This window comes from Methylocystis sp. Sn-Cys, assembly GCF_016745395.1.
In the GTDB taxonomy this organism is placed as follows: domain Bacteria; phylum Pseudomonadota; class Alphaproteobacteria; order Rhizobiales; family Beijerinckiaceae; genus Methylocystis; species Methylocystis iwaonis.
The window spans coordinates 257293-370629 of the sequence record NZ_JAERVJ010000003.1 but is presented as its reverse complement, the minus strand read 5'-3'; the positions used below and the strand labels follow the sequence as shown (position 1 = coordinate 370629).

104 protein-coding genes, 2 tRNA genes and 1 pseudogene (1 of these 107 only partly in view) are annotated in these 113337 nt (G+C 63.7%); 43 read left to right on the top strand and 64 right to left on the bottom strand.

Annotated features, from left to right (window positions below; translation table 11 throughout):
• A protein-coding gene (locus JJT62_RS08865; protein ID WP_202072347.1) for a DUF2336 domain-containing protein crosses the window boundary here: on the top strand, positions 1–989 show its 3' portion. It extends 268 nt beyond the left edge of the window; only the last 989 of its 1257 coding nucleotides appear in the window; its start codon lies beyond the left edge, outside the window; it ends in the stop codon at positions 987–989.
• Positions 990–1218: 229 nt separating this feature from the next.
• Here JJT62_RS08865 and JJT62_RS08860 read toward each other — a convergent pair whose 3' ends face one another.
• Positions 1219–1971, bottom strand: a complete 753-nt coding sequence (locus JJT62_RS08860) for a pyridoxine 5'-phosphate synthase (RefSeq protein WP_202072346.1) — start codon at positions 1969–1971, stop codon at positions 1219–1221.
• Positions 1972–2190: 219 nt separating this feature from the next.
• Here JJT62_RS08860 and JJT62_RS08855 point away from each other — a divergent pair, with 219 nt between their 5' ends.
• Complete coding sequence (locus JJT62_RS08855; RefSeq protein WP_202072345.1) at positions 2191–3807, top strand: carboxylesterase/lipase family protein; 1617 nt, start codon at positions 2191–2193, stop codon at positions 3805–3807.
• Positions 3808–3920: 113 nt separating this feature from the next.
• Here the strand turns inward: JJT62_RS08855 and JJT62_RS08850 are convergent, their stop codons facing one another.
• A complete protein-coding gene (locus JJT62_RS08850; RefSeq protein WP_202072344.1) occupies positions 3921–4175 on the bottom strand; it encodes a hypothetical protein in 255 nt (84 codons plus the stop codon).
• 132 nt (positions 4176–4307) lie between these two features.
• Between JJT62_RS08850 and JJT62_RS08845 the strand changes: the two genes are divergently transcribed.
• From JJT62_RS08845 to JJT62_RS08830, 4 genes are all read left to right on the top strand, one after another.
• Positions 4308–4631, top strand: a complete 324-nt coding sequence (locus JJT62_RS08845; protein WP_202072343.1) for a hypothetical protein — start codon at positions 4308–4310, stop codon at positions 4629–4631.
• Between the two features lie 91 nt (positions 4632–4722).
• On the top strand, positions 4723–5610 hold the full coding sequence (locus tag JJT62_RS08840) for a GyrI-like domain-containing protein (RefSeq protein ID WP_246744786.1): 888 nt from the start codon (positions 4723–4725) through the stop codon (positions 5608–5610).
• Positions 5611–5890: 280 nt separating this feature from the next.
• Positions 5891–6739, top strand: coding sequence for an MOSC domain-containing protein (locus JJT62_RS08835; protein ID WP_202072342.1), 849 nt, complete (start codon positions 5891–5893; stop codon positions 6737–6739).
• A gap of 270 nt (positions 6740–7009) precedes the next feature.
• On the top strand, positions 7010–8404 hold the full coding sequence (locus JJT62_RS08830) for a cytochrome-c peroxidase (RefSeq protein ID WP_246744785.1): 1395 nt from the start codon (positions 7010–7012) through the stop codon (positions 8402–8404).
• Positions 8405–8597: 193 nt separating this feature from the next.
• Here the strand turns inward: JJT62_RS08830 and JJT62_RS08825 are convergent, their stop codons facing one another.
• Positions 8598–10814, bottom strand: a complete 2217-nt coding sequence (locus tag JJT62_RS08825; protein ID WP_202072341.1) for a bifunctional (p)ppGpp synthetase/guanosine-3',5'-bis(diphosphate) 3'-pyrophosphohydrolase — start codon at positions 10812–10814, stop codon at positions 8598–8600.
• A 366-nt stretch (positions 10815–11180) separates the two neighbouring features.
• Positions 11181–11567 (bottom strand): DNA-directed RNA polymerase subunit omega, encoded by a 387-nt coding sequence (rpoZ, locus tag JJT62_RS08820; protein WP_165053578.1) that lies wholly within the window; start codon positions 11565–11567, stop codon positions 11181–11183.
• A gap of 443 nt (positions 11568–12010) precedes the next feature.
• On the opposite strand from rpoZ, the gene JJT62_RS08815 reads away from it, so the two are divergent.
• On the top strand, positions 12011–12622 hold the full coding sequence (locus tag JJT62_RS08815) for an NYN domain-containing protein (RefSeq protein WP_202072340.1): 612 nt from the start codon (positions 12011–12013) through the stop codon (positions 12620–12622).
• Positions 12623–12776: 154 nt separating this feature from the next.
• Here the strand turns inward: JJT62_RS08815 and smpB are convergent, their stop codons facing one another.
• Both smpB and dapA read right to left on the bottom strand, forming a co-directional pair.
• The gene (gene smpB / locus JJT62_RS08810) at positions 12777–13253 is read right to left on the bottom strand and encodes an SsrA-binding protein SmpB (protein ID WP_202072339.1); all 477 of its coding nucleotides are present in this window, start codon (positions 13251–13253) and stop codon (positions 12777–12779) included.
• A 9-nt stretch (positions 13254–13262) separates the two neighbouring features.
• The gene (gene dapA, locus JJT62_RS08805; RefSeq protein ID WP_202072338.1) at positions 13263–14156 is read right to left on the bottom strand and encodes a 4-hydroxy-tetrahydrodipicolinate synthase; all 894 of its coding nucleotides are present in this window, start codon (positions 14154–14156) and stop codon (positions 13263–13265) included.
• Between the two features lie 206 nt (positions 14157–14362).
• Between dapA and JJT62_RS19415 the strand changes: the two genes are divergently transcribed.
• Positions 14363–16627 carry a lytic transglycosylase domain-containing protein gene (locus JJT62_RS19415; protein ID WP_202072337.1) on the top strand — a complete coding sequence of 755 codons (2265 nt, stop codon included), beginning with the start codon at positions 14363–14365 and terminating at the stop codon, positions 16625–16627.
• 64 nt (positions 16628–16691) lie between these two features.
• Here JJT62_RS19415 and JJT62_RS08795 read toward each other — a convergent pair whose 3' ends face one another.
• Together JJT62_RS08795 and JJT62_RS08790 are read right to left on the bottom strand one after the other, a co-directional pair.
• Entirely contained in the window at positions 16692–17120 is a 429-nt protein-coding gene (locus JJT62_RS08795; protein WP_202072336.1) for a VOC family protein, read from the bottom strand.
• 70 nt (positions 17121–17190) lie between these two features.
• A complete protein-coding gene (locus tag JJT62_RS08790) occupies positions 17191–17787 on the bottom strand; it encodes a hypothetical protein (RefSeq protein WP_202072335.1) in 597 nt (198 codons plus the stop codon).
• An 87-nt stretch (positions 17788–17874) separates the two neighbouring features.
• On the opposite strand from JJT62_RS08790, the gene JJT62_RS08785 reads away from it, so the two are divergent.
• On the top strand, positions 17875–18447 hold the full coding sequence (locus JJT62_RS08785; RefSeq protein ID WP_202072334.1) for a TetR/AcrR family transcriptional regulator: 573 nt from the start codon (positions 17875–17877) through the stop codon (positions 18445–18447).
• 94 nt (positions 18448–18541) lie between these two features.
• Here JJT62_RS08785 and JJT62_RS08780 read toward each other — a convergent pair whose 3' ends face one another.
• From JJT62_RS08780 to JJT62_RS08725, 12 genes are all read right to left on the bottom strand, one after another.
• Complete coding sequence (locus tag JJT62_RS08780) at positions 18542–19237, bottom strand: hypothetical protein (protein ID WP_202072333.1); 696 nt, start codon at positions 19235–19237, stop codon at positions 18542–18544.
• 527 nt (positions 19238–19764) lie between these two features.
• Positions 19765–20928, bottom strand: coding sequence for a serine hydrolase (locus JJT62_RS08775; RefSeq protein WP_202072332.1), 1164 nt, complete (start codon positions 20926–20928; stop codon positions 19765–19767).
• A gap of 231 nt (positions 20929–21159) precedes the next feature.
• A complete protein-coding gene (locus tag JJT62_RS08770; RefSeq protein ID WP_370568506.1) occupies positions 21160–22263 on the bottom strand; it encodes an MFS transporter in 1104 nt (367 codons plus the stop codon).
• A complete protein-coding gene (gene ccoS, locus JJT62_RS08765) occupies positions 22260–22415 on the bottom strand; it encodes a cbb3-type cytochrome oxidase assembly protein CcoS (protein WP_202072331.1) in 156 nt (51 codons plus the stop codon). Before ccoS ends, JJT62_RS08770 begins: the two co-directional genes overlap by 4 nt.
• Positions 22412–24703, bottom strand: a complete 2292-nt coding sequence (locus JJT62_RS08760) for a heavy metal translocating P-type ATPase (protein WP_202072330.1) — start codon at positions 24701–24703, stop codon at positions 22412–22414. Before JJT62_RS08760 ends, ccoS begins: the two co-directional genes overlap by 4 nt.
• 197 nt (positions 24704–24900) lie before the next feature.
• A complete protein-coding gene (locus tag JJT62_RS08755) occupies positions 24901–25431 on the bottom strand; it encodes a FixH family protein (RefSeq protein WP_202072329.1) in 531 nt (176 codons plus the stop codon).
• A gap of 10 nt (positions 25432–25441) precedes the next feature.
• Positions 25442–26893 (bottom strand): cytochrome c oxidase accessory protein CcoG, encoded by a 1452-nt coding sequence (ccoG, locus tag JJT62_RS08750; RefSeq protein WP_202072328.1) that lies wholly within the window; start codon positions 26891–26893, stop codon positions 25442–25444.
• Positions 26894–27047: 154 nt separating this feature from the next.
• The gene (gene ccoP, locus JJT62_RS08745) at positions 27048–27962 is read right to left on the bottom strand and encodes a cytochrome-c oxidase, cbb3-type subunit III (protein WP_202072327.1); all 915 of its coding nucleotides are present in this window, start codon (positions 27960–27962) and stop codon (positions 27048–27050) included.
• The gene (locus JJT62_RS08740) at positions 27946–28134 is read right to left on the bottom strand and encodes a cbb3-type cytochrome c oxidase subunit 3 (protein WP_202072326.1); all 189 of its coding nucleotides are present in this window, start codon (positions 28132–28134) and stop codon (positions 27946–27948) included. The genes ccoP and JJT62_RS08740 overlap by 17 nt, the downstream gene beginning before the upstream one ends.
• A gap of 4 nt (positions 28135–28138) precedes the next feature.
• On the bottom strand, positions 28139–28894 hold the full coding sequence (ccoO, locus tag JJT62_RS08735; protein WP_202072325.1) for a cytochrome-c oxidase, cbb3-type subunit II: 756 nt from the start codon (positions 28892–28894) through the stop codon (positions 28139–28141).
• Between the two features lie 11 nt (positions 28895–28905).
• Positions 28906–30561 (bottom strand): cytochrome-c oxidase, cbb3-type subunit I, encoded by a 1656-nt coding sequence (gene ccoN, locus JJT62_RS08730; RefSeq protein ID WP_202072324.1) that lies wholly within the window; start codon positions 30559–30561, stop codon positions 28906–28908.
• 332 nt (positions 30562–30893) lie between these two features.
• On the bottom strand, positions 30894–31295 hold the full coding sequence (locus tag JJT62_RS08725) for an SH3 domain-containing protein (RefSeq protein WP_202072323.1): 402 nt from the start codon (positions 31293–31295) through the stop codon (positions 30894–30896).
• Between the two features lie 257 nt (positions 31296–31552).
• On the opposite strand from JJT62_RS08725, the gene JJT62_RS08720 reads away from it, so the two are divergent.
• From JJT62_RS08720 to clpB, 4 genes are all read left to right on the top strand, one after another.
• A complete protein-coding gene (locus JJT62_RS08720) occupies positions 31553–36796 on the top strand; it encodes a hypothetical protein (protein ID WP_202072322.1) in 5244 nt (1747 codons plus the stop codon).
• 136 nt (positions 36797–36932) lie between these two features.
• On the top strand, positions 36933–42755 hold the full coding sequence (locus JJT62_RS08715) for an MG2 domain-containing protein (RefSeq protein ID WP_202072321.1): 5823 nt from the start codon (positions 36933–36935) through the stop codon (positions 42753–42755).
• Positions 42752–44974 carry a transglycosylase domain-containing protein gene (locus tag JJT62_RS08710; RefSeq protein WP_202072320.1) on the top strand — a complete coding sequence of 741 codons (2223 nt, stop codon included), beginning with the start codon at positions 42752–42754 and terminating at the stop codon, positions 44972–44974. Before JJT62_RS08715 ends, JJT62_RS08710 begins: the two co-directional genes overlap by 4 nt.
• A gap of 439 nt (positions 44975–45413) precedes the next feature.
• The gene (gene clpB, locus JJT62_RS08705) at positions 45414–48041 is read left to right on the top strand and encodes an ATP-dependent chaperone ClpB (RefSeq protein ID WP_202072319.1); all 2628 of its coding nucleotides are present in this window, start codon (positions 45414–45416) and stop codon (positions 48039–48041) included.
• 178 nt (positions 48042–48219) lie between these two features.
• Here the strand turns inward: clpB and JJT62_RS08700 are convergent, their stop codons facing one another.
• Together JJT62_RS08700 and JJT62_RS08695 are read right to left on the bottom strand one after the other, a co-directional pair.
• Entirely contained in the window at positions 48220–48672 is a 453-nt protein-coding gene (locus tag JJT62_RS08700; RefSeq protein WP_202072318.1) for a carboxymuconolactone decarboxylase family protein, read from the bottom strand.
• 8 nt (positions 48673–48680) lie between these two features.
• The gene (locus JJT62_RS08695; RefSeq protein ID WP_202072317.1) at positions 48681–49073 is read right to left on the bottom strand and encodes a cupin domain-containing protein; all 393 of its coding nucleotides are present in this window, start codon (positions 49071–49073) and stop codon (positions 48681–48683) included.
• Positions 49074–49179: 106 nt separating this feature from the next.
• Between JJT62_RS08695 and JJT62_RS08690 the strand changes: the two genes are divergently transcribed.
• Positions 49180–50601, top strand: coding sequence for a PLP-dependent aminotransferase family protein (locus JJT62_RS08690; RefSeq protein WP_246744784.1), 1422 nt, complete (start codon positions 49180–49182; stop codon positions 50599–50601).
• Between the two features lie 161 nt (positions 50602–50762).
• On the opposite strand, the gene coaA is transcribed toward JJT62_RS08690, so the two are convergent.
• The 8 genes from coaA to hisB all read right to left on the bottom strand — a co-directional run bounded on the left by coaA (position 50763) and on the right by hisB (position 56446).
• Positions 50763–51722, bottom strand: a complete 960-nt coding sequence (coaA, locus tag JJT62_RS08685; RefSeq protein WP_202072316.1) for a type I pantothenate kinase — start codon at positions 51720–51722, stop codon at positions 50763–50765.
• On the bottom strand, positions 51719–52042 hold the full coding sequence (locus JJT62_RS08680) for a phosphoribosyl-ATP diphosphatase (RefSeq protein WP_202072315.1): 324 nt from the start codon (positions 52040–52042) through the stop codon (positions 51719–51721). The genes coaA and JJT62_RS08680 overlap by 4 nt, the downstream gene beginning before the upstream one ends.
• Before the next feature lie 190 nt (positions 52043–52232).
• Positions 52233–53012, bottom strand: a complete 780-nt coding sequence (gene hisF, locus JJT62_RS08675) for an imidazole glycerol phosphate synthase subunit HisF (protein ID WP_202072314.1) — start codon at positions 53010–53012, stop codon at positions 52233–52235.
• Positions 53012–54016, bottom strand: a complete 1005-nt coding sequence (locus JJT62_RS08670) for a restriction endonuclease (protein ID WP_246744783.1) — start codon at positions 54014–54016, stop codon at positions 53012–53014. Before JJT62_RS08670 ends, hisF begins: the two co-directional genes overlap by 1 nt.
• Positions 54009–54755 carry a 1-(5-phosphoribosyl)-5-[(5-phosphoribosylamino)methylideneamino]imidazole-4-carboxamide isomerase gene (gene hisA, locus JJT62_RS08665; protein ID WP_202072313.1) on the bottom strand — a complete coding sequence of 249 codons (747 nt, stop codon included), beginning with the start codon at positions 54753–54755 and terminating at the stop codon, positions 54009–54011. The genes JJT62_RS08670 and hisA overlap by 8 nt, the downstream gene beginning before the upstream one ends.
• Positions 54752–55402: an imidazole glycerol phosphate synthase subunit HisH gene (gene hisH / locus JJT62_RS08660; protein ID WP_202072312.1), complete on the bottom strand. Its 651-nt coding sequence runs from the start codon at positions 55400–55402 to the stop codon at positions 54752–54754. The genes hisA and hisH overlap by 4 nt, the downstream gene beginning before the upstream one ends.
• Positions 55399–55806, bottom strand: a complete 408-nt coding sequence (locus tag JJT62_RS08655) for a DUF2628 domain-containing protein (protein ID WP_202072311.1) — start codon at positions 55804–55806, stop codon at positions 55399–55401. Before JJT62_RS08655 ends, hisH begins: the two co-directional genes overlap by 4 nt.
• Positions 55807–55849: 43 nt before the next feature.
• Positions 55850–56446: an imidazoleglycerol-phosphate dehydratase HisB gene (gene hisB / locus JJT62_RS08650; RefSeq protein WP_202072310.1), complete on the bottom strand. Its 597-nt coding sequence runs from the start codon at positions 56444–56446 to the stop codon at positions 55850–55852.
• Positions 56447–56859: 413 nt separating this feature from the next.
• Here hisB and JJT62_RS08645 point away from each other — a divergent pair, with 413 nt between their 5' ends.
• The 4 genes from JJT62_RS08645 (at position 56860) to trpS (ending at position 61071) form a co-directional block, all read left to right on the top strand.
• Positions 56860–57750, top strand: coding sequence for a hypothetical protein (locus tag JJT62_RS08645; RefSeq protein ID WP_202072309.1), 891 nt, complete (start codon positions 56860–56862; stop codon positions 57748–57750).
• Positions 57751–57973: 223 nt separating this feature from the next.
• On the top strand, positions 57974–58537 hold the full coding sequence (gene hslV, locus JJT62_RS08640; RefSeq protein ID WP_202072308.1) for an ATP-dependent protease subunit HslV: 564 nt from the start codon (positions 57974–57976) through the stop codon (positions 58535–58537).
• Positions 58537–59838, top strand: a complete 1302-nt coding sequence (hslU, locus tag JJT62_RS08635) for an ATP-dependent protease ATPase subunit HslU (RefSeq protein WP_202072307.1) — start codon at positions 58537–58539, stop codon at positions 59836–59838. The genes hslV and hslU overlap by 1 nt, the downstream gene beginning before the upstream one ends.
• A gap of 198 nt (positions 59839–60036) precedes the next feature.
• A complete protein-coding gene (gene trpS, locus JJT62_RS08630) occupies positions 60037–61071 on the top strand; it encodes a tryptophan--tRNA ligase (RefSeq protein ID WP_202072306.1) in 1035 nt (344 codons plus the stop codon).
• Between the two features lie 6 nt (positions 61072–61077).
• On the opposite strand, the gene JJT62_RS08625 is transcribed toward trpS, so the two are convergent.
• The 5 genes from JJT62_RS08625 to JJT62_RS08605 are packed head-to-tail and all read right to left on the bottom strand — an operon-like array spanning position 61078 to position 65732.
• Positions 61078–61413, bottom strand: coding sequence for a DUF86 domain-containing protein (locus JJT62_RS08625; RefSeq protein ID WP_202072305.1), 336 nt, complete (start codon positions 61411–61413; stop codon positions 61078–61080).
• The gene (locus tag JJT62_RS08620; RefSeq protein ID WP_202072304.1) at positions 61410–61700 is read right to left on the bottom strand and encodes a nucleotidyltransferase family protein; all 291 of its coding nucleotides are present in this window, start codon (positions 61698–61700) and stop codon (positions 61410–61412) included. Before JJT62_RS08620 ends, JJT62_RS08625 begins: the two co-directional genes overlap by 4 nt.
• A gap of 31 nt (positions 61701–61731) precedes the next feature.
• Complete coding sequence (gene glcF / locus JJT62_RS08615) at positions 61732–63018, bottom strand: glycolate oxidase subunit GlcF (RefSeq protein ID WP_202072303.1); 1287 nt, start codon at positions 63016–63018, stop codon at positions 61732–61734.
• Position 63019: 1 nt separating this feature from the next.
• A complete protein-coding gene (glcE, locus tag JJT62_RS08610) occupies positions 63020–64237 on the bottom strand; it encodes a glycolate oxidase subunit GlcE (RefSeq protein ID WP_202072302.1) in 1218 nt (405 codons plus the stop codon).
• A gap of 1 nt (position 64238) precedes the next feature.
• Positions 64239–65732 (bottom strand): FAD-linked oxidase C-terminal domain-containing protein, encoded by a 1494-nt coding sequence (locus JJT62_RS08605; RefSeq protein ID WP_202072301.1) that lies wholly within the window; start codon positions 65730–65732, stop codon positions 64239–64241.
• A 199-nt stretch (positions 65733–65931) separates the two neighbouring features.
• Between JJT62_RS08605 and JJT62_RS08600 the strand changes: the two genes are divergently transcribed.
• Complete coding sequence (locus tag JJT62_RS08600) at positions 65932–66342, top strand: heme-binding protein (protein WP_202072300.1); 411 nt, start codon at positions 65932–65934, stop codon at positions 66340–66342.
• Between the two features lie 69 nt (positions 66343–66411).
• Here JJT62_RS08600 and JJT62_RS08595 read toward each other — a convergent pair whose 3' ends face one another.
• Positions 66412–66717: a DUF3572 domain-containing protein gene (locus JJT62_RS08595; RefSeq protein WP_202072299.1), complete on the bottom strand. Its 306-nt coding sequence runs from the start codon at positions 66715–66717 to the stop codon at positions 66412–66414.
• 83 nt (positions 66718–66800) lie between these two features.
• Between JJT62_RS08595 and JJT62_RS08590 the strand changes: the two genes are divergently transcribed.
• The 8 genes from JJT62_RS08590 to JJT62_RS08555 all read left to right on the top strand — a co-directional run bounded on the left by JJT62_RS08590 (position 66801) and on the right by JJT62_RS08555 (position 76164).
• Positions 66801–67175: a response regulator gene (locus tag JJT62_RS08590; RefSeq protein WP_202072298.1), complete on the top strand. Its 375-nt coding sequence runs from the start codon at positions 66801–66803 to the stop codon at positions 67173–67175.
• A 14-nt stretch (positions 67176–67189) separates the two neighbouring features.
• Positions 67190–68551, top strand: a complete 1362-nt coding sequence (locus JJT62_RS08585) for a PleD family two-component system response regulator (protein ID WP_202072297.1) — start codon at positions 67190–67192, stop codon at positions 68549–68551.
• Between the two features lie 123 nt (positions 68552–68674).
• Positions 68675–68750, top strand: a tRNA-Ala gene (locus tag JJT62_RS08580).
• A gap of 633 nt (positions 68751–69383) precedes the next feature.
• Entirely contained in the window at positions 69384–69953 is a 570-nt protein-coding gene (locus tag JJT62_RS08575) for a hypothetical protein (RefSeq protein WP_202072296.1), read from the top strand.
• A 207-nt stretch (positions 69954–70160) separates the two neighbouring features.
• Positions 70161–71018, top strand: coding sequence for a xanthine dehydrogenase (locus JJT62_RS08570; protein ID WP_202072295.1), 858 nt, complete (start codon positions 70161–70163; stop codon positions 71016–71018).
• A 278-nt stretch (positions 71019–71296) separates the two neighbouring features.
• Positions 71297–72634, top strand: coding sequence for an ABC transporter substrate-binding protein (locus JJT62_RS08565; RefSeq protein WP_202072294.1), 1338 nt, complete (start codon positions 71297–71299; stop codon positions 72632–72634).
• Complete coding sequence (locus tag JJT62_RS08560) at positions 72631–73932, top strand: di-heme oxidoredictase family protein (protein ID WP_202072293.1); 1302 nt, start codon at positions 72631–72633, stop codon at positions 73930–73932. The genes JJT62_RS08565 and JJT62_RS08560 overlap by 4 nt, the downstream gene beginning before the upstream one ends.
• An 18-nt stretch (positions 73933–73950) precedes the next feature.
• Positions 73951–76164 (top strand): TonB-dependent receptor, encoded by a 2214-nt coding sequence (locus JJT62_RS08555; protein ID WP_202072292.1) that lies wholly within the window; start codon positions 73951–73953, stop codon positions 76162–76164.
• A gap of 147 nt (positions 76165–76311) precedes the next feature.
• Here the strand turns inward: JJT62_RS08555 and hypE are convergent, their stop codons facing one another.
• The 17 genes from hypE to JJT62_RS08470 form a co-directional block, all read right to left on the bottom strand.
• A complete protein-coding gene (hypE, locus tag JJT62_RS08550) occupies positions 76312–77394 on the bottom strand; it encodes a hydrogenase expression/formation protein HypE (RefSeq protein WP_202072291.1) in 1083 nt (360 codons plus the stop codon).
• The gene (gene hypD, locus JJT62_RS08545; protein WP_202072290.1) at positions 77352–78476 is read right to left on the bottom strand and encodes a hydrogenase formation protein HypD; all 1125 of its coding nucleotides are present in this window, start codon (positions 78474–78476) and stop codon (positions 77352–77354) included. Before hypD ends, hypE begins: the two co-directional genes overlap by 43 nt.
• Positions 78473–78697, bottom strand: a complete 225-nt coding sequence (locus JJT62_RS08540; protein WP_202072289.1) for a HypC/HybG/HupF family hydrogenase formation chaperone — start codon at positions 78695–78697, stop codon at positions 78473–78475. Before JJT62_RS08540 ends, hypD begins: the two co-directional genes overlap by 4 nt.
• Complete coding sequence (gene hypF / locus JJT62_RS08535) at positions 78688–80979, bottom strand: carbamoyltransferase HypF (RefSeq protein WP_202072288.1); 2292 nt, start codon at positions 80977–80979, stop codon at positions 78688–78690. Before hypF ends, JJT62_RS08540 begins: the two co-directional genes overlap by 10 nt.
• Positions 80980–80984: 5 nt before the next feature.
• Entirely contained in the window at positions 80985–81911 is a 927-nt protein-coding gene (gene hypB / locus JJT62_RS08530) for a hydrogenase nickel incorporation protein HypB (RefSeq protein ID WP_202072287.1), read from the bottom strand.
• A complete protein-coding gene (hypA, locus tag JJT62_RS08525; RefSeq protein ID WP_202072286.1) occupies positions 81911–82252 on the bottom strand; it encodes a hydrogenase maturation nickel metallochaperone HypA in 342 nt (113 codons plus the stop codon). Before hypA ends, hypB begins: the two co-directional genes overlap by 1 nt.
• Positions 82245–83372, bottom strand: a complete 1128-nt coding sequence (locus JJT62_RS08520) for a nickel-dependent hydrogenase large subunit (RefSeq protein ID WP_202072285.1) — start codon at positions 83370–83372, stop codon at positions 82245–82247. Before JJT62_RS08520 ends, hypA begins: the two co-directional genes overlap by 8 nt.
• On the bottom strand, positions 83369–83851 hold the full coding sequence (hybE, locus tag JJT62_RS08515; protein WP_202072284.1) for a [NiFe]-hydrogenase assembly chaperone HybE: 483 nt from the start codon (positions 83849–83851) through the stop codon (positions 83369–83371). Before hybE ends, JJT62_RS08520 begins: the two co-directional genes overlap by 4 nt.
• A gap of 22 nt (positions 83852–83873) precedes the next feature.
• On the bottom strand, positions 83874–84077 hold the full coding sequence (locus JJT62_RS08510) for a rubredoxin (protein ID WP_202072283.1): 204 nt from the start codon (positions 84075–84077) through the stop codon (positions 83874–83876).
• Entirely contained in the window at positions 84074–84925 is an 852-nt protein-coding gene (locus tag JJT62_RS08505) for a hydrogenase expression/formation protein (RefSeq protein ID WP_202072282.1), read from the bottom strand. Before JJT62_RS08505 ends, JJT62_RS08510 begins: the two co-directional genes overlap by 4 nt.
• Positions 84922–85359, bottom strand: coding sequence for a hydrogenase accessory protein (locus JJT62_RS08500; protein ID WP_202072281.1), 438 nt, complete (start codon positions 85357–85359; stop codon positions 84922–84924). Before JJT62_RS08500 ends, JJT62_RS08505 begins: the two co-directional genes overlap by 4 nt.
• 9 nt (positions 85360–85368) lie before the next feature.
• On the bottom strand, positions 85369–85668 hold the full coding sequence (hypC, locus tag JJT62_RS08495) for a HypC/HybG/HupF family hydrogenase formation chaperone (RefSeq protein ID WP_202072280.1): 300 nt from the start codon (positions 85666–85668) through the stop codon (positions 85369–85371).
• A gap of 8 nt (positions 85669–85676) precedes the next feature.
• A complete protein-coding gene (locus tag JJT62_RS08490) occupies positions 85677–85907 on the bottom strand; it encodes a hypothetical protein (RefSeq protein ID WP_202072279.1) in 231 nt (76 codons plus the stop codon).
• 33 nt (positions 85908–85940) lie between these two features.
• Positions 85941–86504, bottom strand: a complete 564-nt coding sequence (locus tag JJT62_RS08485; RefSeq protein WP_202072278.1) for a HyaD/HybD family hydrogenase maturation endopeptidase — start codon at positions 86502–86504, stop codon at positions 85941–85943.
• Entirely contained in the window at positions 86504–87232 is a 729-nt protein-coding gene (cybH, locus tag JJT62_RS08480) for a Ni/Fe-hydrogenase, b-type cytochrome subunit (protein ID WP_202072277.1), read from the bottom strand. The genes JJT62_RS08485 and cybH overlap by 1 nt, the downstream gene beginning before the upstream one ends.
• Before the next feature lie 11 nt (positions 87233–87243).
• Complete coding sequence (locus tag JJT62_RS08475) at positions 87244–89034, bottom strand: nickel-dependent hydrogenase large subunit (protein WP_202072276.1); 1791 nt, start codon at positions 89032–89034, stop codon at positions 87244–87246.
• A gap of 195 nt (positions 89035–89229) precedes the next feature.
• Positions 89230–90312 (bottom strand): hydrogenase small subunit, encoded by a 1083-nt coding sequence (locus tag JJT62_RS08470; protein WP_202072275.1) that lies wholly within the window; start codon positions 90310–90312, stop codon positions 89230–89232.
• A gap of 497 nt (positions 90313–90809) precedes the next feature.
• On the opposite strand from JJT62_RS08470, the pseudogene JJT62_RS08465 reads away from it, so the two are divergent.
• The 3 genes and pseudogenes from JJT62_RS08465 (at position 90810) to JJT62_RS08455 (ending at position 93297) form a co-directional block, all read left to right on the top strand.
• Positions 90810–91591, top strand: a pseudogene (locus JJT62_RS08465) (SDR family oxidoreductase).
• 75 nt (positions 91592–91666) lie between these two features.
• Positions 91667–92197 carry a flavin reductase family protein gene (locus JJT62_RS08460; protein ID WP_202072274.1) on the top strand — a complete coding sequence of 177 codons (531 nt, stop codon included), beginning with the start codon at positions 91667–91669 and terminating at the stop codon, positions 92195–92197.
• A gap of 41 nt (positions 92198–92238) precedes the next feature.
• The gene (locus tag JJT62_RS08455) at positions 92239–93297 is read left to right on the top strand and encodes an alkene reductase (RefSeq protein WP_202072273.1); all 1059 of its coding nucleotides are present in this window, start codon (positions 92239–92241) and stop codon (positions 93295–93297) included.
• Between the two features lie 277 nt (positions 93298–93574).
• Here JJT62_RS08455 and JJT62_RS08450 read toward each other — a convergent pair whose 3' ends face one another.
• The gene (locus tag JJT62_RS08450; protein ID WP_202072272.1) at positions 93575–94354 is read right to left on the bottom strand and encodes an SDR family NAD(P)-dependent oxidoreductase; all 780 of its coding nucleotides are present in this window, start codon (positions 94352–94354) and stop codon (positions 93575–93577) included.
• A gap of 432 nt (positions 94355–94786) precedes the next feature.
• Between JJT62_RS08450 and JJT62_RS08445 the strand changes: the two genes are divergently transcribed.
• Positions 94787–95446, top strand: coding sequence for a hypothetical protein (locus tag JJT62_RS08445; RefSeq protein ID WP_202072271.1), 660 nt, complete (start codon positions 94787–94789; stop codon positions 95444–95446).
• A gap of 197 nt (positions 95447–95643) precedes the next feature.
• Here JJT62_RS08445 and JJT62_RS08440 read toward each other — a convergent pair.
• Positions 95644–95720 (bottom strand) — tRNA-Arg (locus JJT62_RS08440).
• 160 nt (positions 95721–95880) lie between these two features.
• Here JJT62_RS08440 and JJT62_RS08435 point away from each other — a divergent pair.
• From JJT62_RS08435 to JJT62_RS08425, 3 genes are all read left to right on the top strand, one after another.
• Positions 95881–96648 carry an alpha/beta fold hydrolase gene (locus JJT62_RS08435; protein WP_202072270.1) on the top strand — a complete coding sequence of 256 codons (768 nt, stop codon included), beginning with the start codon at positions 95881–95883 and terminating at the stop codon, positions 96646–96648.
• Between the two features lie 227 nt (positions 96649–96875).
• Positions 96876–97724: a serine O-acetyltransferase gene (gene cysE / locus JJT62_RS08430; protein ID WP_202072269.1), complete on the top strand. Its 849-nt coding sequence runs from the start codon at positions 96876–96878 to the stop codon at positions 97722–97724.
• 1 nt (position 97725) lies between these two features.
• Complete coding sequence (locus JJT62_RS08425) at positions 97726–98319, top strand: hypothetical protein (RefSeq protein WP_370568505.1); 594 nt, start codon at positions 97726–97728, stop codon at positions 98317–98319.
• A 173-nt stretch (positions 98320–98492) separates the two neighbouring features.
• Here JJT62_RS08425 and JJT62_RS08420 read toward each other — a convergent pair whose 3' ends face one another.
• Positions 98493–99176 (bottom strand): L,D-transpeptidase, encoded by a 684-nt coding sequence (locus tag JJT62_RS08420; protein WP_246744782.1) that lies wholly within the window; start codon positions 99174–99176, stop codon positions 98493–98495.
• Between the two features lie 235 nt (positions 99177–99411).
• Between JJT62_RS08420 and JJT62_RS08415 the strand changes: the two genes are divergently transcribed.
• Both JJT62_RS08415 and JJT62_RS08410 read left to right on the top strand, forming a co-directional pair.
• Entirely contained in the window at positions 99412–101214 is a 1803-nt protein-coding gene (locus JJT62_RS08415; RefSeq protein WP_246744781.1) for a family 1 glycosylhydrolase, read from the top strand.
• On the top strand, positions 101207–101731 hold the full coding sequence (locus JJT62_RS08410) for a hypothetical protein (protein WP_202072267.1): 525 nt from the start codon (positions 101207–101209) through the stop codon (positions 101729–101731). Before JJT62_RS08415 ends, JJT62_RS08410 begins: the two co-directional genes overlap by 8 nt.
• A gap of 128 nt (positions 101732–101859) precedes the next feature.
• Here the strand turns inward: JJT62_RS08410 and JJT62_RS08405 are convergent, their stop codons facing one another.
• Both JJT62_RS08405 and JJT62_RS08400 read right to left on the bottom strand, forming a co-directional pair.
• Positions 101860–102702 (bottom strand): DUF6456 domain-containing protein, encoded by an 843-nt coding sequence (locus JJT62_RS08405; protein ID WP_202072266.1) that lies wholly within the window; start codon positions 102700–102702, stop codon positions 101860–101862.
• Entirely contained in the window at positions 102699–103067 is a 369-nt protein-coding gene (locus JJT62_RS08400; RefSeq protein WP_202072265.1) for a helix-turn-helix domain-containing protein, read from the bottom strand. Before JJT62_RS08400 ends, JJT62_RS08405 begins: the two co-directional genes overlap by 4 nt.
• 118 nt (positions 103068–103185) lie before the next feature.
• Between JJT62_RS08400 and JJT62_RS08395 the strand changes: the two genes are divergently transcribed.
• Both JJT62_RS08395 and JJT62_RS08390 read left to right on the top strand, forming a co-directional pair.
• Positions 103186–103557 (top strand): DUF6477 family protein, encoded by a 372-nt coding sequence (locus JJT62_RS08395; RefSeq protein ID WP_246744780.1) that lies wholly within the window; start codon positions 103186–103188, stop codon positions 103555–103557.
• A 76-nt stretch (positions 103558–103633) separates the two neighbouring features.
• Positions 103634–104923, top strand: a complete 1290-nt coding sequence (locus tag JJT62_RS08390) for a hypothetical protein (RefSeq protein WP_202072264.1) — start codon at positions 103634–103636, stop codon at positions 104921–104923.
• Positions 104924–105265: 342 nt separating this feature from the next.
• Here the strand turns inward: JJT62_RS08390 and JJT62_RS19370 are convergent, their stop codons facing one another.
• Positions 105266–105391, bottom strand: a complete 126-nt coding sequence (locus tag JJT62_RS19370) for a hypothetical protein (protein WP_255537217.1) — start codon at positions 105389–105391, stop codon at positions 105266–105268.
• Positions 105392–105771: 380 nt separating this feature from the next.
• Here JJT62_RS19370 and JJT62_RS08385 point away from each other — a divergent pair, with 380 nt between their 5' ends.
• Complete coding sequence (locus tag JJT62_RS08385; protein ID WP_202072263.1) at positions 105772–106575, top strand: hypothetical protein; 804 nt, start codon at positions 105772–105774, stop codon at positions 106573–106575.
• A gap of 7 nt (positions 106576–106582) precedes the next feature.
• Here JJT62_RS08385 and yidD read toward each other — a convergent pair whose 3' ends face one another.
• Genes yidD through JJT62_RS08370 form a run of 3 tightly spaced genes read right to left on the bottom strand, consistent with a single transcriptional unit; the run spans position 106583 to position 108358 of the window.
• On the bottom strand, positions 106583–106894 hold the full coding sequence (gene yidD, locus JJT62_RS08380; RefSeq protein ID WP_202072262.1) for a membrane protein insertion efficiency factor YidD: 312 nt from the start codon (positions 106892–106894) through the stop codon (positions 106583–106585).
• Positions 106895–106902: 8 nt separating this feature from the next.
• Positions 106903–107751, bottom strand: coding sequence for a serine O-acetyltransferase (cysE, locus tag JJT62_RS08375; protein WP_202072261.1), 849 nt, complete (start codon positions 107749–107751; stop codon positions 106903–106905).
• 10 nt (positions 107752–107761) lie between these two features.
• A complete protein-coding gene (locus tag JJT62_RS08370; RefSeq protein ID WP_202072260.1) occupies positions 107762–108358 on the bottom strand; it encodes a LemA family protein in 597 nt (198 codons plus the stop codon).
• Between the two features lie 157 nt (positions 108359–108515).
• On the opposite strand from JJT62_RS08370, the gene JJT62_RS08365 reads away from it, so the two are divergent.
• Both JJT62_RS08365 and JJT62_RS08360 read left to right on the top strand, forming a co-directional pair.
• Positions 108516–109679, top strand: coding sequence for a DNA cytosine methyltransferase (locus tag JJT62_RS08365; protein ID WP_202072259.1), 1164 nt, complete (start codon positions 108516–108518; stop codon positions 109677–109679).
• A 12-nt stretch (positions 109680–109691) separates the two neighbouring features.
• Positions 109692–110105, top strand: coding sequence for a very short patch repair endonuclease (locus JJT62_RS08360; RefSeq protein WP_202072258.1), 414 nt, complete (start codon positions 109692–109694; stop codon positions 110103–110105).
• Here JJT62_RS08360 and JJT62_RS08355 read toward each other — a convergent pair.
• On the bottom strand, positions 110078–110926 hold the full coding sequence (locus tag JJT62_RS08355) for a hypothetical protein (protein ID WP_202072257.1): 849 nt from the start codon (positions 110924–110926) through the stop codon (positions 110078–110080). The two genes, JJT62_RS08360 and JJT62_RS08355, sit on opposite strands and share 28 nt — an antisense overlap.
• Positions 110927–111069: 143 nt before the next feature.
• Here JJT62_RS08355 and JJT62_RS08350 point away from each other — a divergent pair, with 143 nt between their 5' ends.
• A complete protein-coding gene (locus JJT62_RS08350; protein WP_202072256.1) occupies positions 111070–111492 on the top strand; it encodes a SufE family protein in 423 nt (140 codons plus the stop codon).
• Between the two features lie 6 nt (positions 111493–111498).
• Here the strand turns inward: JJT62_RS08350 and JJT62_RS08345 are convergent, their stop codons facing one another.
• The gene (locus JJT62_RS08345; protein ID WP_202072255.1) at positions 111499–111732 is read right to left on the bottom strand and encodes a DUF1674 domain-containing protein; all 234 of its coding nucleotides are present in this window, start codon (positions 111730–111732) and stop codon (positions 111499–111501) included.
• Between the two features lie 76 nt (positions 111733–111808).
• On the opposite strand from JJT62_RS08345, the gene JJT62_RS08340 reads away from it, so the two are divergent.
• The gene (locus tag JJT62_RS08340) at positions 111809–113218 is read left to right on the top strand and encodes an RsmB/NOP family class I SAM-dependent RNA methyltransferase (protein WP_246744779.1); all 1410 of its coding nucleotides are present in this window, start codon (positions 111809–111811) and stop codon (positions 113216–113218) included.
• The last annotated feature ends 119 nt before the right edge of the window (positions 113219–113337 follow it).

The following is a 113337-nucleotide window of genomic DNA, read 5'->3' as shown; positions in this document are numbered from 1 at the left end:
TTTTGTCGCGCTCGCCGCTCCTTACCGAGGCCGAGCTCATCGACTGCGCCGCCATCGGCGACGCTTTCGCCCAGAGCGCCATCGCCTTGCGCGCCCGCGTGCCGGCCGGCGTCTGCGCCGCGCTGGCGGAAGTCGGCGCGCGCGAGGCGGCGATTTCGCTCGCCGTCAACCCCGGCGCCGATCTCCCGGAATTCTCCATGCGCCGCATGATCGAGCGCTTCGGCGACGACGCCGAAATGCGCGAAGCTTTGCTCGCCCGCCCCTGGCTGCCGGCGACGGTCAGGAACGATCTCGTCAAGGCCGCCGCCTCGGCGCTTTCCGCCTTCGTTGTCGAGTGCGGCTGGCTCACCAATGAGCGCGCCGAGCGCCTCTCTCGGGAGGAGCGCGACAAGGCGAACGTCATCATCGTCACGGAAACCGCCGAGCGCGACGGCCGCCAGGGCGTCCGTGATCTCGTCTCGCATCTGCGCGCCTCACAGCAGCTAACCGCGAGCCTCGTGCTGCGCGCGCTGCTCAGCGGCAATCGAGACCTCTTCGAGGCGGCGCTGGTCGAGCTTTCGGGCTTGCGTGAGGAAAAAGTCGCCGGGCTGCTGCGCGACTTCCGCGGCGCCGGCTTCGCCGCGCTCTACAGCCGCGCCGGACTGCCGGAGAAATTCCTGCCCGCCTTCCGCGCGGCGCTCGAAGCCCAGAGAGAATACGCCGACATCCATGGCGGCGAGACACGCCTCTCGCTCATGATGATCGAACGCGTGCTGACCGCCTGCGACGAAATCAACGGCGGCGAGCTCGATCGGCTGATGGCGCTGCTGCGCCGCTTCGAGATGGAAGCCGCGCTCGAAGACGCCCGGATGGAAGCCGCGCGCATCGCCGCCGAGGCGCAAGCGCCCGAGGTTGCGGCGCCCGCCGCCTTCTCCGGCGTGCCGGCCCGTTCGGCGCCGCTGATTGATCTCGTGGCGTTCGAAGCGGAGCTGATGCAGATCGCGGCGTGATCAATGCGCGCCTGAAGGCGCGCGGTCCGGGGCCGCGCGCTTGGACCGCGCGCCTTCAGGCGCGCTAATTTGTTGGCCAACTCCCGAGGCGGCCTCGTCCTTCGAGACGCGAGCGTCGCTCGCTCCTCAGGATGAGGCCTAAGTGTTTGGCATAGATGTAGAAGCCCCTCATGCTGAGGAGCCTGCGCAGCAGGCGTCTCGAAGCACGAGGGGCGTCAACGCCACTCTGTCAGCGAGCGGCGCGCCCCTCGTCCATCGCCTCGCGCATCTGGCGGATCGCCTCGGCCAAGCCGACGAAAACCGCCTCGCCGATCAGGAAATGGCCGATATTGAGCTCGACCACCTGCGGCAGCGCCGAGACCTGCCGCGCGGTCTCGTAATCGAGGCCGTGGCCGGCGTGCACTTCGAGTCCGCGCTCGCCCGCATAGGCCGCGGCGGCCGTCACCCGCGCAAATTCGCGCTCGGCCAACGCCGCATCGCCGACCTCGACCGCATGGCACCAGGCGCCCGTATGCAGCTCCACGACCGGCGCCTTGATCGAGACGGAAGCGTCGATCGCCTCGATCGACGGCTCGACGAAGAGCGACACGCGAATGCCGCCGCGCGCGAGCTGATCGACATAGGGAACGAGGTAATCATGCCCGCCGACGACGTCGAGCCCGCCCTCGGTCGTGCGCTCGGTCCGCTTCTCCGGCACGAGGCAGACGGCGTGCGGGGCGGTGGCGAGGGCGATGTCGAGCATCTGCCCTGTCGCCGCCATTTCGAAATTGAGGGGCTTCGAGATCGCCGCCTTCAGCCGCGCCATGTCGGCGTCGAGAATATGGCGGCGATCCTCGCGCAGATGTGCGGTGATCCCATCGGCGCCGGCTTCGATCGCGAGCAAGGCCGCGCGCACGGGGTCGGGCCTGGGGCCGCCGCGGGCGTTGCGGATGGTGGCGACATGGTCGACGTTGATTCCGAGACGGAGAGGTTTGGCGCTCATGCGCTTTCATAGCGCAGGGATGGCGCGCTTGTCATTGGGGCGTGGGTGGAGGCGACGCGTCGGAACAACCGCCCTCCAACTCTATAACCATGGGGCGCGCCGCTCGCCTGACCGCCGCTTTACGGCGGCCAAATAGCGACAACGGCAGCTTTACCGAATCTGCATCCTTTCCGCCTTGAATGCCGCGCCAAGTCTCCAGACAACCAGCGGCAGGTCAGCATGAATTTTACCTTCGGTCGGCCTGCGAGCCTTATCGCTTTTTCACTCCTGGCCGCCGCGCCGGCTCCGCGCGCTCTCGCGGCGCAACAAGACCCTGCGATCGTCAAAACCGATAAAGGAAGCGTGCGCGGCGTCGTGCATGACGGGCTGCGCGAGTTCAAGGGAATCCCCTACGCCGCGCCACCCACGGGCGAGCATCGCTGGGCGATGCCGCAGCCTGCGCGCGCCTGGAGCGGGCTTCTGGACGCGACCAAATATAAAAGCGCCTGCCCGCAGGCCGCGCGCTATGGCATTCCCGAAGCCAGCGAGGACGAAGACTGCCTCTACGCCAATGTGACCGCGCCCTGGCCTGGAAAGGCCGACAAACGCAAACGCCCGGTCATCGTGTGGATTCACGGCGGCGCCTTCGTCGGCGGATCGAGCGCGCTTTATCCGCTCGATCATCTGGCGCGGTCCGGCGACGCCGTCGTCGTGTCCTTCAATTACCGGCTCGGCGTCTTCGGCTTCATCGCCCATCCCGCCTTCGAACCGGATCACAACGGCGGATATGGGTTGGAGGATCAGCGCGCCGCGCTCCGTTGGGTGAAGCGCAATATCGCGGCCTTCGGCGGCGATCCGAACAATATCACCGTCGCCGGCGAGTCCGCCGGCGGGGCGGGCGTCTGCATGCACCTTCTCGCGCCCGAAGAGACGAAGGGCCTCTACAACAAGGCGATCGTTCAAAGCGCGGGCTGCGTCACGCCGCTCCCGACCGTCGCGGAGGGCAAGGAGATCGGCAAGAAGATGTCCGATCTCGTCGACTGCAAGGACGAGTCGACCGCCCTTGCCTGCCTGCGCAAGAAGCCCGTGAAGGATTTGCTCGACGCCGGCGTGACGATCGCCGGCGGCAATATCGTGACCTTCCTGCCAGTCACCGGCACGAAGACTGTGCCCCTGCCAGGCGCCGAAGCGATCCCTCAAGGGAAATTCGTGCATGTTCCGGTCATCATGGGCGGCACGCGCGACGAGCTTCGACTCTATGTCGCTTACGCCATTCAGGCGGGCCTCTCCGTGACGAAAGACAATTACGTCGCTGAGCTCGCGCAGACCTATGGCAAGAACGCAGACGCGATCGCCGCCAAATATCCGCTCGCCGACTACTCCTCGGCCCCTGCCGCTCTCGGCACGGTGTGGTCGGATTTCCGTCCGGATGTCGGCATCAACAATTGCATTTATCTCCAGACCGCGAAGCTTTTGAGAAAGTCTGTCCCCGTCTACGAGTTCGTTTTCGCCGATCGCAACGCGCCGGCCGTCACGACCAATCCGGGCTTCGAGATGGGCGCCGTGCATTCGTCGGAGCTGCCCTATCTCTTCCCGCATTTCGACAACACGCGCCAAATTGCGGGGCCGGATCTCCAAGGCGGGTCGAAGCTGGTAGCCGAGCAGATGACGGCCTACTGGACGAGCTTCGCAAAGACCGGCCGTCCGGTCGCGGGCAACGGGCCGACCTGGCCGCTCTTCACGGCGGATAGCGACGTGATGCGCTTCGCGCCCGGCGAGACAGCACTTTTCGACGCGTCGAGCGCGCATAAATGCGGCTTCTGGAAATCACTCTATCCCTCAATCCTCACGCAGTAGGTCCGAGTGGGCTGAGGGCGATTGCGAATTACTGGAGTAGTTTCCTGTCTTTGGATTGAGGAGGCTTCGGCTTGCAAGCAAAGACCCTGCTCATTGCCGCTCTCTTTTCGCTTTTAGAGGTGGGCGGGGTGCAGGCGCATTCTCCTTACTTCACCATCGCGGAAAAAATCACGCTCCCGAATGGTCGGCCCGGGGAAATACGCCTGTTGCACGGCGACGGAATATTTTTGGCCGATCCCATCGTAGCGATCGCGATCGATGAAAATAGACAAATGCTCGGCCATAGCCGCGCTTCGCCAAGCCTGGCGCTTCGATGCGCGAATGGACAATGCACCGTCTATGACCTCGAAGCCGGGGAAGTTCTTCAACTCGACTCTTCGACTTTTCGCGCTGGTCCGACCGCGCCCGCGATCGACAATGGCGATCGAGAGTTGAATTGGGCGCTTTTCGAAGGCGACGAATGGGGGTGGCGCGCCAGGGAAGCAAGTTTTTTGGAATTGGTGACAGGGAACATAGCGCTTGCCTCGCGCATTGGCTTCGACGTCGGCTGGACGACCGTCGCCGGGCTCGTCGCCGGCCCTGCTCTGCGCCGGGCTTTTCGCGCAGGAGCCCCTGATCGCCCCGTCTCTCTGTTGGCGCGTCTCCTCATGGGCCTTATCGCCATCGTCGCGGCGGCGGCGAGCCTCTATCTGACCATCGCGTTGAGCGGCGCAACTCTGGAGCTTTGGATCGCAGCATTTGTCGCCGGCGCATTTGCGAGTCAGATCATTCCCATGATCCTTGGAATCTCGACTGGGCGGCGGAAGCGGCCAGACAAACTCTGACAATAAAGGGCGCAGGGCATGATCGGCTCGCGCCCCCTGCTACGCAAAAAGCAATCTCGGTCAGGAAGCAAAAGCCCGGTTCCATTACTGTATGCGTATGGAACAAGAAGCGACCCGCCAGGAACGAGATTATGCGCAACGCATCAATCGCGTGCTCGATTACATCGACAAGCATCTCGATGAAAAGCTTTCGGTCGACCGCCTGAGCGCGGTCGCCAATTTTTCGAAATTCCACTTTCACCGGCAGTTCTCCGAATATTGCGGGATAAGCCTCTCCCGCTACGTTCAGCTCATGCGGCTCAAGCGCGCCTCCTACCGGCTCGCCTTCAATCCGCGCGCGCAGATTATCGACATTGCGCTCGACGCCGGGTTCGAAAATCCGGAGTCCTTCTCCCGCGCCTTCAAGAACAGTCTGGGCCAAACCCCAAGCGCCTTCCGCAAAAAGCCCGATTGGGCCTCGTGGAGCGAACGCTATCGCATTCCCCTCCCCCCTCGTGAAAGGGCCAATGAAATGGACGTCAAAATCGTTGAAGTCGAACCTGTCTTGGTCGCGGCGCTGGAACATCGCGGCCCCCACACTTTGCTCAACGCCTCGGTGCAGCGTTTCATCGAATGGCGGAAGGCCTTCGGCCTCTCTCCGATCAATGAGTGCGAAACTTACGGCGTTCCGTACAATGACCCGAACGTCACGCCGCCAGACGAATTCCGTTTCGACATCTGCGCTTCGCTGACGGAACCCGCGCCCGCCAATCCGCAAGGGATCGTAACGAAGACAATCCCGGGCGGGCGCTGCGCCCTGACCATCCACGCCGGCTCGCGGGAGCGGATCAGCGACAGCGTCTATGCGCTCTATCGAGAGTGGCTACCGAAAAGCGGCGAGGAGCTTCGCGATTTTCCGGTCTATTTCCACTATCTCAATCTCGACCACGATACGCCGGAGCAGAGCCATCTGACCGAAATTTATTTGCCTCTCAAGTAATCGCGTTTCCGCATGAACAGCGCGCTTGGGGCCCTTGTCATTCCCGGCGGGCTGAAAGCCCGACCGGGAATCCAGAGCCACAAGAGCGTTGTTTGTGTTCTGGATTCCCGATCGCTCGCTGCGCGAGCGTCGGGAATGACATGGTCGCATTAGACCGCTCTCTAAGAGCGCCCCCAAACTCCCTGCTGGACCAACCGAAATTACCCTGTGTGGCGCTAGGAGTTCGAGCGAAGTCGCTTCAATTGACGCCCACGGCCTCAACTTAAGATGGGCGACAGCCATGACTCTTTCCCCCTCATTATCCGTTTCCACCGTCTGGAGATATCCGGTCAAATCCATGATGGGCGAGGAGCTGACCGCTTCCGTCGTCACGCCCGCGGGCCTGCTCGGCGATCGCGCCTTCGCGCTCGTCGACGTCGAGACGGGCAAGGTGGTCAGCGCCAAAAATCCCAAGAAATGGCCGGACTTCTTCTTCTACCGGGCCGCCTATGCGTCGCCGCTCGATGCGCAGTCCATTCCGCCGGTCTGGATCAGCCTGCCGTCCGGACAAATGGTCCGCACCGACGCTCCCGACGTCGAGGACGTGCTCTCGGCGGCCTTGTCGCGCCGCGTGCGTCTCAGCGCCTCGGCGCATCAGAAACCGACGCTGGAGCAATATTGGCCCGAGAATGAGGGCGAAGCCAACGAAGTGAGCGAGGAAGCCGTCGCCGCAGACGCGCCGGCGGGCACCTTTTTCGATTACGCCACCGTGCATCTCCTGACGACCGGAACCATCAATCGCTTGCGCGAGCTTTATCCCGAAGGCCGTTTCGAAGCGCGGCGGTTCCGCCCCAATATCGTTATCGACACCGGCGCGGCGGCTGAATTTGTCGAAAATGACTGGGTCGGTAAAACCATCCGCATCGGCGAGGTTCGCCTGCAGATCACCGACCCCTGCCCCCGCTGCGTCATGCCGACGCTCGCCCAGGGCGATCTGCCGAAGGACCTAGGCATCCTTCACAAGGGGGTCTTGCAGAACAAGGTCTATGTCCCCTTCGCCGGCAAAGCGCTTCCCTCGGTGGGCGTCTACGCCCGAGTGATTTCTGGCGGCGCGTTGAAGCGCGGCGATGCTGTCGAGATAGAAGCCTAAAAGCTTTTTGCTCACGCCGGAGCCGCTCGAATTGAGAAATATCAAGTCGAGCGGCACCGGCGTCTCAGAAAAACGCGCATCAAAAGCGCAGCAGTTCTTTGTCGGCGAATAAAAACGACGTCTGCCAGCCATTACTCCGCCTCATAAAGTTGCAAAATCTCGCAAGGTTGCTCATTTCAGAGCCTCTTTTTGACCTTTTTCAATTTTCGTCATCATCAGAGGCTTTGTGAGCAGCCTTCTCGAAGCAACGCCGACTGGCGGAGGCGTATCATGAAGAAATATAGCAATTTTTACTTACTGCGCGTGCTGTGGCGCGCTGTCGATCCCCGGAAGATGTTTCTCGCCGCAACGGCGGCGGGCCTGATCGCGTCATCTTCGCAACCCGCGGCGGCTTTGGAGCGTTTGCTGACGCCGGGCGAATTCGAGTCGATCCGGCACGCGCTGCAGAACAATCTTCAGCATTTGCCCTTCAACCCGGACAAAGAAACGCGAAACTGGCCGGAGCGCCTTCTCGGCGAGAAGCTATATTCGGACAACAATCTTTCCCTCCAAAGAAACCAGTCCTGCGCGACGTGTCATCAGATCACGCCGGCAATCAATCCGGAGACCGGGCAACCCTACCAGGCGCCTGGATTTGTCGACGCCGATAATGTCGAGAAAGGCACCCCCGTATCGGACGGCTCGGTTGCAGGAGCCTTCGGCGCCCTCAATGCGCCCAGCGCCGGTTACGCCTCCTTCACCCCGCCGTTTCATTGGGACCAGACGCAAAAGGCTTATGTCGGCGGCCAGTTCTGGAACGGTCGCGCCTCCACGCTCGCCGAACAAGCCGGCGGGCCGCCGCTCAATCCGGCGGAAATGGCGATGCCCAGCAAAGCCGCGGTCATCGAGCGGCTGAAGGAGAACGCCGCCTATCGCGCGCTCTTCTGGGCCGCCTATCGGCTGAATATCGCCGGCCTGCTATCCGCTGCGGAAACGGACGTCGCCTATAACGCCATGGGGAAGGCGATCGCCGCTTTCGAGCGGACGCGCGCCTTCGCTCCGTTCACGTCCAAATATGATTACTTCTTGGCCGGCAGAATCGAATTGACGCCGCAAGAACGGCTCGGCCTCGATCTCTTCAACAATAAAGCGCAATGCGCGAGCTGCCATGTCAGCGCGCCCAAGAAGAGCCGCGACGGGTCGTGGACGCCGGCGCTGTTCACCGACTACGGCTACGACAACATCGGCGCGCCGCGAAATCTCGACATCCCCGGCAATCCCGAACCCAATAAGGGATTGGGCGGCCGGCCCGACATCGCGGCCCGCGATCCGCAGGGGCTGGAGATCGGCAAGCACAAGACAATGTCCCTGCGCAACATCGCCATCACGGCGCCCTATGGGCATAATGGCGTCTTCAAGTCACTCGAGCAGATCACGCATTTCTACAATACGCGCGACACGCTCGGGCGCGTGGCGGACAACCGCGACCCGGGCTTCGGGATCAAAGGCTGGCCGCTTCCCGAGGTTCCTCGAAACGTCAACGCCGATACGATGGGAAACCTAGGCCTCACCGCTCGAGAGGAAGCCGCGATCGTCGCTTTTTTGAAGACGCTGACCGACGGCTATCCAATCTGGGGACGCGATCCGCGGGTATCGTCCAATGACCCGGGGCCGTATGAACGCTGATCGCTGCGCATGATGAAAGCGTCCGCGCTAAGCGGGCGCTCTTCTCTTGTCGAATAGGAACTCGATCAAAGCAAATAAGATCGTCATTGCGAGCGAAGCGAAGCAATCCAGGGCCGTAACGTGGCTCTGGATTGCTTCGTCGCTATGCTCCTCGCAATGACGGCGGATTGGCCCGCCAGCCGCAATGCGCGCGTCATCCGATCACGCGCTCGACTTTGCTCACCAGCGGGGATCCCCGCAGCCGGGTGAGCACCTCCGTCAGATGCTTCAGATCCGCGACCTCGAGATCGAAGGTCATCTCTCGGAAATCCGGCGAATGCGCCCGGAAAGTGATGTTGTCGATATTGGCGTGGGTCTCGCCGATGAGGCTCGCGAGCGCGCCGAGCGTGCCGGGCTCGTTGATCGCGGTGGCGATGACGCGCGCCGGGAACAGCGCGCGGGTTTCGGGGTCGACGTCCCAGCGCACGTCGAGCCAGCGCTCGGGCTGATCGTCGAAGGCCATGAGCGAGGGCGATTGGATCGGGTAGATCGTGATGCCCTCGCCCGGCGAGAAAATGCCGACGATGCGGTCGCCCGGCACGGCGCCGCCCTCCGGCGCAAAACGCACCGGCGAATCCCCGCGCAGCCCGCGAATGGGGATGGCCCCGGCGGCGCCGTCCCCCACGGCGCCCGGCGCCTTGAAGACGACATTTGCGTTGGCCTTCACGCCGAACCAGCCGGGCTCGCCCGGCGCGATCGGCGCCATCGGCGCCTTACGCTCCTCGGTGAAATCCGGGTAAACCGCCTTCACGACATCGCCCGAATAGATTTCGCCGCGTCCGACCGCCGCCAGAACGTCTTCGACCGAAGGCCGGGCCAGACGCGTCAGCGCGGCCCTCAGCTTGTCCTCCGAATAGGGACGCGTGGCGCGCTCGAAGGCGCGCTCCACGATCTGACGCCCAAGCCCGGCATATTGCTGACGCACCGCCTCGCGCGTGGCGCGACGGATGGCGGCGCGGGCCTTGCCGGTCGCGACCGCCGCCTCCCAGGCCGCGGGCGGCACATGGCCCTCGGCGCGGATGATCTCCACCTCGTCGCCATTTTGAAGATGCGACAGCACGGGCGCGACCCGGCCGTTGATCTTGGCGCCGACCGCCGAGTCCCCGAGCTTCGTATGCACGGCGTAAGCGAAATCGATCGGCGTCGCGCCGCGCGGCAAGGCGATGAGCCCGCCCTTGGGCGTGAAGCAGAAGACCTGATCCTGAAACAGCTCGAGCCGCGTATGCTCGAGAAATTCTTCGGGATGGCTGTCGCCATGGGCGAGCAGCTCGAGCGTCTCCTGCAGCCAGCGGAAGGCGCGGCTCTCCTTGGCGAGCTCCTCGCGCCCCTCGTCGCCGGTGGCGTCTTTGTAGAGCGCGTGCGCGGCGATGCCGAAGCGCGCGATCTCGTGCATTTGGGCGGTGCGGATCTGCAGCTCGACGCGCTGATGGCCGGGGCCGATCACCGTGGTGTGGAGTGAGCGATAATCATTCTGCTTGGGGGTCGAGATGTAATCCTTGAAGCGGCCCGGCACGCTCGGCCATTTGGTGTGGATGACGCCCAGCGCGCGATAGCAGTCCTCGACAGAACCCACGATGATCCGGAAGCCGAAAATATCCGAAAGCTGCTCGAAGGAGATAGATTTGCGCTCCATCTTGCGCCAGACGGAATAGGCCGTCTTCTGCCGGCCGGTGACCGCCGCCTCGATGCCGCGCTGCGAAAACTCGCCCGTCAGCTCTTCTTCGATCCGCTTGATGATGCGCCCGTTTTTCGTGCGCAGATCATGCAGGCGTTGTTCGATCGTGCGATGCGCCTCCGGCATGAGATGCCGGAAACCCAGCCCCTCCAATTCCTCGCGCAGGCGCTGCATGCCCATGCGGCCAGCGAGCGGCGCGTAAATATCGAGGGTCTCCTGCGAGATCCGCGCGCGCTTTTCCGGCGGCACATAATGCAGCGTGCGCATATTGTGGAGACGGTCGGCGAGCTTCACCAGCAGCACGCGCACGTCGTCGGCGACGGCGAGCAGGAGCTTGCGGAAATTCTCGCCCTGCCGCGCCTGCTTGGAGACGAGGTCGAGCTTCTCGATCTTTGTGAGGCCGTCGACGAGCTTGCCGATCTGCTCGCCGAAGAGACGATCGATTTCCTCGCGCGTCGTCTCCGTATCTTCGATCGTGTCGTGCAAAACCGCGGCGACGATGGTCGCATCGTCGAGCTTGAGATCGGTAAGGATCGCGGCGACTTCGAGCGGATGGGAAAAATAAGGGTCGCCGGAGGCGCGCGTCTGCTGGCCATGCGCCTTCATGGCGTAGACATATGCGCGGTTCAGCAAATCCTCGTCGACGTTCGGATTATATTTCCGAACGCGCTCGACGAGCTCGTATTGACGCATCATGGGCGGAAGCCACGGCAGTGCAACGCGGGCGCCGCATGGCGCGCTCTGCGCGCGGCTTCGCCCGACAAGCGGCGCGAGGCCGCAGGGATTCAGGAAGAAGTGTAACCCAGCTTCGCCGCCGCCTCTAGTGCGGCGCAAAAAGAGGGTCGGCAATCGGGCGAGCGCCGGGCATGAGCCCATCCCTCCCCTTTACGGGGAGGGTGACCCCGCGTCAGCGGGGTCGGGTGGGGTTCGCGCCCCACCGCCATCGTTGGGCGCGAACCCCACCCGGCGGCCCTTGGCCGCCGACCTCCCCGTAAAGGGGAGGTATTTTGGGGTTCACGACGCCAATTGCTATTGACCCGATTGTCTTGAAGAAGACGCGGCTTACTCGCCGTCCTCTTCGACTTCGGCCGGCGGAACGAGTCCTTCGAGGCCGCGCAGCAAGTCTTCCTCGGTCATGCGGTCGAACTGCGCCTCGCCCTCGATATCGCCGCCGACCGCGGGGGTGAGCGCCGGAGCGGCCTCGGCCTCCGGTTCGTCGACCTCGACATGGCGCTGCAGCGAATGGATGAAATCTTCCGACAGATCTTCCGGCGACAGATGGGTCTCGGCGATCTCGCGAAGGGCGACGACAGGATTTTTATCGCGGTCGCGATCGACCAGGATCGGCTGGCCGGAGGAGATCAGCCGCGCACGATGCGCCGCGAGCAGAACCAGATCGAAGCGGTTTTCAATCTTGTCGATGCAGTCTTCGACTGTGACGCGCGCCATTTTTCTCTGGCTCCTACTTGAAGAGGGGGAAGAGCGCTGCTACAACAGCTATGCAGATTAATCAATCACATTTGCGCCGCTTCCGGATCGCCCGCCTTCGTTTGAAATCGAACTCGACTGTAGCGAGACTGGAAGTTTTTCGCCTTTTGGGCAATCATTTATGGTAAAAGTGTATCTATCCTCTTGACCTCACGCCCGAGAGCGGCAATTTATCGAACATGACGCTTTGGCGTCTCGACTTCGACAAATAATCGCTATGGCGGTCGCGCCGGCGACGTGAGTCGACGGTAAGCCGCTTTCAAACCTAAAAGATTTGAAATCGGCCCGAGAGCCGAGCCAGTTGCGCTGAAATTGGACGCCCAACACTCACCACGATCTCGAAAGTCGCGTGGCGGGCGACAGAGATCAGGCAATGTTACACACAGCTTGAACGCGAGAAAAAAATGGCAGATATCGAACGAATTGCGCTATTCATTGACGGCGCGAATCTCTATGCGACCGCCAAATCGCTGGGATTCGATATTGACTATAAACGTCTACTACGCGAATTCCAGGGCAAGGGTCGCCTGATCCGCGCCTTTTACTATACGGCGTTGATCGAAGATCAAGAATATTCTTCGATCCGCCCGCTGATCGACTGGCTCGACTATAATGGCTATGCCGTCGTGACCAAGCCGACGAAGGAATTCGTCGACTCTCTCGGCCGCCGCAAGGTCAAGGGCAATATGGACATCGAGCTCGCGGTCGACGCGATGGAGATGGCCGAGCACATCGACCACATGGTGCTCTTCTCCGGCGACGGCGACTTCCGCTCCCTGGTCGAGGCCGTGCAGCGCAAGGGGGTGCGCGTCTCGGTGATCTCGACGATCACAACCCAGCCGCCGATGATCGCCGACGAGCTGCGCCGCCAGGCGGACGAGTTCATCGACCTCATCCATCTCGTCGGCAAGATCGGCCGCGATCCCGGCGAGCGCGCCGAGCGCATGCAGCGCTATCAGGAACGCCGCCCCATGCCTGCGACGGCTCCGGTCGGACACGAGGAAGACGAGGAGTAATCCTGTTTTCGCGTGAGCGGCTCACTCGAACCGCGTCATTCCGGGCGGGCAAGCGGCGGCCCGACCGGGAAAGTGCCAACCAAAGGATTCTTATCAAAAAAGCCCGGTCTTAGGCCGGGCTTTTTGCATTCCTATTGGGAGAGAAGAGAGGGGCTCACCCCTTCTCGCGCATGAGCCGACCCTTTTCGCGGCTCCAATCGCGCTTCTTCTCGACTTCACGCTTGTCGTGGATCTTCTTGCCGCGCGCCAGCGCGATCAGCAACTTCGCCCGGCCCTTGTCGTTGAAATAGAGCTTGAGCGGCACGATCGTCATGCCCTCGCGTTCAATGGCCTGCGACAGCTTGGCGAGTTCGCGCGTCTTCAGCAGCAGCTTGCGCGGCCGCTTGGGCTCGTGATTGAAGCGGTTGCCGGAGAGATATTCCGGAATATTGGCGTTCACCAGCCAGGCCTCGCCATGCCGGTCGACATGGGCGTAGCTCTCGGCGATCGTCGACTTGCCGCTGCGCAGCGACTTCACCTCCGTGCCGGTCAGCGCAAGCCCGGCCTCGAAGGTCTCGCCGACTTCATAATTGAAGCGGGCTCTGCGGTTGTCGGCGACGACCTTGTGATTTGGCTCTTGCTTAGCGGCCACGGATTACCTTCAAGCCGGGAGCACGCCGGCGTGGATCATCGCGGCGCGGATGCGGTCCTTCGTCGGCTGCGTCGAGGGAACGAGCGGGAGACGGACTTCCTCGCGCGCCTTGCCGAGCAGCGATAGACCATATTTGGCGCCCGTCACGCCCGCTTCCAGGAAGGTCGCGACATGAAGCGGCACAAGTTTATCCTGAATTTCCAGCGCCTTGGCGTAATCGCCGGCCAGGCAGGCGTTCTGCAGATCGGCGCAGAGCCGCGGCGCGATATTGGAGACGACGGAAATGCAGCCATGCGCGCCCGCCGCCATGCAGGACAGCGCGGTGAGATCATCGCCGGAGAGCTGGATGAACTCCGGCCCCATCGCGTCGCGCTGCAGGGAAATGCGTCCGATATTGCCGGTCGCGTCCTTCACGCCCACGATGTTCTTGAGGTCTGACAGCCGCTTCATCGTCTCGACGCTCATATCCACCACCGAGCGCGGCGGGATATTATAGATGATGATCGGGATCGAGACGGCGTCGTTGATCGCCTTGAAATGCTGATAAAGCCCTTCCTGATTGGGCTTATTGTAATAGGGCGTGACGATCAGCAAGCCGTCGGCGCCGGCGCGTTCGGCATGGCCGGCGATGGCGATCGCCTCGCGCGTATTGTTGGAGCCGGCGCCGGCGATGACCGGCACGCGCCCGCGCGCGGCGCGGATCGTCTCGGTGATGACGCGGCCATGCTCTTCGTGGGACAGCGTCGGGCTTTCACCGGTCGTGCCGACCGGCACGAGCCCATGAGTCCCTTGCTCGATCTGCCACTCGACGAGAGCCCGGAGCGCCTCGAAATCGACCTCTCCATTGGCGAATGGCGTGACGAGAGCGGTGTTCGACCCGTGAAAAATAGGCTTTGTTCTCATAGAATCAGGAACTTCCCTGCGCCTCACAGCCGCCGTATTCGCGTCCGTATCATGGAAGCGCCCTTCATAGCCGCTGGGCGCTTGGGAGAAAAGCCCCACCTGCGCCCTACATGTCTCGGGCGAGGCCGGAGCGCGGCGGCGGGAAGTATGGTTGACGCTTCGTAAATGATTAGAGAGCAGCTTCTGCGCAACGGGGACCCACGCTGATGACGTTGCCTCCACGCGTCTCGATCCGCCTCCACATTCTCGCGACGGCGACCGCCATCGCCGTCATCACGCCTGCTTTCACGGGTCTTGACGCCCTGCGCGACAAGGAGGCGGCGCCAAGGACGGCGCGCTGGGTTCCCTATATCCCCTTCAGCCTCGGCGCCTGGCGCACGCGCGTCGGCAATCTCGAAGAAACGCTGCGCGGATTTGTCACGGGCGCGCCCCCGCATACGGAGGCGGCGCATCCCGCACAGCCGGCGCTCTTTGGCTCCGACGACCCCACATCGACGCCCCTCGCCGATTACGCGCCGCCGGAGGGCTGGCTGCGCGAAACGACGGCCGCGCTCGACCCGGCGACGATCCTCGGCGGCGATTGGGAAGCCTTCTCCCATGCGCTCGCCGCCTTCAAGAACGCCGACTTCGCGGCGGGCGACGCCGCCGCCGCCAATCTCACGAGCGGGCTCGCCCATACGGCGGTTCATTGGACGGCGCTCAAGCTCCACCCGCGCGAGGCCGGCTTCAAGCGGATCAACGCCTTTCTCGAAACGCATCCAGATTGGCCGGCGGCCGACTGGCTACGCCGCCGCGCCGAGGAAGCCCTCGTCGCCGAGCACCAGCCCGACAAGGTCGCGAAATCCTGGTTCGAGGACAAGCCGCCGCTCACGCCTTACGGCAAATATGCGCTGGCCAAGGCGCTCGGCCGCGACGGCGATTTCGACACGGCCGCCTTCTACGCCCGCGACGCTTGGCGGGAAGACGATCTCGGCGGCTTCGAAAACCAGTTCCTCAAAGAGCTCGGCGAGCTTCTCACCCCCGCCGACCATAAATATCGCGCCGACCGGCTGCTCTACGCCGGCAAGAACGCCCAAGCCCTGCGCGCCGCGGAGCTGGCCGGCAAGGATGTGACCCTGCTGGCCCGCGCCCGCATCGCGGCGAATGTCGGCGCCGCCGGCGACAAGGTTTTCGCCTCCGTGCCGCCGGCGCTGCAGAACGATCCCGGCCTGTTGTTCTCGCGCGCGCGCATGCTCAACAACGCCAAGAAATTCGCCGACGCGGGCGCGCTGTTGAAGAAGGCGCCCACCGATCCCGGCAAGGTGATCGACGGCGACGCCTGGTGGGCCGAGCGGCGTCAGACTTCGCGCAAGCTGCTCGACCTCGGCGATGCGGACAGCGCTTATATCGTCGCCGCCCAGCACAACGCCCGTTCGACCAGCAACAAGGTGGAGGCCGAGTTTCAGGCCGGCTGGATTGCCCTGCGCTTCCTGGACGATCCCTCCCGCGCCGCCCGCCATTTCGCGGCGCTCGAGCAGATCGCCGAAACGCCGCTGCAGAAGTCACGCGCGCTTTATTGGCGCGGCCGCGCGGCGGAAGCCTATCGCACGCCGGACGACGACGCGAGCGCGCGCGACTTCTACCGCCGGGCCGCCGCCCATTCGACGACCTTCTACGGCCAGCTCGCCTGCGCCAAGCTCGGCGCGGAAGATCGCCCGCTGCGCCCCGCCCCCACGGCGGCAAAGGACACTGATCGTCACGAGGCCGTGAGAGTTGTGGAGCTGCTGCTTGCCACCGGCGACAAGGACGTCGCCGCGCCACTCGCGCTCGACGCCGCCAAAAACATGCGCGACATCGCGCAGGTCGCGGCGCTCGGCGAGGTCGTCTCGAAACAGCGCGACGCGAAAATGTCCCTCGTCTTCGGCAAGAGCGCCTCCTACCGCGGCGTGCCGCTCGACGACGTGGCCTTCCCCTCCTATGGCATCCCGAATTTCGACGCGCTGCCGAATTCGGCGCCGCGCTCGGTGGTCTACGCCATTGCGCGTCAGGAAAGCGCCTTCGATCCGAAAGCGGTTTCCTCCGCCGGCGCAATGGGTCTGATGCAGATGATCGCCTCGACCGCGCGCCACACCGCCTATACGCATGGCGTCGCCTTCGATCTCCCGCGCATGCTGAGCGAGCCCGCCTTCAACGCCAAATTGGGCGCGGCGCATTTGGGCATTCTGCTCGGCGAATATAGGGGCGCTTATCTCCTGACCTTCGCCGCCTATAACGCCGGCGGCGGCCGCGTAAAGCAATGGATCGACGCCTATGGCGATCCGCGCAAGCCCGGCGTCGATCCGATCGACTGGGTCGAGCGCATCCCCATCTCCGAGACGCGCAATTACGTGCAACGCGTAATGGAGAATTTCGTGGTCTATCGCGCCAAATTCGGCGACCGGGACACACGCGCCCCGCAGGTGGAGCTCGCGCATGCGGGGGTTCGGCTGTGAGCCTTTGTGGCGTCCGCGCGTAAGCCCACGCCGAGACAGAGCCGGCACGCGCGCCAAGAGCCAATCATGCCGCTTCGATGAGCTCGATCCGGTAGCCGTCTGGATCTTCTATAAACGCGACGTTCTCGCGCGCGCCGGTTTCGTCGACGGCAAATGTCATCGGCCCTGGCAAGCGCAGAATTTTCACCCCCATTCCTGTGAGCCGTTCACAGGCTGCGCAAAGGTCGGCGACTTCGAGGGCGACGTGACCATAACCTGTTCCGTGGCGATAGCTGGTCTGATCCCAATTGCACGTAAGCTCGATCATCGCGGATCTGCTATGGTATCCCATGAACGCCAGCGTAAACCGCCCTTCGCTGAAGGTCTCTCGGCGGAATTCGCGCATGCCGAGCGCGTCGCGATAAAACCTCACCGAGCGATCGAGATCAGCGACGCGCAGCATCGTGTAGAGAATGCGGTTAGGAGTAGGGCCCAGATTAGCTTCGCTGCTCATGGATCAACCTCAAATCGACAGAGAGCGGTCGTCGAGCGGCGGAATGCCGCCCGACATTCACGAGACCGCTCTACTTGCAGATTTCACCCGTGTAGCGAACGAGGCCAACCATGTTGTCCGCATCGCGCAAATCGACGAGCCCGTAGCTGTTGAATTGCCCCTTGTAGCCTTTCAGCGTTCCACGGGTCACATTCTCCTGAATATGGTACGTTATCTCGATCATAAAGCGGCCCGGCTTGCCCGGCACGGCAGTAAGAACGGCTAGATCCTTGGTTTGAAAAGCGCCGCCGTCGTCGCGGCCGAAATAATGCTCCATATCCATTTCGAGGCCTGTCGGCGTTTCTCTTTGGGCGTTGATCTTTCCCGCAGCCGTATTCACACTGCCCGTCAAGGCCGCCGATATGATCGTCTGGTTGTTTTTTCCTTCTGAAAAGAAGTTCGGTATCGCTACGCCGCCGATCGGCGTGCAGCTTTGGCTTGTCGCCTTCGCTCCAGACGAGCTCGCGAGCGCAATCAGGGCCGCGACACTGCATATTACTTTTTTGAGCATGAGATTGTTTCTCCTGAATCGGTCCGGGCCGAGCCGTCTCCCTGTTGATGACCGGGCCATCCGCCGTCCCCGTTTCGCAATCGTCGGATAAGCCGTTGCAACTTCGTCGCGCGGCAAATATAACGATCGATATATTATGCGATAGATAACGATCGCTATCTTGTCAACCAGGAAAATAGCGATCGTTATGAACGAGGTGATCAGATGTCTATGAAGAAGGAGCAAACGCGCGAGCGTATGCTCGACGCGGCAAGCAGAAATTTCCGCATTCACGGCTTTGCGGGCGTCGGAGTCGACGCCATCGCCAAAACCGCGGGCGTCACGTCGGGGGCCTTTTACGCCCACCTCGGTTCGAAGGATCGCGCATTTCGCGCTGCGCTGGAACTCGGGCTCGACGAAGTGATAAGAGCCATCCCGCAGTATCAGAGCGAGCACGGCGCCGACTGGGTGCAGGCTTTCGCCGATTACTATCTTGCGAAGCCCCACCGCGACAATCTTGCCTGCGGCTGCGCGATGACGACCCTTTCACCCGAGGTCGCGCGATCGGGCCCGGAAGTGAAAGCCATTTTCGAAGGAAAAATGAAAAAAATTGTGGGCCTCATCGCCGACGGCTTGACGGGCGAAGATGCGGAGCAGCGCTTGTGTCGAGCATGGGCGATGCTCGGCGTTTTGATCGGCGGCCTGACCCTGGCGCGCTCAATGAAAAGCAGTCGGCAGGCGGAGCAAGTCGCTTTGTCCATCCGCCAGGCCGCAGTGAACGCGGCCGCCCCGCTCTGAATGGACCGAGCACACTATGGAACGCCTCTTGAACGCGCATGTCGGCATAGAGCTTGCCAGCGGTGAATGCACTATGAAAGCCTGTCGGATGAGTTCACTTGGATATTTGCCGAAGTCGTTCTTCGACGGTCACTATCGTTCCATGGAGGGAGTCGAGCCCGCGCTCTATCAGAGTGCGAAATTGAACGGCTTTGTCGATCGGCACTATGGAAAGGCCAATCCCAAAACCGATCGCTCCGGCAATAGAAGCAGTGATCACGAAAGCAAACAAACCGCGCAACATACTATGCGCGTCTCCAACTCGCACGTTCTCCGCCTCCTCCACGGTGCGGTTTTTCAAACGAGCCCTCTGTAGCCTGACTTGTTCGTCGAGCGTCACAGTTGCAGCCGCCTCTGGCTCGAGCCCTCGCTCGCCGGCGCGGCGGACGGCTTCTGCCTGTTGGCGCACGATCCTCGCTTCGCCAAGCTCAGTCGAGTCGTTGAGAAACGCCTCCCTGTTGCCGTGCTTTTCCTCCAGCAATTGGGGGCGAGCGGCCTGAGGCGGCTCGGGCTGTTCTTTCTGACGCCGCTCTTCTTCTCTTTTTTCCAGAGCTGCGAGCCTTTGCTCTATAGAAGCGAATCTTTTTTGTAGACCGGCGACGGTCCACTCGCCGCAAAGTATTTCATTGCCGCGCTGCTTTTCCTCGCTCGACCGGACGTGAGCCGCCTCGTCCCGCTCCTTGCTGCGGCGCTCTTCCTCTCTTTGTTCGAAAGCGTCGAGAGTCCAGTCGCTGAGGAAAGCTTTTTTCATGCGTCACTCCCGTTCGTCAGTTTCTTATGACTTGCCAGATTGAACTTCCGGCTTTTTTGCCCCGCAAGATGCAAAGCGCTGGCGTTGCGGTTGGAGCTCCTATCAACTCTACGTCTCTGTCAGACGCGGAACAACTTCCGCCGCCGTCGGACACGGAGAGCGCTTCTCAACTTTCATTACTCAGATCGAAAGCTGCTACCTGGAGAAAGGAAGAAGCAAACCAGGCGAATTTGTGAAGAATCCGCTTCCGCGCCGAACAATCTCGTTACACAAGTTCTCGGACGCACATCTTGGTTGCAGTCGCGATCAAGCTCTTCATAGGAGGGGCCATTTTTGGCGCCACGCGGTCCAGTGCGGGAGGCTGCTCTTGACCCGGAAGCCGCCATTGGCAGTGTCTCAGTTTAAAGTTCAGCATTGGGGAAGGGGATCTTGGTCCAATCAAATGGACGTCCTGCCGGACGGTATCGTATGGGCCCCCAGGAGACATCCCAGGGGCCTCAATGTCCGCGCAACTTGCCTGCCCCATCCTATGGGCACTGGGGAGTCGTTGGCGGGCGCGGGAATCTCGAGGGATTGGCCACGCTTTCGCGGAGCGCGCCCAGCAAACGACGTCCTGCTTGATCGAGAGCGGTCCCTGGGTGCGCGGCTTTGTTCCCACCACTCGTATTGCCAAACAAGAAAACGCCGATTTTGGCGCCTTGATCAAAGGCCATGTAGGTTTCATAGCCGCTGAGGCCGCCGTTCTTGTCGAGGTAGTCATTCGACAATTGCCACCCAAGGCCCATGGAAAGTCCCTCGGATCCGGCGTAGGCTTGCTGGGTCTCGGTCATTGCTGCGCCGAGGGGATTGGGCGGCGGGCTGATGGAAGCCTCCAAGAACGTCAGCATGTCCTCAAGCGTCGATGACAGCGCGCCCGCGCCGAGGCCCGCAGACGTCAGCGCCCAATTGGGCGGATCGACGCGATTATACGCTGGCCCGCCGGCAGCGTCGGTATAGATATGGCCCTGCGCCACCCGCCCAGATACATTGCTGTAGTCGACTTGTGTACTTGCCATCCCGAGCGGCGCGGAGATGTTGTCGACCACCACTGCCGGCCAGTTCTGATATGTGGCGTCCCAGTCCGAGCTCGCGCCGCCGCCATAGGCATGTGACAGCAAAACGCCCAGAAGAGCAAAGCCTTGATTGCTGTAGACCCAATATTTGCCCGGCGTATAAGACGGCTCGAAGTTACTCAGAAATCGCCCCATCAATGTGAATGAATAGTCGCCGAACGGGTGAGCGCCGCACGTCCCGTCCGGATATCCGGCGCTGTGCGTGGCCAGGTGCCAAAGGAGAATTTCGCCATACGGTTGGTTGATGCTGACATTCGATGGCAGAAGGCTCGCGACAGATGTTGAGGGTGTGACGGGATTATTCGCCGATGAAGCCGCGAGCGCCAGCAAGGTCGCTGTAAAGACCTTGCTGTTCGAGCCAATGAAAAACACGATATCCTTGATGTGGACGCTCTCCCTTATTTGGGCGCTTCCGCTTGCCAGATCAACTTGACCGTAGTGGTAGTAGTATCGAACGCCGCCATAGGTCACGCCGACGAGGATCCCTACGGATTTATTCGGTTCTGGATCTTTTAATGATCCGATCAGTGGAGAGATATTGTTCTTAACGAGCTCACCAATTTGGTTTGGGTTCAACATTGCCGTCCTCCTGAAAGCATAAGAAATTCCTGTAAAAACTCAACGAGTCTTCCCTCCCTCTCATCGAGTCTCCGGCGAGACTACATCGCCCGAGGCGAGGGGTGGGCCGTTCCATAATCACCGTCAACACGGCTGCGCTACGCACGCGCGTGTCCCTACGCTATGTCCAAAGCGGTCGTGCGCAAACCCGCGACCGGAGTCTGCTTGTGGCGCTTTACTGTACTTTGACCATTAAAACACCAAAGCCCCTGCGGCCGCCGCGCCAAGCAGGCATACATCATGTAATGCGAGCGCAAGCCGCGACGGGCGCGCGCCTTCATGCAGGAGACGCAGCGCCGCAACATTCACCGCGCCCCATCCCATCCCGATCGCAAGCAACCCCACAGTCACACGCGTGACCGATGCGGCCGAAAGCACTGCGGCGGCGCCCGCGAGCATGGCGGCAAGACCGATTCCGACAATCGGCAGTGGCGGGAAAAGCGCCGGCCAGCGCGCGGCGAGCGCGGCTGGTCCATACATCGAGAAGAGATGCCAGCCCATGGCGCCGCCGATGAAGGCCGGCGCGGCCGAACAGACGGCGAGCGTCAGCGGCCCGTGCAACATGCCCGCCGACATCACGAACCAGGCGAGAGCGCCTGCAACCGTCGCGATCACGAAACCACGCGAGAGGCGCCCTTCGACTGCGCCGGGCTTGCCGACACGCGCATGCGGCATGCGCACCGAGAGAGCGAGCGCCGCAATATGCAGGCCCGCAGCAATCAGCAGCACGGCGCCGGGGCTCTCCGCGAGCGAAACGAAGAGGGGCGCAAGCAACGCCGCGCCGCCGCCGCCGGCCAGCACGATCAGCCCGTCGCGCGGCGCGCCTTGCGCGGCGATGTGGCGGTAGAAAAGCGCGAAGCCCTGCGCGAGTCCGAGCCAGAAGGCGCCGAGGCACAGGCCGAAGAAATTGCCTTTGGCGATTGCGAAAGCACAAAGCGCCCCGCCTGCGGCGCCGAGGCTCGCGCCAAGTCCAAAGGCCGCGCGGCGCCCGAAAGAGTCGACGAGCATCGCCGCCGGAAAGCTCGCCGCCGCCGCGCCGATGAGGAGGAGCGCAAAGGGCCAGCCGACACGCTCGGCGCTCGGCGCGATGAGCCGGCTTTGCTCGGGGAGAACGGTGAGAACCAACGCCTGCGCCAGCACCGCGAGCCCGAAGCCGATCGCGAGCGTCAGCCGATGATCGGTGATGTCGGCGCGCGGCAGCGAGGCCGGACAGGCGCAGACGATCTGCCCGACACGCATGGCGGTTTCCCTATCTTCGTCCCTGCCCAGGACGAGATCATCGAGATTGACGCTCACTTCCCACCCTCGACATCATCATCCATCAGCACGCGATGCGCGGCGCCATCGAGATCGTCGAACTGGCCGCGCTTGAGCGACCACATGAAGGCGATAAGCGCCAACAGGCCGAGCATCAGAGCGAGAGGAATTAGGAAGAGAAGCACGGTCATTCCGCCGCCTCCAATCTTGTCGCTTGTTCCCGTGTTTCGGGCGAGGCGGCGCCCTGCTCTCTCTCCCGCGAAGCGGGGGAGAGGTGGAGAGGGGGCGCCTCGGGAGACGGCGATCTTCCGCCATTTGCCCCTGCCCGCAAGGCGTTCAGCGTCACCAGAATGGACGATCCCGACATCGCCGCCGCCGCAATCAAAGGCGTGAGAAGCCCCGCCATCGCAAGCGGCACAGCCAGAACATTGTAGATCACCGAGAGCGCGAGATTCTCGCGCATCAAGGCGCGCGCCTTTCTCGCAACCTCCAGCGCGGTGAGGACAGGCGCGAGGCGTTCGCCGAGAAACACGGCGTCGGCCGCGGCCTGGGTGATCTGCGTGGCGTCGATCGGCGAGATGGACACATAGGCCGAGGCGAGCGCGGGCGCGTCGTTCAATCCGTCGCCAACCATCAAAACCTTGCGGCCCTCGGCGCGCAAGGCGTCGAGACGCGCGACCTTCCCGGCGGGCTTCAACGCGCCGGACCATGTCGAAACGCCGAGCGCGAGGGCGATCTTTTCGACGGCTTCGACACGGTCGCCGGAGAGGATCTCGATTGCGAAGCCGCGCCTTTTCAGCGCCGCGATCGTCTCGACCGCATCGCTGCGCAAGACCTGCCGGATTTGGAAAAGCGCATGCGCGTCTCCATGCCGGAAGGCGACGAGCGAGACATCTCCGTCGAGCGCATCGAGACGCGCCGCTTCTTCGTCCAGTCCGCAAAAATGCGGCGATCCGAGCCGTGCCTCGACGCCCGCGACCATGGCGCAGACGCCCTGCCCATGATCCTCCCGCGCCTCGAGCGCCGATGCGCGCGGACGCTCTTGCGCGACGGCGCGCGCGAGTGGATGACTGCTCGCCCGTGCGAGACGCGCCGCCAGCTCCATCGCCCCCGCGTCGATCTCGCCGCCATTGACGACGCGCGGCTCGGGCGTGGTCAGCGTGCCGGTCTTGTCGAAGACAATCGTATCGGCTTCCGCAAGGCGCTCGATGGCGTCGGCGCTGTTGAGCAGCACGCCGGCGCGAAACAGCGCGCCGCTTGCCACGACCTGCACCGCTGGCACAGCGAGCGCCAGAGCGCAGGGGCAGGTGATGATGAGCACGCAGATCGCCGTAATGAGCGCATCATGCAGGCTTGCGCCATGCCACATCCAAAAGAGCGCCGTGGACAGCGCCGCGAGATGAACCATGGGCGCATAAAGCCGCGACACTCGGTCGGCGAGGCGCCGATAGCGCGAGCGCGCATTGGTCGCCTTTTCCAAGAGCCGCTCGATATCGTCGAGCAATGTCTCGCCATTGCCGGCTTCAACGCGGATGGTGAGCGCACCGTCGTAATTCATGCTGCCGGCGTAGACTTGGTCGCCCGATAGAACCGCGCGCTGCTTCGTCTCGCCGGTGATCAGGCTTTCGTCGAGTTGCGACGCGCCTGTTTCGATCACGCCATCGACGGGAAGGCGTTCCCCCGGCTTCACGCACACGATATCGCCGGGCGCGATCTTCGCGAGCGGAACGAGCGTCTCGGCGCCGTCGCTCGACAGGCGGCAGGCGAGCGGCGCGCGCAACGCCGCAAGATTCGCTGCGACCGCGCGCGTCTTGCGCCGCATGGCGTGATCGAGGAAGCGGCCGAGCAGCAGGAAGGACAGCAGCATGGTCGCGCTATCGAAATAGGCGTGATCGGCATGCGTCAGCGTCTCATAGACCGACATGCCGAGCGCCAGCAGCACGCCGAGCGAGATCGGCACATCCATATTGAGTCGCCCCGCGCGTAACGCGCCGAAAGCGCTTTTGAAGAAAGGCTGGCCGGCGAAAGCCGCCGCCGGCAGCGCGATGAGCGCCGAAACGCCATGGAAAAGATCGCGCGTCGCTGGATCGATGTCGCCGCCGACCCAGACGCCGACGGAGAGCAGCATGATGTTCATCGCCGCAAAGCCGGCGATGGCGAGGCAGCGCAATAGAAAGCGCGACGTTTCGATCTCCTCGCGCTCGCTGTCGGCGAGTTCGAAAGGATGCAGCGTGTAGCCCATGCGGCGCAGGCGCTCGAAGGCGGCGGCGAGATCGAAGGCGTCGCCGCGCCATTCCAAAGCCAGACGACGGTTTCCGTAATTCACGCGGGCATGGGCGAGGCCGGGCAGATCGCTCAAGCCGTGCTCGATCTCGCCGATGCAGGCGGCGCAAGTCATGCCGTCGACCGCCGCCTCGAAGCGGCGCGCGCCATTTTCGCTGCGGGTGACGAGAGAGTCGAGATCGAAAGCGGCGGTCATGCGAGCCTCTTTGAATCAACCAGACTAGGGGTGAGCCCCTCTACCTCCCCTTTACGGGGAGGTCGGCGGTCGTAGGCCGCCGGGTGGGGTTCCCGCCGCTACGAGTTGGGTTGGGGCGGGCCCCACTCGTCGCGCTACGCGCGCCACCCTCCCCGTAAAGGGGAGGGATGGGCTCACGCCCACCTTCGCCAATACCCTTACTCCACGTCGATCCTGTTCTTCGAGCGGAACACTTCATCGCCGCCCCGCGACGCCGTCAAGACGAGATCGCGTTGCCCCGCGGGGATTACGGCCTTGCCCGCATAGCGCCCCGGCGCGGTCTGCTCGAGCTTCACGCGCACATCCTTCGAGAGATCCGCGGGCGCCGCGAACAGCGCTGTCATCTGCGCGCCGGACACGTCGGCCCCGTCGCCATCGCGCGCGACGACGCGGATTTCCGTCTCGCCGGTCGCCAGGCGCGACAGCCGCGCGTCGACCTTCCAGTCGCGCATCGCCTGCTCTCTCGCATGCGCAATGTCGCGATTATAGGCGAGGCCGCGCTCATAAGGACGCGCCACCACTTCGCCCGAAAAGGTCTTCAGCGCCTTGTAGATCATCACGCCATTGACGGCGCCGACGAAGAGGAAGAAGCCGACCATCATCGCCAGCACCTTCCGCCCGCTGAGCGGCCTGCCGCCGGCTTCATAGTCGGATTTCATATTGCGCGGATTGCTCATGACCATGCTCATGTCTTGATCCTCACGGCCAGATGAAAACGTCCGTCACCTGCGTCGCCTCGCCGCTTACGGCGTCGGTCGTGGTGAAGGTAACGGGGGCCTGTCCCTTGCTCCCGCCCGCGCCGTGGGTCGAGAGCAGAACGCGCGCTTCGCGGGTTTGATCCGGGCCGACCTCGATCACGGCCTTGCCTTTGTCGCCCGGCGTCACGCCGACGATCTCCAACTGCGCGCCCGCGACGCCGGAGACGGCGATGGTGAAGCTCCGCGCCGCCGCCTTCTTATTGGCGAAGCGCAGCGTATAGCCATTGCGCACGCCGCCGTCTTTCAGACGCACGGCGAGCGGATTGCGATCGTGCAACACGCTCACATGCATGTCGTCGCGCGTCGCGAGCGTTATCGACATGAAGCCGACGACGCCGAGAATGAGCACGGCGTAAAGCACGGTCCGCACGCGGAGCGGCTTATAGATCGCGCTCTCGCCGCATTGGCGGCGCTTGACGTTCATCTCCGTATCGTAGCCGATGAGCCGCGCCGGGCGATGAATTTTCTCCATGATCGAATCGCAGGCGTCGATGCAGAGGCCACACTGAATGCAGCCGAGCTGCGATCCCTTGCGTATGTCGACCCCCGTCGGACAGACGGCGACGCATTGGCTGCAATCCACGCAATCGCCCGACGGCAGATTGGCCGCGCGCGCCGCGGTCGCTTGCTTGAGCGACATGCGCGGCTCGCCGCGATCGTAGCGATAGGTGACGTTCAGTGCATATTCGTCCGTCAGAGCCGCCTGAATGCGCGGCCAGGGACAGGCGTGCAGGCAAAGCTTCTCGCGCATCACGCCGGCGAAGACGTAAGTCGTGAAGGTGAGAATGCCGATCCAGAGATAGGTGTCGAAGGCGCCGTTTCGGAATGTCGCCAATTTCCACACGACTGTCGGCGCGTCGGTGAAATAGAGCACCCAGGCGCCGCCGGTCCACCAGGCGATGAGCAGCCACAAGAAATGCTTCGAAACCTTTTTGCGGATTTTGTCGCGCGTCCACGGACTTTCGTCGAGCTTGACGCGGTCACGCGCATCGCCCTCGATCCAACGCTCGGTCGTCAGATAGAAATCGGTCCACACCGTCTGCGGGCACATATAGCCGCACCAGATGCGGCCGGCGACGGCGTTCATGAGAAAAAGCGCCAGCGCCGCGAGGATCAGAAGGCCGGTGACGTAATAGACTTCCTGCGGCCAGATCTCGATGAAGAAGAAATAAAAGCGCCGGTGCGGGAAATCGACGAGAACGGCCTGGCTCGGCGCGCCTGGCCCGCGATCCCAACGCACGAAGGGAAGAAAATAATAGATTGCAAGCGTCGCGAATTGAATGCCCCATTTGATGCGGCGGAATTGTCCGTCGACCTTCTTGGGATAGACCTTGTGCGGCGCTTCGACGATGGGTTCGTCGAGAAGAATCGATCGGGTTTCCGCGCTGGACATGGCTTGAACTCACTGGTTCAGATGATCGGGCTCCCCCTCTCCCGCTTGCGGGAGAGGGCGGCCCTCGCGTGAGCGAGGGTTGGGTGAGGGCCCTCATCCGTCACCGCTTCGCGGCGACACCTTCTCCCGCAAGCGGGAGAAGGAGAATCCTCCCTTACTGCCCGCCGCCGAGCGAATGCACATAGACGGCGAGCGCTTTGATCGTCGTGTCATCGAGCCTGCCTTTCCAGGCCGGCATCACCGCGCCGCCGCCATTGGCGATGCGCGCGACGATGGTCGGCTTGTCGGCGCCATAGAGCCAGACCTGGTCGTAAAGCGCCGGCGCGCCCATCTCGGGATTGCCCTTGCCTTCGACGCCGTGGCAACTCGCGCAGTTCTCGGCGTAGAGCTTCTCGCCCTGCGGCGTCGGCGCATCCGAGTCCGGCGTCTCGGCATAGGTGCGCACGTGATCGGCGACGATCGCGATCTGCTCCGGCGTGAGAATGCCGTCGCGCCCAAAGGCCGGCATGGAGGAGGAACGGGTCGCCTTATCGGCGTCCCAGCGCACGCCATGCTCGATCGTCTGCTTTATGTCGGCGAGCTTGCCGCCCCACAGCCAATCGTCGTCGTTGAGGTTGGCGTAGCCCTTGGCGCCCTGCCCGCCTGCGCCATGGCACGACGCGCAGTTCGTGGCGAATGCGACCTTGCCCACCATGCGCGCGGCCGCGAGAAGCTCGGGATCGGACTCGATCTTGTCGAGCGGCGCAGCGGCGATCTTCTCGAGCACGGGGCCACGCGTTGTTTGCAGATCGGCGACGTCGGACGCCACCTGTGTGCGCGAGCTCCAGGCGAAAAGACCCTGCGTTCCGCCCGACAACGTCGGCCAGGCGGGATAGACAATCGTATAGCCGACGCCCCAGATAATCGTGATCCAGAAGGTCCACACCCACCAGCGCGGCAGCGGCGTGTTCAGCTCCTCTATGCCGTCCCATTCATGGCCCGTGGTCGGCACGCCGCTCGCCGGGTCGATTCTGACCTTGCCTGTTCTTGCCTGGCCATTCTCAAACGTGTCGTCAGACATCGTCGTCATCCTCTCGAAAGGGAATTCGGGCGTCCTGTTCGAATTGCTTCCGCCGCGACGGCCAGAAGACGTAAACGATGACGCCCAGGAAAATCAGGCCGAAGAAGATCAGACCCCAGGAGGCCGCGAAGGCGCGCAAGCTTTCATAGGTCGAGATGACTTCGGCGTTTCCAGCGTTCATCGGATCACCTGACATTCGCTTTGTCGTCGTAGATCTTGAAATCGACCGAGACGCCGAGATGCTGCAGATAGGCGACGAGCGCATCCTCCTCGGTCATGCCGGATTTCGAAGGCGAGTCCGTGAAGGCGGCGTTGGGATAGCGCTTCTGCATCTCGCTCGCGCCCTGCGCGTCGGTTGAAAGCTGCGCGGCGAGATCGCCCGGCGCATTGTCGATCTGCTCGTCGGTGTAAGGCACGCCGACGACGCGCAGCGTCCGCATCTGCTCGGCGAGATGCTCGCCGTCGAGCGGCGTCTGCGAGAGGAAGGCGTAGCCCGGCATGATCGAGGACGGCACCACCGAGCGCGGGTTGCGCAAATGATCGCGATGCCAATCGTTCGAATATTTGCCGCCGACGCGCGCGAGATCGGGCCCCGTGCGCTTCGAGCCCCATTGGAACGGGTGGTCGTACATGCTCTCCGCCGCGAGCGAATAATGGCCGTAGCGCTCGACCTCGTCGCGCAAGGGTCGGATCATCTGCGAATGGCAGGTGTAGCAGCCCTCGCGGATGTAAATATTGTAGCCCGCGAGCTCCAGCGGCGAATAGGGCCGCACGCCTTCCACCTGCTCGATCGTGTTCTTGAGATAGAACAGCGGCACGATCTCGACGATCCCGCCGACCGACACCAGAAGAAGGATGCCGACGATGAGCAGGATCGAATTGGTCTCTAAGATTTTCTGAAGCCCGCCGCCGGCGGGCGCATGTTGAGCGGATTGCGACATGGCTTTCGTCCTCACTCGGCAGGCAGGGGAGAGGCGGCGACGTCTTGCGCGGATTCGAGCGCGGGCGAGGCGAGCGTGCGCCAGATGTTATAGACCATGATCAGCGCGCCGATGAGGAACAGCCCGCCGCCGATAGCGCGGATGACATATTCAGGATGCAGCGCCTCAGTGGTCTCGACGAAGGAATATTCGAGGAAGCCTTGCGGCGTATAGGCGCGCCACATCAGCCCCTGCATGATGCCCGCCACCCACATCGAGGAGATGTAGAAGACGATGCCGATCGTCGAGATCCAGAAGTGCCAGTTCACGAGCTTGAGCGAATAGAGCCGCTTGTTGAACACCCAGGGAATAAGGCAGTAGAGCGCGCCGAAGGACACGAAGGCGACCCAGCCGAGGCTGCCCGAATGCACATGGCCAATGCCCCAGTCAGTGTAGTGCGACAGCGAATTCACCGCCTTCACCGACATCAGCGGGCCTTCGAAGGTCGACATGCCGTAGAAGGCCACCGACACGACCAGCATGCGCAGCACCGGGTCCGTGCGCAGCTTGTCCCAGGCGCCCGAAAGCGTCATCACGCCGTTGATCATCCCGCCCCAGGAGGGCATCCACAGTACGACCGAGAACACCATGCCGAGCGTCTGCGCCCAATCGGGCAGCGCGGTGTAATGCAGGTGATGCGGGCCGGCCCAGATATAAAGGAAGATCAGCGCCCAGAAATGCACGATGGACAGCCGGTAGGAATAGATCGGCCGATCCGTGCGCTTCGGAATGAAGTAATACATGATGCCGAGGAAGCCGGCGGTGAGGAAGAAGCCCACGGCGTTGTGGCCGTACCACCACTGGATCATCGCATCCTGCACGCCGGCCCAGACGATGACGGATTTCGGCGAGAAGACCGAGATCGGAATCTCCACATTGTTGCCGAGCACCAGCACGGCGACCGTCACGATGAAAGCGAGGAAGAACCAGTTCGCCACATAGATATGCGGCTCGGCGCGGCGCGCGAGGGTGAAGAGATAGACGAGGAGATAAACCACCCAGACGACGACGAGCCAGAGGATCGCGTACCACTCGGGCTCGGCATACTCATGCCCGCGCGTGACGCCGAGCAAATAGCCCGTGCCCGCGATCAGGATAAAGAAGTTGTATCCCAGCACGACGAACCAGGGCGCGAGATCGCCGGCGATGCGCGCGCGGCTCGTGCGCTGCATGATGTAGAAGGACGTCGCGAGCAGCACATTGCCGCCGAAAGCGAAGATCACCGCCGATGTATGCAGGGGCCGCAGACGCCCGAAATTGGTCCAGGGCAAATCGAGATTGAGCGCTGGATAGGCGAGCTCCAGAGCGAGATAGAGTCCGACGAGAAAGCCCGCGACGCCCCAGAACAGCGCGGCGATCGACGTGAATTTGATCGGCCCGTAATTATAGTTCGGCCGGCCGTTGATCAGAAGCGGCGGCGGCGCCGCGTCCCTGGCGCGGAAACGCAAAACGATCGCAACGACGGCGCCGAGCGACCCAAGCGCGAAAAGCGCCGCGTGGAAAGCGTAAGCGGGAGTATAAGCCTTGACGGCGATGAAGGCCGAGGCAATGGCCAAGGCTACGAAAACGGCGCTGAGAGATATCTCGCCGAAAGTCATTTGCTTGGGGATGGGGAGGGTACGCTCCATGATCTTGTCCTCTGGAGGTTTCCGCATGTTTTCCGCGTTTGCGAGAACTCGCCGACGCCAATCGGGCGTGACAAAGTCTCACTGCGCTTTCACCGATTCACATTGGGTATTGTACTGCGCAACAATCGCCCGAATTTGACGGGCGTCAAAGAAACTCAAGTCGAACAGCTTCTGCGCGCAATTGTCACAGATCAAATCTATGTAAAGGCGATTGTCTCAGGCGCGCCAGCATTTTCGTGCAGCAAACACTGCGGTGGCGACATTTCGCCAACGCGCCCCGACATGCCTTTGTGCCTATATGTCGCAGCCGCGCACGGCCGGAATCGGACCACTCAACAGGGGTAAAATCGGTGGTAGCCGAGAAGCGCTCCGAGCGGCTCGCTATGACGCAATTGCGCGAGTGGACGCGTGAAGAAATAACCGCTGCCCGAATAAGGATAGCCATAGTCGCAGGTCGGATCAGGCGACGGCTGATCGCTCGGCGACGCGGCGACGAGCTGCGCGTAGGGCGCATAGAAACGCCGTCCCTCGAAAGAGACCGGAACCCATTTGTCGCCCTCGCCAAGTATAATGAGTTCGGCGCCGGCGGGGACGGTCAGCGCAATGGGACGCCTGGCGCCCGGCCGCGTTCGCAAATCCACAGGGTCATGAAGCGTCAGCGCCCCCGCGAAAGCCGCGCTTATCGGGGCGACGAGAGCGACAATAAAAGCCAGTGTGCAAATGAAGCGCCGCATATTGTCTCCTAAGGCGTCGTCAAACAAAAACTGACAACCGCTCCCTTTCGAACGGCTCGTCGTCGGGCGCCGTCATTCCCGATCGCTCGCTTCGTGAGCGTCGGGAATGACAACGGTGTGCAACCGGGCGGCGCACGCGGACCAATGACGCGGACGACGCACCAGGACGCCGGCCTGTGCGCCAGCGCAACTTCTCTCTTCCTCACATAGTCTAGAAGAAAAACGGCTCGTCTCAAGTTCGGACGAAGGAGCGCGTCATGGCAATGGGGAACAAGCCGTCGGACGGCCTCGACTCCTGCGCAAAGCTGGTCCTATCTTCCTGTCGCGGCGGCTGCGCCGCGCGCGTTTATTATGGTGGCCTCATGCGGCGCATTGCTTTTTCCCTTCTGGCTGCGGGCGCAGCCTATTTCTTCTCCTCCAGCTTCTCGCTCGCCAGGGACAAAATTGCCGAGGTCCGGCCTGCCGCCGCCGCCATAACGGTCTCGCCAAAAGAGGTTGCGCTCGACAAGGACGGCGCCAGCCTGCTGACGATCTCTGCGCCCGGCCGCTATTCCATCCGCGCCAAAAGCCCGACAGGCGCGCGCATCGAGCTCGTCGACATGATCGCAGGGCCGCTCGACTCAGCCGGCGCGGCGGGGTTGCGCGACGGCCGGATCGACGCGCTGCTCGACAAGGGCGTCTATAAATTGCGCATCGGCGCCGTGAAGAACGCAAGCGGCAAGGCGAGCGTCGCCGTCGAGCCCTTCGCCGAAGTCGAGACCGCGCGCCCGACGCTGGGCCCCGGCGTGACGCAGAGCGGCGAGCTGGGCGATCTGCAGCAGCGCTCCTATGAGCTCAACGTAACGACCGACAAGCCTGTCTATCTGGAGGCCGTCGGTCGCGCCCTGCAGGATCTTCGCGTCTGGCAGGCCGATGGCGCGCTGGCCGATCTCGCCTTCGAGCGCACGACGATCGAGACGCGACCGGGCCATTCCGTGAACCGCTTACGACTCGAAGGGAAGCTCCCCGCCGGCCGCTATGTCGTCACCGCCTATGGCGGCGAGAAGCTCGTCTGGCCGGACGGCTCCCCTGCGCAACCCTTCGCGCTGCACATGGCGGAGCCCGCGCTGCTTGCGGCCGGCGTCGCCGAGGGCGTGATCGGCCCCTTCGGCTCGGCGCGCTTCGAGGCGCCGGCGAGCTATGATTCCTTCCGTCTCGAATTGCCGCAACAGGCCTCGGCGCGCCTCGAAGCGAAACGCGGCGGCGCGCGCGATGTCGCCTCGATCGGCAAATCCAGCCGCGCGCCCGTCGCCACGCTGCGTCTTGCCGGCGACAGCGTCTCGCCCGCGCGCCTGGAAGTGACCGGCTATGAGGGCCAGGCCTACACGCTGCACGCCGTTCATCAATCGAACCGCGAGACTTTCGAGGGCGCCGGCCCGCATCTCGTCTCGATCGACGTCGCCGGAGAAGGCGGCGACGAGGCGCCTCTCACCACGCTCTTCGCGCGCATCGAGAGAGACGGGCGCACGCGCGTTCTTGCCTCGGACATGCCGCGCATCGGCGCCGGCAAGGCGTGGCGCGGCAAGTTCAATCTGCTCGGCCCCGTGTCGCTTCTCTTCGAGGCGACGCGCGACGGCCAGGTGGCGATCGACGCCAAGGGCGTGCGGCTGCATGCGAACGTCGAACCGGCGCTGGGCAATCTCGCCCCACACGCGACAGCGAAGGATTCGAATGTCTACGACGTCGTCGCAGGCTTTTATCTACTCACGCTGGAGCCCGTGACCGGCGCCGGCGGCGTGGTCGACGTCACGCTCGGGCCCCCCGGCCTCACCGCGCCCCAGCCCACGGCTTTGCCCTCGCGCGCTTCGCTCTCCTTCGGCGAACAGCTACTCGAGTCGAACGGCGCCTATCTCATCCTCACGAATGTCGCGCCGCAGCTTCTCACCGGCCCGCGCGTCGTCCCGCTGCCCGCCGATCTGACCAAAGCGCCGCTCGCGCTGCATCAAGCGGCCGGGCAGGAAATCTCGGTGACGCTACGCGCGCCCAATGGCGGAAAGATCGTCGCGCGCGACGCGACGGGCGCCGATGCGCCGCTCGCTTTCCCTCAGGAAAGGTCAGAAAAGGATTACCGCATCCTCACGGCGACGATCGCGCCCGCGGCCAAGGAGCGCGCGCTGGCCATCATCTATCTGCCCGAGACGCTCGTCTCCATGCCGGAGACGCCCGATGGCGCCGAGATCGCCAAGACGCGCGCGGCTTCTGGCCGCCCCGCCTTCTTCGACCTCAAGCGGGATGAAACAAAAAACGTCCCCTTCGATGTCGCGCAGGGCGGCCTCTTTCGACTCGAAACACTCGGACGCATGAAGACGGCGCTGCGCATCGGCGCGATCATGTCGCCCAAGCTCGCGGAAGGCGAAGCCAATGGCCCCGGCAATAATGCGCTGGTCACGACGTTCCTCCGCGCCGGCGCCTATCGCGCGGTCGTCACCGCAAAAGACTCCGCCGGCCATCTCGGCCTTTCGGTCGCGCCGGCGTCGCTGACGCCAACCCCCAAGATCACCGACAAGGGCGTTGCGCGCGCGACACTCGCGCCGGCGAAGGGCGCCATCGTTCCAATCGAGATCACCCGCGCCGGCGATTATCGCCTGGAGCTTTTCAGCCTGACGCAGCAATGGCAGGCGCGTCTCGAAGACGCCGAGGGCTGGCCGCTGACCAAGCCCGGCGCCTTCAAGCGCGAGACCGAACATCTTGAGCCCGGCGCCTATCGCCTCGTGGTGAGCCCCGCCGACGCCGAAGCAAGAATGATCGCGCGCGTGACGCCGATCGTCGCGGCGGCGGCGCTCGAAGGCCATGGCCCCCATGCCCTGCCCTTCGAGAAGCCCCAGAAGCTGCAATGGCGCGAGCCGCAGGCGAAGGACGCGCCGCGCACACCCGATGTCTGGCGCTTCACGCTCACGGGCGACTCCGGCATCGAGCTTTCGATCGGCGAAGGCATGATCGGCGACATCGTGAAGGGCGACGCCGAGAACATTGGCAAAGTGGTGGGCGATCGTCCCTTCAAGGGCAAGCTCGGCGCCGGCGATTATCGGATCGAGGCGCGCAGCCTCGCCCATGACGACCGGCTCGATTACGAGATCACATTGTCGTCCGATCAATTGCAGCCCGGCGCGCCGCAGCGCGTCGACCTGCCGGCGACTCTCGACTTCAATCTGACGAAAGAAAGCGTCGTCGATCTCTCGACCTTCGGCGACAAGGAAACGATCGGCGTCCTGAAGACGGCCGCCGGCGACGTCGTGGAGCGCCTCGAGCCGCGCGCCAGTGACTGGAATGTGGCGCTCGCCCGCCGCTTGCCCGCCGGCGCCTACAAGCTGGAGCTGGAGGAACTTGGCGCAACGCGCAAGGCCGCGTCGGACGCGGCGAGCGACACGCAGGCGTCCGACGATTCGGAAGCGGATTCGGGCGAGGAATCCGCTTCGACTGACAACGCCGCCTCCGACGAAAACACGCAGACGGAAAGCGAAGAGGATGACAGCGGCGTCGAGGTTCGTCTCGCGATCATGAGCGAGACGGATGGCGCGCCGCTTGCCGCGAGTGGCGAGGCGGTTCTGACGGGCGCCGGCGCGCAGCGGCTCGCTTTGCCTGCCGCGCCTGCCGGCGCGCTCACGCTCGTCGCCGCGCGTTCGACCGCAGAAGTCGCTATTTCCATCGAGCGCCGCGAGGCCAATGGCGAATGGCGCGTGATCGGCGGCGACCGGGGCCTCGCGCCGGTCGCCGCCTGGCCGGCTTCCGGCGACAAGAGTGAATGGCGTGCAACCGTATGGCCCGTCGGCGGCGGCGCAGAGCCCATCACGATTGCGGCGCGCGCCATTGACCGCCGCGCGCGCAGCCCCGGCGATATTGTTTTCGAAACGGTAAGCGACGTCGCGCCTCAACTCTGCGTCGCCAAGATCGACACGCCCAGCGCCGCGCTCGTTGACGTGACGACCGCCGACGCCCTTATCGCGGGCTCGGCGCAAGGCCGCCTCCTGCGCCCCGTGCGCTCGGGCGCGCTCGCGCCACAGTCGCAGGCGCTGTGGCTGATGACGCGCGACTGCAAGGCAAAGCCCCGCGTCGCCGCCTTCGAATGGCTGGGCGAAGAGGTCGCGCTCGACATCGGCGAAGGTGAACGCGCCTTCCTGCCGCCGTTCGGCGCGCCACGCGGCAAGACGCGGCTGTGGCTGACGCGCTCGACCTTCGCGCAGCCAGCGATCGACGCCGCAAACGGCATGGGCGTCGCTGAGGGCGCCGCGCTGGCGCTGGCGAGCGACGCCGCCCCACAATTGTGGAACGCGAGCAACGCCAGCGCAATGCGCGCCACGCTTTCGGCGATCGACGCGGAGACGCGCCCGGCGCTCAACGGCGGCGCGCTCTTTGCGGGCGTCATTCCGCCGATGAGCGCGCAGCCTGTGGAAATGGAGAAATCCGACGCGCCGCTTGCCCTTGACCTCGCGGGCGGCCTCGCGGCCTTCATCGACAAGCGCGGCATCTTCGGCGATGGCGCGTCGGTCTCGCGCACGATCCACGGCGCAGGCGCGCGTGTGCTGCTTGTCAACACAACGAATGCGCCGCTGCCCGCCCGCATTGCGCGCGCAACCGACGCAAGCGTCACTCTCAACACGAAGATCGCGCTCAAGCGCTTCTTCGGCGTCGCAGGACAGATCTCTCTCCCAGTAGATGCGCAGAAGGGCGATCGCCTCATCGCCATCGGCGCGGATGCGACCTTCGTCTCGCAGAGCGGGCGCATCCTGCGTGGGCGCGATCTCTCACTCGACGGCGCCGGCGAAGCCATCCTCGATTACAAGCCCGGCCTCGTCGCCGCCTGGATCGAACGCAACGGCGCCGCGCCTTGGCCGCTTCCCACAGCGCGCACGATCGACCTGCCGCAACGCGTCACGCTCGAAGGCCAGGCCATGCGCTTTGCCATCAAGCGCGATGCGCCCGTCATGCTGACGTCGTCGAGCGGCGCGCCCGCGCTGATCTCCTTCACGCAGAACGGCAAGCGCGAAACCTTCGCCTTCCCTGCAGGCGTCGAATTCCGCCACTATGTGGCGGCGGGCGAGGCGGCACTCGACATCTATGCGCCGAATGAGGGCGCGCTTTCGGGTGCGCTCGACCTCGCCGCCCAGAAGGTGATTGAGGCGCATGAAGGCGTGAACGACGCCATCGCCGTTGCGCCCGGCGCCAGCGCACTTTTCTCCTTCGAGACGAAACGCGACGCCGACGTCGGCATTGGCATACGCGCCGAGCCCGACCGCGTGAGCGCACGGCTTCTCGACGCGAGCGGCAAAACGCTCTCCGAAGGCGTCAGCCAAATTATGAAACTTGCGCCGGGCCGCTATTTCGTCGAAGCGCGCGTCCCTGCCGACGCCACCGCGACGACCATTCGCGCCGCAATTGTCGGCCTGTCGCCCCCGCCAGCGGCGCCTCCAGAAGAAGCCGTCGCCGACCTCCTCGACAAGGCCGGCATGAGGAAAACCAAATGAGTTGGCAAAACTCCAGGACCGCGAGCCTTCAGGCTCGCCAGATAGAAGCGAGCCTGAAGGCTCGCGGTCCAACTCGCGCCGAACGCCCGTCATTCAACCCAATTTTTGCTTGATTGAGCCAATGAAAGTCGCAGCGATGAAAAAGGCTCTTGCTCTCTGCTTTTTGGCGGCGGTCTCTTTCGCAGCACCGCTGCGCGCCGAGGCGCCGCCGGTCTTCGACCGCGCGCAACGCGCCGATGGCGCCCGCATCACGCCCGACCGTTTCCTGCGCGCCTATGATCCGCTGACGATCTTCTTCCCCGGCGACGTCGGCCCCAAAGTCGGCGGCCCCGAGGACTTGCCCGCGAAATACGCTTCCATCACGCCGCTGCCCGCCGGCGAGTGGCGCTGGATTGGCGCGCGCGCCCTGCAGTTCCGCCCGGCCGAGCCCTGGAAGCCGCTCTCGCATATCACAGTGAAAAGCGGCGGCGCCGAGCAGAAGCTCGTCGCATTGCTGCCGACGCCTGTTTCCAACAATCCTTCAGCGAGCGACGATCCGACGCCCGAATTGACGCAGGTCGCCCTCACTTTTGCGCAACCCGTCGATGTCGCAGCGCTGGCGCGGCTCATGACGGTCGAGCTGCGTCCCGCGCCGGGCGTCTCGGCGCAGGGCGGACAGATTCTAAGCCCCTCTGCCTATGATATTCGCCCCCTGGAGCGTGCAGGCGCCGCCGCCGAACAGACCTATGTGCTGCGGCTGCGCGACAGCATCAATGATGGCCGCGTTGCGATTTTGCGACTGAAGCTCTCTGACGAGCCCGGTCTCGATGACGAGATTTACGAGCTGCGCATTCGCACGGCTCTTCCTTTCGCCGTGACGGAAACGACCTGCGGGCGAGGCTGGAGCGACGATAGACTCGGCGGCGTGCTGCGCTGTGCGGCGAATGGCGATGCGCCCGCGCCTGAAAGCGGCGACGAGGAAGGCGGCGACGCCGCCTCCACCTATAATCCCACAGCCAAGCGCCGCCTCACATTGAGCCTCAACGCCGAGCCGGAGACGCTCGATATTTTGCGCGCGCGCGAAGCCTTGCGCATTACGCCGCCGGTCGACGATCTCGCTGTCGAATCCGACTCGAGCCATCTCAAGATCACTGGCAAATTCCTCTCCGACAAAGCCTATGAGCTGTCGATCGCGCCGGGCGCCATCAAGGACAAGCGCGGCCGGCCGCTCGCCGCGCAGTTCACGCAGCGCTTCGCCTTCACGCGCGACAATCCGGCTTTGCAATGGGACGCAGGCTATGGCGTCGTCGAGCGTTTCGGCGCGCAACTTTTGCCGTTGCGCGGCCGCGGCTATGACCGCGCCGATATCCGCATCCACGCCATCGATCCGCTCGCGCGCGACTTCTGGCCATTCCCCGAGCACGGCGTCGAAACCATCGACGCCGACGCGCCGCCGCTTCCCGGCAATGAGCCGACGCGCTGGAACGAAAGCGGCAATATCGAAGCCGAGGCCATCAAGGAGCGCATCAAGATGCTCGGCTCGCCGGCGGTCTCTCGGCTTGTCGATCTGCCGATCAAGCGCAATGGCGTCGACGCCAAATTCGGCGTCGATCTGAAAGACGACTTCGCGCGTATCGCTGGCCGCGAGCAGCCGGGAACCTATCTCGTCGGGCTTCGCGCCGTCGATGGCGATAAGCGCAAATGGCTGCGCGTGCAGGTGACGGACATTTCCCTCTCCGCCATCGAGGAGCCCACGCGCGTGCGTTTCGCCGTGACGTCGCTCGCCACGGCGCAGCCGATCAGCGGCGCGCAAATCCGCGTCGAAGGCGTGAAGGACGACAAATTCACTACGCTCGCGAACGGCGTGACCGACGCGAACGGCTTTTTCTCATGGAGTCCGATCAAGCGCGGCGACGGCGAATTGCGCCGCGTGGTCGTGAACAAGGGGCTCGACACGCTGGTTATCGATCCCGATAGCGCGCCATCGGAATATTCCAGGGAACTATGGTCGAAGCCCGAGGCGCAATGGCTCTCCTGGGTTTCCGAAACCGAATCGCAGCGCGCAGAGAAGCCGCGCACGCTCTGCCATGTGTTTTCCGAGCGGCCGATCTATCGGCCGGAGGAGCCCGCCCATATCAAGGGCTATGTGCGCAGCTATGTCGGCGGCGCGTTGAAGCTCACGAAAACCGGCGGCACGCTGGTCGTCACCGCGCCCAATAATCAGGAATGGCGCGTGCCCGTGAAGCTCGACGCCAGCGGCGGCTTCTACCACAAGTTCGACGCGCAGACGCCGGCGACCGGCGATTATTCGGTGAAGTTCGAGCCCGATGCGCCGAAAGCAAAGAAGCCTGAGAAGAGCGAAGAGGAAGACTCCGCCGAGGGCGAAACGGCGGAAGTCGCGCAGGATACGTCCTGCGGCCAATTCACCTTCAAAAAGGAGGCCTATCGCCTGCCGACCTTCGAGGTCGTGCTCAACGCCCCGCAGACGGTCGCGCTCGATGGAACCTTCGACGTGGACCTCCTCGCCCGTTATTTCGCCGGCGGCCTCGCGGCGGATCGGCCCATCAAATGGCGCGCGGCGCAATTCCCGCATGTGTTTACGCCGCCGAACCGCGAGGGCTTTCTCTTCTCGACCGACGCGCGCTTTTCGAGTGATGGCAAATTCAAATCCACCGCCGTGCTGGAGCGCGACGCGCGCACCGACGCCGGCGGCGCCGCGCGCATGACCTTCGACACGACGATCGAGCCCACCGCCCAGCCGCGCCGCTACTCGATCGAAGCGACTGTCACGGGCGACGATGGAATCGAAGTGCGCAATGTGCATAACGTCATCGCCCTGCCGCCTTTCGTGCTCGGCGTGAAGACGCCGCGCTATGTCGAAAAGCCCGGCGTCGTGACGCCAGAGCTGATCGCCGTCGACGGCAAGGGAGAGATGATCGCGGGCGTCGAGATGACGCTGCGGCTCATCAAGCGCAATTGGATCTCGACATTGCAGGCAAGCGACTTCGCGCAAGGCGCGGCGAAATATGTCACGCAGGTGCAGGACGAGACGATCGTCGAGCGCAAGCTGACGAGCGCTAAGGAAGCCCAGAAGATCGAGCTCACGACGAAGGATGCGGGCGTCTATGTCGTGCAGTTAGAAGCCTATGATAAATTGAAGCGCCGCCAGCAGGTGAGCGTCGATTTCTTCGTCGGCGGCGACACGCCCGTCACCTTCGCGCGCCCGCCCGCCGCCTCGGCGACCATCACCACCGACAAGGAAAAATATGCGCCCGGTGAGACGGCCACGCTGGTCATTCAGTCGCCGTTCCAGAACGCGCGCGCGCTCGCCATCGTCGAGCAGCCCAACGGCGTCTATGACTATAGCTACGTCGACATCGCCAATGGCTTCGGCCGCTTCGCCCCGCCGGTAAAGAAGGAACAGACGCCCAAGCTCGCCGTGCACTTCCTCATCATGCGCGGGCGCCTCAAGGACAGCGCGCCGCTGCCTTCAGCTAATTTCGATCAGGGCAAGCCCGTCACCATTGCCGCGACCAAATGGGTCGAAGTGACGCCGGTGAAGAACATTGTGAATGTGAAGCTCGACGCCCCCGCCAAGGCGCGCCCCGGCCAGGAGGTCGAGGTGACCTTGAAGCTCGCCGACGACACGGGCAAGCCGATCGCGGGCGAAGCCACCTTCTGGATGGTCGACCAGGCGGTGCTCTCGCTCGCCAAGGAGCGCCCGCTCGATCCGCTGCCCGACTTTATTGTGGCGCGCGAGACGAAAATGGCGGCGCGCGACACGCGTAACATGGCCTTCGGTGTCATCCCGCTCGAAGAGATCGCGGGCGGCGACGCCGAGCTTCAGGAATGGGGCGCGGAGAACAACATCTCCGTGCGCAAGAATTTCACGCCCGTGCCGATCTATCTGCCCAGCGTGAAAGTTGGCGACGATGGCGTCGCGAAAATCAAGGTCGCGCTGCCCGATACGCTCACCGTGTTCAAGCTGCGGGCCAAGGCGGTGAGCGGGCCGGATCGTTTCGGCGCCGCGGGCGGCGAGATGTTCATCCGGCAGGAGCTCGTCGCGCAGCCGGCTTTGCCGCGCTTCATCCGCCCCGGCGACTCTTTCGACATCGGCCTCGTCGCGCGCGTCGTGGAAGGCCCCGGCGGCGCCGGTAAGGCGGCGATCGCCGCGCCGGCGCTGAAGCTCGCGGGCGAGACAAGCCGCAAGATCGAGTGGGCGCAGAATAAGCCCGTGCGCGTCGATCTGCGCGCAGAGGCGCCGGCTTCGCTCGAAGACAGCGTGAAGCTCAATTTCCGCATCGACCGCGACGTCGACCGCGCAAAGGACGCCGTCGAGATCGACCTTCCCGTGAAGCCCGACCGCGAGCCCACGCGCCACTATGAGGTTGTCGAAATCGCGCCGGGAGAGACCAAGACGCTTGCCCCAACCGGCGAAGCGAGCCGCGCGAAAACCTTCTCGCGCAACATCGTCGTCGCTGCTGATCCGGCGATCGTCAAGCTCGTCGCCGGCCTCGATATGCTCGTCGATTATCCCTACGGCTGCACCGAGCAGCGCCTTGCGTTGGCGCGCGCCAGCCTGTCGCTCAAAGGCTTTTCGCCGATCCTCTCGGCGGCGGGCCTGCAGGACCGCGTCTCGGCGAGCGTGCGCAGCGCCGCGACGCAGATCGAGCAATCGGTCGACAGCGACGGGCTCGTGGCCTTCTGGCCGCGCGCGCGCGGCAATGTCTTGCTCACCGCCTGGGCCTACGCCTTCCTCGCGCACGCCGATCGCGCGGGCGAGCCGGTCGACAAGACTCTGATGGATCGGCTCGCCAACATTCTGAAACTCTCGCTGCGCTCCGACTATTCGCGCCTGCTCGGCGGCGAAGAAATGCGCGAGCGCGCGGCGGCGCTCGCGGCGCTCGCGGAAGGCGGCAAGCTCGACGAATCTTACGTCGCGGAATTTGCGCGCCGCGCCGATTTCCTGCCGAATGAAAGCGTCGCCGAAATGGCGGCGGCGGCCGCGCGCCTCGCCAATGTCGATCAGCGCATTCTCGCTTCTCTCATGGAGACCATGTGGGGCCGCGTGAAATTCGCCAACCGCGGCGGCGCGCAAGTCTACGCGGGCATGGCGGGCGAAAGCGCTTCCGACGTCATCCTGCCCTCCGAGACGCGCAGCCTTGCCGAGATGCTGCGCGCGGCGGCGCTCGCCGCGCCGTCCGATCCGCGCGCGCCGGTGCTACGCGACGCGCTGCTGCGGCTGGGCGAAGGCGACGGCTGGGGCAGCACAAACGCCAACGCCAGCGCCATCGAAGCGCTCGCCGAAGGTTGGCGCCGCCCCGTGACGCCGATCACCGTCGCCTTCGCGCAAGGCGGCGCGCCCGAGACTGTCACGATCGACGCCAACAATCCCGTGGCGCGCCACGCAAGCGACAAGGACGCGCCGCTGACCATCGCCAACACATCGAACGCGCCGCTGATCGCGCTTGTCGAGACGCGCTACATGCCCGCCGAGACCGGCGCCAAAGCGCAAGCGGCGAGCGAAGGCTTCGTCATCACGCGGCAGAGCTGGCGCGTAAAGAACGGGCAGGCGCCGGAGAAGCTCGAGGCAGCCAACGGCGCCTTGCGCGTGAACCAGGGCGACGTCATCGAGGAGACCTCGGAAGTCGTGAACCCCGAAGATCGCACTTATGTCGCGATCTCTTTGCCGCTCGCGGCGGGCTATGAGCCGCTGAATCCCAATATCGCAACGGCGCCTGCGGAAGCCCAGCCCTCCAGCGCGCCGACGCTCGCGCCAACCTGGGTCTCCTATGGCGATGATCGCGTGCTCTATGCCTATGACTCGCTGCCCAAGGGCAACTACCGCTTCGCCTTCCGCCTCAAGGCGCAAACGACGGGGGCCTATACGCAACCGCCCGCGCGCGTCGAGACGATGTACAAGAAAGGCCTCCGCGGCCAAAGCGCCGGCGCGCGCGTGGAAATCGCCAAGCAGCCATGAGCCGCCTAGCGCTTCTCGCCGCGCTCGCTTTCGTCTCGGTGGCGCTACGCGGCGGGCTCATGATCTGGCAGGAGGCCGCGCGCGGCGCCGATCTTGACGCGCCGCCCGCGAGCCAGATCGTCTATGACCGCAACGGCGCCTTTCTCACGCAGATCGGCAATACGACCCAGGGCGAGAACGGCGAGAAGCGCATCGACTACGGCTATTGGCCGCTGGAGCGCATCCCGGAGCGCGTCGCGCGCGCGACGCTCATTCTCGAAGACCGGCGCTTTTATTCCCATCCCGGCGTCGATCCGCGCGCCGTGGCGCGGGCGCTGTGGAACAATCTCGCGCATCGCCGCCAAACGGAAGGCGCCTCGACCATCGCCATGCAGGTCGCGCGCATGCAGCGGCCAGGGCCACGCACATACGCCAACAAATTCTGGGAAGCGGCGACAGGGCTTGCAATCGTCGCGCGCCAGGGGCGCGAGGCGACGCTCTCCCATTATCTTCGCCTCGCGCCCTATGGGCTCGGCAGCCACGGCATTTCGCACGCGGCGCGCTTTTACTTCGACAAGCCGGTCGACGATCTCTCCTGGGCGCAAGTGGCGCTGCTCGCCGCTATTCCGCAATCGCCGGGCCGCATGAATGTCACGCGCGAGAGCGGCCTGCGCCTCGCCGTGGAACGCGCGCGCTACGCCATTGCGCAGCTCGAAAAAGAAGGCGCGCTCGACGCCGCCCAGGCCGAATTGGCGCGGCGCGAGCTTGCCGCCATGCGACCGCTCGCGCCCAAGCGGCGCCCGGATACGCTGCATCTCGCCTTGCGCTACGAGCGGCTGGCGCGCGAAGGCCGCGTGCGCGCCGCCTCTCCATATGATCCGCGCATCCATGCGACCATCGACCTCTCCATCGAGCGCGAGGCGACGCAGCTCGCGCGCCGCTATCTCTCCATCTTTCGCAACGCCGGCGCGCGGCAGGTAGCGATCATGGTGGCGGAGCGCGGCTCCAACGCAATCGTCGCCGATGTCGGCTCCGCCGATTATAACGATCCGCGCGCCGGCGCCTTTGACTTCACCCGCGCGCCGCGCTCGCCCGGCTCGACGCTCAAGCCCTTCATCTATGCGCTCGCTTTGGAGCGCGGCGCGCTGAAGCCCACCGATCTTCTCGACGATCTTCCCGAAGGCGCCTCGGGCGTTTCCAACGCCGACGGCCTCTACCTCGGGCCGCTGACGCCGCGCCAGGCCCTCGCCAATTCCCGCAATGTGCCGGCGACCAATCTGCTGCGCCGCGTCGGCCTCGACGCAAACTTCCTGTTCCTGCACGAGCTCGGCCTGCACGATCTCGAGGCGGCGCCGGAAAGCTTCGGCGTCTCCATGGCGATCGGCGCCTTGCCGACCCGGCTCGAACGGCTGATGCGCGCCTACGCCGCGCTCGCCGACGACGGCGTGATGCGCGATCTCTCTTTCGCGCGCGACGAGGAGCGCGCCCCCCCGCGCCGCGTGATGTCGCTCGACACGGCGCGGCTGGTGACGTCGTTCCTGTCCGACCCGCAGGCGCGCCTGCCCTCCTTCCCGCGCTATGGGCCGCTCGAATATCCCTTCGCCGTCGCCGTGAAGACGGGCACCTCGCAAAATTATCGCGACGCCTGGACGCTCGCTTTCTCGCATAAGTTCATTGTCGGCGTCTGGATCGGGCGCGGTGACGCGAGCGGCATGCGCGCCCTCACGGGCGCCAGCTCGGCGGCGCGGCTGGCCCATGCGATGATGACGAAGCTGCATGGGACGAAACCCGGCGACCTCGCGCCCGAAACTTTCGCGCCTCCGCCCGGACGGGTCGTCATCGATCTCTGCCGTGCGGACGCAGGGCCGGAGTGCCCGCAGACGCTGCGCGAATGGGTGCGGCCGGGCGAGATTTCCGCCCGGCCCGCCGCTCACGCCCCGGCGGCCGTCGAAGAGGCGCTCGCAGCTGAGAGCGGCGCGCTCGTCATCGCGACGCCCGAGCACAATATGCACATATGGCGCAATCCGGAGCAGCCGGCTCCCTTGAACAAGCTCGCCTTGAAGCTTGCTGATGGCGGAAAGGACGCCCAGATCGTCTGGCTGGTCGACGGCGCGCCTTTCACTGTTGCGCAGGCGGATGAGACCGTTTTCTGGCCCATGACGCCCGGCGCGCATCGTATTCAGGCGAGATTGGCTCTGGCCCCCGTGGCGTCGCGGCCGGTGCGGGTGATCGTTGAGTGACGACGCTCCACTCAACGGCTCTCCTCACCGACCAAGAAGCCCGGGACGACCTCCGCCGTCATTGCGAGGAGCGTAGCGACGAAGCAATCTAGGGCCGTATTGTAGCTCTGGATTGCTTCGCTTCGCTCGCAATGACGGGTGGATTGCACGCTGCCCCTAGACACACTGCGACTCCTCTCCCCGCGCGCGGGGAGAGGGGCGGATTGCCAAGGCTGAGTCGTCGCTAGCTTGACCTGATCGAGGGTCGCACACACAATTTTCATAAAGCCCAGTTGGCGATTTCACGTAAAGGCCGCGCTTTCGTGTCGCGCCCTCTTCAACTCCCGCGGACCCTCCCCATATCGCTTTCGAAGGCCGCCGAAAGGGGCATGAAAAATTCCATGACATGGGGCGCCTCGCTCGAAGAGAGGCTGCGCCCTTCCGGTCGAGAGGGGATCTTATGAATTTCGAGAAATACACCGAACGCGCGCGCGGATTCGTGCAGAGCGCGCAGTCGCTCGCCACGCGCGAGGGGCATCAGCAATTCACGCCCGAGCATATTCTGAAGGTTCTGCTCGACGACGATCAGGGTCTCTCCGCCGGGCTCATCGACCGCGCGGGCGGGCGCTCGCGCGAGGCTTTGGCCAAGACCGAGGCCGCGCTCGCCAAAATCCCCAAAGTTGCGGGCTCCGGCGCGGGGCAGCTCTATCTCGCGCCGGCGACGGCGCGGCTCTTCGCCAACGCCGAGCAGATCGCGCAGAAGGCCGGCGACTCCTACGTCACGGTCGAGCGCCTGCTGCTGGCGCTGGCGATGGAAAAGGACTCCGAGGCCGCGAAAATCCTCGCCGCCGCCGGCGTGACGCCGCAGACGCTCAACGCGGCGATCGAGGATTTGCGCAAGGGCCGCACCGCCGACACCGCCTCCGCCGAAAACCAATATGACGCGCTGAAGAAATACGCCCGCGACCTGACGGAAGCGGCGCGCGAGGGCAAGCTCGATCCGGTCATCGGCCGCGACGAAGAAATCCGCCGCACCGTGCAGGTGCTCTCCCGCCGCACCAAAAACAACCCCGTGCTGATCGGCGAGCCCGGCGTCGGCAAGACGGCGATCGTCGAGGGCCTCGCGCTGCGCATCGTCAATGGCGACGTGCCGGAGTCTCTCGAAGACAAGAAGCTGCTCGCGCTCGACATGGGTGCGCTCATCGCCGGCGCGAAATATCGCGGCGAGTTCGAGGAGCGCCTCAAGGGCGTGCTCAATGAGGTCACGGCGGCCGAGGGCAGTGTGATCCTCTTCATCGACGAGATGCACACGCTGGTCGGCGCCGGCAAGGCGGATGGCGCGATGGACGCCTCCAATCTGCTGAAGCCGGCGCTGGCGCGCGGCGAGCTGCATTGCGTCGGCGCGACCACGCTCGATGAGTATCGCAAGCATGTCGAGAAGGACGCGGCGCTGGCCCGTCGCTTCCAGCCCGTCTTTGTGGACGAGCCGACGGTCGAGGACACGATCTCGATCCTGCGCGGCTTGAAAGAAAAATACGAGATGCACCACGGCGTGCGCATCACCGATAGCGCCATCGTCGCGGCGGCGACTTTGTCGAACCGCTACATCACCGACCGCTTCCTGCCCGACAAGGCGATCGACCTCGTCGACGAAGCCTCGTCGCGCCTGCGCATGCAGATCGACTCGAAGCCCGAGGAGCTGGACGAACTCGACCGTCGCATCATCCAGCTCAAGATCGAGCAGGAGGCCTTGAAGAAGGAGACCGACACGGCCTCCAAGGACCGGCTCGCGAAGCTCGAAGGCGAGCTTGCCGATCTCGAAGAGAAGTCGGCGGCGCTCACCGCGCGCTGGAAGGCGGAGAAGGACAAGCTCGGCAGCGCCCAGAAGCTGAAGGAGCAGCTCGAACACGCGCGCAACGAGCTCGCCCAGGCGCAGCGCCGCGGCGAATATCAGCGCGCGGGCGAGCTGGCCTATGGCCAGATCCCCGATCTAGAGAAGAAGCTCGCGGCGACCGAAGCCAGCGAAGGCAAAGGCGCGCTGATCGAAGAAGCGGTGACGGCGAATGACGTCGCGGCGGTCGTGTCGCGCTGGACCGGCGTGCCGGTCGATAAAATGCTCGAAGGCGAGAAGGAAAAGCTTCTCCATATGGAGGAGGAGCTGGCCAAGCGCGTCGTCGGGCAGCATGAGGCGGTCATTGCGGTCTCGACCGCCGTGCGCCGCGCCCGCGCCGGCCTGCAGGACCCCAACCGTCCGATCGGCAGCTTCATCTTCCTCGGCCCGACCGGCGTCGGCAAGACGGAGCTGACAAAAGCGCTCGCGAGCTTCCTCTTCGACGACGAGACGGCGATGGTGCGCCTCGACATGTCGGAATATATGGAGAAGCACTCGGTCGCCCGCCTCATCGGCGCGCCTCCCGGCTATGTCGGCTATGAGGAAGGCGGCGCGCTGACCGAAGCGGTTCGTCGCCGGCCCTATCAGGTCGTGCTGTTCGACGAGATCGAGAAGGCGCATCCGGACGTGTTCAACGTGCTGCTGCAGGTGCTCGACGATGGGCGCCTGACGGACGGCCAGGGACGCACGGTCGACTTCAAGAACACGCTCATCATCATGACGTCGAACCTCGGCGCCGAATTCCTGGTGATGCAGCAGGAAGGCGAGGATTCGACGGCCGTCCACGACGAAGTGATGGCGGTCGTGCGCTCGCACTTCCGGCCGGAGTTCCTGAACCGCGTCGACGAGATCATCCTGTTCCACCGCCTGCGGCGCGAGGATATGGGCGCGATCGTCGATATTCAGGTCAAGCGGCTCCAGAAGCTCCTGGAGGATCGCAAGATCACGCTGCATCTGGATTTGAAGGCGCGCGATTGGCTGGCGGCCAAAGGCTACGACCCCGCCTATGGCGCGCGCCCCTTGAAGCGCGTGATGCAGAAGGAGCTGCAGGACGCTTTGGCCGAACGTCTGCTCGCGGGCGAGATCATCGACGGCGCGACGGTGCAGATTTCCGCCGACGGCCCGTCGCTCACCATCGACGGCAAGCCGACGCACGGGCCGGCGAAGCCGCTGCTGCGGACGGTGGGTAACGCGTGACGAGAGCGCCCTCATCCGACCCCTGCTGACGCAGGGGCCACCTTCTCCCGCACGCGGGAGAAGGAGAAAGCGGCCAGCGCCGCGGGCAATGACCAAATAAGGATACGATCACCCCTTCTCCCGCTCGCGGGAGAAGGTGGCCCTCGCGTCAGCGAGGGTCGGATGAGGGCGCGGCCCGTTAGCTCACCGCTGCGTCAGGCGGCTTTCGCGAGCTGATCGCGAGACGATTATAAATATTCATCAAGCCGATCGCGATGGTGAGATCGCTCAGCTCCTTCTCGTTGAATTGCCGACGCGCCGCCTCGAAATCCGCATCGGGAACATTTGTTTCGGCCACTTTCGTCACCGCCTCGGCCCAGGCGAGCGCCGCTTGCTCGCGTAGCGAGAACAAGGACCGGGCCTCGCGCCACGCCGGCACGAGAAAGATCTTCTCCACCGCCATCCCCTCGTCCAGAAGCGCGCGCGAATGCAAGCCAATGCAATAGGCGCAGCCGTTGATCTGCGAGGCGCGCAAATAAGCGAGCTCGATCAGCGCTTTCGGCAGGCCGCAGCGCATAACGTAGCCATGGACGCCGGCAAGCGCCTTCATGCCTTCCGGCGCGGCCACCGAATAATCGAAACGTCGGGTCATGATCTTCCTCACTCCTGATCGGCGCGCGTCAGCTCTTCCTCGCGCGTATCGACCACAAAAATAGCGAGCAGACGCGCCGGCTCCGCATCGCTGGCGTTCTCGCTGACGGAATGGCGTGCGCCCGGCGGCTCGAACCAACTCTCGCCCGCGCGGTAAACCTGTGGCGCGGCGACGCCCGTCTGGCTACGGATCGCGCCCGAGAGGACATAGGCGTAGATGAAGCCGGAGGCGGCGTGTCGATGCGGCGGCGATTTCGCGCCAGGCGCGTAGGTGACGAGCACGCTGACAAGGCTCTTGCCGGGGATATTGGGAATTTCGCGCCGGGCGACCACCGCAGCAACCTCGGTCTGCGAGGTTGCCGAAGCGGCCGTTTGCGCCGCGCCGATGGCGAGGAGCGCCATTAGAAGAAGCCTGAAAAGGGACAAAGCGCGCTTCCTTATTTCAAATCGATAGAGGATCGTCCGCGGAAATCGGTCCAGAAAAAAGCGCCAAGACTGGCGCGAATGGATGTACCATCGGCCAATGCGGCCATTCCCGATCACGCTCGACCGCAAGGCCAAAACGCCTTTGTCGACGCAAATCTACGCTGCGATCCGCGACGCCGTCCGGGACGGACAGCTTGCCAGCGGCGTGCGTCTGCCGTCCTGGAGCGATCTTGCCGCGCTGCTTGGCGTCGCGCGCGGCACGGTGCGGGTGGCCTATGAACGGCTGAGCGACGAACAGTTCACGGAAGCCCTTGGGCCGGGCGGCACGCGTGTCGCGCAACGGATCGGGCCTCCTGCGACGCAAACACAAAACACGCCCAGGCATGGGCTGAGACCGGACCTCTTCCGCGATTTCGACCGACCGCCGCTCCTCTTCCAGATGGGCGTTCCGGCGCAGGACGCCTTCCCCTTCAGCCAATGGTCTCGCCTGATGGCGCGTCACGCCCGCGCCGCCGCGGCCGCGCCGGTCTGCTATCCCGACCCACGCGGCGAGGCCGCGTTGAGAGAAGCGATCTGCGCCTATCTGGCGATCGCGCGCGGCGTGAGCTGCAAGCCCGAGCAGGTGCTGGTGACAGCCGGCTTCACAGGCGCACTCGGCCTTGCCTTGCGCGCCTTGCCACTGCGAAACGCCGTCGCATGGGCGGAGGAACCTGGCTTTCCGCTGACGCGCGACGCTTTGACCATCGCCGGGCTGGCGATCAATCCAATCCGCGTGGACTGCGAGGGCCTCGATGTGTGCGAGGGCGTTCGCCAGGCGCCGGACGCCGCTCTCGCCATTGTCACGCCGGGGCAGCAAGCCCCGCTCGGCATGACCATGTCGCTCGCCCGGCGTGCGGCCCTGCTGCAATGGACGCGTGACGCCGACGCATGGATCATAGAGGACGATTATCTGGGCGAACTACAGCTCGACGGCCGCGCCGCGCCCGCCCTTGCCTCACTCGATCGCGACGCCCGCGTGATCTACGCCGGCACCTTCAGCAAGACCATCAGCCCATCATTGCGACTCGGCTTTTTGGTCGTGCCGCCGCCGCTCGCGGCGCGCTTCGCCGAGGCGACGGCGACCCTCACGCCAGCGCCCGCGCCGGCGACGCAGCGCGCCGTGGCCGCCTTTATCGCCGAGGGGCATTTTCTGCGGCATTTGCGCCGCATGAAACGGCTCTATCGCGCGCGGCGGAACGCGCTCGCGAATTGCCTTCGCGCCGCCTCGGGCGGCGCATTCGACGTCGCAGCGGGAGGCCTCGGCGTGTGTTTGACGCTGCCGCCCGACGCCGATGATCGCGAGATCGCGGCACGTGCGATTGCCGCCGGTTTTGCCCCGACGCCACTATCCTCGTGGTATCACACAGTCGAGCGGCAGGGCCTGTTGCTCGGCGCAACAAATCTCTTCGAGCCACGTCTTGCGGAAGACTGCGCGCGGTTCATGAAGATCGTCACGGGGCAGTGACGTACTCGCTCGGCTGGCTCACTGTCATTCCCGACGCTCGCGCAGCGAGCGATCGGGAATCCAGAGCAGAACCGGCGCTATTGTGGCTCTGGATTCCCGGTCGGGCTTTCTGCCCGCCGGGAATGACAAGGCCCCAAGCGTGCTGTTCAAGCGGAAAGGCGTCACAACTTCCGCAGCGCCACTTCCTCGATGCGGTGATCGGCGCCCTTTGTGAGGATCAGGCTCGCCCGCGGCCGCGTCGGCGCGATGTTCTGGCGCAGGTTTTCAAGATTGATGCGCGTCCAGATGTCTTTCGCCACGCTCACTGTCTCGTCGTCCGAAAGATCGGCGTATTTGCGGAAGTATGACCGCGGGTCGCGGAACGCCGTCTCGCGCAACTGGAGGAAGCGCTCAACATACCAGCGCTCCAGCAGTTCCTCGCTGGCGTCGAGATAGACCGAGAAATCGAAGAAATCCGAGACGAAGGGAATTTCCTTCGGCTGACGCGACGGCCGCGCGGCAAGCACATTCACGCCCTCGACGATGAGAATGTCCGGCCCGTCGAAACAGGCCGACTCGCCCGGGACAACATCATAGGTCAGATGCGAATAAACCGGCGCGCACACTTGGCGCTGGCCGGCCTTCACGGCCGAGAGAAAACGCAGTAGCGCCTTATTGTCGTAGCTTTCCGGAAAGCCCTTCTTCTCCATCAGCCCTTCGCGTTCGAGCACGGCGTTGGGAAGAAGAAAGCCGTCGGTGGTGATAAGCTCCACTTTCGGCGTATTCGGCCAGCGCGACAGCAGCGCCTTGAGGATGCGCGCGGTCGTGGATTTGCCGACGGCCACGGAGCCGGCGACGCCGATGATATAGGGAACCTTGCCGTCCTCGGCGCCCAGAAACCGCTGCGTCGCCTTGAAGAGCCCTTGCGTCGCGGCGACGTAAAGGGCAAGCAGACGCGAGAGCGGTAGATAGATTTCGATGACTTCTTCGAGCGAGATCGGATCGCCGACCGATTTTAAGCGCGTGAGGTCGTCGAGCGTCAAAGTCAGCGGCGTATCGGCGCGCAGGCTCGCCCATTCGGAACGCATGAAGCGGCGATAGGGCGAGAGCGCCCCATTCGCCTGCCCGGCCACGTCGATCATTTGCCCGCTCCGCGCGAAGCTTTCTCGGCGAGGCCGGATTGCGCCGTGCGGCGGCCGAGTTCCGCCACCACTTCGCCAAGAGAGACGCCGCGCGCCTCGAGCAGCACGAGGAGATGGTAAAGAACGTCGGCGGCTTCGCTGGTCAGCGCCTTTTTGTCGCCCTCCATGGCGGCGATGACGGCCTCGACCGCCTCCTCGCCGAATTTCTTGGCGATGCGCGGCGGGCCGGCCTCGAAGAGCTGCTTCGTGTAGGAATTCGAGGCGCTGTCATCGCGGCGTGATTTGATCAGGGCGGCGAGATCGTCGAGGGTGAAGGTCACAGCATGTTCTCCCGCCTCTCACCCGTCATGGCCGGCTCTATGCCGGCCATCCACGCCGGGCCGCTACAGCCGTCTTTGCAAGGAAGCCGGCTCCGCGCTCCAAACTCAATCCTAGCCGAAACCGAAAGGCGTGGATGGCCGGGACAAGCCCGGCCATGACGCGGTTGGGAGGTTGCGCGAAAACGCCCCATCATCCCAACGCCTCCAAACCATCGAGCCGCATCGGCAGGCCCGCCGCAGCCATATGGCGCTTCGCCTGCGGAATCGAATATTCGCCGAAGTGGAAGATCGACGCCGCCAGCACGGCGGTCGCATGTCCCTCGCGGATGCCTGCAACCAAATGGTCGAGATTGCCGACGCCGCCCGAGGCGATCACCGGCGCGCGCACGGCGTCCGCGACCGCGCGGGTGAGCGCAATGTCGAAACCGATCTTGGCGCCGTCGCGATCCATGGAGGTGAGCAAGATTTCGCCGGCCCCGAGCGCCGTCACCTCGCGGGCGTAATCGACTGCGTCGATGCCGGTCGGCCGGCGCCCGCCATGGGTGAAGATTTCCCACTTCCCGGGCCCGACCTGCTTGGCGTCTATGGCGACGACGATGCATTGCGAACCGAATTTCTCGGCGGCCTCGCGCACGAACTGGCGGTTGGAGACGGCGGCCGTGTTGATCGAGGCCTTGTCGGCGCCGGCGAGCAGAAGATTGCGGATGTCGTCGAGCGTGCGCACGCCGCCGCCGACGGTGAGCGGCATGAAGCAGGCTTCGGCCGTGCGCTGCACGACATCGAAGAGAATGCCGCGATTCTCGTGGCTCGCGGTGATGTCGAGAAAGCAGAGCTCGTCGGCGCCGGCGGCGTCATAGGCGATGGCGCATTCCACCGGATCGCCGGCGTCGCGCAGATCGACGAAATTGACGCCTTTGACGACGCGGCCTTCCTTGACGTCCAGGCAGGGGATGACGCGGGCTTTGAGCATCACAGAGGCCAGTAAATCTGTTGGAGGGGAAGAAGCTGCCGCGTCCGCTCGTCAAACGCAGGATAGTTTATCAAAACAGCAGCAACAAGCTTTTCAAAGTCTATTAGCGTAAGAGGTATAGTGGAGCGTTCAGCTTCATAATAAGCCTCTTGAGAGAAACCGCCCGTACTTACATATAGCCCACACTCATGCGGTCTACGCCCGCCAACAAAGCTGCGAATCTCGGGAGCACCGATCCTCGTACCCGGCCGATGTTTTACCTCGACGGCAATTCTAGGTTCCTGAAATCCAAAGCCGTCCGGGGAAGCTAAGATATCTTTTCCCCTATCTGTACCCGCTGGCGACACCGTTGTTTTGTAACCCATCGCTTGCAAGAGCGCTGCGACCAACTGCTGCATCTCAGACCACGAAAGCTTAGCGATTCGGTCCTTGATCTTCTCGGACGCAAGTTCTCCAATTTGATCTGCGGATGGGTCAAAAGAGGCTATCGACTCTTTCGAGTCCGGCATGATCTCTGCGGCGGAGTTTTCCGTCGGAGCTAAAGACCACAGCTCATCCGAAACGGCAGGTGGAATTAGAAAGATTGTAGAAATTGCGCCTAGAGAGTTTTGAGCGGCGACCGAAAGGTCATCACGCCCTTTCTCGTGCACCCAATTGACCTGACGGCGGTTAAATAGCTCTTTCGACTCCGCGTCGGGGAAAAATTCGCACTCTCCAGCAATCGTCCCGCAAAGATAAAACCGTGCGCGCGGATCGTACGTCACGACCCGATCGCCAATTTTCATCTCCTTTGCAAAGCGCCAAATCTGACCAGCGCTCATCGAGACGGCTTGGTCCCGCATCTCGGGGCGGGCCTTCTTGACTTGTTCCCAGAGACCGGATTTGTCCATAATCTGCGTTGCAGGCCCCACGTCGCCCCAGCCGATCGCAACAATCGACTGTTGTCGGAATTCGTCAAAGAGATATCCGCCCTCCCCGGCTCTGACCATCCACGTCTCAACCATGGTGGTTGCTCCGCGCCTTCCGGATCAGCGCCAGCGCCTCAGCCGGATCGAGGCGTCCGTCGTAAAGCGCGCGGCCAGTGATGGCGCCGGCGAGCTTGGCGCAATCGGGCTGCAGCAGCCGCTCGATATCCACAAGTGACGCGAGGCCGCCGGAGGCGATGACCGGGATCGACAGCGCATTGGCGAGCGTCAGCGTCTGCTCGATGTTCAATCCGGTCAGAATCCCGTCGCGCGAAATATCGGTGTAAATGATCGCCGCGACGCCCGCGTCCTCGAAGCTTTTGCCCAAATCCAGCGCGGACATGCGCGTGGTGCGCGCCCAGCCGTCGACGGCGACCATGCCGTTTTTGGCGTCGATGCCGACCGCCACGCGGCCGGGATAGACCCGCGCCGCCTCGCGCACGAAGGACGGGTCCTTCACCGCCGCCGTGCCGATGATGACGCGCGTGACGCCCTTCTCCAGCCAGCCCGAGAGCGTGCGCATGTCGCGAATGCCGCCGCCAAGCTGCACCGGAATGGTCAGCGCGGCAAGAATCGCCTCGACGGCTTCCGCATTGCGCGGCGCGCCGGCGAAGGCGCCGTCGAGATCGACGACATGCAGATATTCGAAGCCCTGGCGCTCGAAGGCGCGGGCCTGCTCGGCGGGATCGTCGTTGAAGACGGTGGCGCGGTCCATATCGCCCTGGGCGAGGCGAACGCACTGGCCTTCCTTCAGATCGATTGCCGGAAAAAGTATCACGGGCGCCACCTCAGGAAATTGGCGATGAGCGCGAGGCCGAGCCTCTGGCTCTTTTCGGGATGAAACTGAACGCCGACGAGATTGTCGCGCGCGACCGCGGCCGTGAGCGGCCCGCCATAGTCGCTGGTCGCCAGCACATGGCCAGGCTCGGCCGGCGTCAGATGATAGGAGTGCACAAAATAAGCGTGCAGGCCGGTCTCGCCTGTCGGAATGCCGGCAAAGACCGCATGTTCGCGCGCAAGCGACAGCGTGTTCCAGCCCATATGCGGGATTTTGAGCGACGGGTCCTTCGGCTCGATGGCGACGACGTCGCCGCCGACCCAGTCGAGGCCGGGCGTCTCGCCATGCTCCAGCCCGCGCGCCGCCATGAGCTGCATGCCGACGCAAATGCCAAGGAACGGCCGGCTCCGCGCAATCGCCGCCTCTTGCAGCGCCTCATAGAGGCCGGGCAGCGCCAGCAGGCCGGCGCGGCAATCGGCGAAGGCGCCGACGCCCGGCAGGACGACGCGGTCAGCCGCGCGCACAATCTCGGGGTCGTTGGTCACGCGAATGACGCCCTCGAGCCCCGCCTCGCGCGCGGCGCGTTCAAAGGCCTTCTGCGCCGAGTGCAGATTGCCCGAACCATAATCGATGATCGTCGTCGTCACGCGCGACTCTCCGAGGGAAGCGTTTCAGGGGAGAACGCCCGCAGCCGGCCGAAGTAGACCATTTCGGCCTCCTCCTCGGTGTCGGCGTTCACCAGGTCGCCCTCGACATAGCCGCGCCGCTGCAAACTCCATGCGAGAATGCGGTCGCCCTCGAAGCCGAGCACGAGCGCGGCGGCGAGCGCGAGAAAAGACGTGGTCAGCTTCGGAAGCATGAAGGACACGCCCAGCGCGGAGATTGCGGCGAGCAAAAGCGACCAGCCGAGAGCGGCGATCCAGGCGCGCTTCCACAGCAGCCAGAGCGGCCCGAAGATAAAGGCCGGGGTCGAGAAGGAATCGCGCAGGAACACGATCTTCTCGGGGCGCGCGGCGCCCTCCGGCGGCAAATGAACGGTGAATATCGCCATTTCGGCTTCCCTCCTCCTCTTTCGGACTCTTGCCGGCCGCCCCTCAGGCAGTCAGCGTGCCCTTGGTGGAGGGCGCTTCGCCCTGGACGCGGCGCGGGTCGATCGCCACCGCCTTGCCGAAGGCCCGGGCGAAACCCTTGAAGGCGCTTTCGGCGATATGATGGCTGTTGACGCCTTTGAGGCTGTCGATATGCAGCCCGATGCGCGCCTGCACGGCGAAGGCCTGGAAAAATTCGCGCATGAGCTCGGTATCGAAGGCGCCGATGCGCTCCGACGGGAAGTTCACGTCATAGACGAGAAAAGGCCGGCCCGAGACATCCACGACAACGCGGGTCAGCGCCTCGTCGAGCGGCACATGGGCGTCGCCATAGCGGGCGATTCCCTTGCGGTCGCCGAGCGCGCGATCCACCGCCTGGCCGAGCGCCAGCCCGACGTCCTCGACCGTGTGGTGGCCGTCGATATGCAGATCGCCCTTGGCGAGCACCGTCAGATCGAGCGGCGCATGGCGGGCGATCTGGTCGAGCATATGGTCGAAAAAGCCTATTCCCGTCGAAATGTCGGATTTCCCCGCCCCGTTGAGATCGACGGCGACGGAGATCGTCGTTTCCTTGGTGACGCGCTCGATCTGGGCGCTGCGCATGGAGAATAGGCCTTCCAAAAGGACGCGGGCCGAACATTCGCCGGCCGCAAGCGGGCGGGTTGTAGCAATTTCGTCGCAACGGCGCCAGCCGGAGCCGTGCGCCAGGGCTCTGAATCCAGGTTAACAACCCTACGCAGCCGCGTCATGCCCGCGCTTGTCGCGGGCATCCACGCCAGGACATTGAGACAAGCGGGAAGAAGAAGCGGCGTTGTTCCGCTCATGTTCTTAAGCTTTCCGCCTCGGCGCGGCGTGAATGGCCGCGACAAGCGCGGCCATGACGCTGGAACACATCTCTCCTCATTACCCCGAATTCGGAGCCCTGGGCCGTGCGCCAAGTCACTGGCCGCTGCGCCCGCGCTTCTTTATGCTCGCCGGAGGTTCCTAGCCAGCATAGCATGTTTTCAGGAGAATTGATGAAGCTCGCCTATTTCGCCGCTCCCGCGCTGCTCATTGGCCTTGCGGCCGCCGTCGCCGGAACGCCCGAGGAAGATTACGTCGCCGCCCGCGACGCGGCCACCGCCAAAATCAAGAAGATCGAGGCGAAGAACCCCGACGCCGACATTTCGAAAATCAATAAAAGCGCTCTGGCCGCTCTCGAGAAACGCCTGCAGGCGATCATCGGCCCGGTTGCGATCAAGCCTTATCCCGAGAAGGGGAGAATGGAGTACGACAGTCTTTCCGAGGGCGAGCTCGGCGCGGACGGACTGGACGGCCTGCGCTTCGGCAAGGACGGCGACGGGCCGCAGCTCGTCGTCACGACGGACGGCCTGCTGGAAACATGGCTAAAGCGGCCGCGGGACTGGGGGACGAAGAAAGGCAAGCGGCCGTCGATCGACGAGGCGCTGGCCAATGCCGAATTCTATACTTTCGCCGTTGGACAGGACGCCGCCCTGACAAAAACCGCCGACATCCCCATCGCAAAGCCCGAAGGGGCGACCTTCGCGGTCGCGCTGCTCGGCGGCTGGGCGCAGGATGACGGCCCGAACCCGATACAGGATATTGTCCTGGCGGTGCGCCGGGAGGGAAAGGTCTATATCGCGAGCGAGCGCGCCAAGGCCTATAAGCCCATCCCCGCCTGCGACGCCAGCCTGAAGGCGGCGGAAGCGAAAGCCGACGTGATCTTCAAGAAATATCAGGCGAGCGGCGCGAAGGACGAAAAGATCTTCAACGACTATACGCAGACGCGCGAAAAGGGCGACGCCGACTTTCGCGCCTGCTACCGGCAGCGCGCGCCCGGGGAAGCGTTTTTCCCCGCGCTGGTGAAAGAGGCGCAGGAGATCGCCGATCGTTTCGGCGGGAAGTAGCGCGCCCTCATCCGACCCCGCTTTGCGGGGCCACCTTCTCCCGTAAACGGGAGAAGGAATCGCGTTGCAATCCTTGTGATCTCTAAACACGGGGTTCTCTCCTTCTCCCGCGTGCGGGAGAAGGTGGCCCTCGCGTCAGCGAGGGTCGGATGAGGGCCCCCGCCCTTGCTCAACACCCGCCAAACGCCTACATCCGCCTGACATATTAGTCTGGATGGCGAGAATGGAAAGCGAACGCGAGAAGTCGCTCCTGATGCATGCGACGACGATCATACTGGTTAAAAAACAAGGCGAAACCGTCATAGCGGGCGATGGCCAGGTCAGCCTCGGCCAGACCATCATGAAAGGCAACGCCCGGAAAGTGCGCCGGCTCGGCAAGGGCGACGTGATCGCGGGCTTCGCCGGCGCCACCGCCGACGCCTTCACCCTCTTCGAGCGTCTCGAGACCAAGCTCGAGCAATATCCCGGTCAGCTCATGCGCGCCTGCGTGGAGCTCGCCAAGGACTGGCGCATGGACCGCTATTTGCGCCGTCTCGAAGCCATGATGCTCGTCGCAGACAAAAATGTCGGCCTGGTGCTGACAGGGTCCGGCGACGTGCTGGAGCCCGAAACCGCCGAGGGCGGCGCCGTCGCGGCGATCGGCTCCGGCGGCAATTATGCGCTCGCCGCCGGCCGCGCGCTGATCGACACGCCGGCAGACGCCGAGACCATCGCGCGCCGGGCCATGAACATCGCCGCCGACATTTGCGTCTATACGAACCATAGCATCGTGGTGGAGAAAATCTGATGGCCGACTTCTCCCCCCGCGAGATCGTCTCCGAGCTCGACCGCTACATCGTCGGACAGCAGGACGCCAAGCGCGCCGTCGCGATCGCGCTGCGCAACCGCTGGCGCCGTCTGCAGCTTCAAGGGCAGATGCGCGAAGAGGTGATGCCCAAGAACATCCTCATGATCGGCCCGACGGGCTGCGGCAAGACCGAGATCGCCCGCCGCCTCGCCCGCCTCGCCAACGCCCCGTTCCTGAAGGTCGAGGCCACGAAGTTCACCGAGGTCGGCTATGTGGGCCGCGACGTCGAGCAGATCGTGCGCGACCTGATCGAAGTCGCGCTGGTGATGGTGAAGGACCGCCGCCGCAAGGATGTGCAGGCCCGCGCCGAAAAGGCCGCGGAGGAACGCGTGCTCGACGCGCTCGTCGGCCCCGCCTCCTCGCCCGCGACGCGCGAGACCTTCCGCAAGCGGCTGCGCGACGGAGAGCTCGACGACAAGGAAGTCGAGATCGAATTGCAGCAATCGGGCGGCTCCACGCCCATGTTCGAGCTGCCGACCATGCCGGGCGCAAGCGTCTCGGCTTTTTCGCTCGGCGACCTCTTCGGCAAAATGCAGCGCGGCAAGCCACGCAAGCTCACGGTGAAGGAAGCGCATGGGCCGCTGATCGCCGAAGAGAGCGACAAGCTCATCGACCAGGAAGCGAGCGTCCGGGAAGCCATCCACGAAGTGGAGAACAACGGCATCGTCTTCATCGACGAGATGGACAAAATCTGCGCCCGCGAAGGACGCGGCGGCGCCGATGTCTCGCGCGAGGGCGTGCAGCGCGACCTGCTGCCGCTGATCGAAGGCACGACGGTGGCGACCAAGCACGGATCGGTGAAAACCGACCATGTGCTCTTCATCGCGTCGGGCGCCTTCCATGTCGCGAAGCCTTCGGACCTCTTGCCCGAGCTTCAGGGCCGCCTGCCGATCCGCGTGGAATTGGCCTCGCTCAATGAAGAAGACTTCCGCCGCATCCTGACCGAAACCGAAGCCTGTCTCACCAAGCAATATGTGGCCTTGATGGGCACGGAGGGCGTGACGCTGGAATTCGCGCCCTCGGCCATCGACGCCATCGCCAAAGTGGCCGTGGCCGTGAACACCTCGGTGGAAAACATCGGCGCCCGGCGCCTGCAGACGGTGATGGAGCGCGTGCTCGACGACATCAGCTTCACGGCCTCCGACCGCGCGGGCGAGACGGTGACGATCGACGGCGATTTCGTCGAGAAGCACATCGGGGATTTGGCGAAGAACCGGGATTTGAGCCGGTTTATTCTGTAAGCTTGGGCTCCCTCCTTCTCCCGCTTGCGGGAGAAGGTGTCGCCGCGAAGCGGTGACGGATGAGGGCCCTCACCCGACCCGGCTTCGCCGGGCCACCCTCTCCCGCAGGCGGGAGAGGGGAGATTCCCACACTTGCGCCCGCGCCCGCGCATTGTCATAACCCCCGCCAAAGTTCCTCAACCCTCGACGGCGCAATCCATGTCCAGCTTCCCCCAGCGCGTTTTCTCGGGCGTGCAGTCCACCGGCAATCTGCATCTCGGCAATTACCTCGGCGCCATCGTCAAATTCGTCGAGCTGCAGGAGCGCTTCGAGTGCCTCTATTGCGTCGTCGACCTGCACGCGATCACCGTTCCGCAGGACCCGATCGAGCTGCGCAACAACACGCGCGAGATCGCGGCGGCGTTTCTCGCCTGCGGCATCGACCCCAAGAAGAACATCGTTTTCAATCAGAGCCAGGTCGCCGAGCACGCCGAGCTCGCCTGGGTGTTGAACTGCGTCGCCCGCATCGGCTGGCTCAACCGTATGACCCAGTTCAAGGACAAGGCCGGCAAGGACCGCGAGAACGCCTCGATGGGCCTCCTGGATTACCCTGTCCTGATGGCCGCCGACATCCTCCTCTATCGCGCCACCCATGTGCCGGTCGGCGAGGACCAGAAGCAGCATCTGGAGCTCGCCCGCGACATTGCGCAGAAGTTCAACAATGATTTCGGCGCCTCGATCGAGCGCAATGGCTTCGGGGAAGGCTTCTTCCCCCTGCCCGAGCCGCTGATCGCCGGCCCGGCGACGCGCGTCATGAGCCTGCGCGACGGCACGAAGAAAATGTCGAAATCGGACGCCTCGGATTATTCGCGCATCAATCTCTCCGACGACGCCGACCAGATCGCGACGAAGGTGAAGAAGGCCAAGACGGATCCCGAGCCCCTGCCCTCCGAGGAAAAGGGTCTCGAAGGCCGGCCGGAGGCGGACAATCTCGTCGGCATTTTCGCCGCGCTATCGGGGCGCGCCAAGGCGGAGGTTTTGAGCGAATTCGGCGGCGCGAATTTCTCGACCTTCAAGAGCGCGCTGGTCGATCTCGCGGTCGCCAAGCTCTCGCCGATCACCGCGCAAATGCGCCGCATCCGCGAGGATGAGGGCTATATCGACCAGGTGCTGCGAGACGGCTCGGACCGCGCCCGCGCGCTGGCGCGCGAGAACATGAACGCCGTGAAGGATATTGTGGGGTTCTTGCGGTAACTCCGCCTAATCGCCTCGCTTGGCGAGGAGGCGTTCGACCTCCTCCCTGAGCGGGCGTAGGTCCTTCGAGATAACGTCCCAGACAAGAACAAGATCGACGCCCCAATAGGCGTGTATCAGCCGATTTCGGAATGCCACGATTTTCGCCCAGGGAGCTGGCGCTGTGGCCTTTAGCTCGGGGGAGAGCTTGCCTGCCGCCTCGCCAATGATCTCGAAATTGCGGATGACAGCGTCCTGGATGATGCGCTCGCGCAAAAAGACATCCCGGCCGCCCGTAACATAGCTCTCGATCGCGCGGATGCTATCCGCGATATGCTCCAGGTAGAAGCGATCGGACTTCACAAGGGCAACGCTTCGCGTTCGATCAACGGCCTGAGAAAAGGACTCATGCCCCGCGAGGTCACAAGATCGACCCTCCGCCCGATCAGCGTCTCCAGTTCCTCCGCCAGCGCGAGATAATCGTCGAACCCGCGTTCCTCAGCAAGATCGACGAGCAAATCCACGTCGCTCGACGGCGTCTCTTCCCCACGAACGACCGAGCCGAACAGGCGGATGTTCGACGCGCCATGGCGGCGCGCGGCTGCAATCAGCTCCGAGCGTTTATCGAGCAGGGATTCGAGCAACGGCATGGCATACACCTCACGCACACTATAGCACAAATCAGGCGGTCAACGCCTCTGGCTTCGGCCCGCCGGTCGCCCAATCCAGCAGTTCGACCGTATGCACGATCGGGATCGCCGTACCCGCCCTGATCTGCGTCATGCAGCCGAGATTGCCCGCGGCGATAACTTGCGGCGCGAGGCTCTCGATATTGGCCACCTTACGGGCGCGAAGCTGGTCGGCCACCTCGGACTGCAAAAGATTGTAGGTTCCCGCCGAACCGCAGCAGATGTGTCCTTCGGGCACGGCGACAACCTCGAAGCCCGCGCGCTCCAGCGCCGCAACCGGCTCGCGCGTGATTTTCTGGCCGTGCTGCAGGGAGCAAGCCGCGTGATAGGCGACCCTCAGGCGCGGGACGGCGGCGCGCTCGAATTGCAATTTATCGACAAGCTCGCTCACGTCGCAGGCCAGCGCGGAAATGCGCGCGGCCTTGCCCGCAAGCGCGGCGTCGTTGCGGAACATGAAGCCGTAATCCTTCACGCTCGTGCCGCAGCCGGAGGTATTGATAATGATATGATCGAGGCCGCCTGTCTCTATCTCGCGCGTCCAGGCGTCGATGTTCCTGCGCGCAAATGCATGGGCCTCATCGACCTTGCCGAGATGATGCGGCAGCGCCCCGCAACATCCGGCGCCCTCGGCGACGACGACCTCGACGCCGTGGCGCGTGAGGAGACGCACGGTGGCTTCATTAATACGCGTGTCCAGCACGGTCTGCGCGCAACCGTTGAGAAGCGCGACGCGCATTTTGCGAGCGCCTTGCGCCGGAAAAACCTGCGGGCGGTCGACGTCCGACCGCGCTGGCAATTTAGCGGGCGCGAGCGATAGCATCGCGCGCAGGCGCTCTGGCAAATAGCGGGCGAACGGCCTCGCGGCGGCAGCGAAACGCAACGCAAACCGGAACACTCTTGGGCGCGACAGAACGAAAGCAAGCAACGCGCGCAGCGCCTTATCTGCGAAGGACCGCTGATAGGTCGCCTGTATATGGGCGCGCGCATGGTCGACGAGATGCATGTAATGCACGCTCGACGGACAGGTCGTCATGCAGGAAAGGCAAGAGAGGCAGCGATCGACATGCCGCGCGGTGCGCGCATCGGCGGCGCGGCCATTCTCCAGCATCTCCTTGATGAGATAAATGCGCCCGCGCGGCGAATCCAATTCGTCGGCCGTGAGGAGATAGGTCGGGCAGGTCGCGGTGCAGAAGCCGCAATGCACGCAGGCGCGCAGGATCTTCTCCGATTGCGCCATGTCCGGGTCCGCGAGCGCGGCAAGAGAGAAATGCGTCTGCATCTCAAAACGCCTCGCGCATGCGGCCGCGCTCCAGAAGATGCGCGGGGTCAAAACTCTCCTTCACGCGCTTGGTCAGCGCGGCAAGCGGCGCCGGCTGCGGATGAAAGACGTCTACGCGCGCGCGAATATCGTCGGAAGCGCGGATGAGAGTCGCATGGCCGCCGCGGGCGTCGACAGCGGGGCGTATCGTCGTGGCATGAGCGTCGCCCGCCGGCTCCAGGCAAAGCCAGACGAGCCCGCCCGCCCAGTCGTAATAATAGGCAAGGATGGGCGCGCCAGCGTTGCGCAGCGCATCCAGGACGGCGAGCCCGTCTGTTGGCGCGACGGAAAGGCGCCAGATCTGCCCGCTATGCGCGGCAAGCGGCGTGACGTCGCGCAGCGCCGCCCAAAGCGCCCCGGACTCGTTTTGCGGCAATGTCTCGAAGCGCGCGCCGGTATCGCCAAGTTGCGCGATCAGCGCCTCGCGCCGAGTCGAAACCGAGATTTCTGGGCCTTCGATGCGCAGCAGCGCGGCGTTGGCGTCGAGCCCGAGCGGCGCGGCGCCCGCCGGCAGCATGGCGAAGGAGGACACTTCATGCGGCGACCCCGACGCGCGGCGCAATTGCGCAAGGCTTTGCGCTTCGTCGAGACCGAGGACCAGGAGAGTCTGTTCGGTCTCCGCCTTGGGCAGAACCTTCAACGTTACTTCGGTGAGAAGCGCCAGCGTGCCGTAGGAGCCGCAGACAAGCTTTGAGAGATCATAACCCGTAACGTTTTTCATGACACGGCCGCCGGATTTCACCACCTCGCCGCGCCCGGTCACACAGTGAAACCCCAACAGATGGTCGCGCGCGGCTCCTGCCTTGATGCGGCGCGGGCCGGAAGCGTTGACGGCGATCGCCCCGCCGATTGTCGCGCTCCGCGTCGCGCCGCCGAGCAGCGGCGCATAATCCATCGGCTCGAAAGCGAGCTGCTGGCCATGCGCGTCGAGCAACTCCTCGATCTCGCGCAAAGGCGTCCCGGCACGGGCGGAAAGCACGAGCTCCTCGGGCTCATAGAGCGTCACCCCCGTCAGCGCGCGCGTGGAGATCTGCTGTTGCAGAGGCGCATAGCGGCCGAGGCGCTTTTTCGAGCCCGCGCCGACAATGGCGAAAGGCGTTTTTCGCGTGTTGGCGGCGTGCAAGGCGTCGACGGCGGCGGCGGCGTCGCGAATATCGAGCGTGGCCAGGAGAGCGTCCATGTCAGAATCTCGGCAGATCGGGGAACGGCGTCTTGCCGCCCGACACATGCATCATGCCGAACTCGGCGCAACGATGTAGCGTTGGGAAAACCTTACCGGGATTGAGCCTGTTCAAGGAGTCGAAAGCGCACTTTACGCGTAACTGCTGTTCGAGATCGGTCTCGTTGAACATCTCGCCCATCAAATCGCGCTTCTCGACGCCCACGCCATGTTCGCCGGTGAGCACGCCGCCGACAGCGACGCAAAGGCGCAAGATATCGAACCCGACCTTCTCCGCCCGCTCCATTTCCCCTTCGATCGAAGCGTCATAGAGAATGAGCGGATGCAGATTGCCGTCGCCCGCATGGAAAACATTGGCGACCTGCAGGCCCTCGCGCTTGGCGATCGCGTCCATGCCCGCGAGCACCTCCGGCAGGCGTGCGCGCGGGATCGTGCCGTCCATGCACAGATAATCCGGCTTGATGCAGGAGACCGCCGGAAAGGCGTTCTTGCGACCGGCCCAGAATTGCAAGCGCTCGGCTTCGCTTGTGGAAACCTTGGTCGTCGTCGCCCCTTCGTCACGCGCAATTGTTTCGACGAGGTCCACGAGATGGTCGACTTCCGCCTGCGCGCCGTCGAGCTCCACGATGACGATCGCCTCGGCGTCGAGTGGATAGCCGCAAGGCTGGAAACGCTCGACGGCGTGGATCGTCGCCTTGTCCATCATTTCCATGCCGCCGGGGATAATCCCGCGCGCGATAACGGCGCCGACAAAGCGCGCGCCGGCCTCGACGCTCGAAAAGCCCACCAGCAGCCCACGCGCGACCGCCGGCTTTTGCAAGATGCGCACGGTGACTTCGGTGACAACGCCGAGCAAGCCTTCCGAGCCGGTCATCAGGCCGAGAAGATCATAGGCCTCGCTATCGAGATGTTTGCCGCCGAGGCGAATGACCTCGCCGCCCATCAGCACGACTTCGAGCCCGAGAATATTGTTGGTCGTCAGACCATATTTGAGACAATGCACCCCGCCGGCGTTCTCGGCTACATTGCCGCCGATGGAGCAAGCGATCTGAGACGACGGATCGGGCGCGTAATAAAAGCCGCGACTCTCGACCGCCTTGGAGATGGCGAGATTTTGCACGCCAGGCTGCACGCGCGCGCAGCGGTTCTCATAGTCGATCTCGAGGATGCGGTTAAACTTCGACATGCCGAGCAGAATGCCGTCCTCGAGCGGCATCGAGCCGCCGGAAAGCGAGGTGCCCGAACCGCGCGGCACGACCTTGACGTTCATCTCGGCGGCAAGCGCCAGAACGGCGCTCACCTGCGCCACGGTCTCGGGCAATGCGACCACGAGCGGCAGCGCGCGATACATAGTGAAGGCGTCGCATTCGTAAGCGCGGCGCGCCGTCTCGTCCACGATGAGGTTCCGCGCCGGCAAAATAGCGCGCAAGCGCTCGATCAGCTCGTCGCGCCGCGCGAGTATCTCGGGCTCGGGCGCAGGCATGGCCAGCGTCATTGTTCAGCGCCTCCTCAGCGCATCGCGCGCGCCGTTGCGCCGGCGCTCCGGGCGTGGGATTGCAGCGGCCTCGGAAATTTTCCCTAGTCGAGGCGCAGGATGGGCGCAAGTCCGACGCTTCCGGGCCGCGCGCTTCTCGAGCGAGCCTGAAGGCTCGCGGTCCAATTAAAGGCTCACGGTCTAATCAAAAGGAGACGCAATGAAAATGAAGTTCGTTTTGACGCTCGCCGACGCCAAGCGCGTGGCGGCGGCGGCCGCGGAGGAAGCCCAGCGCAACGGCTGGAGCGTGGTGATCGCCATCGTCGACGACGCGGGCCTGCTCATCTATCTTGAGCGGCTCGACGGCGTGCAGCCCGCCTCCTGCGACATCGCCCAGGCGAAGGCGCGCGCCGCGGCGCTGTTTAAACGCCCGAGCAAAGCGCTGGAAGAGACCGTCGCCGGCGGCAGGGTCGCGCTGCTGAGCCTGCCCCATATCATCCCTGTCGAAGGCGGCCTGCCGCTCGTCTATGAGGGGCAAGTCATCGGCGCTATTGGCGTGTCCGGGGTGCAATCATTCGAGGATGGGATCGTCGCCAAGGCCGGCGCGGATGCCCTTGGCGCAAGCGCTTAAGCCTCTCGTTACGATAACGGCGAAGGCCCGCGCGATCTTTCGAGCATGTCCAATCAGGCAGGGCCTAGCCTAATCGCCGCCGCCGAGAGACCTTCGGGCGCGACCCACGGCCTCCGGCGACAGCCCTTCGGCGGCGGCGAAGGCCAAAAGCACATCCTCATCCCCGGCCAAATGATCGAGAACCGCGAGATGAAAGCCGCGATCGCCGAGAAGCGCCGGCACATCGCCCGCGTCGAGCCCTGTCAGAGCGAGAAATCGCGACACGCGCTCTTCGTCGTGGGTGAGATAAGCCAGCGCGCGCAGAGCCAATTCCGCCGGCGCCGGCTCGATCGTCTTTGGGGCGCGAATATCTCGCGCATTCCGGCCGATTTTCATTAATACTCCCATGTTAGGCATGAACGAAACGGCCCTTCGATCCTTTTGCCGCCTCGAAGCAGCCGCGTCTCAAGAGCTGGGCCATGAAGAAAACAGTCCTCATCGTAGAGGATAACGAATTGAACATGAAGCTCTTCAACGATCTGTTGGAGGCGAACGGGCACGCGACGCTTCGCACCAAAAGCGGCGTGGACGCGATTTCGCTCGCGCGCGAGCACCGGCCCAATCTCATCTTGATGGATATTCAATTGCCGGAGGTCAGCGGCCTGGAAGTCACCCGCTGGCTGAAGGATGACGATGAACTGAAAGATATTCCGGTCATCGCCATTACCGCCTTCGCGATGAAGGGCGACGAAGAGAAAATCCGCCAGGGCGGCTGCGAGGCTTATCTCTCCAAGCCGATCTCGGTCGCGAAATTTCTAGAGACGGTGAATTCCTTCCTTGCGGACAAGAACTAGGAGACGTCAGCCCTATGACCGCGCGCGTCCTGATCGTCGACGATCTGCTCCCCAACATCAAACTGCTGGAAGCCCGCCTCTCTGCTGAATATTTCGACGTGGTGACGGCGACGAACGGCCCGCAGGCTCTGGAACTCTGCCGCGAAGGGGGCTGCGACATCGTTCTGCTCGACGTCATGATGCCGGGCATGGACGGATTCGAGGTCTGCTCCCGGCTGAAAGCCGACCCCGCCACAATGCATCTGCCGGTGGTGATCGTGACGGCGCTCGATCAACCGGAGGATCGCGTGCACGGCCTCGAATGCGGCGCCGACGATTTCCTCACCAAGCCCGTCGACGAGATCGCGCTGATCGCGCGCGTCCGGTCGCTGGCGCGCCTCAAGATCACCATCGACGAATTGCGCGCCCGCGCCAGCACCTCAGCCAATCTCGGCCTCGCCTCTCGCGAGCCCAACGACGGGGCGCGCGGCCGCATCCTGCTGGTCGAGGATCGCCCGAGCTCGGCCGACCGGATCGACTCCGCGCTGCGCGACTTCCACGACATCGACATCGAACAGCATCCGCAGGAGGCCTTGTTCCGGGCCGCCGAGAATAATTACGAGCTCGTCGTCGTCAGCCTCAACCTCGCCCATTTCGACGCGCTGCGGCTGTGCAGCCAATTGCGCTCGCTGGAACGCACCCGCACGCTGCCGATCCTCCTGCTGGCCGATATGGACGACCGCCAGCGCGTCCTGCGGGGTCTCGATCTGGGCGTGAACGACTATATCATGCGGCCGATCGACCGGAACGAGCTTCTGGCGCGGGTGCGCACGCAGTTGCGGCGCAAGCGCTACACGGACTCGCTGCATGAAAATGTGCAGGCGGCGATCGAGCTCGCGGTCGTCGACGCGCTCACCGGGTTGAACAACCGCCGCTTCCTCGAGACCCATCTCGCCACGGCGCTCGACCAGACCGCCCATAAGGGCCGGCCTCTGTCCTTGATGATTCTCGACATCGACCACTTCAAATCGGTCAACGACACCTATGGCCACGACGCCGGCGACGAGGTGCTGAAGGCCTTCGCCCAACGCATCAAGCGCGTCCTGCGCAGCGCCGATCTCGTTTGCCGCCTGGGCGGCGAGGAGTTCGTCGTCGTCATGCCCGATACGCCCCTCGTGGTTGCAGAGCGAATCGCCGAGCGCGTGCGCGCGGCGGTCGAGGGCGCGCGCTTCCCTGTCGATCCCAAGGCGACGCGGACGATTCCGGTCACCACCTCCATCGGCCTCGCCGAACGCGGCGCCGACGCCAACGCCGACGCCCTGATGCGGCGCGCCGACAAGGCCCTCTATGCCTCCAAAACCTCGGGCCGCAACAGGGTGACGGCGGCGGCCGCTTGATGCCTGTGAGAAAATTGACATAAAGCCGCTCGCCGGGCTTGCAGACAAAGCCCGGCTGAACTATACACCGCCCGTCGACGCCGCGTCGGCCGCAGCCTCCCCCAAGAGGCCCGTAGAAAAGATGGGGCCATAGCTCAGTTGGGAGAGCGCTTCAATGGCATTGAAGAGGTCGTCGGTTCGATTCCGTCTGGCTCCACCATCAATCAAGAATAGATAAGCGTGCTGGCGTCGAGTTGACAGCGACTCGTCTTAGGGACGGTTGGCCGCGCCGCTGCTCTACCGAAGAACTCTTGTAGGCCGATAACGCTTATACCGGTTCGCGCAAAATCGCGCGCCCACAAGCGAGCGGCCGATCGTTCCTTATCTCTTGCGCGCCAACAATCGTGTCGCGGTTCAGCGGCTCGGACGATTTGCTCGCGCGTCAATCTGTTGGACTCGACGCTTCGAGGCTAAACGCCGGTTTCAGAAGTAATGGCGGCTGCAGAAAGCAGCCTCGGTCGTTTTGGCACTCGCAGAGCATTGCCGCGGCAAGAAACCGCATACGCCTTCCCTCACACCCACTAACTAAAAAATCAATATTTCCGCTACCTTAGTCTACGACTCCATGGAACCTTCAGCTTGGGGAACTGAGCCCGCTTCTTTTTTCTTCACGAATCAGTCATTAAACAGCAAGAATTGCCAAGGTTACACGCGCATATGATTCGACTTGCCTTTACCGATGACACCGATGCCCCAGCCGCGGAGAGCGAACGGCGCCGGCTTCTAGACGACGCCCTGCGCCGTCTCTTCGTTCTCTAAATCCTCCACTGACTGGCAGACTTCGATGGCCGTTATGAAGCATCAATTTATTCAAAATCCCCTGGGTTCCGCGCTGGACAACGACCTCGACGTCTTGCGGAAAAAGCTGAACAGCGCGCTCGGCTTTCCTCCGCGCCCGGCGCTGACGGCCGCCCTCGACCTCCTGACGAGAGCGAACACGGCTCTGGAGTTTCTCGAAAAGCGGAACGCCGACATAGAGAATTGGGCTGTCGAGGCTATTCGCCAACTTCAGGCGGATTTTGCATCCTCTGAGAACACAGTTGCGCTTTACCGCGATCGCGTCCGCGAGGCCGAGCAGCTCAACTGCGACCTCGGCAAGAAACTCTCCGCCGCCGAGCGCCGCGCCGTTCAGGCCGAAGAAAGGGCCGTGAGAGCGGAAACCGAGCTTTTGAAGGAGCGGACGAGGGCCGGGGCCGCCGAAGCACGGGCCGCCAAGGCGGAGGCTGACGCCGGCGATGCGGAACAATGGCTTTCGCAGGTCAGCGATCTGATCAACGCGAATCTTGCCGGGGCGGCGATCGTCTTGGACAATCTGGAAACGTCGGACCCCGTAGCGGCGCTCAAAAAGAAGCTCGGCGCCTGAGGCCGGCGCGGGCGAGCGCCCTCGATGTCCGCTTTGCCACAAAATTGCGTCAGACGGCACAAGGCTGGCCCAATGAAGCTTCAAGACGCCAGAAACCAGACGCCTCTACTTTGCAGCGCTATATATATTGAATTCCTTTCGATTGCCCGTTAGTCGCCTCATTGGCCCGCTCCTTGCTGCCAATCTCCCGAGAAAAGGGATGCAGCGATGAACGATCTCCAGCCGCGTAGCTTTCTGCATAATCAGGCCGATCCATACGCGATTATCCTCGGCACGAATGAGATTGCCTCGGCGATCGCCGTCAGGCTCTGCTGGGAGCGTTTCCGCGTCGTGCTGAGCCATGACCCGTTTCCACCCGTCATCCGGCGTGGGATGGCGTTCCATGACGCGCTTTTCGACGATCAGGTCGCCGTCGACGGCGTCGTCGGCCAGCGCGCCGAGACCGCTCTGGAGATCATCGACGCCCTCGCCTTGCGCGGGCGGGCGGCGGTCACGCATCTGCAATTGACCGATCTGATCACCTTGCGCGCGCCCGTCGCGGTCATCGACGCGCGACTTCAGAAACACCGCGTCACGCCGGACCTTCGCGGCGTCGCCGGACTCGCTATCGGCGTCGGGCCTAAATTCGCCGTGGGCGAAAATTGCGACATTGCCATTGAAACCCACCCCGCGAAGACCGGCGCGCTTCTCGACGCCGGCGAGACGCGCGACGCCGATGGAGTCGCGCGCGCCTTGGGTGGCGTCGGCAAGGAGCGTTTCGTCTATTCGGCGCGGCCGGGCGTGTGGCGCACGCCGCTCGATATCGGCGCGCAGGTCTTCAAGGGTTTTGTGCTCGGCCATCTGGACAGCCAGCCGGTAAAGGCGCCGATGGACGGTTTTCTGCGCGGAATCGCGCGCGACGGCGTCGCTGCGCCCGCCGACGTGAAGCTCGTCGAAATCGACCCGCGCGGCCGCGCGGCTCGTTGGACAGGCACCGATGAAAGAGGCCGCGCCATCGCAGAGGCGGTGATTACGGCGATGGCCAGGGCGCCAATCAGCCGGCTTCTCGTCCCGTTCCAAATCTAGCGCGCCGTCCGCTCGCATGGAATCTGCGAGCGGAAGGCGCTCTGACCCAGTCGCGCGGCGCCACAGGATTAGCTGGGCGCCCCTGCCCTCGCCGGCGGCGATGGCGCTTGCGCCCGCCTTCGCCTCCCCACAAATTATATCGACCAATATATATCGCAGCACGGCGAAACTGCGCTTGTTTTACAAGCCGACGGCGCCGTCATTTAGCGCTATATCCGCGTACTTTTTATGCTGGCTCTTTATTGACAGTATTGCACAGCTTGTCATAGCTTTTCGTTATGTACCAGATAAACATATCAAATCGATTCAAGCGCGACGTCGCCGCCCTGTCCCGCGCGACGCTCCTGGGATGCATCGCATTCAGCGCCATCCCGCTTCGCCTGGCCCAGGCGGAGGAAACCAAGATCGTCGTCGTTACGAGCTTCCCGGAAGAGCTCACGACGCGCTACGAGCAAGAATTCGAGAAACGCTATCCGGACATCCATATTCAGTTCGTCTGGAAGCAGTCGCGGGACGCGCTTGCCGAGCTCAGCAAGCCGGCGCAAGGCGGCGCCGACGTCTATTGGGCGCCGACCATCGCCAATTTCGCGACCCTGCGCGAGCGCGGCGCGTTTCAGAAAATTTCGGTGGACCGCACGGCGCTTCCGGGCCGCCTCGGGCGCGAACAAATCTCCGACCGGGAAGGATTTTACGAGGCCTATGACGTCGCCGGCTACGGCGTCGTGATGAATCCGGCGCTCGCCGCGGCGAGCGATCTCGCGGCGCCGAAGCGCTGGCGCGATCTCGTCGCCCCGAACTATGCGCGCCGCTTGGCGATGCCCATTCCGGCGAAGGTCGGCTTTTCGCCTGCGCTCTATGACATCTTCCTACAAAGCGAAGGATGGGAAAACGGCTGGGCGCAGTTGAGCGAGATGGCGGGAGAAGCCGCGCTCCTCGCCCAAGGCGCGCTGCCGACCGCGCAAGTGCGCGACGGCGCGGCGGTCTTTGCGCTCACCATCGATTTCTTTGCGGTGAGCGCCAAGGCCAATGGCGCGCCGGTGGAGATGATCTATCCGGAGCGCAGCGCCTTCCTGCCCGCGCATATCGCCATCACGGCCGCGACGAAACATGCGGCGGAAGCCAAGTCCTTCGTCGATTTCGCGCTTTCCGCGGACGGCCAAAAGCTGATGATCGAGCGCGACAGCATGCGCCATCCCGCAAGGCCCGACGCCTATCAGGGCGCGCCGGCGGCGCTCGTCGATCCTTTCAAACTGCCGGCCGACTCGATCCTCGATTACGATATGGACACCGGAAGGCGGCGGCCGCCGTTGATCACCCTCCTCTTCGACCTCGCCATCGTCGAAGGCCATGACGAGCGCGCGGCGCTGTGGCGCGCCGTCCACGAGGCCGAGAGCAAGGACAGCGGGGCCAAAGCCAAAGAGACGCTGAGCGAGGTGCGCCGGCTCTTGAGCGTCGTGCCGGTCTCGGAGCGCGAAGCGAAAGACCCCGCCTTTCTCGACGCCTTCGGCAATCGCGACGCCATCGATCCCCAGCGGATCGCCAAATGGCGCGACGATCTCGCGACGGCGCGCCGCCAGGCGAAAGAAAAGCTCGCAAGCCTCGGGATCGCGCCGTGAAACGCGCCGGCCTTCTTCTCGGCGCGCTGCTGCTCATGGGTGCGGCGCGCTATGAAACCGCCGCGCCGCCGACAGAGGCTTTCACCCAGCCGATCGACGGCCTGACGGCCGCGCAGACGCCGATCTTCCGACGCGGCTCGGGGTTGTTCCGTCAGGCCTGGCTCATCGGCCCCTCTGACGATCACCCCGATCTCATCGGGCTTGGTCCGCTCTACAACCGGCTTTCCTGTATCGCCTGCCATGTCAAAAACGGACGCGGCGCCGCTCCTGACCCCGAGAATGGCGTGACGCGACGTATGGTGGCGAGGCTGAGCGTCGAGGGAACGGACGCGCATGGCGGACCGCGCGCCCATCCTATTTACGGCGCTCAGCTCAATCCCGAGGGCGTTCCGGGAGTCCCCGGAGAAGGCCAGGCAACCGCCGCCTTCGACGAGACAACCATCGCTCTCGCCGATGGCGAACGCGTCTCTCTGCGCCGCCCCAAGCTCGCCTTCCGCCGCCTTGCCTATGGCGAGCTGGGACAAGCGACGAAGACCTCGCTTCGCAACGCGCCGCCGGTCTTTGGCCTGGGATTGCTGGAGGCCGTGCCGGATGCGGAAATCCTCGCCGGCAAGGGCAAGCCCAATTTCGTGTGGAGCATCGAGGCCAACGCCAGGACGCTCGGCCGCTTCGGATTGAAAGCCAATCAACCTAGCCTGCGCCAGCAGATCGCCAACGCCTTCGCCGAAGACATTGGCGTGACCTCCTCGATGTTTCCGACCGAGACGTGCACGGTGACGGAGGAAGCCTGCCACGCCGCCGGCTCGCTAAAGCCCGATCTGACGGACGCACAACTCGACGCGGTCACGGATTACCTCCGCTGGCTCGCCGTTCCCGCGCGTCGCGGGGCCGACGCGCCGCAGGTCGTCGCTGGCGAAAAACAATTCCACACGCTTGGCTGCGCGAGCTGTCATCGCGAGACGCTGCGGCTCGGCGCCTTTCCCGCGCAACCTGCGCTGAGCGGCGCCGAGATTCACCCCTATACGGATCTGCTGCTGCACGACATGGGCGAGGGCCTCGCCGATGGGCGCGCGGATTACGACGCCGGCCCGCGCGACTGGCGCACGCCGCCGCTCTGGGGTCTCGGTCTCGCCGGCAAGGGCGGCGACGGCGCGAATTATCTGCATGACGCACGCGCGCGCACGCTCACGGAAGCAATCCTTTGGCATGGCGGCGACGCCCAATCCGCCACTGAGGCCTTTCGCCAACTGCAAAAGCAGGAGCGCGACGCCCTGCTCGCTTTTCTCAACTCTCTCTAGCGGCCGGGGGGCGCGCACGTGACCAGATATCTCACTTCCACTTCGCTTTCCGGCAGCCTGTTGCTGGCGCTCTGCGCGCCGGCGCTGACGCAAACCGCCCTGCCGCCGATCGAAATTCGCACGCCAAAGGCTTTCGAGCTCGGCCAGATCAAGGTCGGCGAGCGACGACTGGCGACACCGACCAGCCCCACGAGCCAAGGCAATGGCTCTGGCGCTGGCGGCGCCTCGTCATCTGCTGCGCCCGCCAATGCGGATAACGCGCCGACGCCCAAGCAGCATACCGACGCTTTCGGCGGCTACACGATCACTAATCGCCAAATCGAAACCTTCGCGCGCGACACGCTAGATCGCGCCATCAATATTGCACCGGGCGTCAACGCCAACACGACCGGCACCGCGCGCAACGAGCAGAATATTTATGTGCGTGGCTTCGATCGCTGGCAGGTTCCGCTCACTGTCGATGGCGTGCGAGTCATGCTCCCTGTCGACAACCGGCTCGACTTCGCCCGCTTCATGACGCCCGACATCGCCGAGGCGCAAATCGCCAAGGGCTATGCCTCTGTGCTCGACGGGCCCGGCGGCATGGGCGGACAAATCAATCTCGTCTCGCGCAAACCCTCGCGCGAGATCGAAAGCGAATTCAGAAGCCGTGTCGAGTTCGGGCGCGACGGTACCTATCAGGGCGTCCAAAACTACGGTTTCGTCGGCACGAAGAAGGATCTCTATTACGCGCAGCTCAGTGGCGCCTGGCAGAAGTTCGACGGCTGGTTACTGCCCGCGAGCTATGTCTCGACGCCCATCCAAGGCTGGGGCTTCCGCAACCAATCCTACACGCAGGACTACAGCGTCAACGCCAAGGTCGGCGTGACGCCCAACGCCACGGATGAATATTCGCTGACCTTCTCGCGACAGGACGGCGACAAGGGCGCGCCGTTTCATGTCTCTCAGCCGATCAACACGCAAAACAACTGGAAATGGCCTTACTGGCGCGTCCAAAACCTCTACTTCCTCTCGAAAACGCAGCTCGGCGACGCGTCCTATGTCAAAACGCGCGGCTATTGGAGCAAATATGAGAACTCCATCCTCGCCTATGACAACTTCGGCTTGTTCAACCAGGCCACGCAGAAATCCTTCGACAGCCATTATTCCGATTATGCGCTCGGCGCCGAAGTCGAGGCCGGAACGCAGTTCGAAGACATCGATACGCTCAAGGGCTTGTTCTACTACCGCCTCGACACCCACACCGAGTGGCAAAACAACTACGGCACGAATTATCAGGGCAAGCCGAAAGGCTGCGTGGCGAATGTGCCTTGCTCTTCTCAGCCGGTGATCGCGAGCCTGGAAGACACTTATTCCGTCGCGATCGAAAATACGTTTCATCCGCGCAAGGACATCGATATCGTCGGCGGCTTCAGCTACGACTGGCGACATCTGCGTCAGGCGCAAGGTTTCGCTCTGCCTCAAGGCACGATCACCTATACGCCAAAAGACATGAGCGCACCGAACTACCAGGGCGCCGTCATCTGGCGCTATAACGGAACCGACGCCGACCGCCTCTATTTCAATGTCTCCGATCGCGTCCGCTATCCGACGCTATTCGAGCGCTTCAGCACGCGTTTTGGCGGCGCCACCTCCAACCCCACGCTTCAACCCGAGCGCGCGGTCAACTATGACCTCGGCTGGTCGACCCAATTCGCGCCCAATGCGCGTCTCACGGTCGACCTTTTCCATAGCTGGGTTCAAAATCTGATCCAGAACGTGCCCATGCCCGCCTACGGGTTGAACGTCACCCAATCGCAGAATGTCGGCGCGGGGCGTTTCACTGGCGCAGAGGTTTCCGTGGATTACGAGCCGCGGGAAGATTTCTCGCTCGGCGGCAATCTGACGGTCATGCGCCGGCGCGTCTACGCGCCTTATATTCCGACGTTCCAGCCGATCGGCGTGCCGGACATCAAGCTGTTCCTTTATGCCGGCTACCGACCCATTCCAGAGATCACGCTCACGCCGAACATCGAAGTGGCGAGCAGCCGCTGGACGGTGGTTTCCAACACGAATGCCTATTACCGCACTGGGGCCTATTTCCTGACGAACTTCAACGCTGATTATCAGGTGAACAACAATTTTAAAGTGACCGTCGGCGTACGCAATCTCTTCGATCAGCTTTACGTCCTGACCGATGGATTCCCCGAGCCGGGGCGCAGCATGTATTTGGCGGTGAAGGCGACGTTCTGAGTGAGTTGAGGCTCGATGGCTCACTGTCATTCCCGACGCTCGCGAAGCGAGCGATCGGGAATCCAGAGCCAAACCAGCGCTCTTGAGGCTCTGGATTCCCGGTCGGGCTTTCAGCCCGCCGGGAATGACATCCCCCAGCAAGCCGCTCTAACAAATCCGCGGCAGCTGCTCGCCTGCAAGCCAATCCACAATGCGCGCGCCGCCGAAAGACGACGTCATCTGCACGAAGCGCCGCTCGTCCTCGACAGCCGCCCCGATGATTGCAGCGTCGCGGCCGAGCGGATGGGCGCGCATCGCTTCGAGCAGCGCCGGCGCGGCCTCCGGCGCGACGACAGCGATCAGCTTGCCCTCATTGGCGACATTGAGCGGATCGAGGCCGAGCAGCTCGCAGGCGGCGGCGACTTCCGGCTTCACCGGAATAGCCACTTCCTCGATACGGAAACCAACGCGCGACTGCTGCGCAATCTCATTCAACGTCGCGGCAAGGCCGCCGCGCGTCGGATCGCGCATCAGCCGCAGCGCAGCGCCGGCCGCCGCAACCATGTCGGCGACAAGTCCATGCAGCGCAGCAGAATCCGACAAGATCTCGCAGTCGAACTCCAGATTTTCGCGCTTCGACATCACGGCGACGCCATGATCGCCGATCGAGCCGGACACTAACAGAACATCACCCGGCCGCGCCTTGTCGCCGGAAAGATCGAGCCCTTCGGGAACGGCGCCGACGCCCGTCGTGGTGATGAAGACGCCATCGGCCTTGCCGCGCTCGACGACCTTGGTGTCGCCGGTAATCACCGGCACGCCAGCCGCGCGCGACGCTTCGCCCATGCTCTCGGCGATGCGCGCGAGATCGGCGAGCGGAAAACCTTCCTCGATGATGAAGCTCGCCGAGAGATACAGCGGCCTCGCACCCGACATGGCGATATCGTTCACCGCGCCATGCACGGCAAGCGAGCCGATGTCGCCGCCGGGGAAAAACAGCGGCGAGACGACAAAGGCGTCGGTCGTCATCGCCATGCGGCCCTTGGGCGCCTCGAAGACGGACTGATCATTGCCCTGCCGCAGCCAGTCATTGTCGAGCGCGGCGTGGAAAATATCGGCGATGAGCTGCGCCATCGCGCGCCCGCCCGCGCCATGCGAGAGATCAACGCGGCCATTGCCGATGTCGAGCTTGCGTCGATAGGTCTTGGTCACGACGCAGCCCTTTGCGTGTCGAAGCGGCGATAGGTCCATTGCGCGGCGCAGGCGCCCTCGGACGAGACCATGCAGGAGCCCATTGGCGTTTCCGGCGTGCAGACCGTGCCGAACAGCTTGCAATCATGCGGCCGCTTGGCGCCGCGCAGGATCGCGCCGCATTCGCAGGCGGGATTGTCCTTGGCGCTAGGCGTCGTGACGCAGAAGCGGTGCTCTGCGTCATAATCGGTATAAGCCTCGCGCAGCCGCAGAGCGCTCGCGGGAACTTCACCGAGCCCGCGCCACTCGAAGGAGTCGCGCAGCTCGAAAATATCCGCGACTTCGGCCTGCGCTTTGACATTGCCTTCGGTCGTCACCGCCCGGCCATATTGGTTCTCGACCTCGCAGCGCCGCTCGTTCAACTGGCGCACCAGCATCAGGATGGACTGCATCACATCGAGCGGCTCGAAGCCCGCGATCACGATCGGCTTGTTGAATTGCTGCGCGGCGAATTGATAGGGCCGCACGCCAATGACGGCGGAAACATGCGAGGGACCGACAAAACCGTCGATCTCGACGCCCTCGCCTTCCCCGGCGAGGATCGCGCGCATGGCGGCGGGCGTCAGCACATGGTTGCAGAAGACGGAGAAATTCGAAAGCTTCTTTTGCGCGGCAAGCCTGATGGCCAGCGCCGTCGGCGGCGTGGTCGTCTCGAAGCCGATGGCGAAGAACACAACCTCGCGGGACGGCTCCGCCTCGGCGATGCGAATGGCGTCGAGCGTGGAATAGACCATGCGGATGTCGGCGCCCGCCGCCTTCGCCTTGATGAGGCTCATGCCGCCCGAGGCCGGCACGCGCATGAGATCGGCATAGGTGCAGAGCGTCACCTTTGGATCGCGCGCGAGCGCAATCGCCGCGTCGATGCGCCCCACAGGCAGAACGCAGACCGGGCATCCGGGCCCATGGATCATGCGAATATTGGGCGGCAGCAGATCTTCGAGCCCGTAACGCGAAATGGCGTGGGTATGGCCGCCACAGAATTCCATGAAGCGATAGTCGCGATCATCGCGCGCCAAAGTCGCGAGGCTGCGCGCGAGACCGCGCGCCAAGTCGCCGTCTCGAAACTCGTCGACATATTTCATGGGTTCATTCCGGCGAAATCGCGGATCATGGCGAGCGTGCGCTCGGCTTCCTCGGCGTCGACCTTGGAAAGCGCGAAGCCAACATGCAGGATCACATAATCGCCAACCGACACATCATCGACCAGCGCAATCGATATGCTCTTGGAAACGCCGTCGAGCGATACTTTCGCCATCTGATCGGGCAGCAGCTCGGTGACGCGCACGGGAACGGCTAGGCACATGCCGCGCTCTCTTTCTCTCTCTCGGCGGCCGCGAAAGCGGCGCGCGCCATCGCGGCCTGTCCCAGCGACAGGCCGCCGTCATTGCATGGAACAGCCCGCGCCAGCAAAGGAAAAAGCCCGCGCGCGCGCAGGGCCTCGGCGAGGCCCTCGGCCAGAATCCGGTTCATCATGCAGCCGCCCCCGAGCGCCACGCGCGAATGCCCCTGCGCTTGCGCCGCGGCGGCAATCCATTCGGCGCAACCCTCTATCAGCGCGCCGTGGAAAAATTCTGCGGCCTCGCGCGGGCTTGGTCGCTCGGTCGCGATGAAGGACAGAACCGGCGCGAAATCGAGAACATCCTCGCGAAGCGCGAAAGCGCCCGGCAACGCGCGCGGCGCTTCGACAAGCGCTTCGAATTCCATCGCCGCCTGTCCCTCGTAACGCTGTTCGAGACAGACGCCCGCGAGCGCCGCCGCCGCATCGAAGAGGCGCCCCATGCTGGTGGTTTTCGGCGCCATGCCGCGACGCAGGCTCTCGGCGATCTTGGCCGAAAGGGGCGCCTCGGGAAACAACCGCTCCGCCAAATCCAGGCGCCCGATGGCGGCGAGCGCCGCCATTCCCATGCGCCAGGGCTCGCGCGCGGCGCGGTCGCCGCCCGGCAGCGCCAGAGGCGCGATATGGCCGAGGCGCGTCCATGTCGACCCGTCGACGCGCATCAATTCGCCGCCCCAGGCGCCGTGATCGTCGCCCATGCCATAGCCGTCGAGCGCCACGCCGAGCATCGGCCCCGAAACGCCGCGCTCCGCCGCGATCGCCGCCACATGCGCCGCATGATGCTGTGCGCGCAATAGCGGCAGTTCCATCTCCTCCGCGAGGCGTGTGGAATAAAAATCAGGATGAAGATCGCAGGCGACGGCTTCCGGCGTGACGTCGAGTATCGAGAGGAGATGGCGCAGGGTCTCATCAAAGAACCGCACGCTCTCTGCGTCATCCAGATCGCCGATATGCTGCGAAACAAAAGCCTCGCGCCCGCGCGTCACCGTCACAGTTGTCTTGAGATGCGCGCCCAAGGCGACGACGCTTGGCCCGTCTGCGCCAAGATCGATCGGGTCGGGCGTATAGCCGCGCGCGCGCCGCAGAAAGGCGGGCGCGCCGTCGACGACCGCAGCGACGGAATCATCAGCGCGCACGACGATGGCGCGATCGTGGCCGACAATGAGGTCAGCGATGGAGGACAGCCTGCGGCGCGCGTCTTCGTCATCGACCACCAGCGGCTCGCCGCCCGGATTGGCGCTCGTCGCGACGATGACGAAATCATTCGCCTCCTCGCGCCAGTCGCGCCCGGAAGGAAAACCCGCCGCCGCGTGAAACAGCAAATGATGCAAAGGCGCATAAGGCAGCATGACGCCGATGCGCGTAAGACGCGGCGCAATGGCGGGCGCGAGCGTTCCTTTCGATTTCACCACGACGATCGGCCGCGCGCGATGCTGGATCAGGTCGAATTCCGCCTCGCTCGGCTCGGCGAAAAGCGCGAGCGACGCGACATTGGCCGCCATGACGGCGAAGGGTTTGGCGTCGCGTTCCTTGCGGCGGCGCAGTTCGGCGACGGCCGCCGCATTGCGCGCGTCGCACATGAGATGATAGCCGCCGATCCCTTTCACCGCGACGATGGCGCCGGCGCATATCCGCTCCACAATCACGCCCGGATCGACGTCGAGCCGCGGGCCGCATGTCGGGCAAGCGATCGTCTCGGCGTGGAAGCGCCGGCTGCGCGGATCGGCATAGTCGCGCGCGCAATCCGCACACATGGCGAAGCGCGCCATCGAAGTCTGCGGGCGGTCGTAAGGCAGCGAGGATGAAATAGTGAAGCGCGGCCCGCAATGCGTGCAGGTGATAAAGGGATAGAGATGGAAGCGGCTCGTGGCGTCGAAAAGTTCGTCGAGGCAAGCCTCGCAGGTGGCGGCGTCTGCGACGATGCGCGTCTGGCTTCGCCCGCCGGCGCTTTCGCGAATCGAGAAATCGCTATCGCCACATAAATCGATTCGCTCGACGTCGATCGAGTCGATTGTCGCGAGCGGCGGCTTCTCCCGGCGCAGCGCCGACAAAAAATCCTCGTGCCGCGCGCCTTCGATTTCGAGCAGCAGGCCCTCGCCGTCGTTCAGCGCGAAGCCGCTCAAGCCGTAACGCGCGGCGAGGCCATAGGCGAAGGGCCGGAAACCCACGCCCTGCACCGCCCCACGCAGCCGGATACGCAGCCGCGCGCTCGGCTCGCGCGAAGCGCCCGCGGCCGCGACGACGCTCATGCCTCTCAGCCCGCTGTAGCGCCGGCGGCGGCGTGCGCGGCGCGGGCCTCGATCCAGGCGTAGAGCGCCGCCATTCCCTCGCCGGTTTGCGCCGAGACCACAAGCGTCTGCAGATGCGGATTGACCTTGAGCGCATTGGCGAGACATTTGCCGACGTCGAAGGTCAGATGCGGCAGCAGATCGGATTTGTTCAGCAGCATGAGATCCGCGGCCGCGAACATATCCGGATATTTGAGGGGCTTGTCCTCGCCTTCCGTCACGGAAAGCACGACGACCTTATGCGCCTCTCCAAGATCGAAGGCCGCGGGGCAAACGAGATTGCCGACATTCTCGATGAACAGCACGCCGCCCTTTTTCAACTCGAGGCTCTCGAGCGCATGGCCGACCATATGCGCGTCGAGATGGCAACCCTTGCCGGTGTTGATCTGAATGGCTGGCGCGCCGGTGGCGCGAATGCGCTCGGCGTCGTTGGAGGTCTGCTGATCGCCCTCGATGACGGCGACCGCGGCTTTCTCCTTCAAATCGTTGATCGCGCGCACCAGCAGCGTCGTCTTGCCCGAGCCGGGGCTGGAGACAAGGTTCAGCGCCAGCAAGCCTTTTTGCGCAAAGACCGCGCGATTGCCCCGCGCATAGGCGTCGTTCTTGGAGAGAATGTCGCGCTCGATGCGGACGATGCGCTCCTGGCTCAGGCCCGGGACATGCACGCCCGCGGCGCCGGCGCCGAAATCAATGGCCTCGCCATGCGCATGATCGTGATGGTGGTCATGCGCGTGATCGTGATGATGATGGTGGTCGTGATCATGGCCATGGTGATGATGCCCATGGTCATGATCATGCGCATGGTCGTGATGATGGTGGTCAGCCGCGTGTTTGTCCGCGCCCGTTTTCTCGCCTTCGACCGTCGCCGTTCCGCAGCCGCACACTGTGCACATCAGTCGACCTCCAACTCCTCGATGCGCAGCTCGTCGCCCGAGGTCATCTGCACATGCCGCCCGCCACATTCGGGACAGGCGCCGAAGCGCTCGTCGAGCGGCACCGTCTTGCCGCAGTCGAGACACCAACCTTCGCCCGGCGCGCGGATGATGTCCAGCGTCGCGCCATCAGCCACCGTGCCGCGCGAAACGGCGTCGAAACAAAAGCGCAAGGCTTCCGGCTCGACATGCGCCATCGCGCCGACCTTGAGCCGCACGACACGCACCTTGCCGAAGCCCTGCTTGCGCGCCTCCTCGCAGACGATGTCGACGATGCTTTCCGTCAGCGCCATCTCATGCATGAAGCGGCTCGCGCAGCTCGACCTGAAAGGCGACGCAAGGGTCGAAAACGGCGGCAAGCCGCCGGATGCGCAGCCGCGCCTCGGGGCCAAAGCCGATAGGGGCGCCGAGTAGCGCCGCGGCGAAGGGGCCGGCCGGGTGGAAATTCCACTCGGTCGGCGCGAGCAGCGCGTAATCGCGCACGCGCATGGCGTCGTCGAGGCGCGCCCAGTGATAGAGGCGGCCGCGCGCGGTCTCGACGGCGGCGAAGCCCTCTCCCGCGGCGAGCGGGCAAAGAATGGCCGCGCCGCTCATCTCGGCTTCGCCCCGCGACAGCGCGCGCCGCAGAATGTCGAGCGCCTCTCCGATTGCGATCAATCGCGCCGCGAGGCGCGCGGCGACGGCCGAACCGCCGCTCTCAGTCTCCCGCCAATGCCGGGCGAAAGCCCCCGTCTCCACGATGCGATGCGGCAGGGTTGGAGAGGCTGCGAAATGATCCCGGCCCTTTCGCAAGCACTCGATGACGAGGATGTCGTCCGCCCTCTCCAAAGCGTCGGGCGCATGCGGGCGCAGGAAGGCGTCGGCCTGCGCTTGCGCCATGACGGCCGCCAGAAAGCTCTCGCGCTCGGGCGCATCCGGCGCCTCGCAGCGCAAGCCCAAGGACCGCGCAGCCTCCTCGATGGCCTTTACGGGCGCGCCAAGCTCGGCGCATTGCGCCCGGGCCTCGCCGCGCGCCGCAATGGCCATGACGAGACGCGCGGCGCTCATGGCCTCGCGCAGGGGCGCGGCGGCGGACGCTATATCCATCGACTCGCCCGTCTGCGGCCAGCCGAGGGCCAGCGAGCGAAGCGATTCCGCAGCCTGTTCGGCGGCGAGGCCGACGACAACGGAGAACTGCGCGGCGTCTCCCAACTCTTCGTCCCGTGCGGCGGCGATGGCGAGCTGCGCCGCCGCGCCATGCGAAAAACCGCACAGGCTAAAGAGCTGACCTGCGAGCCGGGGGACCTCTTGCGGGCCGCGACCGCGAAAGATACGCGCGACGCCCGCCGGCCTGCTCGAATTCACGAACACCGAGACGACGCGCCCGTCCGTATCGACGTCCGCGCCGATGCGTATCGCGCCGGGGCCGGCCAGCGCGCTCATGACGTCGCCTCTTCGGTCGCCAGCCTTCCGCGCAGCAAGGCGCGGCGATCCAGCCCTGCAGGTTTTGGCGCCGGCTTTTGGTCGAGTAGTTCGGGATCGAAGAGCGCCTTCATCGCCTCTCTCGCAGCTTCTCGCGCCGCCGACATATCCGAAAACTCGAACATGGGCGAGAACAGCGAGCAGGCAAGGATCGCGCCGAAGCCGTCGAGCTGAGCGGAAACGCATTCCACGTCGCCGGCCGGCACGGCGACGCGGACCGACGCGCCAGAGGCGACGGGCGGTTCCGGAACGACGATCAGATTCATGAACCAGGGCGTCACGACGATCCCGACGGCGGTCTCTCCGAAGGCGCGGAAGCCGATCGCCTCCACGTCGAGCGCGTCGTTGCAGATCGGCACGTCGCGCATCGGCCCGGCGCGCACGCCAGCGTAGAGCCCGGCGAGCGTCTCCCCGATCGTCCTGGCCGCGTCATCGTCCATCGCGGTGTCTCAAGGCCGAATCTCACTTCCCGAGCCGCATGAAACGTGCAAGCGGCGCGTCGCAAGTCGGACAACGCCAGTCCTCCGGCAAAGCGGAGAACGGCGTGCCCGGCGGTATCTGCCAGACGGGATCGCCCTCGGCCGGATCATAGACGCTCCAGCAGACGCCGCATTCCATGCGGTCGTCGTCGGATGTTTCCGTCTGGCCGAAATTCTCGAAGCTCATTTGAAATAGGCCTCGTCGATCTCTCGCAGCCGCTCGGCGGAGTCGCGGAAATCTTCATCCGCCGCGCAGGCGGCGGCGGGAACGCCGCCGATTTCGAGCGTGTCGAGGATGATCGTATCCATGGCGTTGAAGAACTGCACGGACCAGACATTGCGCGCGCCGGTCGCGAGCACCCGGCAGGTTCCATAGCCGCGAGAGACGAGCCGCACCGGCCCGTCGCCGAGGGTCTCCTGCAGAAAGCCCATATCCGCTTCGCTCATCGGCAAAAGCGAGAAGTTGATAATATGGCTGGCGGCGGCGGGCGTGTAGGCCGCCATGCGCTCGCGAATTTCCGCCAGCACCGGCATGACGTTCATTGCGCCCTGGGGCGGCGCGCCGAAGCTGATGTCGGCCGCGGCAAGCTCCGCGGCCTTGCGCACCGCCTGCGGAATGGCGCCGATCTCGAGATAATCCGCGACCAGCGCGCCGCTCGCGTCCGTGAAGCGCACCCGCCACAGGCCCGCCATGACGGATTCCTGAACTTGCGCGACGACGCCGTCGGTCAAGACCGCGACCCCAGCGACCTCACCCTCGCCCACCACTTGGGACAAGAGTTCCCGATCGTCCGCCGGCAGGTCGGTGATGTCGAACAGCCTGTTCGGCTCTTGCGCCGTTTGCGCGGCAAGCGCGTCGGCAAGCTGCGGCAAGAGGTTCGCGACGGCAGGGCAGCGCGCGATCAGTTCCGCCGCCGAACGGGTTGCGAGGAAATTCACCTCCCGACGCGTGTCGAGCCCTTCCTCGCCGCCGATCGGCAGCAGCGTTATTGAGTCGTCGGCGCCGTCGGGCGCCACCCAAAAGCCGGCCTTCACGCGGTCGCTCCTTTTTGCGAGAAAGTGATCTCGACGCGAGGGCCCGCCTTGGCGAGCGGCGTCGCGTCGGGGGCGAGGAATGCCTCGATCTTTTCGAGATACTCCGACCAGGCGCGGATACGCGGAATGACGCCGATGGTCTTGCCGCCGCAAATCACGGCGAGGCTCGGCAGCACGTCGACCTGAAATCTTTGGCCGAGGCTCTTCTCGGCGCCGGCCGCGACCAGCGCGCCGGAGAGACGGCCGTCAAAGGCGATCAGAAGCTCGGGGAAAATCACCGCGACATCCGTCGCCTCTGGACGCTGCGCCGGGTCGCCGGCGAAAAGCAGGAGGAATCGCCCGTCTTCGCCCTGCGCGCTCAAAAGGGCGTCGGCATTCGCCTCATCGATGAGCGGGGCGCCGATGCGGTCGATGATAGCCTGCGGCAGGGGCATGCCTACTCCTTACTTCTGATCCCGCAAGAAATCCGGCAATTGCGGCTCGCGGTCAATCAGATCGGCGAAATATTGCTCGAAGTCGCCGCCGCTCAGGGCCGCCTCGAGTCCATCGATCGCATCGTCGATCGATTGCGCTTCCTCGGCGTCGAGAACGCGCATGGCGGTTCCAAGATGTACCAGCACTTTCGTTCCCGGCGTCTGCGCCCCGACGAGCAGCATCGAGACGGATTGCGCTTCGCCCCTGCGCTCGCAAAGCGCCCGCGCGTCATCGCCGGAGAGCACGGTCATCGGAAAGCCGAGACACATCGGCGGCGCTATCTCGTGAGGGCCGCCAAAGGACGACGACGCGCCGTCGCGTAAGCTTCCGCGGCCCAGACGAGCGCCGCCCAGCACGCCACGACGAGCGCCAGCCCCAGCGCCGGATGAAGATCGACCAATGGGGCTTCAGTCAGATGCGGATGGATATGCAACCCGGGATTGGCCTGCGCCGCCCCGGCCGCGACCATGAGGGGGAGAGCGAAGGCGACTTTGGCGAAGGACTTCATGGCCAGCTCCTTGTGAACCTCCGACGCGCCGGATCAGACGCGCCTTTCATAGCTCTGATGATCGATGTCATTGGCGAGCAACGCGATCGCCGTATTGTCCTCACGCAAGGACAAGGCCACTCCCCACTCGGCGAGGAGCTGTGCGCCCGCCTCGACCGCGACGTCGATCGCCTCTTGAACAGGCGCCGTCAGCGCGCCGCCCCAATTTTCGAGATCGAGCGGCTGACAGCCGATGAGCGCGAGCTTTTGCGGGTAATGGCCGAGCAAATCCGCGGCGCTCAGCACTTCCTGAAAGCCGGTCTGATGCAGGCTCATTTTCTTGGAGCCGGTGAACTTCGGCACCTCTTCGTCGCGGACGATCTTCAAGGCGCCGGGATCGAGGCCGTAATCGATGGCGTCGAAGACGAGGAGATAATCCGCCTCCTCGACAAAATGCACGAGGTAAAGCCCCTGCGTGCCGCCGTCGAGCACGGTGACATTCTCGGGCGTCTCGAAGCGCCGGTGGAAGGCCTCGACGGCGCGCACGCCGAAACCCTCATCCCCCCACAGAATATTGCCGATGCCCAGCACGAGGATTTTCGGGGAGCCCGCGCTCATCACTCCGCCGCCTCGTCCTTGAAAATGCGCTCCCCGGAGATCATCGAGGAGATGATGCTCTGGCGGCTCACAATATCCTCGCGGACGGCGGCATAGATATGAACGATCGTGAAGGTGACGAGCGCCCACATGCCGATGTGATGCAGCGTATGCACCTCCTGGCTGTTCGGCCAGATCAGGAACACCCAGCCGAAAACCTTATATTGCCAGGAGTCGATCCCCTCGCCTTCCGAATAAAGCGCGAAGCCCGTCACGATCATGAAGATCAGCGGCACGGTGAACATGGAGAACATGATGAGCTGCGCCAGCGGATTGTGCCCGACATATTTCTTCGGCGCCTTGGCGAGGAAGAGATACCACGCAGCCTCATGCGCCACGCCCGCCCAATAGTCTCGGCTCCAGAAGGGCACGTAAAATATCTGCCGGGAATGCGCATTGCCGGCGAATATCCAATAGATGCGCAGCAGATAGAAAGCCGCGAGAACCTGCCCCGCCGCAAAATGCGCGAAGCGGATATAGCCCATCAGGAAGCTGCTGCTCGCGTCGCCGGTCACGCTCGGAAAAGGGCTCGCGATGAAATAGCCCGTGACGAACAGCACGGTGATGCAGAGCGCATTTATCCAATGCCAGACGCGAACGGGCGCCTCATAGACATAGACGGTCTGACGTTCGACGGCGCGCGCGCCATGCGCGTCGCCGACGCCAGCAACTTGGATGCCGTCGACCATGGACGCCTCCTTTAACGGACCTTCACCGACGCCATCTCCTGCCCGTCCGGACTCATCACGTGAGTCGAGCAGGCCAGACACGGGTCGAAGGAGTGAATGGTGCGTAGGATTTCAAGCGGCTTTTCGGGATCGGCCATGGGCGTGTCCATGAGCGACGCCTCGAACGCGCCGATATTGCCCTGCGGATCGCGCGGGCTGCCATTCCAGGTTGTCGGCACGATGCACTGGTAATTGTCGATCTTGCCGTTCTTGATCTTGATCCAGTGCCCGAGCGCGCCGCGCGGCGCCTCGGTGAAGCCATAGCCCTTGGCTTCCGTCGGCCAGCTCTTGGGCTCCCACTTATCGACATTTGCAGTCGCCGTCTCGCCATTCTTGATATTGGCGACGAGCTTGTCCTGGAAGTGGCGCATCTTGCGCGCGGCCCACTGGCATTCGAGACCGCGCGCGGCGGTGCGGCCAAGCGTGGAGAACAGCGCCGTGACGGGAACGCCGAGAGTCTTGAGGAGACGATCCGCCGGCTCCTTGAACTCGGGATTGCCCTGCGCATAGCCGATGATGTAGCGCGCGAGCGGGCCGACCTCGACCGCATTGCCGCGCCAGCGCGGCGATTTGATCCAGGAATATTTGCCGTCTTCGTCGAGCGACTCGATATTGGTCGGCGTGCCCTTTGCGTTGGGGCCGAGCTTGTAGTTCGGCTCGGTGACGCCGTCGAAAGGATGCAGCCCCTTGGTCTCGTCCGGATATTTGTACCAGGAGTGGGTGACGAACTCCTGTATTTGCTCCGGATCGGCATTGTCGATCGGCAGAACCTCTTTGAGATTGCCGTTCAAGATCACGCCGCGCGGCAGCAGGAGATTGCCGGCGGAATAGTCGTTGGCGTGCTCGGGAATGTCGCCATAGCTCATGACGCTCTTGCCCGAGAGCCCGCCGCCATAGAGCCAGTCCTTGTAGAAGCCGGCGATGGCGACAAGGTCCGGAATATAGACCTGCTCGACGAATTCTATGGAGCGATCGATGATCTGCGAGACGAGATTGAGGCGCTCCATATTGATCGCGCCGACCGCCCCCGTTCCATCGACGTTGATGGCGCAGGGCACGCCGCCGACGAGCCAGTTGGGATGCGGATTCTTGCCGCCATAGACCGTGTGAATCTTGACGATGTCCTTCTGGAAGTCGAGCGCTTCCAGATAATGCGCCACCGCCATCAGATTGGCTTCGGGCGGCAGCTTATAGGCGGGATGCCCCCAATAGCCGTTCTTGAACGGCCCAAGCTGGCCGGACTCGACAAACTTCTTCAGCCGCGTCTGCAGATCTTTGAAATAGCCCGGCGAGGACAGCGGCCAGGGCGAGATCGACTGCGCCAGCGCCGAGGTCGCCTTCGGATCGGCGGAGAGCGCCGAAACGACGTCGACCCAATCCAGCGCATGCAGATGGTAGAAATGCACCAGATGATCGTGCACCTGCAGGCAGAGCTGCATGATGTTGCGGATCGAATTGGCGTTCTCGGGAATGCTGATGTTCAGCGCATTCTCGACCGCGCGCACCGAGGTGAGCGCATGGGTGCCGGTGCAGACGCCGCAAATCCGCTCGGTGAAGGCCCAGGCGTCGCGCGGGTCGCGGTTCTTGAGGATGACTTCGATGCCGCGCCACATCGTGCCGGTGGAGACGGCGTTGCGAATGACGTTCTTGGAATCGACATTCACCTCGATGCGCAAATGGCCTTCGATGCGCGTGACCGGATCGACGACGACGCGCTTGCCGGAATTGTCGAGTTTGAAGCCGTTGGGAGTCTGGATGCCCATGATTGCGTTTCCTCGAAGATCGGCCGTTGGTTCGGCGTCTTTCGTGTTTCGTCCTGGGTGATCGGCCGAAAAGATTTCCTCATCCTGAGGAGCCCGCGAAGCGAGCGTCTCGAAGGAAGAGGAAACCGTCGTCCGTGGATCGCCCTCGTGCTTCGAGACGGCGGCTTCGCCGCCTCCTCAGCATGAGGGCAAGGATTACACTTGGTTTCCGTCCCGCTTCGTCACGACGCGCTTGACCGCCGTGACGGCCGCATGCGTCGCCACCGCCGCGCCGACGACGCCGACGGCCGCCAAGCCGATCTCATCGGCGTTCTTCTCGATGCCGAATTGCCTGATGTTCGAGAGGCGCTCGTAGAACGGCCCCTTGTCCCAGAAGCCCTCTTCCGAGCAGCCGATACAGCCGTGGCCGGATTGGATCGGGAAAGAGACGCCGCCGTTCCAGCGCACCGTCGAGCAGGCGTTGTAGGTCGTCGGCCCCTTGCAGCCCATCTTATAGAGGCAATGCCCCTTGCGCGCGGCCTCGTCGTCCCATTCCTCGACGAACTGCCCGGCGTCGAAGTGCCCGCGGCGATAGCATTTGTCGTGGATGCGCTGGGAATAGAACATTTTCGGCCGCCCCTGGCGGTCGAGCTCCGGCAGACGGCCGAAGGTCGTGATGTAAGTCACGACGCCGGTCATGACTTCCGCGATCGGCGGGCAGCCGGGGACCTTGATGATCGGCTTGTCCTTGATGACCTTGTCGATCGGCGTCGCCTGCGTCGGATTGGGCGCAGCCGCCTGCACGCAGCCCCAGGAGGCGCAGGCGCCCCAGGCGATGATGGCAAAAGCGTCCTCAGCCATCCATTTCAGCTTTTCGACGAAAGGCTTGCCGCCGTCGATGCAGAACATGCCGCCCTCGTTGAGCGGCGGATTGCCCTCGACGGCGAGAATGTATTTGCCCTTATATTTTTGCTTGGTTTCCTCGAGGATCGCCTCGGCCTGATGGCCGGCGGCCGCCATGATCGTGTCGTCGTAGTCGAGCGAGATCATGGAGAGGACGACGTCCTTCACCAGAGGATGCGCCGAGCGAATGAAGCTCTCGGAGCAGCAGGTGCATTCGAGGCCATGCATCCAGATGACCGGCACGCGCGGATTTGTCTCCAGCGCCTGCGCCATTTTGGAGGCGGCGAGAGGCCCGAGCCCCAGGCTCGCAGCCGTCAAAGAGCAGAATTTCGTGAAGCTGCGGCGCGTGATCCCCTGACGTCGGATCACGTCGTAAAACGACTCGATGGCGGGCATTCCTCTCCCCCATTGCGTTTCCAAAAAGCGGCGGCTTCTCGCGTCGAGGACGGGAGCCACTCTTCTTTCGCAAAGATCGCAGCAAGGAACGAGCCAATCGCGATCCTGCGACGTAGTCTTCAAACCTGCAGGAAAACAGGCGCTTCAGAACGATCAGCCGCTGCTTCACGCCCGGAAAAGCCGACAATTTCGTTTCTATCACGACAAGCATGTCATGGTTTGCACAAAACTGTCTAGTTTGCGCGACCTAGAGTCGCAGGGGGCGGGCCGCAACGCGCCCGGAAACGAGAAAGCGGCGCTCGTACCTTCCGCCATGCGGGCGTGCTATTCAGCCCCACGATCAGCATTGATTTACTCTGAATTTCCGGACGGCTGCTTTGGGAATCGCTCGAACGACGACGCATCGATCGATCGGATTCCCCTCGTCGGAACGCGCCGGGGCGTCACTCGCCTGAACGGCGCAAATCCGTGAAATGGCGCGCATTTGAGGAAGACGAATGGATTTAGGCATCAAAGGCAAACGCGCGATCGTCTGCGCCAGCTCGAAAGGGTTGGGTCGCGGCGTCGCACAAAAGCTCGCTGAAGCTGGCGCGATATTGACGCTGAATGGCCGCACGGTGGTCACGCTGGAGCAAACCGCAAGCGAGATACGCGCAACTTACGGCGTCGAGGTGCAGGCCGTCGCCGCCGATGTGACGAGCGAAGAAGGGCGGCAGCGGCTACTCGAGGCGGAACCACGGCCCGACATCCTCATCACCAATGCCGGCGGACCGCCGCCCGGCCTGTGGTCGGACTGGGGTCGCGACGCATGGCTCGACGCCATCGACGCCAATATGTTGGCGCCTATTTTCCTGATGACGAGCGTGCTGCCCGGAATGATCAGCCGCAAGTGGGGACGGATTGTCAATATAACGTCGGCGACGGTCAAATCACCTGTGGCGGAGCTGGGCTTGTCGACTGCCGCCCGAAGCGGATTGACCGGATTTGTCGGCGGCGCCGCCAGACAGGCGGCGAAAGACGGCGTTATCATCAATAATCTGTTGCCCGGCCCACACGAAACCGACCGCATGGTCTCGCTCCTGAGTAAAATGGCCAGCGCCCGGGGGCTGTCCGTCGAAGACGTTCGAAACGAGGCCTATGCCGCCAATCCGACCGGGCGTTTCGGCGCCCCTGAGGAGTTCGGCGCGATGGCTGCATTCCTGTGTAGCGAATATGCGGCTATATCGTCGGCCAAAACATCTTGCTGGACGGCGGCGCCTTCGGGTCGACGCTGGGATAGGAGACGGTGCCCCCTACAATCCAAGGCAGAGAGAGAGCGCTCGCGCGCGGCGGCAAGTATCGCGAAGGTGCGGCCATGAAAGATTTGGCTCTGAGCGAGGTCTATCGGCTCATCGAGCCCGGCCCGGTGGTTCTGCTGACGACCGCCCATAAAGGCCGGGCCAATGTCATGACCATGTCCTGGCACATGATGGTGGACTTCGACCCGCCCCTCATCGCCTGCGTGGTCAGCGACCGCGACCATAGCTTCGCCGCCTTGCGGGCGACAAAGGAATGCGTCGTCGCCATTCCGCCGGCGGGGATGGCGGAAACGGTCGTGGCGATCAGCAATTGCTCCGGGCGGGACGTCGATAAATTCGAGGCTTTTGCGCTCACCAAGCGGAAGGCGGAAAAAGTGTCGGCGCCGCTGGTCGCAGAATGTTTCGCCAACATCGAGTGCAAGGTCGTCGATACACGCCTTGCCAACAAATATTGTCTCTTTGTGATGCAAGGCGTGAAAGCCTGGATCGATCCAGCGTGCAAAGAGTCGAAGACGATCCACCACCAAGGGCTCGGAAGCTTCGTCGCCGATGGCGACAGGATCAAGCTGAAATCCGCAATGCCGTGAGTTATAAAAAAGCAACTCGTATCGCACCGACCGGAGCCTCGATGTCCAATCTCTTCGACCCTTTGCATATCGGCGATCTGCGCCTCCCCAACCGGATCGTCATGGCGCCGCTGACGCGTTGCCGGGCGAGCGAGGGCCGCACGCCGAATGCGCTCATGCGCGATTACTATGTCCAGCGCGCCTCCGCCGGGATGATCTTATCGGAGGCCACCTCCGTCACGCCCATGGGCGTCGGCTATCCTGACACGCCCGGCATTTGGTCGGACGCGCAAGTTGACGGATGGCGCGAGATCACGCGCGCGGTGCAAGAAGCAGGCGGCCGCATTCTGCTGCAATTGTGGCATGTTGGGCGCCTCTCCCACTCGGTCTATCTCGATGGCGCGCCGCCGGTCGCGCCCAGCGCCATCGCCGCGGAAGGGCATGTCAGCCTGCTGCGGCCAAAGCAGCCCTATCCCGTCCCGCGCGCCCTCGACATCGACGAGATTCCCGGCGTCGTCGCGGCCTATCGGCAAGGCGCCGAGAACGCCAGGCGCGCCGGCTTCGACGGCGTGGAGATCCATGGCGCGAATGGCTATCTGCTCGATCAGTTTCTGCAGGACAGCGCGAATAAAAGAACCGACCGCTACGGCGGCTCGATCGAGAACCGCGCGCGTCTGATGCTGGAAGTCACCGAGGCGGCCATCGACGTCTGGGGAGCGGGACGCGTCGGCGTGCATCTCGCGCCGCGCGGCGACGCGCAATCCATGGGCGACTCAGACCCAAAAGCGACCTTCGGTTATGTCGCGCGCGAGCTCGGCCGGCGCAACATCGCCTTCATCTGCGCGCGCGAGCACCAGGGCCCGGATGCGCTGGGGCCATATTTGAAGCAAGAGTTCGGCGGGGCCTATATCGCCAACGAAGCCTATACGCGCGAAACCGCCGGAGCCGCGATTGCGGCGGGCGATGCCGACGCCGTGGCTTTCGGCAAGCTCTACATCGCCAATCCCGACCTCGTCGAACGCTTACGCCTGGGCGCGGCCCTCAACGAGCCAAAGGTCGAGACCTTTTATTCGAAAGGCCCGGAAGGCTACGTGGATTATCCGACGCTCGCTCGAGGGTGAGGGCGTTACACGGCCGATGGATCGAGCGCGGCTTCGCGCGGACGCTCGATCCATCCCCGACGCTCGCGCCGTTTGGACACACAGGGAATCACCGCCGTCATTGCGAAGAGGCGAAGCCGACGAAGCAATCCAGGGCCACATCGCCGCCCTGGATTGCTTCGCTTCGCTCGCAATGACGGGCTCCGAGTAAAACCAGCGCTTTTGCGGCTCTGGATTCTCGATCGCTCGCTCGAGCAAGCGTCGGGAATGACAGCGAACCAATCAAGCGGATTTCGCATCAGCCGGGGGATGCGGCGGACCCCGCCAGCAACCCGCCGTCGATGTGAATCTCGGTCCCCGTCACATAGGTCGCTTCATCGGACGCCAGAGTGACGGCGATCGCCGCGACTTCCTCGGGCATCCCGAAACGCTTCAATGGCGTGTCGGCAACCAAGGCTTGCATCTTGGCTTCGCGATCGGGACCGGTTCCCAGGATCGGCTCCCATATTCGCGTGCGTATCGCGGCCGGATGGATCGAGTTGCAGCGTATTTTCCATCCTTTTTGCGCGCAATAAAGCGCAACCGTCTTGCTATGGTTGCGGATCGCCGCCTTGGATGAGGCGTAAGCAGCCGCCAGTGGGATGCCGACCAAGCCGGAACGCGACGAGATGTTGATGATCGAGCCGGCGCCCTGCGCCTTCATCGCCTTGATGGCGTAACGACACCCAAGGAAGGTCCCATCGAGATTGACCCGATGGACTTCCCGCCAATCCGCAAGGCTGGCCTGTTCGGGATCATGCGCCGCGGCGCCCTGCTCAAATCCCGTTACGCCTGCATTGTTGACCACCACGTCGGCTGTCGGGACGCGTTCGGCCAGGCGCCGCCAATCGGCTTCCTCCCGCACGTCGAGCGGCTCGAACCGACAGCCGATTTCCGCGGCGGCCGCGGCGCCAGCCGCTTCGTCTATGTCTGTGAGAATGACGATTGCGCCTTCGTCACGAAAGCGGCGCGCAATCGCGCGACCAATGCCGCGCGCCGCACCAGTAATGACGCAGGTCTTTTTGTGAAGTCTTTCCATGATGATCTCGAAAAAGAGTCCAGCCGGCGGATCGCTCCGCCATCGAATGCCTTCCCGCTTTAGCGGTGATGCTGGATCATTTCGAAAGTCTCCCAGGACGAGATTTATTTACCTGTGCCCACGCCGCCCCGCAACGCCCACCCCTAAAATGTCTCTGCGCGGCGCTTCGGCGCGGCCAGCAGCGCGCCTGCCCGGACAAGCGCGGCGGCCAAGGCCCATCCCCATGATTTCAATGCAAATCTAGACAAACATAGTAAGGCTCGAGCGCAGCTATGTCGCATTATTCGGACGCGCCTCAAAAACGACCTTTTTTCGCAGCATTTTTACTGCGCTCTGATGAGAGAATATTTATCTAAGTCGCGGTTTTATCTTACAGAATCAACAGCACCAACTTCGTTTCCACTTCGTATTCAGGATAAAGGGCGTGCAAGCATGAGGAAATTATTTATTGCCTCGCTTATGTCTTTGTTCTTCTCGGGAATCTCGGCGCTGGCTGGCGACTTGTCCGCTTTGGCGCCTCCTGCGTTACCTTGGATGCTTACGCCAAAGCCACAGCCAACTCTCAGAGTCGGGGCCTATGTTGGGGCGCTCAGCAATCAATCACTGATCAACATCACAGTGCGTCGCCCTTGGGACGCGCATTTCGTTCCGGGCGCGATGGTGGACGCCCACGCAATTTATACGGCTTATCGCTTCGAGCGCGTCCCTTTAGACCTCGAAATCGAGGGCGGCGTCGCCAAGCGTTTTGGCAGCGACGCTGGCGGGCGTCAGTGGGAGTTCGACCTCATTCCGATGGGGCGGTGGAAATATTTTCCATGGAACGATTTCATTTATACGAACTTCAGGGTGGGTCTTATCGGCGCAAGCTATGTGACCGGCATTTCAGATTTCGAAAGGCAGTTCGATAGCAGCCATCACAGCGCGCGATTCCTGAATCTGCTTGTTCCGGAATTTACCTTCTCGCCGTCTAAAGACGCGCCTTTCGAAGTATTCGTACGCGTCCATCATCGGTCTGGCGTCTACGGCCTCATCGACGGCGTGCATGGCGCTTCCAACTACATATCGACCGGGATGCGATTTTCAGTCTTTTGATCCGACTGACGCAACGCGTCGAAGCCCCTCGCTATTGGCCCCTTCCTCTCACAGAGACGCAGGCGCGGCGCGCCGGGGCTAACTCCGCCAAGGCGCAGCAGCGCGGGACCTGGAGCGCCCCCTCGGGCGCGGCAAACAGCCGCGCGCGCTTCCCCTTGCAGGGCTCGGTCTGGCGTTTTTCAACTGCTCGGGTTTAATGGCGCGCCCGAAAGGATTCGAACCTCTGACCCCCAGATTCGTAGTCTGGTGCTCTATCCAGCTGAGCTACGGGCGCCTGTCGGCCGGCGGTTTCGATCCCGCTTGGGGATCAGCGCCGCGACATGCGACCGTTTAGCGACAACCGGAGCGCTTGGCAAGGCCTGTTTATTTTTATGGGCCCGCGCTTGCGCCGCCGATCTGATTCTTTAAGTAGGAATCGTCACACAGGATTTGCCATGGAAACTTTCGTCTCGCACGGCGTCGAGATTGCCTATTCGGATTTCGAGCCCCTTGGCGACGACCGACGCGAGCCGATCGTCCTCATTCATGGCTTCGCCTCCACCCATGCGGTGAACTGGATGTTCACCCAATGGGTGAAGACGCTGACCGAAGACGGGCGCCGCGTCGTCGTCCTGGATAGCAGGGGCCATGGCCGGTCGCAGAAGCTCTACGACCCAGCGGAATATGCGCTCGACCTAATGGCGCAGGACGTCGCCAATCTCCTCGACCATTTGTCCATCGCCCGCGCCGACGTCATGGGCTATTCGCTCGGCGCGCGAATCGGGACGGTGCTGACGCTCGCCCATCCGGAGCGCGTCCGCTCGCTGATTCTCGGCGGCATCGGGCAATATCTCGTGCAGGACGCCGGCCTGCCCTCAGGGCTCGCCGAAGCCATGGAGGCCGAGCGAATCGAGGACATCGACAATTCGATGCTCAAAATTTTTCGAGGCTTTGCCGAATCGACCCGTAGCGATCTCAAGGCGCTCGCCGCCTGCGTCCGCGGCGCCCGCAAGGCGTTGGACCCGGCGCTCCTCTCGAAGATCGAATGCCCGGTGCTGATTTGCGTCGGCACGCGCGACGACGTCGCCGGCGATCCCTCGCCCCTGCAGCCGCTGTTCCGCAACGCCCGCGTTGTCGACATTCCTGGCCGCGACCACAACCGCGCCGTGGGCGACCGCATCTATAAGCAGGCTGTGCTGGAATTCCTGGGCCAACGCCCCTGATGCGCGGCCGCGCCCGAGGCGCTATATAGCCGCTTGGCGCGCTTTCGTTCCGAGATGCGCGCTTTCCGGGAACGGCTCACTGTCATTCCCGACGCTCGCGACGCGAACGATCGGGAATCCAGCGCCAAATCAAAGCCATCGTGGCTCTGGAGTCCCGGTCGGGCCGTCGGCCCGCCGGGAGCCGAACGCGAGCTGTTCGAGCGGAAACGGAGAAGAGGAAGCGTCCCATGGCCGCCGAACAGCGGGAAATAGCCGCGTCCGTCATCGATTTCGACCCGCTCCTCGCCCGCCTGCGGCTGGAGGCGGAGGATGTGCTGCGCCGCGAGCCGGAGCTCGGCGGCTTCATCTACCCCGCCATCATGGCGCAGGAGAGCGTCGCCGGCGTCGTGGTCCATCGCGTGGCGCAGCGCCTCGACCGGCCGGAAGCGCCCTATGCGGCGATTCGCCAGGCGTTCGATTCCTGCCTCGCCCATGACGGCGCCCTTGCAGAGGCCTTCCGGGCGGATCTTTTGGCCGTCGTCGAGCGCGACCCGGCCTGCACGCGGCTCCTGGAGCCGGCGCTCTATTTCAAGGGCTTCCACGCCTTGCAGACCTATCGGCTGGCGCATTGGCTGTGGAAAAACGGCCGCAGCGATTTCGCCCTGACGCTGCAGAGCCTGTCCTCGCAGATTTTCCAGACCGACATCCACCCCCAGGCCAGGATCGGCAAGGGCGTCTTCATCGACCACGCCACAGGCGTCGTCATCGGCGCGACGAGCGTCATCGAGGACGACGTCTCCATGCTGCATGGCGTGACGCTCGGCGGCACAGGCAAAGCGCGCGGCGATCGGCATCCGAAGGTGCGGCGCGGCGTGCTGATCGGCGCCGGGGCCAAGGTGCTCGGCAATATCGAGATCGGCCGCTGCGCCATGATCGCGGCGGGCTCGGTCGTGCTCGATTCGGTGCCGGCCAATAAAACCGTGGCGGGCGTGCCGGCGCGAATCGTCGGCGATTCGAAATGCGCCGAACCGGCGCTGGCCATGGACCAAATGCTGGCGGTTCTAGATGCGGGAATGGACAAGAGGGCGGGGTTGTAAGGTGAAGAAACTGTTTCTTGGCGCGGCGCTCGCCATTCTGGCGTCCGCGGGCGTCTCATCGCATGCGCTTGCCGCCGGCTGGCATTATTACGATCCCGACTGCCCCATCGCGATCGGGCCGAAGTCGATGAAATTCGTGGCCATGCAGCCAAAGAAAAACATCGACCGCGAATGCGACGCTTTGCCCGACACCGGCGCCTCCGTCATCGTGCTCGACGCCAGCGACAATGAGCTGCGCGACATGAACTGGGACGTCCGCGTGCTGCGCGCCAAGGCGCCCGACAGCCAGCCGGACCCTGAGGCCGACGCCGTCAGCCGCCAGCCGATCCAGAAGTTCCGCAACGGCATGATGAATTTCGACCAGAATTTCAAACAGGCCGGCAATTACCAACTCTATGTGAAGCTCACGAGCGACGACGGCGCCAAGAGCTACGAAGGCCGCCATCCCTTCTCGGTGGGGCTCGTGACCGACGAGGAATTCTATCTCTACATCGGCTTCGGAATTTTCATCGTCCTGGCCGGCGGCGTGGCGTTCACCATGTGGCGGCAGGGGAAGCTCTTTTTCAAGATTCCGAACTTCGCCAAGCCATCGTGACGCGATGGCGCAGTCACTGTCATTCCCGACGCTCGCTTGTGCGAGCGATCGGGAATCCAGAGCCAAACCAGCGCTCTTGTGGCTCTGGATTCCCGGTCGGGCTTTCAGCCCGCCGGGAATGACATCCCCCGAGGCGAGCCGTTCATGCGAGACGGAGTGGTCGACGCCGCCCGCTATGCCGGCAGCATGACGACCTTCGTCTTGACCGGCGTCCGGGAATAGAGGTCGATCATGTCCTGGCTGAGCAGGCCGGTGCAGCCGCTCGTTATGCCGTTGCCGATCGTCTCGGGGTCGCTGGTGCTGTAGATCGTGTAAACCGTATAGACGCCGTTCTTATAGAGATAGAGCACGCGGGCGCCGAGCGGATTGTCCAGACCTCCCGGCATGCCGCGGGCGTATTGGCGCGCCTCCGGCTGGCGTGCGATCATCTCCTTGGGCGGCGTCCAGGTGGGCCATTCCGCCTTGCGCCCGACATAAACTTCACCGCTCCACAGGAAACCGGGGCGGCTGACATTGGCGCCATAGCGGGTAGCCATTCCGTCGCCTTCGACGCGGTAAAGGTGGTAATTCTTGGGATCGATGATGATCGTGCCGGGCGCTTCCTTGGTGTCGTAGCGCACGAGCCGGCGAAAATATTTCGGATCGATCTTGCTGATATCGACCGCCGGGATCGGGAATTTCTCGCTCGGGACAGCCGCGTAAAACTTCGCCGCCTCGGCGCGGCCCATGTCGTCGGAGGTCACACAACCGGCGAGCCCCAGGGCGCCGAGACTGGCGGCGGAGCCGGACAGAAACGACCGGCGGTCGAGCCGCCCTGACATCCCGTCCTTCGTGATCACGATTTTGGAGTTTCCCATGTCCTATCACCCGAGAATACGCTGACATAAACCCGCCGAACGTCTTTTTGGCGAGCTGTGAGATTGCCGTCAACTCGCTTTCAGGAATGTGAAGAACCTCGGCTTTTCTTGTGGCCGCGCTGGCCCCGGCCGCGCAGAGGAACTTGCCGCGTCGGCCCGGGTTTCCGCCATTGCATTCAAGAGCAAACGGCGTGCCGCTCGGAATGGATGCGGCGGGAGACCGGGAGCGCGGAGCATGATCCGTTACGTCGCTTATCGCAAGGCGGTCCTCGCGGGCATGGCTGGCGCCGTCGCTTGGGAGGCCGTCGCGCGCCCGCTCATCCTCGCCGGCGTCCCCTACTTCGACATTGTGGGCACGCTGGGCACGCTGGCGCTCCCTCACGCCAGCGCATGGGCGTGGTGGGCGGTCGGCATGTCGCTGCATTTGCTGGTGGGCGCGATCTGGGGCGTTTTTTACGCCTATTTTTTCTGGTCGGTCCTGCCTTTGCCGCCGATGCTCCAAGGCTTGCTGTTCGCCTTTGTGCCCATGCCTCTGGCGCTCTTCATCATGCATCCGCAGTTCGAACTCATGCACCCGCTCGTTGGAAGCGGCGAGCTGCCGTACTCGGGCCTGTTCGGCCTTTCGGGTGGATGGCGCGAGCCGGCGTCGATCGCCGCCGGGCATCTTATCTGGGGCGCGGTTCTCGGCCTCGTCTATGTCAGACCCGTCGGCAATGCCGCCGAGCGGCTGCCCCGCTTCATCTTCGAAGGGCGGAGACCTGCGCGTCCCATCGCCGCGGCGCGCCCGCCCGCCGAAGACAGGTTCATGTTCGCCACCGGCGTCGAATGCAGTTACCCAACTCTTCAAGGCGGGCGTTGGCGTATCGATGAGATGGCCGCTTGCGGCCATTATCGTCATTGGCGCACGGACCTCGCGCTGGTGCGCGACTTGGGGCTGCGCTACTTGCGTTACGGGCCGCCGCTGCATCTCATCAACCCGCGCAGGGGCCAATACGACTGGGCTTTTCTCGACGACGTCGCTGACGAAATGCAGCGGCTCGGCATTACGCCGATTATGGACCTCTGCCACTTCGGCTTGCCTGACTGGCTCGAGAATTTCCAAAATCCCGAGGCGCCTTATGCGCTCGCCGACTATGCGCGCGCCTTCGTCCATCGCTACGATTGGGTGCGCTTCTACACGCCTGTCAACGAGATGTATGTGTGCGCCAAGCTCAGCGCGCTGGAAGGCGTGTGGAACGAGCAACGCCGCGACGAGCGCGCCTTCGTCACCGCGACGCGACATCTCGCCAAAGCCAGCGTGCTGATGATGCAAGCCATCTCGACCGCGCGGCCAGATGCTGTGTTCGTCAACAGCGAGAGCGGCGAGTTTTATCAGCCTTGCTGCCCCGATCCGAAGGTCCGCCGCATCGCCGATTTCGAAAACCAGCGCCGCTTCATCGCGCTCGATTTGCTCTATGCGCGCGGCGTGCGCGACGATATGCGCGGCTATTTGATCGAAAATGGCATGCCGCCCGAAGAATATGCATGGTTCATGCAACAAGACGTCGGCGCGCGCGCCATCCTCGGCGTCGATTATTACGAATGGAACGAAAAGCTTATCAACGCCAATGGCGACGCGCAGGCGCTCGGAGAGTTGTTTGGTTGGTACGTCATCGCCCGTCAATATTACGAGCGCTACCAACGGCCCATGATGCACACTGAGACAAACCGCCTGGATGCGCGCGACGCGCCGCGTTGGCTGTGGCGGCAGTGGCATAATGTGCAGCTCATGCGCCAGGCGGGCGTGCCGATCGTCGGCTTTACCTGGTATTCGCTCACCGACCAGGTCGATTGGGACATCGCGCTGCGGGCGCCGCTGGGCAACGTCAACCCGGTCGGGCTCTTCGATCTCAATCGCGATCCGCGTCTCGTCGGCCTGACCTACAAATATTTGGCGCAACTCTTCGAGCCGGATCTTCGCCAGGCGCCGACCATCGAAGCCGTGCTGACTGACGCCCAGCAACAGATGACGATCGAGAAGAGAAGACGTCATGCTTGAGATCCTGCGCGCCCATGGGCTGGACGCAGGCCCGACGCAGCGGCCGCTGCTGGCCGGCATGGCGGCGAGCATTGTCGCCGACCTTCCAGCCTTAGGGTTGCTGCAAGCCTTTGGATCGCTGGGCGCCCTCGCTCAGGCGACGCATGCTTCCATCATCATCCCAGCCCTGGCCTATATCGGCCTGATGCTGCTTGGCGGCGTGCTGTATGGCTGGCTGTTTCAGCGGGCCGCCAACGACCCGCGGGGCGGCTGGCTTTTCGGCATGGCTTTCGGGTTCGTGTTGTGGATGCTCGGGCCGATCCCGCTCCTGCAATGGCTCCCGACGCAGCCCTTATTGACCGGCTATCCAGCGGTTGGGCTTCTGCTGGGCGAGTTGCTCTGGGGCTTGGTCCTAGGGGTGGCTTTTCCCTACGTGCATCGTCCGCTGCGCCCCAACTTGAGCGCCCAGCTCGCGCCGCCTACCGCGCGCACAGGCCCGCAAGCCGCCTGCGACCCGCATTTGGCGCGGGGACGCTGACGTGCTCCTTCGTTGCGAGCGAAGCGAAGCAATCCGAGAGCCGCCGTAGCTGCCCTGGATTGCTTCGTCGCTTACGCTCCTCGCAATGACGGGGCCCGCCGGCGCGAAGCATCGGAAGGCCATAGGCCTCACATTGTCGGCCGGTAATCCTCCGCCCCCCAATGCAACGTCCCTCTCGCCCGCGCCGGCCCGATGGCCGCGCTGGCGATGCCGTAATGCTGGGCTAGACGGTCGAGCGCGATTTTCAAGACGACCTTGCCGGAGCGGGCCGGCCAGCCGCGTTCGCTTTCGACGGTTTCGAGCCCCTTGAGATAGCCGCAGACGTCGGTGAGAAGGCCGGCAAGCTCCGGGCCGACGGCGTCATAGGCGCGCGCGAGACGACTGCGGGCGTCCATGGCGATCTCCGTCACCACGACGCCGGCGTCGGCGCCGCGCCGCGCGCCGGCGCCAGAAACCTCCCAATTGGCGGTGACGCGCTGGAGGATTTGCGCCTGCTCGATGTCGCGCCGGAAGCGTTCGCCGGCGTCCACTTGCGCGCGATCCAGAAAAGGCTTGCCATTTGCGCCCTTGCGTTTTGCGAGCCAGGCGAGCGGGCTTTCGGCCTCGTTGACGAGCGTCGGCCTTCCGCCTTGCGGCCCCGGACGTTTCTCGATTTCCCCATGCTGAGCGCGGAACGGATCGAGCGCCGGCTCGGCCACGGCCAGCCGGCGCAAATAGGCGCGGCCAGAGTCGTTGAGGCGCAGCCGCCCTGCCCCGCTGTCGACAACGAGCCCTTCGGCCAAGGCGGCCTTGCCCGTCGTCTCCGGCAGGCGCGCGCGCACGACGGTGATCCCATTCCGAGGCGCCGCCACGACAAGCGCGCCATCGTCGAGGCCGCTCGGCGCCGCATGGGCTTGGGGTTCGTCCAGCGCCTGCAGGAAACGCCGCAGCATTCGCGTCGACGCCTCATTTTTGTGGTCGCTCTTGCTCATTGCGGCGCTCCTTCACAGTCCGCGAGCAACGCCAGAACCATGTCGCGCTGCGCCGCGACCGCGCGCTCCATTCGCGCCGCCGCGACGTCGAAGCGCGGCGCGTCTCTGAGATTTTCGATCACCGCGCAGGCGTGCCGCATGGTGGCGCGATCGCGCCGGAATTGCCGCGCGCAAGCGGAAAGGCTCGCGCCCAAAGCCACATGGTGCAGATAGACCGCATATTGGCGCGCCCGGGCAATCCTCGCCCGGCCGCGATCCGGCGCCGCCAAGGAAGCGGCAGGGACGCCCGACGCCGCCGCGGCGGCCGCAATGCTCAAGCCGGGGATGGGGGGAAACAGCTTTCGTTTGGAAAAGGCGCTGGGCATGAGAGACCTCCTGATCAACGCCGATCAGGCTAGTTCTGAAAAAAATCCTATTCAAGGAAAAAAATCTATCCCCAGGGGCGCGCCGCCGGTCATGCTCACCGCAAAGGAGGAGCAAGCCATGCCCATCGCCCATCCAGCCCCCGCCAAGTCAGACGCCAAGCCGGTCGCCCAATCCGCCGCCGTCAGACGCCTGAAAGCCCATGCCCGCCCAGCCGTCGAGGCCGCGCTCGGCGCCAGCCTCGCCGGTTACGACCGGCTCGACGCGCTCTCGCGTTTTCACCGCCTTTCGCGCGAAACCATCCTCAGCGAAACGCCCGCTGCGGCGCGCGCCGTGCTCCGTGAAATCGAGCAGGCGTTACGAAAAGAGCGCGCCTGGCGCGGCCATTGGACCTATGATCTCAACCGCCATATCGCTTTGCTCGTGGCGCATCGCGCGGAGAGCGCCCGGCTTGCGGGCATGGGGCGATCGACTGAAGGATTACTTTCCTAATTATCCACTTGCGTCACGATGTTGCCTTAATTCCTAGTTGTGATAGTTTTTTGATGTTATAGTTCCGGGCGCTCACATGACAACCGAATTTAGTAACAATGAAGATAATCTGAAGTCGAAGCTAAAGCCTTTTCTTGATAGGCACGCGGATTCCAAAGTTTCCACAGCGAAGCTGGCAACACAAGAACATGTGATTATAGAGAATCCGTGGAGCGATGAAAGCGTTATAATTTTGCTGAAAGACGAATCAGACGATATTGTTGGCATCTTAAATCGCATCATACTTCCTCAACGCTTTAGCGCCTTATATCATATTGAAGATAAAAGGCTTGAATTGATATATACCGCCTATCCTCTCAAGTCACAGGTAGCTCAATCCGCGTCACGGTCATTCAAATTCAATTTTGGAGATAAGGAATACGTTTGTGAGTTTAAAACATCAAGCAATAGCCTTCTTGAGATTGCTGGAGCCTCGCGACCATTTGGCGAATCTACGACGCAGCACAGAAACCTTCAGTCATTCAATACATATTCAAGAACGCGAAAAGACATGCAGATTGCGACCTCGACGCCGCTTGGTGAGCCAATTTCATTTTGGATAAATGATATTGAATGGGACGAGGACTATGTTGTTCAAATGGCAATGCATCTTAACTTTTATATGTTATATTTCGATAGGAGTTCTCCATTCATATTAATACATCCCCCAAAAGCGACAGACTCGATTGCAAGCAGCTTCAAAAGACGCGAGCCAACAGAGTCATTTCCTAGTGTTATTTCCGGGCGCAAAATGGATGATATTTTATTGCAATTTTGGCATGGTTGCATATCCGGAAATTCGTTCACTAAATTCCTCAACGCATATAGAATTTTGGAGTATTCATCGTTTTTCTATATGGAGGAAAGACTCAGGTCGTCTATCAGAAAAGCATTAGCTTCCCCGGACGCATTTGGTAATTTGGACCGCGTTGTTGATAAGATATCATCGACAATTGGGGCTGATCGCCTTAAGGACTCCCAGAGACTTTCAATGCTTTGTAAGGAGTGCCTTTGCATGGATCGTTTATGGGGAGAGATAGAAAATAACAAAGATGTATTCTCGTCAGATTGCGTTTTCGACGGCGGATTTACTAGCCCACGTCTGGTTAACAATGGTTGGAAGCGGAGTGATTTTGAAACGAACGGCATAGATACCGTAGCGCAAGCGCTACGCAATGTCCGTAATGCATTGTCGCACGGGAAAGACCAGGCGACAGCTCTTTGCATCACGCCGACCCATCACAATATGCTGCGACTGAGACCTTGGTCGGAACTGGCTCGAACTGTGGCAGAGGATGTGATGGTTTACAAAAAATACATGGTCTAGCCCTAGTGTGGTACGAAAAGTGCTGCATTTCTGCGGAACTTTGACGGCTAAAGGCGGTTGTAATAGTGAGACTGGAGGAGGTGCTGATGGGTATCGGAGATTGATATCGGAGCCATGAAAAGAGAGCCCCAAAACCTTGTGGTTAACGCGATCCGCGAATCAGAGGCTACTGCCACGGGGATGGCGCAATCGCGCTCGCACTGAAATCGGCACCTCAAAAAATCGAGGCGGGAGAGTAAGCCCTTCTAAGGCTTCCTCTCCTTCGACCGTCGCTTCCACCAGAGCGGCCTTAAACCTCCGTACCGGCAGCGTCAGACGCCTTCCTTCAGGGCCCGCGGATCCTTACGTGAGGTGCGGGCGGTCTTTGGCCGGCATCTTCGGCTCTTCCACATTGCCGAAATTGGCTTCGGCCTCGTCGATCTTGCCTTTCCCCGCCATGGAGCGGTCATCGGCGATGTCGGTCTTCATTAACCTTGCAGATATGCGGCGCAAACCATGCCGTGCGATAGAAACCAAGAGAATTGCGCATAATCTGGTGGGCAGGGAATACCTTTCTTGCTCGACGCCATAAGGCGGAAGCTAAGCGTCGGCTTATGGGTCTGAACAGGCGGCTTCGTGGTTGGTGAAAATCGGGGCGGTAAGATCGGTGGTCATCGTCAGCTCCTATGACCAATCCTAACGAACCGACGTTGCAAAGCACAGTTTTTCCTCCCCAAGGCCTCGAATATGGCTCCTCCGCAGGAGGGCGTCCTTAGCATATTGCCGGCGGACGAATACGAAGCGCGCTTTTCACACAGCCGCGTTTTGCTTAAATTGCGAGCTTCCTTCCGCCGCGCCCAGGGCTTGCGATGATGATCGAACGAATTCTGGCCCTTGCCGCCGCCGCTGTCGTCGCCGTCGCGCTCGGCGTCGGCCTGACGATGATGGCTCTGTCGCCGCCGCCTGCGCGGGGCGCGTTGAGCGCGACAACGGCCCCTTCCGATAAGCCGAGCCCACGGCAAGCCGTCGAGACGACCATCGCCTCCGCGCCGGAATATGGGCGTTTTTTCGCGCGGCTGCGCGAGAAATTCCCCCAGGACTATGAGGGAACGATCAGCGGCTTCGCGTCGCGTCTCTCGGAGACGAAGGCCGATCAGGGCGCCGATTATTATCTGTCCGAGGCGATGCGCCGCCTGCGCCAGTCGCGCGGCGCGCTCGCCGCCAAAGCCGAGCCCGAGGCCATGTCGCGCGTGTTCGCCAAGCAGCTCGCTGTTCTGCAGGCGATCGCGCGCGAGGACAAAAAATTATGCGTCGCTTTCCTTTACGGCGCGAATAATCTCGATTTCCAGCGTTTTGCCGCCTCGCGGCGCCCGCTCGTCGCCGATATGGCGAGCGCGAGCCTGGAGGCCATGGTCGACGGCCAAGCCAAGAACATCGCCCGCGAGCAACCGACCGAAGCCGACTTCAAGGCGCTGGAGACGGCGCTTGCCGCGCGCGGCCTCGCCAAGCCGGAGATCGAAGCGCTGCTCGACGGCAAAATGCCCGACCCGCCGCTGGAAGACGCCAAAATGTGCGCCGCTGGACAAACCTATCTCGAAGTCTTGCGGACCTTGCCCGAGGCCCCGCGCTCGCGGATTTATGGGCTGGCGCTGGAGCTGATGGCGAAGTCGTAGGGAGGCGCTACTCGTCCTCGACCTCATCGCAGCGGAACGGCCCGCGCCAGCGGGCGTAGCGCCAGGGCGTGAGCGGGCCGGCGTTTTCCGGCAATTTTTGGGGAACGGGGTCGAACCCCTCGCCGCCGCCCGGCCGGCAGCGGCAGATGCGCGCGAAGCCCATCCAGCCGCCGGCCCACAGGCCATGGCGCGCAATGGCTTCGTCGGCATATTCCGAGCATGTCGGCGCATAGCGGCAGCTTCTTCCGGCGAAGGCCGAGAAGGTCACGCGATAGAGTTGGATCAAGCCCCGGGCGAGCAGAGCGACGGGCGATTTCATCGGGGCCTTTAGATCACGTAATCGAAGGAATCATAGGCCAGGCCGCGTAGGAGCTGGTCCATGTCCCGCGCCGGCAGCGCCCTGGGCTCGACGCCGACGACCTTCGCCGGCGCGCCCGCGACGATGGAATTCGGCGGCACGGCGTGCAGCACGACCGAGCCCGCCGAGATGCGCGAACAGGCGCCGATCTCGATATTGCCGAGGATCTTAGCGTCCGCCCCGATCATGACGCCGCGCCCGACCTTGGGATGCCGGTCGCCGGCGACCTTGCCGGTGCCGCCGAGCGTCACGCCGTGGAGGATGGAGACCTCATCCTCGACCACCGCCGTCTCGCCGACGACGAATCCAGTTGCGTGATCGAGGAAGACGCCCTTGCCGAAGCGCGCCGCCGGATGAATATCGGCTGCGAGCGCGTCCGAGGTCCGGCTCTGAATATAGAAGGCGAAGTCGCGCTTGCCCGCCCGCCACAGCGCATGAGCGAGGCGCGACGCCTGGATGGCGTGATAGCCCTTGAAATAGAGCAAGGGCTCGATGAGCCGCCGGCAAGCAGGGTCGCGCTCGACATAGGCCGCCGCATCGAGGCGAAAGGCCTCGCCAAGCTCGGGCTCGCTCTCCAGCGCCGCGAGAAAGGCGTCTGCGATCGCGGCGGCGTCGAGCGCCGAGGCCCCGAGCCGGCCGCTCACGCGATGGATCACCGCCTCTTCGAGACTGTGGCGGTTCAGAAGCTCGCCGATGAAGAGCGGCGCCAGCGCCGGATCGAGGCGCAGCGCATCCTCCGCCTCCTGTCGCATATGCGCCCACATGGCGTCGCTGCGCGCGCAAAGCGCGGAGAGCTCTTCGGGCGCGCGCGGCTCCATTGCTACTCCGTTAGAATTTCACTTGCGGCGGCTGCTGGGCCGCTTCGCTTGCGGAGAATTCCGCCATGGGCTTCGTCCCCGCGAAGAAGGTCTTGGCCCAAAGTAGCGTCGGGAAGGTGCGCAGCGAGAGGTTGAACTCGCGCACCGCCTCGATGTAGTCGCGCCGCGCCACATTGATGCGGTTTTCCGTGCCTTCGAGCTGCGACTGCAGCGCCAGGAAGTTCTGGTTGGATTTGAGGTCCGGATAGGCTTCGCTCACCGCCAACAGCCGTCCCAGCGCGCCGGTCAATTGCGCCTGCGCGTCCTGGAATTGCTTCATTTTCTCCGGGTCGGTGAGGGTCGAAGCGTCGATCTTCACCGAGGTCGCCTTGGCGCGCGCCTCGACGACGGAGGTGAGCACGTCCTTCTCCTGCTTGGCGTAGCCCTGCACGGTGGCGACGAGGTTCGGGATCAGGTCGGCGCGGCGTTGGTACTGGGATTGCACCTCCGACCACTTGGCTTTGGCGTTTTCCTCGAGCGTCGGGATCGTGTTGTAGCCGCAGCCCGAAAGCGACAGGGCGGCGACAATCGCGACGACGAGGGCGCGCCACCGGGACGTGAGGCTCATATGCATCTCCGTAAAAGCGGGGCGGACCCGCGCATGTGACAGGCGCAAACTTAAGGCTTGTGCGGCGACAAGAAAAGGTCGGGGGCGACGTAAAGTTCCTGTTATGTTCGGATCGAACATAAGGTAAGGTGCAAGGGGATCGTCAAGTGAGAAATCGATGCGAATTGCGGCGCTTTTTGCCGGGATCGGCGGCTTGGAATTAGGCCTGCGGGAATCGGGCCACCATACAGCCATGACTTGCGAAATTTGGGAGCCGGCCGTCCGCGTGCTCGCGTCACGGTTCCCGGAAATTCCAAACGAGCCAGACGTAACCGAATTGAAAAGCCTCCCTGGCGATGTCGATATCGTCACGGCCGGATTTCCTTGCCAAGACCTCTCGCAAGCAGGGATGACAGCCGGTATCGGCGGAGGCCGTTCTGGGCTCGTAAACAATGTGTTCCGGCTTCTGGATCAGCGGCGAGTTCCCCTCGTCATCCTCGAAAACGTCTCCTTCATGCTCGCGCTCGACAAAGGCTCGGCGATGGACCGCCTCACGAGCGCATTCGAGGAGCGCGGTTACAGATGGGCCTATAGAACGGTAAATTCTCTGGGCTTTCTGCCTCAGCGGCGCGAACGCGTTTTCTTTGTCGCGAGTTCGGGCGACGTCGAACCAGAATCGATCTTGATGGTCGATGACGTAGCGGCCAGACAACGCCTGACACGACTCGATACGCATGCCCATGGATTTTATTGGACCGAAGGAACGCGAGGCCTAGGTTGGGCTCCCAATGCTGTGCCTACGTTGAAGAATGGCTCCACGATTGGCATTCCCTCGCCACCAGCGATCCTGATGCCGAGTGGGGCCGTGATAAAACCTGATATAAGAGATGCGGAACGGTTACAGGGTTTTCCTGTCGATTGGACGGCCGAGGCGCCGGAGCGGTTGCGCTGGTCTCTCGTCGGCAACGCTGTCACGGCATCGGTCGCCGCATGGCTCGGTCGCAGACTCGCCAACCCGGGGAACTACGACCGGTTGCGGGACCGGGAATGGATCTTGCCGCGCGGAGCCTTTCCCAAGGCGGCACGATATGACGGCTCGAGCCGAAAGATTGTGGAAATTGGACAATTTCCCCTATGGGCCAAGCGCGAGCCTTTGCATCGCTTCCTGAAGCACGGAGGCGCTCCCCTGTCCGCCCGCGCTACGGCGGGTTTTCTATCGCGGGCCGAAGCGTCCAGCTTGCGATTCGTCCCCGGATTTCTCGACGCTTTGCGGGTTCATCTCGAATGCATGCGCTCGAAAGAGTCGCAGCGTCGCGCTTCCTTCCCGGTCGCAGCGGAATAACCCTTGGGCAGAGTGCGTCTTCCGACCGACGAAAAGCGCAGCGCATTGATGCGGCGCGTCCGACGCCGCGGCACCTCGGCCGAGCTCACCGTCGCAGCGCTATGTCGGGAAGCCGGCTTGAGCTACAGGCTGAACGTCAAGTCTCTTCCTGGCGCGCCAGATCTCGCCAACAAAACGAAGCGGTGGGCAATTTTTGTCAACGGGTGTTTTTGGCATCGACACAAGAACTGCCGTTTGGCCACCATCCCCAAACGCAACCAGGCATTTTGGTTAAACAAATTCGCCGACAACCGTGCGCGTGACGCAAGGAAAGTCAAAGAGTTGCGGAGCCTGGGTTTCCGCGTCGCGATCGTATGGCAGTGCGAGGCGTCCGATAGAACCGCCCTGCTTCGCCGCCTTCAAAATTGGGCAAACCGCGTATCGTAAAGTCCCTGCAATCGGTCGATCATCGACGAATAATGATACGTATCTCGGGGTTGCGGGGCAGGTTCGGTGGCCAGCAGAGAAACGGGCGAACCGTCGTTGGCGCAGTCGATAACGGTAATCGCAAGGGCATCGTAGCCATCTACCCCCGGTTTGGAACGCCGAGGCAACTGCTTTATTTTGTCCACCGTAACCTCGACTGCCTTCGGTTGCTTGTGGCTGTTCCAGACGAGCTTTCCAGAATCGAAGGGAGTGTTCCTACTCGGGCTGAGGAATTGGGAAGCAGCGTTGATCGCAACAAACCCTGCGGCTATGGCGAGATCGTGCGCACCGTGCACCGTCAGGTGGCTAGAATTCAGCTCGTCATAGAGACGGGGAAGCGCCTTCCGATGCTCCGTCATGCAAGCCTTAGCTTCGAGCGCAATCAGAACAGTGCCGACGGCAGCCTCTTTTAGATCGGGTAAGTCCGCCAACTCGGCCCTTTCGCTTTCGGAGAGCGCGATCCCATATCTCTCCGCCAAGTTCCGTAGCGACCGAGTATGCGGGCCCGAGTCGCCGGCTGGCTGGCATATGACGAGATCGAGATCCTTCTTCCGGTCGTTTCTGAAGTCGCGCATCTCATGATTTATGCCGAAAAAGACGCGCCCTTCCGCTACATGCCGGCGAAGCGTCTGAGAGGCGCGCAAAAGGTCGAAAACTATCCCCCAACAGGCAACCTTGGAATGGTGGTCGCTGCGGCTATGATAATTCCAAGCATGACCTTTTGAATCCGTGACTAAGGCCCTAGAAATCGTTCTGGCAAAAATCGTGTCTCCTGACGCCATCCATCAGCTCTGGGCATTTTGACAATTAGATTCGCTGCGCCAAGTTAAGCTATCGTCTTGTCGGAAGAAAGGGCGGCGCCCAAATTGCTCTCGAATAGACAACGGTTATGGATCGACCGGAGAGATCAAACGCGGATACCAAAATGGCCATAGACGACATCATCGGCAATTTCGAGCTGCTCGACGAGTGGGAGGATCGCTACCGCTATCTCATCGAGCTCGGCCGCACGCTCGAGCCGCTGCCGAAGGAAGCCTATACGGACAACAACAAAGTGCGCGGCTGCGCCAGCCAGGTGTGGCTGGAGACGACGCCCGGCGAAGACGCCGCCGGCGCGCCGACGCTCACCTTCCGCGGCGACAGCGACGCCCATATCGTGCGCGGCCTCGTGGCGCTGGTGCTGGCGCTCTATTCGGGGCGCCCCGCGCAGGAAATCATCGACACCGACGCCGCGCCGCTGTTCAAGCAGCTCGGGCTCGCCGAGCATCTGACGCCCCAGCGGGCCAATGGGCTGCGCTCGATGGTGGAGCGGATCAAGAGAGAGGCGCGCGAGGCCGTTGCGGCGTAGCGCGACTTAAAAATCGCTCGCGACCCCTTTGACCTCCCAGTCGCCATATCGCGCCGGATCGAGACCGCCCCGGCCGCCGCGCTCCTCGGGAGCGGTCGCGTCAGCGGCTGCGGCGTTTCTACGCGCCTGCGCTTCGGCCAGCGCGCGTTGCGCGGCGGGCGGCAGATCCGCTATTTTTCGGGCAGACTCCGCTGTTTGGGCAGGCTTTGCGTCGCCGCCCGTCTCTTTAGCCTGAGACATATCCGGCTCCTGAGCGTCTCGCCCCTCGACCGCCCCATGTGCTATGATTCGCGAAGCGGGGCAGCGGAGAGACCGTTTGAGCGACAGTAGATCATTCGGGCGGTCGAAACCATCGCGATACTCCTCACGCCAGGGATTCGTGCCGGCCGAGGCGGCCCGCGAGGCCGAGGCGGCTAGGACCCCCGGCCTCCCCGCGCGTCTCGCCGCCGCCAGCATCATCGGCGACGTCATTCAGGGCGGCCACCGGCTGGACGAATGTTTTTCGCCCCAGGCCGTGCCCAACCGCCTTGCCGGACTCGAGCCGCGCGACGTGGCGCTGACGCGCTCCATCGCCACCGTCTCGCTCCGCCGGCTGGGCGTCATCCGCCATGCGCTGGGCGACCTTCTCGAAAAGGGGCTGCCGCGTCAGGCCGGGCGGCTCGAATATACGTTGATCGCCGCCGCCGCCCAGCTTCTCTTTCTGGAGGCGGCCGACCATGCGGCGATCGACCTCGCCGTGCGCGCGACCAAGCTTGAACCCAAGACCGGCGCCTATTCCGGCGTGGTGAATGGCGTGCTGCGCAATCTCCTGCGCCGGCGCGATGAATTCCTGGCGCTCGCGGCGAGCGGCGAGCATGACGCGCCGCCCTGGCTCGCGCAGCGCTGGCGCAAGGCCTATGGCGAGGCGGGCGCGCGGGCGATCATCGCCATGCATATGCAGGAGCCGCCGCTCGACGTTTCCGTGAAGTCCGACCCGCAAGGATGGGCCGAGCGGCTCGACGGCGTCGTTCTGCCGACAGGCTCGGTGCGGCTCAAGACCCGCACGCCGATCACGGAGCTCGCCGGCTACAGCGACGGCGAATGGTGGGTGCAGGACGCCGCCGCCGCGCTGCCGGCGCGGCTCTTGGCGACGAAGCCGGACGAGCGCGTGCTCGATATGTGCGCGGCGCCCGGCGGCAAGACCGCGCAGCTCGCGCTCACCCGCGCCCATGTGGTTGCGCTGGACCGCTCCGCCGAGCGGCTGAAGCTTTTGGCCGCCAATCTCTCGCGTCTCGATCTCCATGCCGATGTCGCGGTGGCCGACGCCACCGGCTATCAGGCGCAGCCTTTCGACGCCATCCTCATCGACGCGCCCTGTTCCGCCACCGGCACGTCACGGCGCCACCCGGACGTGCCCTGGACGAAGAAGCCCGGCGACATCGAGACGCTCGCCGCCTTGCAGGCCAAAATGCTGGCCCGCGCCGCGCTGCTGACGAAGGCGGGCGGACGCCTCGTTTATTGCACCTGTTCGCTCGAACCCGAGGAAGGCGAGCAGCAGATCGCCGCCTTCCTGCGCCGCAACCCGGATTTCCGCCGCGAGCCGGTAACGACCGCCGAGGGAATACCGGCCGAGTTCATCAACCGCGACGGCGATCTGCGCACTGTGCCGAGCTTTTGGCCGAATGACGACGCCCGGCTTGCGGGGATCGATGGGTTTTTCGCAAGCAGGCTGGTGCGGCAGGCCTAGGCGGGGGCGGTGCTCTTCGGTCGAGCGTGTGACATCGTGCATCGTCCTCATCACTGAAACGCCCCCACACACTTGATCCCAAGTGCGCGAGGAAGGCCGCGCTCTGCCCCTCTCCCCGC

Bases quoted from the DNA above. Each gene is read 5' to 3' on its own strand.
- JJT62_RS08860 (WP_202072346.1), bottom strand. From the start codon at position 1,971: ATGAGCGCCAAACCTCTCCGTCTCGGAATCAACGTCGACCATGTCGCC.
- JJT62_RS08855 (WP_202072345.1), top strand. From the start codon at position 2,191: ATGAATTTTACCTTCGGTCGGCCTGCGAGCCTTATCGCTTTTTCACTC.
- JJT62_RS08840 (WP_246744786.1), top strand. From the start codon at position 4,723: ATGCGTATGGAACAAGAAGCGACCCGCCAGGAACGAGATTATGCGCAA.
- JJT62_RS08835 (WP_202072342.1), top strand. From the start codon at position 5,891: ATGACTCTTTCCCCCTCATTATCCGTTTCCACCGTCTGGAGATATCCG.
- JJT62_RS08830 (WP_246744785.1), top strand. From the start codon at position 7,010: ATGAAGAAATATAGCAATTTTTACTTACTGCGCGTGCTGTGGCGCGCT.
- JJT62_RS08825 (WP_202072341.1), bottom strand. From the start codon at position 10,814: ATGATGCGTCAATACGAGCTCGTCGAGCGCGTTCGGAAATATAATCCG.
- rpoZ (WP_165053578.1), bottom strand. From the start codon at position 11,567: ATGGCGCGCGTCACAGTCGAAGACTGCATCGACAAGATTGAAAACCGC.
- JJT62_RS08815 (WP_202072340.1), top strand. From the start codon at position 12,011: ATGGCAGATATCGAACGAATTGCGCTATTCATTGACGGCGCGAATCTC.
- dapA (WP_202072338.1), bottom strand. From the start codon at position 14,156: ATGAGAACAAAGCCTATTTTTCACGGGTCGAACACCGCTCTCGTCACG.
- JJT62_RS19415 (WP_202072337.1), top strand. From the start codon at position 14,363: ATGACGTTGCCTCCACGCGTCTCGATCCGCCTCCACATTCTCGCGACG.
- JJT62_RS08795 (WP_202072336.1), bottom strand. From the start codon at position 17,120: ATGAGCAGCGAAGCTAATCTGGGCCCTACTCCTAACCGCATTCTCTAC.
- JJT62_RS08785 (WP_202072334.1), top strand. From the start codon at position 17,875: ATGTCTATGAAGAAGGAGCAAACGCGCGAGCGTATGCTCGACGCGGCA.
- JJT62_RS08780 (WP_202072333.1), bottom strand. From the start codon at position 19,237: ATGAAAAAAGCTTTCCTCAGCGACTGGACTCTCGACGCTTTCGAACAA.
- JJT62_RS08775 (WP_202072332.1), bottom strand. From the start codon at position 20,928: ATGTTGAACCCAAACCAAATTGGTGAGCTCGTTAAGAACAATATCTCT.
- ccoS (WP_202072331.1), bottom strand. From the start codon at position 22,415: ATGACCGTGCTTCTCTTCCTAATTCCTCTCGCTCTGATGCTCGGCCTG.
- JJT62_RS08760 (WP_202072330.1), bottom strand. From the start codon at position 24,703: ATGACCGCCGCTTTCGATCTCGACTCTCTCGTCACCCGCAGCGAAAAT.
- JJT62_RS08755 (WP_202072329.1), bottom strand. From the start codon at position 25,431: ATGAGCATGGTCATGAGCAATCCGCGCAATATGAAATCCGACTATGAA.
- ccoG (WP_202072328.1), bottom strand. From the start codon at position 26,893: ATGTCCAGCGCGGAAACCCGATCGATTCTTCTCGACGAACCCATCGTC.
- ccoP (WP_202072327.1), bottom strand. From the start codon at position 27,962: ATGACGACGATGTCTGACGACACGTTTGAGAATGGCCAGGCAAGAACA.
- JJT62_RS08740 (WP_202072326.1), bottom strand. From the start codon at position 28,134: ATGAACGCTGGAAACGCCGAAGTCATCTCGACCTATGAAAGCTTGCGC.
- ccoO (WP_202072325.1), bottom strand. From the start codon at position 28,894: ATGTCGCAATCCGCTCAACATGCGCCCGCCGGCGGCGGGCTTCAGAAA.
- ccoN (WP_202072324.1), bottom strand. From the start codon at position 30,561: ATGGAGCGTACCCTCCCCATCCCCAAGCAAATGACTTTCGGCGAGATA.
- JJT62_RS08725 (WP_202072323.1), bottom strand. From the start codon at position 31,295: ATGCGGCGCTTCATTTGCACACTGGCTTTTATTGTCGCTCTCGTCGCC.
- JJT62_RS08720 (WP_202072322.1), top strand. From the start codon at position 31,553: ATGGCAATGGGGAACAAGCCGTCGGACGGCCTCGACTCCTGCGCAAAG.
- JJT62_RS08715 (WP_202072321.1), top strand. From the start codon at position 36,933: ATGAAAAAGGCTCTTGCTCTCTGCTTTTTGGCGGCGGTCTCTTTCGCA.
- JJT62_RS08710 (WP_202072320.1), top strand. From the start codon at position 42,752: ATGAGCCGCCTAGCGCTTCTCGCCGCGCTCGCTTTCGTCTCGGTGGCG.
- clpB (WP_202072319.1), top strand. From the start codon at position 45,414: ATGAATTTCGAGAAATACACCGAACGCGCGCGCGGATTCGTGCAGAGC.
- JJT62_RS08700 (WP_202072318.1), bottom strand. From the start codon at position 48,672: ATGACCCGACGTTTCGATTATTCGGTGGCCGCGCCGGAAGGCATGAAG.
- JJT62_RS08695 (WP_202072317.1), bottom strand. From the start codon at position 49,073: ATGGCGCTCCTCGCCATCGGCGCGGCGCAAACGGCCGCTTCGGCAACC.
- JJT62_RS08690 (WP_246744784.1), top strand. From the start codon at position 49,180: ATGTACCATCGGCCAATGCGGCCATTCCCGATCACGCTCGACCGCAAG.
- coaA (WP_202072316.1), bottom strand. From the start codon at position 51,722: ATGATCGACGTGGCCGGGCAGGCGAATGGGGCGCTCTCGCCCTATCGC.
- hisF (WP_202072314.1), bottom strand. From the start codon at position 53,012: ATGCTCAAAGCCCGCGTCATCCCCTGCCTGGACGTCAAGGAAGGCCGC.
- JJT62_RS08670 (WP_246744783.1), bottom strand. From the start codon at position 54,016: ATGGTTGAGACGTGGATGGTCAGAGCCGGGGAGGGCGGATATCTCTTT.
- JJT62_RS08655 (WP_202072311.1), bottom strand. From the start codon at position 55,806: ATGGCGATATTCACCGTTCATTTGCCGCCGGAGGGCGCCGCGCGCCCC.
- hisB (WP_202072310.1), bottom strand. From the start codon at position 56,446: ATGCGCAGCGCCCAGATCGAGCGCGTCACCAAGGAAACGACGATCTCC.
- JJT62_RS08645 (WP_202072309.1), top strand. From the start codon at position 56,860: ATGAAGCTCGCCTATTTCGCCGCTCCCGCGCTGCTCATTGGCCTTGCG.
- hslV (WP_202072308.1), top strand. From the start codon at position 57,974: ATGGAAAGCGAACGCGAGAAGTCGCTCCTGATGCATGCGACGACGATC.
- hslU (WP_202072307.1), top strand. From the start codon at position 58,537: ATGGCCGACTTCTCCCCCCGCGAGATCGTCTCCGAGCTCGACCGCTAC.
- trpS (WP_202072306.1), top strand. From the start codon at position 60,037: ATGTCCAGCTTCCCCCAGCGCGTTTTCTCGGGCGTGCAGTCCACCGGC.
- JJT62_RS08620 (WP_202072304.1), bottom strand. From the start codon at position 61,700: ATGCCGTTGCTCGAATCCCTGCTCGATAAACGCTCGGAGCTGATTGCA.
- glcF (WP_202072303.1), bottom strand. From the start codon at position 63,018: ATGCAGACGCATTTCTCTCTTGCCGCGCTCGCGGACCCGGACATGGCG.
- glcE (WP_202072302.1), bottom strand. From the start codon at position 64,237: ATGGACGCTCTCCTGGCCACGCTCGATATTCGCGACGCCGCCGCCGCC.
- JJT62_RS08605 (WP_202072301.1), bottom strand. From the start codon at position 65,732: ATGACGCTGGCCATGCCTGCGCCCGAGCCCGAGATACTCGCGCGGCGC.
- JJT62_RS08600 (WP_202072300.1), top strand. From the start codon at position 65,932: ATGAAAATGAAGTTCGTTTTGACGCTCGCCGACGCCAAGCGCGTGGCG.
- JJT62_RS08595 (WP_202072299.1), bottom strand. From the start codon at position 66,717: ATGAAAATCGGCCGGAATGCGCGAGATATTCGCGCCCCAAAGACGATC.
- JJT62_RS08590 (WP_202072298.1), top strand. From the start codon at position 66,801: ATGAAGAAAACAGTCCTCATCGTAGAGGATAACGAATTGAACATGAAG.
- JJT62_RS08585 (WP_202072297.1), top strand. From the start codon at position 67,190: ATGACCGCGCGCGTCCTGATCGTCGACGATCTGCTCCCCAACATCAAA.
- JJT62_RS08575 (WP_202072296.1), top strand. From the start codon at position 69,384: ATGAAGCATCAATTTATTCAAAATCCCCTGGGTTCCGCGCTGGACAAC.
- JJT62_RS08570 (WP_202072295.1), top strand. From the start codon at position 70,161: ATGAACGATCTCCAGCCGCGTAGCTTTCTGCATAATCAGGCCGATCCA.
- JJT62_RS08565 (WP_202072294.1), top strand. From the start codon at position 71,297: ATGTACCAGATAAACATATCAAATCGATTCAAGCGCGACGTCGCCGCC.
- hypE (WP_202072291.1), bottom strand. From the start codon at position 77,394: ATGGACCTATCGCCGCTTCGACACGCAAAGGGCTGCGTCGTGACCAAG.
- hypD (WP_202072290.1), bottom strand. From the start codon at position 78,476: ATGAAATATGTCGACGAGTTTCGAGACGGCGACTTGGCGCGCGGTCTC.
- JJT62_RS08540 (WP_202072289.1), bottom strand. From the start codon at position 78,697: ATGTGCCTAGCCGTTCCCGTGCGCGTCACCGAGCTGCTGCCCGATCAG.
- hypF (WP_202072288.1), bottom strand. From the start codon at position 80,979: ATGAGCGTCGTCGCGGCCGCGGGCGCTTCGCGCGAGCCGAGCGCGCGG.
- hypB (WP_202072287.1), bottom strand. From the start codon at position 81,911: ATGTGCACAGTGTGCGGCTGCGGAACGGCGACGGTCGAAGGCGAGAAA.
- hypA (WP_202072286.1), bottom strand. From the start codon at position 82,252: ATGCATGAGATGGCGCTGACGGAAAGCATCGTCGACATCGTCTGCGAG.
- JJT62_RS08520 (WP_202072285.1), bottom strand. From the start codon at position 83,372: ATGAGCGCGCTGGCCGGCCCCGGCGCGATACGCATCGGCGCGGACGTC.
- hybE (WP_202072284.1), bottom strand. From the start codon at position 83,851: ATGGACGATGACGCGGCCAGGACGATCGGGGAGACGCTCGCCGGGCTC.
- JJT62_RS08510 (WP_202072283.1), bottom strand. From the start codon at position 84,077: ATGAGCTTCGAGAATTTCGGCCAGACGGAAACATCCGACGACGACCGC.
- JJT62_RS08500 (WP_202072281.1), bottom strand. From the start codon at position 85,359: ATGCCCCTGCCGCAGGCTATCATCGACCGCATCGGCGCCCCGCTCATC.
- hypC (WP_202072280.1), bottom strand. From the start codon at position 85,668: ATGTGTCTCGGCTTTCCGATGACCGTGCTCTCCGGCGATGACGCGCGG.
- JJT62_RS08490 (WP_202072279.1), bottom strand. From the start codon at position 85,907: ATGAAGTCCTTCGCCAAAGTCGCCTTCGCTCTCCCCCTCATGGTCGCG.
- JJT62_RS08485 (WP_202072278.1), bottom strand. From the start codon at position 86,504: ATGAGCGCGGGCTCCCCGAAAATCCTCGTGCTGGGCATCGGCAATATT.
- cybH (WP_202072277.1), bottom strand. From the start codon at position 87,232: ATGGTCGACGGCATCCAAGTTGCTGGCGTCGGCGACGCGCATGGCGCG.
- JJT62_RS08475 (WP_202072276.1), bottom strand. From the start codon at position 89,034: ATGGGCATCCAGACTCCCAACGGCTTCAAACTCGACAATTCCGGCAAG.
- JJT62_RS08470 (WP_202072275.1), bottom strand. From the start codon at position 90,312: ATGCCCGCCATCGAGTCGTTTTACGACGTGATCCGACGTCAGGGGATC.
- JJT62_RS08460 (WP_202072274.1), top strand. From the start codon at position 91,667: ATGAAAGATTTGGCTCTGAGCGAGGTCTATCGGCTCATCGAGCCCGGC.
- JJT62_RS08455 (WP_202072273.1), top strand. From the start codon at position 92,239: ATGTCCAATCTCTTCGACCCTTTGCATATCGGCGATCTGCGCCTCCCC.
- JJT62_RS08450 (WP_202072272.1), bottom strand. From the start codon at position 94,354: ATGGAAAGACTTCACAAAAAGACCTGCGTCATTACTGGTGCGGCGCGC.
- JJT62_RS08445 (WP_202072271.1), top strand. From the start codon at position 94,787: ATGAGGAAATTATTTATTGCCTCGCTTATGTCTTTGTTCTTCTCGGGA.
- JJT62_RS08435 (WP_202072270.1), top strand. From the start codon at position 95,881: ATGGAAACTTTCGTCTCGCACGGCGTCGAGATTGCCTATTCGGATTTC.
- cysE (WP_202072269.1), top strand. From the start codon at position 96,876: ATGGCCGCCGAACAGCGGGAAATAGCCGCGTCCGTCATCGATTTCGAC.
- JJT62_RS08420 (WP_246744782.1), bottom strand. From the start codon at position 99,176: ATGGGAAACTCCAAAATCGTGATCACGAAGGACGGGATGTCAGGGCGG.
- JJT62_RS08415 (WP_246744781.1), top strand. From the start codon at position 99,412: ATGATCCGTTACGTCGCTTATCGCAAGGCGGTCCTCGCGGGCATGGCT.
- JJT62_RS08410 (WP_202072267.1), top strand. From the start codon at position 101,207: ATGCTTGAGATCCTGCGCGCCCATGGGCTGGACGCAGGCCCGACGCAG.
- JJT62_RS08405 (WP_202072266.1), bottom strand. From the start codon at position 102,702: ATGAGCAAGAGCGACCACAAAAATGAGGCGTCGACGCGAATGCTGCGG.
- JJT62_RS08400 (WP_202072265.1), bottom strand. From the start codon at position 103,067: ATGCCCAGCGCCTTTTCCAAACGAAAGCTGTTTCCCCCCATCCCCGGC.
- JJT62_RS08395 (WP_246744780.1), top strand. From the start codon at position 103,186: ATGCCCATCGCCCATCCAGCCCCCGCCAAGTCAGACGCCAAGCCGGTC.
- JJT62_RS08390 (WP_202072264.1), top strand. From the start codon at position 103,634: ATGACAACCGAATTTAGTAACAATGAAGATAATCTGAAGTCGAAGCTA.
- JJT62_RS19370 (WP_255537217.1), bottom strand. From the start codon at position 105,391: ATGAAGACCGACATCGCCGATGACCGCTCCATGGCGGGGAAAGGCAAG.
- JJT62_RS08385 (WP_202072263.1), top strand. From the start codon at position 105,772: ATGATGATCGAACGAATTCTGGCCCTTGCCGCCGCCGCTGTCGTCGCC.
- yidD (WP_202072262.1), bottom strand. From the start codon at position 106,894: ATGAAATCGCCCGTCGCTCTGCTCGCCCGGGGCTTGATCCAACTCTAT.
- cysE (WP_202072261.1), bottom strand. From the start codon at position 107,751: ATGGAGCCGCGCGCGCCCGAAGAGCTCTCCGCGCTTTGCGCGCGCAGC.
- JJT62_RS08370 (WP_202072260.1), bottom strand. From the start codon at position 108,358: ATGAGCCTCACGTCCCGGTGGCGCGCCCTCGTCGTCGCGATTGTCGCC.
- JJT62_RS08365 (WP_202072259.1), top strand. From the start codon at position 108,516: ATGCGAATTGCGGCGCTTTTTGCCGGGATCGGCGGCTTGGAATTAGGC.
- JJT62_RS08355 (WP_202072257.1), bottom strand. From the start codon at position 110,926: ATGGCGTCAGGAGACACGATTTTTGCCAGAACGATTTCTAGGGCCTTA.
- JJT62_RS08350 (WP_202072256.1), top strand. From the start codon at position 111,070: ATGGCCATAGACGACATCATCGGCAATTTCGAGCTGCTCGACGAGTGG.
- JJT62_RS08345 (WP_202072255.1), bottom strand. From the start codon at position 111,732: ATGTCTCAGGCTAAAGAGACGGGCGGCGACGCAAAGCCTGCCCAAACA.